The 115,343-nt window shown below is 46.1% G+C and carries 109 protein-coding genes, 4 tRNA genes and 2 other RNA genes (2 of these 115 cut by a window edge); 44 read left to right on the top strand and 71 right to left on the bottom strand.

The annotated features are described in order from the left end of the window. Both EK374_RS06435 and EK374_RS06430 read left to right on the top strand, forming a co-directional pair. Nucleotides 1-976, top strand: partial view of an AAA family ATPase gene (locus EK374_RS06435; RefSeq protein WP_127021219.1) — the 3' portion only. 662 nt of this gene lie to the left of the window's left edge; the window shows 976 of its 1,638 coding nt (coding positions 663-1,638); the start codon falls outside the window, past its left edge; it ends in the stop codon at nucleotides 974-976. Then, a complete protein-coding gene (locus EK374_RS06430) occupies nucleotides 976-1,782 on the top strand; it encodes a hypothetical protein (protein WP_127021217.1) in 807 nt (268 codons plus the stop codon). Before EK374_RS06435 ends, EK374_RS06430 begins: the two co-directional genes overlap by 1 nt. 383 nt (nucleotides 1,783-2,165) lie before the next feature. On the opposite strand, the gene gcvP is transcribed toward EK374_RS06430, so the two are convergent. The 7 genes from gcvP to EK374_RS06395 all read right to left on the bottom strand — a co-directional run bounded on the left by gcvP (nucleotide 2,166) and on the right by EK374_RS06395 (nucleotide 12,546). Continuing rightward, nucleotides 2,166-5,057 carry an aminomethyl-transferring glycine dehydrogenase gene (gcvP, locus tag EK374_RS06425; protein WP_127021215.1) on the bottom strand — a complete coding sequence of 964 codons (2,892 nt, stop codon included), beginning with the start codon at nucleotides 5,055-5,057 and terminating at the stop codon, nucleotides 2,166-2,168. Nucleotides 5,058-6,205: 1,148 nt separating this feature from the next. Continuing rightward, entirely contained in the window at nucleotides 6,206-6,595 is a 390-nt protein-coding gene (gene gcvH / locus EK374_RS06420) for a glycine cleavage system protein GcvH (protein WP_127021213.1), read from the bottom strand. A 190-nt stretch (nucleotides 6,596-6,785) separates the two neighbouring features. Further along, a complete protein-coding gene (gcvT, locus tag EK374_RS06415) occupies nucleotides 6,786-7,865 on the bottom strand; it encodes a glycine cleavage system aminomethyltransferase GcvT (RefSeq protein WP_127021211.1) in 1,080 nt (359 codons plus the stop codon). 295 nt (nucleotides 7,866-8,160) lie between these two features. Beyond that, nucleotides 8,161-9,366, bottom strand: a complete 1,206-nt coding sequence (locus EK374_RS06410) for an FAD-dependent monooxygenase (protein ID WP_127021209.1) — start codon at nucleotides 9,364-9,366, stop codon at nucleotides 8,161-8,163. A gap of 27 nt (nucleotides 9,367-9,393) precedes the next feature. Beyond that, nucleotides 9,394-10,623, bottom strand: a complete 1,230-nt coding sequence (gene ubiH, locus EK374_RS06405; protein WP_127021207.1) for a 2-octaprenyl-6-methoxyphenyl hydroxylase — start codon at nucleotides 10,621-10,623, stop codon at nucleotides 9,394-9,396. A gap of 15 nt (nucleotides 10,624-10,638) precedes the next feature. Next, nucleotides 10,639-11,952: a Xaa-Pro aminopeptidase gene (gene pepP, locus EK374_RS06400; protein ID WP_127021205.1), complete on the bottom strand. Its 1,314-nt coding sequence runs from the start codon at nucleotides 11,950-11,952 to the stop codon at nucleotides 10,639-10,641. A gap of 12 nt (nucleotides 11,953-11,964) precedes the next feature. Further along, nucleotides 11,965-12,546, bottom strand: coding sequence for a UPF0149 family protein (locus EK374_RS06395; protein ID WP_127021203.1), 582 nt, complete (start codon nucleotides 12,544-12,546; stop codon nucleotides 11,965-11,967). A gap of 104 nt (nucleotides 12,547-12,650) precedes the next feature. Between EK374_RS06395 and EK374_RS06390 the strand changes: the two genes are divergently transcribed. The 5 genes from EK374_RS06390 to serA all read left to right on the top strand — a co-directional run bounded on the left by EK374_RS06390 (nucleotide 12,651) and on the right by serA (nucleotide 16,562). Continuing rightward, nucleotides 12,651-12,956: a cell division protein ZapA gene (locus tag EK374_RS06390; protein ID WP_164731831.1), complete on the top strand. Its 306-nt coding sequence runs from the start codon at nucleotides 12,651-12,653 to the stop codon at nucleotides 12,954-12,956. Nucleotides 12,957-12,982: 26 nt separating this feature from the next. Next, nucleotides 12,983-13,167: non-coding RNA, 6S RNA (ssrS, locus tag EK374_RS06385), on the top strand. Between the two features lie 665 nt (nucleotides 13,168-13,832). Beyond that, on the top strand, nucleotides 13,833-14,423 hold the full coding sequence (locus EK374_RS06380) for a 5-formyltetrahydrofolate cyclo-ligase (RefSeq protein ID WP_127021199.1): 591 nt from the start codon (nucleotides 13,833-13,835) through the stop codon (nucleotides 14,421-14,423). A 116-nt stretch (nucleotides 14,424-14,539) separates the two neighbouring features. After that, the gene (gene rpiA, locus EK374_RS06375) at nucleotides 14,540-15,196 is read left to right on the top strand and encodes a ribose-5-phosphate isomerase RpiA (RefSeq protein WP_127021197.1); all 657 of its coding nucleotides are present in this window, start codon (nucleotides 14,540-14,542) and stop codon (nucleotides 15,194-15,196) included. A gap of 139 nt (nucleotides 15,197-15,335) precedes the next feature. After that, nucleotides 15,336-16,562, top strand: a complete 1,227-nt coding sequence (gene serA / locus EK374_RS06370; RefSeq protein WP_127021195.1) for a phosphoglycerate dehydrogenase — start codon at nucleotides 15,336-15,338, stop codon at nucleotides 16,560-16,562. Nucleotides 16,563-16,977: 415 nt separating this feature from the next. On the opposite strand, the gene EK374_RS06365 is transcribed toward serA, so the two are convergent. Together EK374_RS06365 and gltX are read right to left on the bottom strand one after the other, a co-directional pair. Beyond that, the gene (locus EK374_RS06365; protein ID WP_127021193.1) at nucleotides 16,978-17,757 is read right to left on the bottom strand and encodes a DUF481 domain-containing protein; all 780 of its coding nucleotides are present in this window, start codon (nucleotides 17,755-17,757) and stop codon (nucleotides 16,978-16,980) included. Between the two features lie 171 nt (nucleotides 17,758-17,928). Continuing rightward, nucleotides 17,929-19,335, bottom strand: coding sequence for a glutamate--tRNA ligase (gltX, locus tag EK374_RS06360; protein ID WP_127021190.1), 1,407 nt, complete (start codon nucleotides 19,333-19,335; stop codon nucleotides 17,929-17,931). A 184-nt stretch (nucleotides 19,336-19,519) separates the two neighbouring features. Between gltX and EK374_RS06355 the strand changes: the two genes are divergently transcribed. From EK374_RS06355 to EK374_RS06335, 5 genes are all read left to right on the top strand, one after another. After that, nucleotides 19,520-19,595 (top strand) — tRNA-Val (locus tag EK374_RS06355). A gap of 55 nt (nucleotides 19,596-19,650) precedes the next feature. Further along, a tRNA-Val gene (locus EK374_RS06350) sits at nucleotides 19,651-19,726 on the top strand. 45 nt (nucleotides 19,727-19,771) lie between these two features. After that, nucleotides 19,772-19,847: transfer RNA gene (locus EK374_RS06345), tRNA-Val, on the top strand. Between the two features lie 186 nt (nucleotides 19,848-20,033). After that, nucleotides 20,034-20,109: transfer RNA gene (locus EK374_RS06340), tRNA-Val, on the top strand. Nucleotides 20,110-20,906: 797 nt separating this feature from the next. Next, a complete protein-coding gene (locus EK374_RS06335; protein WP_127021188.1) occupies nucleotides 20,907-22,523 on the top strand; it encodes a response regulator in 1,617 nt (538 codons plus the stop codon). Between the two features lie 7 nt (nucleotides 22,524-22,530). On the opposite strand, the gene EK374_RS06330 is transcribed toward EK374_RS06335, so the two are convergent. The 4 genes from EK374_RS06330 to smc form a co-directional block, all read right to left on the bottom strand. Continuing rightward, a complete protein-coding gene (locus EK374_RS06330) occupies nucleotides 22,531-22,986 on the bottom strand; it encodes a DUF2919 family protein (RefSeq protein ID WP_127021186.1) in 456 nt (151 codons plus the stop codon). A gap of 1 nt (nucleotide 22,987) precedes the next feature. Further along, a complete protein-coding gene (gene ligA / locus EK374_RS06325) occupies nucleotides 22,988-25,018 on the bottom strand; it encodes an NAD-dependent DNA ligase LigA (RefSeq protein ID WP_127021184.1) in 2,031 nt (676 codons plus the stop codon). A gap of 89 nt (nucleotides 25,019-25,107) precedes the next feature. After that, nucleotides 25,108-25,947, bottom strand: a complete 840-nt coding sequence (gene zipA, locus EK374_RS06320; RefSeq protein ID WP_127021182.1) for a cell division protein ZipA — start codon at nucleotides 25,945-25,947, stop codon at nucleotides 25,108-25,110. 19 nt (nucleotides 25,948-25,966) lie between these two features. Further along, nucleotides 25,967-29,392 carry a chromosome segregation protein SMC gene (gene smc / locus EK374_RS06315; RefSeq protein ID WP_127021180.1) on the bottom strand — a complete coding sequence of 1,142 codons (3,426 nt, stop codon included), beginning with the start codon at nucleotides 29,390-29,392 and terminating at the stop codon, nucleotides 25,967-25,969. A 179-nt stretch (nucleotides 29,393-29,571) separates the two neighbouring features. Here smc and cysZ point away from each other — a divergent pair, with 179 nt between their 5' ends. Next, on the top strand, nucleotides 29,572-30,288 hold the full coding sequence (cysZ, locus tag EK374_RS06310) for a sulfate transporter CysZ (RefSeq protein WP_127021178.1): 717 nt from the start codon (nucleotides 29,572-29,574) through the stop codon (nucleotides 30,286-30,288). Between the two features lie 136 nt (nucleotides 30,289-30,424). Here the strand turns inward: cysZ and EK374_RS06305 are convergent, their stop codons facing one another. From EK374_RS06305 to EK374_RS06285, 5 genes are all read right to left on the bottom strand, one after another. Next, nucleotides 30,425-31,030 (bottom strand): mechanosensitive ion channel domain-containing protein, encoded by a 606-nt coding sequence (locus EK374_RS06305; RefSeq protein WP_233280355.1) that lies wholly within the window; start codon nucleotides 31,028-31,030, stop codon nucleotides 30,425-30,427. A gap of 66 nt (nucleotides 31,031-31,096) precedes the next feature. Further along, nucleotides 31,097-31,594 (bottom strand): YcgN family cysteine cluster protein, encoded by a 498-nt coding sequence (locus EK374_RS06300; RefSeq protein ID WP_127021176.1) that lies wholly within the window; start codon nucleotides 31,592-31,594, stop codon nucleotides 31,097-31,099. Nucleotides 31,595-31,607: 13 nt separating this feature from the next. Then, nucleotides 31,608-32,270, bottom strand: a complete 663-nt coding sequence (locus tag EK374_RS06295; protein ID WP_127021174.1) for a fumarylacetoacetate hydrolase family protein — start codon at nucleotides 32,268-32,270, stop codon at nucleotides 31,608-31,610. A 2-nt stretch (nucleotides 32,271-32,272) separates the two neighbouring features. Beyond that, a complete protein-coding gene (locus EK374_RS06290; protein WP_127021172.1) occupies nucleotides 32,273-33,388 on the bottom strand; it encodes a lytic murein transglycosylase in 1,116 nt (371 codons plus the stop codon). 3 nt (nucleotides 33,389-33,391) lie between these two features. Then, nucleotides 33,392-33,670, bottom strand: coding sequence for a YcgL domain-containing protein (locus EK374_RS06285; RefSeq protein ID WP_127021170.1), 279 nt, complete (start codon nucleotides 33,668-33,670; stop codon nucleotides 33,392-33,394). Between the two features lie 141 nt (nucleotides 33,671-33,811). Between EK374_RS06285 and minC the strand changes: the two genes are divergently transcribed. The 3 genes from minC to minE are packed head-to-tail and all read left to right on the top strand — an operon-like array spanning nucleotide 33,812 to nucleotide 35,600. Next, the gene (gene minC, locus EK374_RS06280) at nucleotides 33,812-34,513 is read left to right on the top strand and encodes a septum site-determining protein MinC (protein ID WP_127021168.1); all 702 of its coding nucleotides are present in this window, start codon (nucleotides 33,812-33,814) and stop codon (nucleotides 34,511-34,513) included. Nucleotides 34,514-34,525: 12 nt separating this feature from the next. Then, nucleotides 34,526-35,335 carry a septum site-determining protein MinD gene (gene minD / locus EK374_RS06275; protein ID WP_127021166.1) on the top strand — a complete coding sequence of 270 codons (810 nt, stop codon included), beginning with the start codon at nucleotides 34,526-34,528 and terminating at the stop codon, nucleotides 35,333-35,335. Between the two features lie 4 nt (nucleotides 35,336-35,339). Next, nucleotides 35,340-35,600, top strand: coding sequence for a cell division topological specificity factor MinE (gene minE / locus EK374_RS06270; protein ID WP_008900582.1), 261 nt, complete (start codon nucleotides 35,340-35,342; stop codon nucleotides 35,598-35,600). Nucleotides 35,601-35,660: 60 nt separating this feature from the next. Here minE and EK374_RS20880 read toward each other — a convergent pair whose 3' ends face one another. From EK374_RS20880 to fadD, 4 genes are all read right to left on the bottom strand, one after another. Beyond that, nucleotides 35,661-36,239 (bottom strand): DUF4397 domain-containing protein, encoded by a 579-nt coding sequence (locus EK374_RS20880; protein WP_233280353.1) that lies wholly within the window; start codon nucleotides 36,237-36,239, stop codon nucleotides 35,661-35,663. 119 nt (nucleotides 36,240-36,358) lie between these two features. Then, nucleotides 36,359-36,898, bottom strand: a complete 540-nt coding sequence (locus EK374_RS20875; RefSeq protein WP_267898336.1) for a DUF4397 domain-containing protein — start codon at nucleotides 36,896-36,898, stop codon at nucleotides 36,359-36,361. A 273-nt stretch (nucleotides 36,899-37,171) separates the two neighbouring features. Then, a complete protein-coding gene (gene rnd / locus EK374_RS06260) occupies nucleotides 37,172-38,317 on the bottom strand; it encodes a ribonuclease D (RefSeq protein WP_127021164.1) in 1,146 nt (381 codons plus the stop codon). Nucleotides 38,318-38,400: 83 nt separating this feature from the next. Continuing rightward, nucleotides 38,401-40,059, bottom strand: coding sequence for a long-chain-fatty-acid--CoA ligase FadD (gene fadD, locus EK374_RS06255; protein ID WP_127021162.1), 1,659 nt, complete (start codon nucleotides 40,057-40,059; stop codon nucleotides 38,401-38,403). Here fadD and EK374_RS06250 point away from each other — a divergent pair. After that, complete coding sequence (locus EK374_RS06250; RefSeq protein ID WP_127021160.1) at nucleotides 40,041-40,493, top strand: hypothetical protein; 453 nt, start codon at nucleotides 40,041-40,043, stop codon at nucleotides 40,491-40,493. The two genes, fadD and EK374_RS06250, sit on opposite strands and share 19 nt — an antisense overlap. On the opposite strand, the gene EK374_RS06245 is transcribed toward EK374_RS06250, so the two are convergent. From EK374_RS06245 to EK374_RS06235, 3 genes are read right to left on the bottom strand one after another with little or no spacing between them, the layout of a single operon-like run. Next, nucleotides 40,482-41,312: an alpha/beta fold hydrolase gene (locus EK374_RS06245; protein ID WP_164731830.1), complete on the bottom strand. Its 831-nt coding sequence runs from the start codon at nucleotides 41,310-41,312 to the stop codon at nucleotides 40,482-40,484. The genes EK374_RS06250 and EK374_RS06245 overlap by 12 nt on opposite strands. A gap of 8 nt (nucleotides 41,313-41,320) precedes the next feature. After that, nucleotides 41,321-42,181 carry a class I SAM-dependent methyltransferase gene (locus EK374_RS06240; protein ID WP_127021156.1) on the bottom strand — a complete coding sequence of 287 codons (861 nt, stop codon included), beginning with the start codon at nucleotides 42,179-42,181 and terminating at the stop codon, nucleotides 41,321-41,323. Then, a complete protein-coding gene (locus EK374_RS06235; protein ID WP_127021154.1) occupies nucleotides 42,144-42,740 on the bottom strand; it encodes a Slp family lipoprotein in 597 nt (198 codons plus the stop codon). The genes EK374_RS06240 and EK374_RS06235 overlap by 38 nt, the downstream gene beginning before the upstream one ends. Before the next feature lie 262 nt (nucleotides 42,741-43,002). On the opposite strand from EK374_RS06235, the gene EK374_RS06230 reads away from it, so the two are divergent. Further along, the gene (locus EK374_RS06230; RefSeq protein ID WP_127021152.1) at nucleotides 43,003-44,304 is read left to right on the top strand and encodes an alkaline phosphatase; all 1,302 of its coding nucleotides are present in this window, start codon (nucleotides 43,003-43,005) and stop codon (nucleotides 44,302-44,304) included. A gap of 104 nt (nucleotides 44,305-44,408) precedes the next feature. Here EK374_RS06230 and EK374_RS06225 read toward each other — a convergent pair whose 3' ends face one another. The 9 genes from EK374_RS06225 to EK374_RS06185 all read right to left on the bottom strand — a co-directional run bounded on the left by EK374_RS06225 (nucleotide 44,409) and on the right by EK374_RS06185 (nucleotide 54,190). Further along, nucleotides 44,409-47,222, bottom strand: coding sequence for a TonB-dependent receptor (locus EK374_RS06225; RefSeq protein WP_127021150.1), 2,814 nt, complete (start codon nucleotides 47,220-47,222; stop codon nucleotides 44,409-44,411). A gap of 539 nt (nucleotides 47,223-47,761) precedes the next feature. Beyond that, complete coding sequence (locus tag EK374_RS06220; protein WP_127021148.1) at nucleotides 47,762-48,259, bottom strand: chalcone isomerase family protein; 498 nt, start codon at nucleotides 48,257-48,259, stop codon at nucleotides 47,762-47,764. Beyond that, nucleotides 48,252-48,740 (bottom strand): DUF2878 domain-containing protein, encoded by a 489-nt coding sequence (locus tag EK374_RS06215; protein ID WP_164731829.1) that lies wholly within the window; start codon nucleotides 48,738-48,740, stop codon nucleotides 48,252-48,254. The genes EK374_RS06220 and EK374_RS06215 overlap by 8 nt, the downstream gene beginning before the upstream one ends. After that, nucleotides 48,737-49,480: an SDR family NAD(P)-dependent oxidoreductase gene (locus EK374_RS06210; protein ID WP_127021145.1), complete on the bottom strand. Its 744-nt coding sequence runs from the start codon at nucleotides 49,478-49,480 to the stop codon at nucleotides 48,737-48,739. The genes EK374_RS06215 and EK374_RS06210 overlap by 4 nt, the downstream gene beginning before the upstream one ends. 59 nt (nucleotides 49,481-49,539) lie before the next feature. Then, complete coding sequence (locus EK374_RS06205; RefSeq protein ID WP_127021143.1) at nucleotides 49,540-50,532, bottom strand: sulfite exporter TauE/SafE family protein; 993 nt, start codon at nucleotides 50,530-50,532, stop codon at nucleotides 49,540-49,542. A 112-nt stretch (nucleotides 50,533-50,644) separates the two neighbouring features. Further along, nucleotides 50,645-50,950, bottom strand: a complete 306-nt coding sequence (locus tag EK374_RS06200; protein ID WP_127021141.1) for a hypothetical protein — start codon at nucleotides 50,948-50,950, stop codon at nucleotides 50,645-50,647. Nucleotides 50,951-51,104: 154 nt separating this feature from the next. Beyond that, on the bottom strand, nucleotides 51,105-51,824 hold the full coding sequence (gene tsaB / locus EK374_RS06195; protein ID WP_127021139.1) for a tRNA (adenosine(37)-N6)-threonylcarbamoyltransferase complex dimerization subunit type 1 TsaB: 720 nt from the start codon (nucleotides 51,822-51,824) through the stop codon (nucleotides 51,105-51,107). A gap of 96 nt (nucleotides 51,825-51,920) precedes the next feature. Beyond that, nucleotides 51,921-53,840 (bottom strand): ATP-dependent DNA helicase, encoded by a 1,920-nt coding sequence (locus tag EK374_RS06190; RefSeq protein ID WP_127021137.1) that lies wholly within the window; start codon nucleotides 53,838-53,840, stop codon nucleotides 51,921-51,923. An 89-nt stretch (nucleotides 53,841-53,929) separates the two neighbouring features. Continuing rightward, on the bottom strand, nucleotides 53,930-54,190 hold the full coding sequence (locus EK374_RS06185; RefSeq protein ID WP_127021135.1) for a hypothetical protein: 261 nt from the start codon (nucleotides 54,188-54,190) through the stop codon (nucleotides 53,930-53,932). 466 nt (nucleotides 54,191-54,656) lie between these two features. Between EK374_RS06185 and hisG the strand changes: the two genes are divergently transcribed. From hisG to hisIE, 8 genes are read left to right on the top strand one after another with little or no spacing between them, the layout of a single operon-like run. Further along, nucleotides 54,657-55,559: an ATP phosphoribosyltransferase gene (gene hisG, locus EK374_RS06180; RefSeq protein WP_127021133.1), complete on the top strand. Its 903-nt coding sequence runs from the start codon at nucleotides 54,657-54,659 to the stop codon at nucleotides 55,557-55,559. Between the two features lie 3 nt (nucleotides 55,560-55,562). Further along, complete coding sequence (gene hisD / locus EK374_RS06175; RefSeq protein WP_127021131.1) at nucleotides 55,563-56,906, top strand: histidinol dehydrogenase; 1,344 nt, start codon at nucleotides 55,563-55,565, stop codon at nucleotides 56,904-56,906. Further along, the gene (gene hisC, locus EK374_RS06170; RefSeq protein WP_127021129.1) at nucleotides 56,903-57,994 is read left to right on the top strand and encodes a histidinol-phosphate transaminase; all 1,092 of its coding nucleotides are present in this window, start codon (nucleotides 56,903-56,905) and stop codon (nucleotides 57,992-57,994) included. The genes hisD and hisC overlap by 4 nt, the downstream gene beginning before the upstream one ends. Then, entirely contained in the window at nucleotides 57,991-59,061 is a 1,071-nt protein-coding gene (gene hisB, locus EK374_RS06165) for a bifunctional histidinol-phosphatase/imidazoleglycerol-phosphate dehydratase HisB (protein WP_127021127.1), read from the top strand. The genes hisC and hisB overlap by 4 nt, the downstream gene beginning before the upstream one ends. Beyond that, nucleotides 59,061-59,663, top strand: a complete 603-nt coding sequence (gene hisH, locus EK374_RS06160; RefSeq protein WP_127021125.1) for an imidazole glycerol phosphate synthase subunit HisH — start codon at nucleotides 59,061-59,063, stop codon at nucleotides 59,661-59,663. Before hisB ends, hisH begins: the two co-directional genes overlap by 1 nt. 52 nt (nucleotides 59,664-59,715) lie before the next feature. After that, the gene (hisA, locus tag EK374_RS06155; RefSeq protein ID WP_127021123.1) at nucleotides 59,716-60,453 is read left to right on the top strand and encodes a 1-(5-phosphoribosyl)-5-[(5-phosphoribosylamino)methylideneamino]imidazole-4-carboxamide isomerase; all 738 of its coding nucleotides are present in this window, start codon (nucleotides 59,716-59,718) and stop codon (nucleotides 60,451-60,453) included. Next, the gene (hisF, locus tag EK374_RS06150) at nucleotides 60,435-61,208 is read left to right on the top strand and encodes an imidazole glycerol phosphate synthase subunit HisF (protein WP_127021121.1); all 774 of its coding nucleotides are present in this window, start codon (nucleotides 60,435-60,437) and stop codon (nucleotides 61,206-61,208) included. Before hisA ends, hisF begins: the two co-directional genes overlap by 19 nt. Beyond that, nucleotides 61,205-61,840, top strand: coding sequence for a bifunctional phosphoribosyl-AMP cyclohydrolase/phosphoribosyl-ATP diphosphatase HisIE (gene hisIE, locus EK374_RS06145; RefSeq protein ID WP_127021119.1), 636 nt, complete (start codon nucleotides 61,205-61,207; stop codon nucleotides 61,838-61,840). Before hisF ends, hisIE begins: the two co-directional genes overlap by 4 nt. A 284-nt stretch (nucleotides 61,841-62,124) precedes the next feature. Here hisIE and EK374_RS06140 read toward each other — a convergent pair whose 3' ends face one another. Further along, nucleotides 62,125-62,352 (bottom strand): glycosyltransferase 87 family protein, encoded by a 228-nt coding sequence (locus EK374_RS06140; RefSeq protein ID WP_127021117.1) that lies wholly within the window; start codon nucleotides 62,350-62,352, stop codon nucleotides 62,125-62,127. 294 nt (nucleotides 62,353-62,646) lie between these two features. Here EK374_RS06140 and EK374_RS06135 point away from each other — a divergent pair, with 294 nt between their 5' ends. Continuing rightward, nucleotides 62,647-63,147, top strand: a complete 501-nt coding sequence (locus EK374_RS06135; protein WP_127021115.1) for an LURP-one-related/scramblase family protein — start codon at nucleotides 62,647-62,649, stop codon at nucleotides 63,145-63,147. A gap of 60 nt (nucleotides 63,148-63,207) precedes the next feature. On the opposite strand, the gene EK374_RS20870 is transcribed toward EK374_RS06135, so the two are convergent. The 5 genes from EK374_RS20870 to EK374_RS06115 form a co-directional block, all read right to left on the bottom strand. Then, nucleotides 63,208-63,972, bottom strand: coding sequence for an alpha/beta hydrolase family protein (locus EK374_RS20870; protein WP_233280392.1), 765 nt, complete (start codon nucleotides 63,970-63,972; stop codon nucleotides 63,208-63,210). Nucleotides 63,973-64,292: 320 nt separating this feature from the next. Further along, nucleotides 64,293-65,156, bottom strand: a complete 864-nt coding sequence (locus EK374_RS20865) for a hypothetical protein (protein WP_233280351.1) — start codon at nucleotides 65,154-65,156, stop codon at nucleotides 64,293-64,295. 103 nt (nucleotides 65,157-65,259) lie between these two features. Next, nucleotides 65,260-65,357, bottom strand: an RNA gene (ffs, locus tag EK374_RS06125) — signal recognition particle sRNA small type. Between the two features lie 71 nt (nucleotides 65,358-65,428). Continuing rightward, complete coding sequence (locus tag EK374_RS06120; RefSeq protein WP_127021113.1) at nucleotides 65,429-66,019, bottom strand: 1-acyl-sn-glycerol-3-phosphate acyltransferase; 591 nt, start codon at nucleotides 66,017-66,019, stop codon at nucleotides 65,429-65,431. After that, nucleotides 66,019-66,891, bottom strand: a complete 873-nt coding sequence (locus tag EK374_RS06115) for a DUF3014 domain-containing protein (RefSeq protein WP_127021111.1) — start codon at nucleotides 66,889-66,891, stop codon at nucleotides 66,019-66,021. Before EK374_RS06115 ends, EK374_RS06120 begins: the two co-directional genes overlap by 1 nt. Nucleotides 66,892-67,020: 129 nt before the next feature. Between EK374_RS06115 and EK374_RS06110 the strand changes: the two genes are divergently transcribed. Together EK374_RS06110 and EK374_RS06105 are read left to right on the top strand one after the other, a co-directional pair. Then, on the top strand, nucleotides 67,021-68,166 hold the full coding sequence (locus EK374_RS06110; protein WP_127021109.1) for a patatin-like phospholipase family protein: 1,146 nt from the start codon (nucleotides 67,021-67,023) through the stop codon (nucleotides 68,164-68,166). A 148-nt stretch (nucleotides 68,167-68,314) separates the two neighbouring features. Next, complete coding sequence (locus EK374_RS06105; protein WP_127021107.1) at nucleotides 68,315-69,223, top strand: GGDEF domain-containing protein; 909 nt, start codon at nucleotides 68,315-68,317, stop codon at nucleotides 69,221-69,223. 87 nt (nucleotides 69,224-69,310) lie between these two features. Here the strand turns inward: EK374_RS06105 and tilS are convergent, their stop codons facing one another. From tilS to rpsB, 18 genes are all read right to left on the bottom strand, one after another. Then, a complete protein-coding gene (gene tilS, locus EK374_RS06100; RefSeq protein ID WP_164731828.1) occupies nucleotides 69,311-70,600 on the bottom strand; it encodes a tRNA lysidine(34) synthetase TilS in 1,290 nt (429 codons plus the stop codon). Nucleotides 70,601-70,716: 116 nt separating this feature from the next. After that, on the bottom strand, nucleotides 70,717-71,673 hold the full coding sequence (gene accA / locus EK374_RS06095) for an acetyl-CoA carboxylase carboxyl transferase subunit alpha (RefSeq protein WP_127021103.1): 957 nt from the start codon (nucleotides 71,671-71,673) through the stop codon (nucleotides 70,717-70,719). A gap of 17 nt (nucleotides 71,674-71,690) precedes the next feature. Further along, the gene (dnaE, locus tag EK374_RS06090) at nucleotides 71,691-75,161 is read right to left on the bottom strand and encodes a DNA polymerase III subunit alpha (RefSeq protein WP_127021101.1); all 3,471 of its coding nucleotides are present in this window, start codon (nucleotides 75,159-75,161) and stop codon (nucleotides 71,691-71,693) included. Beyond that, nucleotides 75,154-75,789: a ribonuclease HII gene (gene rnhB, locus EK374_RS06085; RefSeq protein ID WP_127021099.1), complete on the bottom strand. Its 636-nt coding sequence runs from the start codon at nucleotides 75,787-75,789 to the stop codon at nucleotides 75,154-75,156. Before rnhB ends, dnaE begins: the two co-directional genes overlap by 8 nt. After that, nucleotides 75,786-76,961 (bottom strand): lipid-A-disaccharide synthase, encoded by a 1,176-nt coding sequence (lpxB, locus tag EK374_RS06080; RefSeq protein ID WP_127021097.1) that lies wholly within the window; start codon nucleotides 76,959-76,961, stop codon nucleotides 75,786-75,788. The genes rnhB and lpxB overlap by 4 nt, the downstream gene beginning before the upstream one ends. Continuing rightward, the gene (lpxA, locus tag EK374_RS06075; protein ID WP_127021095.1) at nucleotides 76,961-77,731 is read right to left on the bottom strand and encodes an acyl-ACP--UDP-N-acetylglucosamine O-acyltransferase; all 771 of its coding nucleotides are present in this window, start codon (nucleotides 77,729-77,731) and stop codon (nucleotides 76,961-76,963) included. The genes lpxB and lpxA overlap by 1 nt, the downstream gene beginning before the upstream one ends. 1 nt (nucleotide 77,732) lies before the next feature. After that, nucleotides 77,733-78,185 carry a 3-hydroxyacyl-ACP dehydratase FabZ gene (gene fabZ, locus EK374_RS06070; protein WP_127021093.1) on the bottom strand — a complete coding sequence of 151 codons (453 nt, stop codon included), beginning with the start codon at nucleotides 78,183-78,185 and terminating at the stop codon, nucleotides 77,733-77,735. A 17-nt stretch (nucleotides 78,186-78,202) separates the two neighbouring features. Beyond that, nucleotides 78,203-79,249, bottom strand: a complete 1,047-nt coding sequence (lpxD, locus tag EK374_RS06065; protein WP_127021091.1) for a UDP-3-O-(3-hydroxymyristoyl)glucosamine N-acyltransferase — start codon at nucleotides 79,247-79,249, stop codon at nucleotides 78,203-78,205. Then, nucleotides 79,249-79,767: an OmpH family outer membrane protein gene (locus tag EK374_RS06060; RefSeq protein ID WP_127021089.1), complete on the bottom strand. Its 519-nt coding sequence runs from the start codon at nucleotides 79,765-79,767 to the stop codon at nucleotides 79,249-79,251. Before EK374_RS06060 ends, lpxD begins: the two co-directional genes overlap by 1 nt. A gap of 21 nt (nucleotides 79,768-79,788) precedes the next feature. Next, nucleotides 79,789-82,284, bottom strand: a complete 2,496-nt coding sequence (bamA, locus tag EK374_RS06055; protein ID WP_127021086.1) for an outer membrane protein assembly factor BamA — start codon at nucleotides 82,282-82,284, stop codon at nucleotides 79,789-79,791. A 27-nt stretch (nucleotides 82,285-82,311) separates the two neighbouring features. Beyond that, nucleotides 82,312-83,664, bottom strand: a complete 1,353-nt coding sequence (rseP, locus tag EK374_RS06050) for a sigma E protease regulator RseP (RefSeq protein WP_127021084.1) — start codon at nucleotides 83,662-83,664, stop codon at nucleotides 82,312-82,314. Then, nucleotides 83,664-84,857, bottom strand: a complete 1,194-nt coding sequence (ispC, locus tag EK374_RS06045) for a 1-deoxy-D-xylulose-5-phosphate reductoisomerase (RefSeq protein ID WP_127021082.1) — start codon at nucleotides 84,855-84,857, stop codon at nucleotides 83,664-83,666. Before ispC ends, rseP begins: the two co-directional genes overlap by 1 nt. Further along, the gene (locus EK374_RS06040; RefSeq protein WP_127021080.1) at nucleotides 84,857-85,720 is read right to left on the bottom strand and encodes a phosphatidate cytidylyltransferase; all 864 of its coding nucleotides are present in this window, start codon (nucleotides 85,718-85,720) and stop codon (nucleotides 84,857-84,859) included. Before EK374_RS06040 ends, ispC begins: the two co-directional genes overlap by 1 nt. 5 nt (nucleotides 85,721-85,725) lie before the next feature. Further along, complete coding sequence (gene uppS, locus EK374_RS06035) at nucleotides 85,726-86,493, bottom strand: polyprenyl diphosphate synthase (protein ID WP_127021078.1); 768 nt, start codon at nucleotides 86,491-86,493, stop codon at nucleotides 85,726-85,728. A gap of 84 nt (nucleotides 86,494-86,577) precedes the next feature. Next, entirely contained in the window at nucleotides 86,578-87,135 is a 558-nt protein-coding gene (frr, locus tag EK374_RS06030; protein WP_127021076.1) for a ribosome recycling factor, read from the bottom strand. A gap of 44 nt (nucleotides 87,136-87,179) precedes the next feature. Then, a complete protein-coding gene (gene pyrH, locus EK374_RS06025; RefSeq protein ID WP_008900629.1) occupies nucleotides 87,180-87,917 on the bottom strand; it encodes a UMP kinase in 738 nt (245 codons plus the stop codon). Nucleotides 87,918-88,102: 185 nt separating this feature from the next. Next, complete coding sequence (tsf, locus tag EK374_RS06020; protein WP_127021072.1) at nucleotides 88,103-88,975, bottom strand: translation elongation factor Ts; 873 nt, start codon at nucleotides 88,973-88,975, stop codon at nucleotides 88,103-88,105. Between the two features lie 107 nt (nucleotides 88,976-89,082). Beyond that, on the bottom strand, nucleotides 89,083-89,811 hold the full coding sequence (gene rpsB, locus EK374_RS06015; protein WP_008900631.1) for a 30S ribosomal protein S2: 729 nt from the start codon (nucleotides 89,809-89,811) through the stop codon (nucleotides 89,083-89,085). Nucleotides 89,812-90,052: 241 nt separating this feature from the next. Here rpsB and map point away from each other — a divergent pair, with 241 nt between their 5' ends. From map to dapD, 3 genes are read left to right on the top strand one after another with little or no spacing between them, the layout of a single operon-like run. Continuing rightward, complete coding sequence (map, locus tag EK374_RS06010) at nucleotides 90,053-90,844, top strand: type I methionyl aminopeptidase (RefSeq protein WP_127021070.1); 792 nt, start codon at nucleotides 90,053-90,055, stop codon at nucleotides 90,842-90,844. A gap of 44 nt (nucleotides 90,845-90,888) precedes the next feature. Next, entirely contained in the window at nucleotides 90,889-93,513 is a 2,625-nt protein-coding gene (glnD, locus tag EK374_RS06005; protein ID WP_127021068.1) for a [protein-PII] uridylyltransferase, read from the top strand. A 4-nt stretch (nucleotides 93,514-93,517) separates the two neighbouring features. Then, on the top strand, nucleotides 93,518-94,342 hold the full coding sequence (gene dapD, locus EK374_RS06000) for a 2,3,4,5-tetrahydropyridine-2,6-dicarboxylate N-succinyltransferase (protein ID WP_127021066.1): 825 nt from the start codon (nucleotides 93,518-93,520) through the stop codon (nucleotides 94,340-94,342). A 312-nt stretch (nucleotides 94,343-94,654) separates the two neighbouring features. On the opposite strand, the gene EK374_RS05995 is transcribed toward dapD, so the two are convergent. The 4 genes from EK374_RS05995 to EK374_RS05980 form a co-directional block, all read right to left on the bottom strand. Beyond that, nucleotides 94,655-95,002, bottom strand: coding sequence for a carboxymuconolactone decarboxylase family protein (locus EK374_RS05995; RefSeq protein WP_267898327.1), 348 nt, complete (start codon nucleotides 95,000-95,002; stop codon nucleotides 94,655-94,657). Between the two features lie 125 nt (nucleotides 95,003-95,127). Beyond that, nucleotides 95,128-95,568 carry a flavodoxin gene (locus tag EK374_RS05990; RefSeq protein ID WP_127021064.1) on the bottom strand — a complete coding sequence of 147 codons (441 nt, stop codon included), beginning with the start codon at nucleotides 95,566-95,568 and terminating at the stop codon, nucleotides 95,128-95,130. 12 nt (nucleotides 95,569-95,580) lie between these two features. Beyond that, nucleotides 95,581-96,396: a tRNA pseudouridine(65) synthase TruC gene (gene truC / locus EK374_RS05985; protein WP_325049715.1), complete on the bottom strand. Its 816-nt coding sequence runs from the start codon at nucleotides 96,394-96,396 to the stop codon at nucleotides 95,581-95,583. Continuing rightward, on the bottom strand, nucleotides 96,371-96,769 hold the full coding sequence (locus tag EK374_RS05980; protein WP_206099293.1) for a YqcC family protein: 399 nt from the start codon (nucleotides 96,767-96,769) through the stop codon (nucleotides 96,371-96,373). The genes truC and EK374_RS05980 overlap by 26 nt, the downstream gene beginning before the upstream one ends. Before the next feature lie 73 nt (nucleotides 96,770-96,842). On the opposite strand from EK374_RS05980, the gene EK374_RS05975 reads away from it, so the two are divergent. Next, nucleotides 96,843-97,139, top strand: coding sequence for a DUF3301 domain-containing protein (locus EK374_RS05975; RefSeq protein WP_127021062.1), 297 nt, complete (start codon nucleotides 96,843-96,845; stop codon nucleotides 97,137-97,139). Here the strand turns inward: EK374_RS05975 and EK374_RS05970 are convergent. Continuing rightward, the gene (locus EK374_RS05970; protein WP_127021060.1) at nucleotides 97,136-97,456 is read right to left on the bottom strand and encodes a DUF962 domain-containing protein; all 321 of its coding nucleotides are present in this window, start codon (nucleotides 97,454-97,456) and stop codon (nucleotides 97,136-97,138) included. The genes EK374_RS05975 and EK374_RS05970 overlap by 4 nt on opposite strands. Before the next feature lie 7 nt (nucleotides 97,457-97,463). Continuing rightward, the gene (locus tag EK374_RS05965) at nucleotides 97,464-98,123 is read right to left on the bottom strand and encodes a GNAT family N-acetyltransferase (RefSeq protein WP_127021058.1); all 660 of its coding nucleotides are present in this window, start codon (nucleotides 98,121-98,123) and stop codon (nucleotides 97,464-97,466) included. Between the two features lie 119 nt (nucleotides 98,124-98,242). Between EK374_RS05965 and EK374_RS05960 the strand changes: the two genes are divergently transcribed. Next, entirely contained in the window at nucleotides 98,243-98,470 is a 228-nt protein-coding gene (locus EK374_RS05960; protein WP_127021056.1) for a DUF2789 domain-containing protein, read from the top strand. A 71-nt stretch (nucleotides 98,471-98,541) separates the two neighbouring features. On the opposite strand, the gene EK374_RS05955 is transcribed toward EK374_RS05960, so the two are convergent. Further along, on the bottom strand, nucleotides 98,542-98,910 hold the full coding sequence (locus EK374_RS05955) for a DUF3192 domain-containing protein (RefSeq protein ID WP_127021054.1): 369 nt from the start codon (nucleotides 98,908-98,910) through the stop codon (nucleotides 98,542-98,544). Nucleotides 98,911-99,078: 168 nt separating this feature from the next. On the opposite strand from EK374_RS05955, the gene EK374_RS05950 reads away from it, so the two are divergent. Both EK374_RS05950 and EK374_RS05945 read left to right on the top strand, forming a co-directional pair. Then, nucleotides 99,079-99,366, top strand: a complete 288-nt coding sequence (locus EK374_RS05950; RefSeq protein ID WP_127021052.1) for a hypothetical protein — start codon at nucleotides 99,079-99,081, stop codon at nucleotides 99,364-99,366. Beyond that, nucleotides 99,366-100,142 (top strand): Zn-ribbon-containing protein, encoded by a 777-nt coding sequence (locus EK374_RS05945; RefSeq protein WP_127021051.1) that lies wholly within the window; start codon nucleotides 99,366-99,368, stop codon nucleotides 100,140-100,142. Before EK374_RS05950 ends, EK374_RS05945 begins: the two co-directional genes overlap by 1 nt. 6 nt (nucleotides 100,143-100,148) lie before the next feature. Here EK374_RS05945 and syd read toward each other — a convergent pair whose 3' ends face one another. Next, nucleotides 100,149-100,709, bottom strand: a complete 561-nt coding sequence (gene syd, locus EK374_RS05940; RefSeq protein WP_233280348.1) for a SecY-interacting protein — start codon at nucleotides 100,707-100,709, stop codon at nucleotides 100,149-100,151. An 85-nt stretch (nucleotides 100,710-100,794) separates the two neighbouring features. On the opposite strand from syd, the gene queF reads away from it, so the two are divergent. Then, a complete protein-coding gene (gene queF / locus EK374_RS05935; RefSeq protein ID WP_127021049.1) occupies nucleotides 100,795-101,634 on the top strand; it encodes an NADPH-dependent 7-cyano-7-deazaguanine reductase QueF in 840 nt (279 codons plus the stop codon). A 662-nt stretch (nucleotides 101,635-102,296) separates the two neighbouring features. On the opposite strand, the gene EK374_RS05930 is transcribed toward queF, so the two are convergent. Beyond that, nucleotides 102,297-103,997 carry a M61 family metallopeptidase gene (locus EK374_RS05930; RefSeq protein WP_233280347.1) on the bottom strand — a complete coding sequence of 567 codons (1,701 nt, stop codon included), beginning with the start codon at nucleotides 103,995-103,997 and terminating at the stop codon, nucleotides 102,297-102,299. A gap of 483 nt (nucleotides 103,998-104,480) precedes the next feature. On the opposite strand from EK374_RS05930, the gene EK374_RS05925 reads away from it, so the two are divergent. The 7 genes from EK374_RS05925 (at nucleotide 104,481) to EK374_RS05895 (ending at nucleotide 112,314) form a co-directional block, all read left to right on the top strand. Beyond that, nucleotides 104,481-106,043 carry a GGDEF domain-containing protein gene (locus EK374_RS05925; RefSeq protein ID WP_407691854.1) on the top strand — a complete coding sequence of 521 codons (1,563 nt, stop codon included), beginning with the start codon at nucleotides 104,481-104,483 and terminating at the stop codon, nucleotides 106,041-106,043. A gap of 35 nt (nucleotides 106,044-106,078) precedes the next feature. Continuing rightward, nucleotides 106,079-107,434, top strand: a complete 1,356-nt coding sequence (ppnN, locus tag EK374_RS05920) for a nucleotide 5'-monophosphate nucleosidase PpnN (protein WP_127021043.1) — start codon at nucleotides 106,079-106,081, stop codon at nucleotides 107,432-107,434. Nucleotide 107,435: 1 nt separating this feature from the next. Next, nucleotides 107,436-108,239: a flap endonuclease Xni gene (gene xni / locus EK374_RS05915; protein ID WP_127021041.1), complete on the top strand. Its 804-nt coding sequence runs from the start codon at nucleotides 107,436-107,438 to the stop codon at nucleotides 108,237-108,239. A 5-nt stretch (nucleotides 108,240-108,244) separates the two neighbouring features. After that, nucleotides 108,245-108,631 (top strand): DUF3192 domain-containing protein, encoded by a 387-nt coding sequence (locus tag EK374_RS05910; protein WP_233280346.1) that lies wholly within the window; start codon nucleotides 108,245-108,247, stop codon nucleotides 108,629-108,631. 1 nt (nucleotide 108,632) lies between these two features. Continuing rightward, nucleotides 108,633-110,390 carry a hypothetical protein gene (locus EK374_RS05905; protein WP_127021039.1) on the top strand — a complete coding sequence of 586 codons (1,758 nt, stop codon included), beginning with the start codon at nucleotides 108,633-108,635 and terminating at the stop codon, nucleotides 110,388-110,390. A gap of 147 nt (nucleotides 110,391-110,537) precedes the next feature. Beyond that, entirely contained in the window at nucleotides 110,538-111,545 is a 1,008-nt protein-coding gene (locus tag EK374_RS05900; RefSeq protein WP_127021037.1) for an isocitrate dehydrogenase, read from the top strand. Nucleotides 111,546-111,669: 124 nt separating this feature from the next. Then, a complete protein-coding gene (locus tag EK374_RS05895) occupies nucleotides 111,670-112,314 on the top strand; it encodes a glutathione S-transferase family protein (RefSeq protein WP_127021033.1) in 645 nt (214 codons plus the stop codon). A gap of 69 nt (nucleotides 112,315-112,383) precedes the next feature. Here the strand turns inward: EK374_RS05895 and rlmM are convergent, their stop codons facing one another. The 4 genes in view from rlmM to EK374_RS05875 are tightly spaced (at most 3 nt apart) and all read right to left on the bottom strand, a layout consistent with a single transcriptional unit that may run on beyond the window. After that, nucleotides 112,384-113,454 carry a 23S rRNA (cytidine(2498)-2'-O)-methyltransferase RlmM gene (gene rlmM, locus EK374_RS05890; RefSeq protein WP_127021031.1) on the bottom strand — a complete coding sequence of 357 codons (1,071 nt, stop codon included), beginning with the start codon at nucleotides 113,452-113,454 and terminating at the stop codon, nucleotides 112,384-112,386. Between the two features lies 1 nt (nucleotide 113,455). Next, nucleotides 113,456-113,842: a DUF423 domain-containing protein gene (locus EK374_RS05885; protein WP_127021029.1), complete on the bottom strand. Its 387-nt coding sequence runs from the start codon at nucleotides 113,840-113,842 to the stop codon at nucleotides 113,456-113,458. Next, the gene (locus tag EK374_RS05880; protein ID WP_127021028.1) at nucleotides 113,820-114,449 is read right to left on the bottom strand and encodes an alpha/beta fold hydrolase; all 630 of its coding nucleotides are present in this window, start codon (nucleotides 114,447-114,449) and stop codon (nucleotides 113,820-113,822) included. The genes EK374_RS05885 and EK374_RS05880 overlap by 23 nt, the downstream gene beginning before the upstream one ends. Before the next feature lie 3 nt (nucleotides 114,450-114,452). Beyond that, nucleotides 114,453-115,343: the 3' portion of a transcriptional regulator GcvA gene (locus tag EK374_RS05875; RefSeq protein WP_127021026.1), read on the bottom strand. 42 nt of this gene lie beyond the right edge of the window; the window shows 891 of its 933 coding nt (coding positions 43-933); its start codon lies beyond the right edge, outside the window; the stop codon is at nucleotides 114,453-114,455.

The raw sequence follows: 115,343 nt of genomic DNA, 5'->3' as shown, positions 1-115,343 counted from the left end.
TGGAAAAACATACTTACTCAATGATATGATAAGAAATTATCTAAGCAGCAGAGCGATTTCTGAAACACTATTCAATCGAATTATAACACTATCAAACACAATAAATGACAACTGTTACAAACCATCAGCGCTAATTAGAAACACAAAAAGCATAGAGCAATATCATTTCATATCACTAACGTCTCAGTGGCACTACAGCAGCAGCAATCGAAGAGGAACAAGGATAAATTTATTATCCATGATAGAGAGCGTGAACTACAGAGACAGAAGAAAAAGAGGAATGTTCAGGCAAGTAGATTTAATTGACAAGGTAACAAACAAAGTAATTCCTGGATTTTCCTTCTCAATAAAAACGAATGCGGGAAATAAACTTTATAGTAATTTCACTCAACTAGTAGAAGAAGAAAATGATTTAGTTTTAAGGTGGAGAGGAATGCTCCCTCACTCCTCAGAGATTGAATATGTCCTACCAAATGAGGATATTAACTTCTACAGGGAAGGCACAGAAATAACTCTTAGTTCAGGGCAATTTTCTTTCCTTGTTTCTATGTATTCATTAATATCAACTATAGAGACAAACAGCCTAATTATTATTGAGGAACCTGAAAATTATCTTCACCCAAATTTATTAACTCACTTCATTAATTCATTAACTCTTGTACTAAGAGATACAAATTCAGTCGCCTTAATTGCGACGCATTCTGCTCTTGTTTTAAGAGAAACCCCTTCAGAGCAAGTAACAATTCTTACAAGAAACACAAGCATTACCAAGCTTAACAAACCCAATATAGAGACTTTCGGAGCTGACACTCACCAAATAATGATTGATGTATTTGGAGACTTAAATTCAAATTCTATTTTCAGGGAAGAAGTAGCAAAAATAGCAAAAAATAAAAATATAGATGAAGCTATTAGAGATTACTCAAATTTTTCACCTGAGCTATTAAGTAAGATAATTGTGGAGATGCTTAATTAATGATTCAGTTAAAAAAGCCTGCAGAAGCTGAAGAAATAGAGAAAAAAATCGAATTACATGAGACTTTAAACAAAATATTTTCTCAAACCGCGCCTGAAAACATCAGCAAATTAAATGGAAGGCGAAGAGATTTAGAGATCGAGATGACAAACTACCATTATGAAATGGCGCAGAATGGCTCACTCAATCACAACAAAAGAAAGAATTTGTCTCAGTTCAAAGATATTTTTGAATGGTTATATGATAACCCAAGTAAGTTACGCGGCACAGATTTTATAGATAAAATCCGAGATGCATACGTTTCAAATGGAATAATTTGTCCATATTGTGGGATTTCTCCTTGCCGAACATTGGATCATTATTACAACAAGGCTTTGCTTCCGCAATTCTCTTTCCTTCCTGAAAATTTAATACCATGTTGTGGCGACTGCAACAAAGATAAAGGGTCAAAAACTCAATTTAGTAGATACAAGAGAACGGTAAACCCATTTTATGATGACTATCCTAATCTAATAACTGGTGAACCATCGTTATACATCGCGTTTATAGAAAGTCCACTTCCTAATGTCGATTTTAATTATTTTATAACGCCCAATAGAAAACTTGAACACTACACCAAGAAACATATTCATTATCATTTAATTTCATTTAAGATAAAGAAAATTCATCAGGAGGCCATTAGAAATTCATTTTGGAGAAACGCAAGAACCCTTAGGGAGTATTGCGACATGCTTTCAAATAACATAATTGACGATAATGTACATCGCACGCTCATTGATAATTTTTCAAAAAAAATATTAATATGATTTATGACTGGGAATACATTATAAGATTTTCTTTAGTACATTTAAAATGCAATAACTGGATTTACACAAGTAACAACAGAAAATTCACCTAACAGAAGACGTTTAGATATCCACTAATTTTGCAATGTATATTGTCACGCAACTATAGAATAGTTTTTATTTTTGAACCCGCCTCAAAAGGCGGGTTCAAAGCAAATAAATAATTAACCATCTACCATCTGCTAAACCTGAGCACAGTTAGCAAACTGCTGAAAGAGCTAAAACCTTACTCTATTGAAGAGTTAAGTCATTCCGCTAAGCGCTGAGGATGCGGGCGGGGACAAGCCATACAGTTGAATATCAACAGGTAATAAAAAAACCCGCCGGGTGGCGGGTTTCTTTTATTACCGATAATCTTCCGGACTAGGGCAAGCACACATCAGGTTGCGGTCGCCGTATACGTCGTCGATACGGGTGACTGTTGGCCAGAATTTGTTTTCTGCCACGTACTGTGCAGGGAATGCAGCGTACTGACGCTCGTATGGGCGGTCCCAGCTTGGGTCGAAAATATCTTCCATAGTGTGAGGTGCGAAGTGCAGAGGGTTATTGTCTGCAGTCCACTCCCCTGCTTCTACCCTGGCAATTTCATTGCGGATAGAAGTCATGGCGGTGATAAATTTGTCCAGTTCCACTTTGCTTTCAGACTCAGTAGGCTCGATCATCAGCGTGCCGGCTACCGGGAAAGACATAGTTGGGGCGTGGAAGCCGTAGTCCATTAAACGTTTGGCGATGTCCATTTCGGTGACGCCGGTTTTTTCTTTCAGTGGACGCATGTCGATAATACATTCGTGCGCTACGCGGCCGTTGGTGCCTACGTACAGTACCGGGAAGTGTTCGCCCAGTTTTTTCGCCATGTAGTTGGCGTTTAAAATCGCCATTTCAGTGGCCTGACGTAAACCTTCGCCGCCCATCATTTTGATGTACATCCAGCTGATTGGCAGAATGCCTGCGCTACCAAATGGAGCAGCAGATACTGCGCCGTTGTTTGCGCCAGTGCCTTCAATTTTGACAACAGCGTGGTTTGGCATAAAGGGAGCCAACTGTTTTTTCACACCAATTGGACCCATGCCCGGGCCGCCACCGCCATGAGGAATACAGAAGGTTTTGTGCAGGTTTAAATGCGATACGTCAGCACCGATAAAGCCAGGAGAAGTAATACCTACCTGAGCGTTCATGTTGGCGCCGTCCATATAGACCTGGCCACCGTGGGCGTGGATGATGTCACACAGCTCGCGGATAGACTCTTCGAATACACCGTGGGTCGACGGGTAAGTCACCATAATGGCGGCTAACTTGTCGGATACGGCTTCAGCTTTGGCTTTTAAATCGGCCATGTCGATGTTACCGCTCTTGTCGCAATCTACCAGTACCACTTCAAAGCAGGCCATAGCTGCGGTTGCAGGGTTAGTACCGTGTGCAGACACAGGGATTAAACAGACGTTACGGTGTGAATCGCCGCGGCTTTCGTGGTATTTACGAATAGCGATCATACCGGCGTATTCGCCCTGAGCACCTGAGTTGGGCTGCATAGACACAGCGTCGTAGCCTGTGATGTCGACTAACCAGTTGGCCAGCTCGCCAATCATGTCGTAGTAACCTTCAGCCTGGTCGCGTGGCACGAAGGGGTGCAGTGAACCAAATTCTGGCCAGGTCACAGGGATCATTTCGGCTGTAGCGTTTAACTTCATGGTGCACGAACCTAAAGAAATCATTGAGTGGTTCAGTGCTAAGTCTTTGTTTTCCAACTTTTTGATATAACGCAGCATTTCTGTTTCAGAATGGTACTGGTTAAATACCGGGTGCGTTAAGTACTTAGAAGTACGAACTAAATCAGCAGGAATAGAGTTTGAGCCTTTAGCAACGATCTCAGCATCCAGCTTAGTTACATCTAAGCCATGGCCAGCACCTAATACGATATCGAACAGCTGAGCTATATCAGCAGCAGAGGTCATTTCGTGGAAGCTCACGCTTAAGCTATCGGCGATATCAGTACGTAAGTTCACTTCAGCGGCGATAGCGCGAGCTACAACAGAGGCGCGGTCAGCCACTTTAAAAGTAACAGTGTCGAACCAGGTGTTGTGTACTAAAGACACGCCTTTGGCTTGAAGGCCAGCTGCAAATACGTCAGCAGAACGGTGAATACGTTCAGCGATGTTTTTCAGGCCTTCAGGGCCGTGGTACACAGCGAAGAAAGACGCCATGTTGGCCAGTAACACCTGAGCTGTACAAATGTTTGAGTTAGCTTTTTCACGACGGATATGCTGTTCACGGGTTTGCATTGCCATACGCAGTGCCTGATTACCACGACGGTCTTTCGACACACCTATGATACGGCCTGGCATAGAACGTTTGTAATCGTCACGGGTAGCGAAAAACGCTGAGTGTGGGCCACCAAAAGCCATAGGCACACCAAAACGCTGGGCAGAACCTAATACGACGTCTGCACCTAATTCGCCTGGCGATTTTAATAACAGTAAACTCATCATGTCGGCTGCTACTGCAACTACGGCTTTTTTCGCCTGCAGTGCTGCAATCAGGCCGCTGTCGTCACGCACTTCACCAGTCGTTGAAGGGTACTGTAATAAAGCACCAAAGACGTCGTGGTTCACTGCGTCAGTGGCTTTGCCAATGATTACGTCAAAACCAAACATTTCCGCACGGGTACGCACTACGTCAATAGTTTGTGGGTGCACGTCGTCAGCGATGAAGTAAGTGTTAGCTTTGCTTTTTGCCACACGTTTAGCCAGCGCCATAGCTTCAGCAGCTGCAGTGGCTTCGTCCAGTAATGAAGCCGATGCCAGCTCCATACCTGTTAAATCTAAAGAAATTTGTTGGAAGTTCAGCAGAGCTTCTAAACGGCCCTGAGCAATTTCCGGTTGGTATGGGGTGTACGCAGTGTACCAGCCCGGGTTTTCTAACACGTTACGTAAAATCACATTTGGTGTCAGTGTTGGGTGGTAGCCCATACCAATGTAGCTTTTGAACATTTTGTTTTTGTTCGCAGCAGCTTTTAAGTACGCCAGAGCGTCCGCTTCAGTTGTGGCTTCACCAGTTGCCAGTGGCTTTGGCAGGCGAATGGAAGCAGGCACAGTTTGTGCGATCAGCTCTTCCATGCTGCTTACGCCTAATTCAGCCAGCATAGCTGCTGTTTCGTTAGCGTCCGGGCCTATATGGCGTTGTATAAATTCCTGGTGGTTCGCAAGTTGCGACAGGGTTTTCACAGCTGAAGTGGTCATGCCTTGAAGTTCCTAAATGGTCTTAACAATATGCTGGAGATTACGCACAGTTCTGGGTTTTGGCCCAGCTGTTGGTAAAATCCCTGTTGGGGTCAGCACGGGCGGGGGTAAACCCCGCTCCTACAAAACCCGTTTATTTATTCATTACCCCAACCTATGACGGTTGGCACGCCTCTGTCTTTATATCGACATCTGCGGTTTTGTCTGGGCTCGTTGCGGGCGGGGGTAAACCCCGCCCCTACAATGCCCGTTTATTTATTCGTTCTAACCCAACCTTTTACGGTTGGACCGCCTATGTCTATCTATCGACATCTGCGGTTTTGTCTGGGCTCGTTGCGGGCGGGGGTAAACCCCGCCCCTACAATGCCCGTTTATTTATTCGTTCTAACCCAACCTTTTACGGTTGGACCACACACGTCTATCTATCGACATCTGCGGTTTTGTCGGGTCTGTCACGGGCGGGGGTAAACCCCGCCCCTACAATGCCCGTTTATTTATTCGTTCTAACCCAACCTTTTACGGTTGGACCACACACGTCTATCTATCGACATCTGCGGTTTTGTCGGGTCTGTCACGGGCGGGGTAAACCCCGCCCCTACAAAACCCGTTTATTTATTCGATCTAACCCAAACCGTGTTTTCGGTTGGACCGCCTATGTCTATCTATCGACATCTGTGGTTTTGTTGGGTCTGTTGCGGGCGGGGGTAAACCCCGCCCCTACAATGCCCGTTTATTTATTCGTTCTAACCCAAACCGTGTTTTCGGTTGGACCGCCTATGTCTATCTATCGACATCTGCGGTTTTGTTGGGTCTGTCACGGGCGGGGATAAACCCCGCCCCTACAAAACCCGTTTATTTATTCGATCTAACCCAAACCGTGTTTTCGGTTGGACCGCCTATGTCTATCTATCGACATCTGCGGTTTTGTCGGGTCTGTCACGGGCGGGGGTAAACCCCGCCCCTACAAAACTCATTTATATCAGCGCGTTATCAGATATCCGTAGGGGCGAGGCTTGTCCTCGCCCGTCTATTCGGTTTAATCCGATGTTCGGGCGGGGGTAAACCCCGCCCCTACAATTTCTGCCTAACCTTTATCTACAAATTAAAAGCCCTGTGCGAACAGGGCTTTACAATTGTTTTGAATCTACTTATTCAGAGTCAACAACGCTCTGGTAACCAGCGGCGTCTAATAAGCCTGCCAGTTCAGATTCGTCAGAAATCTTGATTTTGAACATCCAGCCGTCACCGTATGGTGCGCTGTTTACCAGCTCTGGAGAATCGTTTAATGCATCGTTTACTGCAACGATTTCGCCAGATACCGGAGCGTAGATGTCTGATGCTGCTTTTACAGACTCAGCTACAGCTACGTCGTCGCCCTGAGCTACAACATCACCAACGTCTGGTAATTCAACAAATACCATGTCACCTAACAGGTCCTGAGCGTGCTCAGAGATACCTACGGTGAAAACGCCATTACCTTCGTCACGAACCCATTCGTGTGACGGAGCGTACTTTAATTCGTTAGGGATGTTGCTCATGTTCAATTCCTTAAATCAGACCTTGGTGGCTTTTTGTTTATCTGCTAGTTAGACCGCAGCCAGTCTACTGACTGACTCTGGCAAACAACATAGCGAAGCTATGCTTTTGCCGCAAGCTTAAGGCGGCTCACCTTGTCTGTTTATTTCTTAGACAAAAACGTTTCAGACAAAGCAAGCCACTGTATTTAAATCAGATTACTTTTTTACCCATACGCACAAAGTTAGGCTTCACTACTTTTACCTGAACCAGTTTGCCACGGATATCTACTTCGGCAGTGTCGCCAGTCGAAGCTGGTACACGGGCCATAGCGATACTGAAACCTAAAGTAGGAGAGAAAGTACCAGAAGTAATTTCGCCTTCGCCGCCTTCAGTCACAACTTTTTGGCCGTGACGTAATACGCCTTTTTGTTCCATCACTAAACCCACCAGCTTCATGGTGCCAGCCGCTTTTTGCTGTTCCAGTGCTGCGCGGCCGATAAAATTACGGTCACTTGGTTCCCAGGCGATAGTCCAGCCCATGTTGGCGGCCAGTGGCGATACAGTTTCGTCCATATCCTGACCGTACAGGTTCATACCTGCTTCTAAACGTAAAGTATCACGGGCGCCTAAACCTGCTGGTTTTACACCAGCGTCCAGCAGTTTTTGCCAGAAGTCAGCGGCTTCTTCGTTAGGTAAAGAGATTTCGTAACCGTCTTCGCCTGTGTAGCCAGTAGTTGCAATAAACAAGGAACCGGCCTGCACACCAAAAAATGGCTTCATACCAGCAACAGCAGCTTTTTGCTCTTCAGTTAATAAGGTGGCTACTTTGGCTTTAGCTTGTGGGCCTTGCACTGCGATCATGGCGAACTCTGGACGTTCGGTCACAGTGACGTTATAGGCTGCAGCTTGCTGGTTGATCCAGGCTAAATCTTTTTCGCGGGTGGCAGAGTTCACTACTAAGCGGAAGAAGTCTTCAGTCAGGAAATACACTATTAAGTCGTCAATCACGCCACCGGCTTCGTTTAACATGCCGCTGTATAAGGCTTTGCCTGATACGGTCAGTTTGTTAACGTCGTTGGCTAATAAATAACGCAGGAAGTTGCGGGTGTTTGGCCCTTTCAGGTCAACGATAGTCATGTGAGAGACGTCGAACATACCAGCGTCCTGACGGACATTGTGGTGTTCTTCAATTTGTGAACCGTAGTTCAGCGGCATATCCCAGCCGTGAAAGTCCACCATTTTTGCGCCACATTCTACATGCTTTGCGAATAATACTGTTTTTTGGGCCATCTGTTTTTCCCCAGTTTTTTACCCGCTGTAACTTCAAGCTACTTAGGTAATTATGCTGCCGAAGCAGACAATAAATTCTGGCCTGCGCTGCTGGAGCTTTTCAGGCCGCGTGAACAACAGGAACTTGTCATCAAATATTCACAGAAATCTGCTTATAACCGAATGACATTTTAAGATGAACTGGATTATAACCGATGGGGCCAGAGGCCAACAGCCCCTTTTGGATTAGATTTAATAATGCGAATAGCGGAGCTATTGCAAATAACCCTGCTATTTTAGTCCTTTGAACAGCCCGTCACTTGGCTGTAGGCCTTGCCCTTATTGGGAGATCGCCAGAATCACCTAAAGCCGCAGCCATTATTTTTTGTTTTACGAAAGGCAGTTTATCAGTCAGCGACATTCCCACACCACGCACTAATTTAAGCACGGGGTTTTGCCGGCCAAAGCCTTGTTTAAAGGCTTCCATAGCAGCGATCAGAGTTTGCGCTTCAGCTTTGCGCCAGCGTTCATAATTTCGCAGCATTCGTTGTTCATTAATCGGCTTTTGCGCCTTAATTTGCTGATCTATTAGTTCTGCTAATGCGGCAACGTCCATTAAACCCAGGTTCATACCCTGCCCCGCCAGCGGGTGAATGGTGTGGGCAGCGTCGGCCACCAGCACAGTTTTATTCAGCACCCATTCGCTGGCATAACGCATTTTTAGCGGGTAGCTGTTAAGTGCTGACTCAAGCTGCAACAGGCCTAATACCGAATTGCTGGCTGCTGTTAAGGCTTTATTAAACTGATCAGCGGGCATTGCTTGCAGTTCTGCTGCTTGCTCAGGGCTGGTACTCCAGACAATAGAAACTAAATGCGGGTCGGCCAATGGCAATAACGCCAGCGGACCAGTAGGTAAAAACACCTGCCGGGCGCAGCTTTGATGAGGTTCAGCAGTGCGGATTTGTGCTACTAAAGCCTGATGCTGGTAATCCCAAAAGGCGATAGGCATGTGCAGTTGCTGACGCACAAAAGAGTTAGCACCATCAGCAGCCACCAACAGTTTGCACAGGATCGGGCTTTGATCAGCAATAGTCAGCAGGTTTTGTTGCTCGCTATTGCTGATATTTAAAATAGTGCTTTGAAACTGGCAACTGACATTGGTTTTGCTTTGCAGTTTGCTGTACAGCACTGCACGCAGCTGTTCGTTATCCACTATAAAGCCCAGCTCGTCACAACCTTGTTCCAGCGCAGAAAACTCAATGCGGCCAAAACTGTCAGCCTCCCAGACTTTCATATCTGTGTAAGGCGCGGCTGACGTTAAGTCCTGCCAAACGCCAAGCTGACTCAACAAGCGTTTTGACGCCTGATTCAGCGCACTAACCCGTTTTAAGCTGGGAGCGACAAGCGCAGGCGCTGGCTCTTTATCCAGCACGGCAATTTTAAGCGGTGAGTCGGCCAGTAAAAGGGCAAGCGTTAAACCTGCACTGCCTGCGCCAACGATACAAATATCATTTTCGATCATCTGCGATCTCTTTTTTCAGGCTGAGGTTTAACTCAGCAGCGCCTTTAACTGGCGAATAGAATTGAGCCCCATGGCCTGGTTAGCCACAGCTTGTTTTAAATCAGGGCACAGGTTTAAGGCGAATAAACCTGTATTACGGCCAAGCGCCATCAGGCGCGATGAATTGGAAAATAGCCGTACTAGCGAGTCGGTATACATAATCACTTGCTGCATATCTGGCAAACGCGCCTGCTGATAGGCTTTGGTTAATGAATAACAACCAACATCTGTCTGATGTTTTTGCAGCAATAAACTTAAACTAAAAATATCGCGGATAGCCAGATTAAAACCCTGACCTGCTATAGGGTGCAGGTTATGCAAACTATTACCAAGCAGCACAGTGCGATGGCGCGAAGCTTCGGTGGCCCGCTTTAAACTCAGCGGGTACACCACGCGCTGACCTACAGTTTTAAATACACCAGCCCTGTGGCCTGCAGACTGTTGCAATGCGGCTAAAAACTCTTGCTCTGGTTGCTTTACATGATGCGCAGCTTGTTCAGGCGTTAAAGTCCAGACCAGCGAATAACGCTGCCTTGTTAAAGGCAACAAAGCCAAAGGCCCGGTGGGAGTAAAACGCTCAAAGGCTTTGTGTTGATGCGAGTCGGCCAAACCTATATTGGCGATCAGCGCATGCTGCTGATAATCATCAGATTTCAGTTCAAAACCCGCTAAGCTGCGACTGGGTGATAAGCCGCCTTCAGCAATAACCAGTAACTTAGTCTGCAGCACAGCGCCACTTTTCAGGCTGACCTGCTGAAGCTCGGCGCTGGGCGTTATGGCGCTAATGGCATCCTGATAAAACCAATGCAAGCGGCCTTGTGCTGTATAAGTTTTCAGTTTTTGCCACAGTACTTCGCCTATGGCTTCAACTTCAATCACCTGGCCTAAAGCCGCCAACTGATGATCGGCGGCATTTAAATAGGTTTTACCAAAATGGCCACGATCAGAGATATGGATATGTTTAATAGCACAGCCACTTTGTTGCAGCTCCTGCCACAGGCCCCATTGTTTGAGCAGCTCTACACTGCCATGGGCCAGGGCTATGCTGCGGCTGTCAAAGCTGGCTTTGGACGGCTCTTTATCTGAGCTTTGTTCAACAATAGCCAGCTTTAATGCAGGATTTTGACTGAGCAGCACATAAGCCAGCAGAGATCCGGCCATACCACCGCCTGCGATCAGCAGATCCAGAGGTTGTTCTGTACTGTAAGTCTCTGACATCAATTCATCCTGTGTTTAGCTGTGGCTTTGCGCCATTAAGGCTTCAATTTCGGCGATCTCTTTTGGCACTAAGTCGGTCAGGTTGTCATGGCCTTCAGCTGTTACCAGCAAATTGTCTTCAATCCGTACCGCCAGACCCCACCACTTAGAATCACAAGGCGAGCCTGTTGGGATATATAAACCCGGTTCTATGGTTAAAATCATGCCAGGTGCAAAAGGCCGCTCTTCGCCAGCAAGTTTGTAAGCACCAACATCATGCACATCCAGCCCCAGCCAATGGCCTAAACCATGGATAAAATAGGCTTTGCAGGCATTGTCTTTCAAAAGCTGTTCCAGCTCGCCTTGCAAAATACCTAAATCCAATAAGCCTTTAGTCAGTTCTAAACACGCAGCGTCCAGCGCATCTTTAAATTTGTTGCCAGGTTTAACCTGAGCACAAGCAGCGTACTGAGCATTTAACACCACCTGATACACAGCGGCCTGTTCCGGGCTGAATTTGCCACTGGCCGGGAAAGTACGGGTAATATCCGCCGTATAGCCCTGGTACTCGCTACCTGCATCAATCAGCACTAAATCACCGTCTTTCAGCTGACTGCTGTTATCGGTGTAATGCAAAATACAGCCGTTTTCACCAGCTCCTACTATGCAGTTGTAGCCCGGATGGCGGGCACCATGCATGGCAAACTCATGCAGAATATGGGCTTCGAGCTGATATTCCCACACACCGGCTTTAGCGGCTTGCATGGCTCTTTTATGCGCTTTGGCACTGATATAACCGGCCTGGCGCATTTGATGAATTTCCTCTTCATCTTTAAACAAGCGCATTTCAGCCGTCACAGGCCGTAGATCCTGTTGCACTGTAGGTGCTACGTAACCACGCTTAGGATAAAGCCTTAAGGTGGCTAAAGTGGCTGCAACTTTGGCGTCAAATTCAGCATAAGTACCCTGCGCATACCAAAGCGTAGTTTTTTGGTTCAATGCTTTAAGTAGTTCGTTATCCAGCTCTACAATAGGCAACGCATCTAAACCCAATGCGGCTTTGGCTTGCTCCGGCCCTAAACGACGACCTTGCCAGACCTCAGCCAGCTGGTCTTTCGGCCGGCACAGCAACAGACTAGCAGTGTTGCCGGAATTATCTTTGCTCAGGATCAAAAGCGCGTCAGGTTCATTAAAACCCGTCAGATAAAAGAAGTCGCTGTCCTGACGAAAAGGGTATTCAGTGTCGCGGCTGCGGGTTAACTCCACAGCAGCTGGTACTAAAACTACGCTGTTGTTAGGTACTGATGTAAGCAAGCGCTCACGTCTGTTTTGATGGATACTCAAATTCATTGCCAAAGACTCTTAATGCAAAGTTTTATTCTGAACGTCGTTTTTGCTGAATTTCAGCCCTACTTCGTTAAAGCAAGTCAGCACCAGTAAACGAATATGCTCCAGCACCAGGAAGTAGGACTCTTCGTTACTTTCTGCGCTGTTGTCGTCTATAGCAAATACGTCAATTTTGGTGATTTCGGTCAGTTCTTCTATTGCGTCTTTCACATCGGCTGAACAAAGCGATAAATCGTTCTGTTGAATGGCAAAACCCACTAAAAAAGACTGGGTCCATTCGACCATAGCTTCAAGGCGTTCAGGCAAGGAATCGTCGTCACCTGGCAGCAATAATGCAAAGGAATAGTCGGTCTGTGCCAAAGATTCGGACGTTTGCATAATTAAGTCGGAAATATCTGCTTTAACAGGGGCAGATAAGGCTTGCCCGTCATTTAAGAAGTCATGCAGAACTGGTAAAATCTTCGCCGGTTCTGCGCTCACACCGGCACTTAGTAAGCCTGCGATCAAGCCATGTACTTCGGCGGCCGACGCCATCAGGTAAGATTGATCCAGCAAACTGGTCCAGTGATCGTAAGATTTAAAAGATTCTGTCGTCATAATTTTTTCGGCCCAAGCGACTTTTCAAGGCAGCTATCCTACCATTTGCTGGTTCTACCCGCCAACAGATGGACGCCCCAATCGCAGGCCCAGAGGTATCAATCATGCATTTACGTAAATTTCGCCCTGTTGACCCTCCACCAGCTGAAGCCGTGGTGAAAAAACCTGTCTCCAAACCTGTAGCCAGTACAAAACCTAAGCAACTGACCATCTCTGTTTTAGGCCGGGTACTCAAAGTGTCCTGCCCTTTGGGCGAAGAACAACGGCTACAAGATGCCATTGATGAATTAGAACAAAGGGTTGCCAGTACAAAATTCAAACCAGGTGTGCACATGAATGAGGATGTTTTACTGATGATTGCGCTAAATTTGTGCAATGAGCTCGTAGAAGTAAAAAAGAAGGCGGAATAATCAAAAAGCTGGTGTTATACTTACGGCGTTCTCTGAGTTGTCAGTGATTAGGTAGATGTCCCTGAGCCGATAATTGTTTTACTTTAGGGGCTCCTTCTTGTTGCTTTTGTGCAGGCTCGGCTCGTACCGAGAAGCCTACGGTGACAAACTGACTCCCGCCTTGAACCTTAGGTTCAAGGGCTGATACTTGACACGGCAATTCGGAGAACCTTTTATCCTTCGTACTTGAAGCCGCAGCTTTGTCATTTTCTCTCCATTCCCACGCATTGATTTAAACACCCGACGGACGAGGCAAGCCTCGCCACTACAAATACTCATCACGCTGCAAATCAAATTCCTTGCCCAACTTTAGATTCATTCTGGATATAAATTGTAGGGGCGGGTCTTGTACCCGCCCGAAAACGGCATCAAATACGACAACAAGTATTGGATGACAACCACGGGCGACCATAAAGGTCGCCCCTACAATAAATCACCTAGCCAACAAGGTTCCCCAGACGCAGGGGTTGTCCCCGCAAACAGATCAGAACGCCAAACACCAGACGGGTATTGTTTAAAAACCATGACCACATTGTAGGGGCGGGTCTTGTACCCGCCCGAAAGCGGCATCAAATACGACAACAAGTATTGGATGACAACCACGGGCGACCATAAAGGTCGCCCCTACAATAAATCACCTAGCCAACAAGGTTTCCCAAGCGCAGGGTTTGTCCCCGCACGCAGATCCGAACGCCAAAACCCAGACGGGTATTGTTTAAAAACCATGACCATATTGTAGGGGCGGGTCTTGTACCCGTCCGTTTAAAATTCAAAACCTTTGCAGCTAACCCTTTCTGTTTTATAGTCCGCTTATCTTTGATTTTCAGGTTTACTGTTTTGACTTCACGCCAACAGCTTCGCAGCCATATTCGTGCTTTGCGCCGGTCTTTATCCACAGAACAGCAGCACCAGGCCAGTCTGGATTTAGTGCAGCAGCTATTGCCCCGGCCTGAAGTACAACAAGCTCAGCACATCGCTTTATACCTGACCAATGATGGTGAACTGGATACAACTCCGCTTATTCAGGCTTTATGGCAACAAGGCAAAAGCTTATACCTGCCGTTACTGCATCCTGTCGTACCTGGTTATCTGGTGTTTCAGCTTTATACTCCGGATACTTTACTAACTCCCAATCAGTTTGGCATAGGCGAACCAGAGCTCAATTGCAGCTTGTTACGCCCTGTCAGCCAACTGGATCTGATGTTTACACCTTTGGTTGCTTTTGACTCTCAAGGTCAACGTTTGGGCATGGGCGGCGGTTTTTATGACAGAACCTTAAGCCAACTGGATTCTACTGCCAGAAAGCCGCAACTGATTGGCTTAGCTCATGATTGCCAGCACGTCGAAACAGTGCCAGTCGAAGCCTGGGACATTCCGCTTCCGGCTATCTGTACTCCCAGCCGTTTTTGTACTTTTAGTGAACAATAAGTAAAAACTGAAATTCTTTCCGCTCTTTTACCTTTTGCCCCTTTTGCCCGATCCCCCTTTTCGGCTACTATCCATCTGTATGGCTAAACGTGGCTCAAAAACTTTCCGGTAGACCTATGACTCAAGATCAGATGAAAAAAAATGCCGCCTGGGCAGCATTGGATTATGTAGCGCCTCAGACTATTGTCGGTGTGGGCACTGGCTCAACTGTCAATCACTTTATTGACGCGCTGGCCACTATCAAAGATCAGATCAAAGGTGCAGTGTCCAGTTCAGTGCAATCCACTGAAAAAATGCGTGCTTTAGGTATTACAGTGCTGGACTTAAACGATGTGGAAAGTTTTGGGGTGTACGTCGATGGTGCTGACGAAATTAACCCGCAAAACCATATGATTAAAGGCGGTGGCGCAGCGCTTACCCGCGAAAAAATTGTCGCAGCTGTGGCTGAAAAGTTTGTTTGTATTGTTGATCAAACCAAACAAGTGAATGTACTCGGCAAATTTCCTTTACCTGTTGAAGTGATCCCTATGGCCCGTGCTTATGTCACTCGTGAGCTGGAAAAATTAGGTGGTCGCCCCGTCTGGCGTGAAAATGTAGTGACAGACAACGGCAATATTATTTTAGATGTGCATGGCCTTAGCATTGCTAAGCCAGAAGAATTAGAACAACAAATAAACAACCTGGTCGGCGTAGTAACAAACGGTATTTTTGCCCGTCGCGCGGCAGATATAGTTCTGGTCGGTACTGCCGAAGGCACAAAAATCTTAAACTGAGCTCGTCGTACTTGAAGCCGCAGCAGAAAAAACGGGCAGGGATAAACCCAGCCCCTACTCGTAGCGCTGCAACTCCAATTACTTAGAGCTGGGATGAAATGAATCGAATTTAAATTGCAACAAGTTAAAGAGAAGTAAAATGGAAAAATTTTCGCTGCCCAAAGACAAGATCAAGATCCTGTTACTGGAAGGTTTGCACCAAAGTGCGGTGCAGAGCTTTAAGAATCAAGGCTACAGCAACATTGAGTATCTGAAGACCTCTTTGGATGAAGCTGAACTGATTGAAAAAATCCGTGACGTGCATTTTATTGGTATTCGTTCACGCACCCAACTGACCGAAAAAGTGCTGGACGCAGCCTCTAAACTAGCTGCGGTTGGTTGCTTCTGTATTGGTACCAATCAGGTGGATTTAGACGCTGCGTTGATGCGTGGTATTCCGGTATTCAACGCGCCGTTTTCCAATACCCGCTCTGTGGCTGAACTGGTGTTAGGCCAAATCATTATGCTGCTGCGTGGTATTCCGGAGCGTAATGCGGCGGCGCACCGCGGTGTCTGGCAAAAAACTGCAACTCAGTCGTTTGAAGCCCGTGGTAAAACCTTAGGCATTATTGGTTACGGCCATATCGGTACTCAGCTGAGCATCATGGCGGAAAACATCGGTATGCGTGTGCAGTTTTACGATATCGAAGACAAGCTGGTATTAGGTAATGCCACACAAGTCGATTTTGGCACTTTGCTGAAAACTTCAGATGTGGTGACTTTGCATGTGCCTGAAACAGCTCAGACGAAAAATATGATCGGCGAAGCTGAACTGGACTTGATGAAACAAGGCAGCATTCTGATCAACGCTTCACGCGGCACTGTGGTCGACATCGATGCATTAGCTGCAGTGATGAAAGCGAAAAAACTGGCCGGTGCTGCCATTGACGTATTCCCGGTGGAACCGACCAGCAATGATGAAGAGTTTGTATCGCCGCTGCGCGAATTCGACAATGTGATCCTGACGCCACATATTGGTGGTTCTACGCAGGAAGCGCAGGAAAATATCGGCTTTGAAGTAGCTGGTAAGATGGTGAAATACAGTGACAACGGTTCTACCTTGTCAGCGGTGAATTTCCCTGAAGTCTCCTTGCCAGAACACAGAGGCCGCTCACGTTTACTGCATATCCACAAAAACCAACCAGGTATGCTGACCAAAATCAACGAAGCCTTTGCTAAACACGGCATCAACATTTCGGGTCAGTATCTGCAAACCAATGCAGAAATTGGTTATGTAGTCATCGACATCGATTCACTGGACCACGAACTGGCCCTGAATGAGTTGAAGGCGATTCCAGGGACTTTACGCGCCCGGGTCTTACACTAATTCAGCCGTCGTACTTGAAGCTGCAGCTTTGTTGACTGCAGGTTCTCGCCCCAGTCGCATAGGCAACTATGCTCCTGGGGTCTCAATCCTTTGTCGTCGCGCTGCAACTCCAATTACTTAGGCTGATACCCGTCGTCGTACTTGAAGCTGCAGCTTTGTTGACTGCAGGTTCTCGCCCCAGTCGCATAGGCAACTATGCTCCTGGGGTCTCAATCCTTTGTCGTCGCGCTGCAACTCCAATTACTTAGGCTGATACCCGTCGTCGTACTTGAAGCTGCAGCTTTGTTGACTGCATGTTCTCGCCCCAGTCGCATAGGCAACTATGCTCCTGGGGTCTCAATCCTTTGTCGTCGCGCTGCAACTCCAATTACTTAGGCTGTTCAACAAAAGGGATCAGAGCAGACCCCCTTTTTCTTTAGAATGAATAAACGATAGAAGCGGCTGTTTCAGAGTCAGTGCTTTTCTTATCCACACCTACATCTGAGTCGTACTTAATATTCAGGCTTAAACGCAGAGCCAGCTGATTGTTGATTTGCGCTGTTACCGCACTACGGCTGGTGTAACTGGTGTTATGACCATCTAACGAAATGGCGTATTCCAGCGTTTGTTTAAACTTACTGGTTTCTGAGAAGTGATACTCAAAGTTACCCGCAGCGTACCAAATCATACCTGAGTTACTTTCGCCTTCGGATGGTCTGTCATACGCCATACCCGGACCTGTTTCGAAGTCTAAGTAGTTCTGACCGTCTTCGTACAAGCGGTTGGCATAACCCACTGCTACAGAGGATTGTTCACGGAAGGCACCAAAACGGTCATTCAAATAAGCGGCACGACCGAACAAGCTGCTGTCTGAGCGGAAAAATTTATAGTTACTTTGCGCTGTGACACCTACCCGCTGACCTGTGGTTTTATCTTCTTTTTCACCTGTAGCGCTGTTGGTTTGGGTATTTCGTTGCAACAAAGTCTGGATAAAGTATTTGTTACGGAAATCCTCCAGCTCGTGTTTTAATTCAGCATTGGTCCGTACAGCTGTGGCTTCTGTGTTACCACGACTCAGCACTACCCCTACTTCTACGTCACCACCCCAAGGTGGAACAGTGGTTTCTTCTTCACCATGTTTTTTTTGAAATTCCTGTGCCTGAACAGAGACTGCGGAACATAACAGTACTGCTGACAATGCGACTACTAAACGCATGTTGTATAACCCTTCTTATAAAATGAAAATGATTTTGACAACTGCAAATGAATGCAGCCTTGCTGAAGCAAATTTTGACGCGAATCGAGCGATTTAAGGGGCGCAGCCCTTTCCATTCGACATCGATGCGCCATTTAGACGGGCGGGTACAAGACCCGCCCCTACGAATGATTATTCAGCTCTGTTGCTGATGTATTCCAGCGCCATGCTGATGCGCTTTAATACACGATCTTTGCCAATCAGTGCCAGTGTTGCGTCTAAAGCGGGTGAGTTACCACCACCTGTGACAGCCACACGTAAAGGCATACCTACTTTGCCCATGCCTAAACCTAAGCTTTCAGCGGCATCGTTAATGGCTTGATGTAAAGCTTCCACTGACCAATCATTCAGCTCAGCCAGTTTGGTCTGAACAGCAACCAGCGGCTCTGCGGCTACAGGACGTAAGTGTTTTTTCGCAGCGTTTTCTTCAAACTCACTGAAGTCTTCGTAGAAATAACGGCTTACTTCAACCAGTTCTTTTAAGGTTTTCACCCGCTCAGCCTGCACTTTTACCAGCTCTGTCAGCGCCGGGCCAGTGCTGATATCCAGCTTCTGATCGGCCACATGCCAGGCTAAATGTTTAGCTACGTACTCTGGCGCCAGAGTTTTCATGTAGTGCTGGTTTAACCAAACAAGCTTGTCGGTGTTAAAGGCCGAAGGCGCACGGTTACAGTCGCTTAAGTCAAACAGCTGGACCAGTTCTTCTTTGCTGAAAATTTCCTGATCGCCATGAGACCAGCCTAAACGCACTAAATAGTTGATCAGCGCTTCTGGCAGGAAACCGTTGTCACGGTATTGCATGACGCCAACAGCACCATGACGTTTTGACAGACGTTTGCCATCGTCACCTAAAATCATAGGCACGTGCGCGTATTTAGGCAGTTCTGCGCCTAAAGCGGCCAGAATATTCATCTGACGTGGAGTGTTGTTGACATGGTCATCACCACGGATAACGTGAGTGATGCCCATTTTCCAGTCATCAACCACAACAGTCAGGTTATAAGTTGGAGTGCCGTCACTACGGGCAATGATTAAATCGTCCAGCTCGGCATTGGCAATTTCAATGCGGCCTTTGATTAAATCGTCAATCACCACTACGCCATCCAGCGGGTTTTTAAAACGAATGGTATAAGGCTTGTCGGTTGGGTGGTCGGTGCGATCACGCCACATACCGTTGTATTTTGGTTTTTCGCCGGCAGCCATTTGCGCTTCGCGCATTGCATCGACTTCTTCAACAGTACAGAAGCACTTGTAAGCTTTGCCTTCAGCCAGCAGCTGAGCAACTACTTCTTTATATAAATCAAAACGTTTGGTTTGATAATAAGGGCCGTCGTCATAATCCAGGCCTAACCATTCCATACCTTCTAGAATGGCATCCACAGATTCCTGAGTTGAACGTTCTAAATCTGTATCTTCAATACGAAGGATAAAAGTACCGCCGGTTTTACGTGCATGTAACCAGCTGTATAAGGCTGTGCGGGCGCCACCAACGTGCAGGTAACCTGTAGGGCTTGGCGCGAAACGAGTAACTATAGACATAATGAATCCACTGAAGGCCAAAAAATTGGGCGCTATTGTATCAATGCAAGGCAGTGATTGCACGGCCGAAGCAGCTATGCGGAAAAAGATTTAACTGCTTACTTTTAAAGCATACAGTTCACAAAGCTAAAAATATTATTGACACAAAAACCGAGCCCCCTATAATGACGGCCGACCACACGATGGATGCTTAGCTCAGCCGGGAGAGCATCGCCCTTACAAGGCGGGGGTCACTGGTTCGATCCCAGTAGCATCCACCATCTTTTAAAGTGAAATATCTGAAAGATAAATCGTGTAGTTCAATTGTTATGCCCAGGATGCTTAGCTCAGCTGGGAGAGCATCGCCCTTACAAGGCGGGGGTCACTGGTTCGAACCCAGTAGCATCCACCATCTTCTTCAGTAAAATGAAGGACAGATAAAAATTTAGAAATCCCAGGACGCTTAGCTCAGCTGGGAGAGCATCGCCCTTACAAGGCGGGGGTCACTGGTTCGAACCCAGTAGCGTCCACCATCTTCTTAAAGAGCGCATCGCCGCACTTTATAAAGAACAGGCTGTGACCGGATTAAACCCAGTAGCGTCCACCATCTTCTTAAAGAGCGCATCGCCGCACTTTATAAAGAACAGGCTGTGACCGGATTAAACCCAGTAGCGTCCACCATCTTTTTAGATGTCAATGTGTAACAAAAAGTAGCCCCAGGATGCTTAGCTCAGCTGGGAGAGCATCGCCCTTACAAGGCGAGGGTCACTGGTTCGATCCCAGTAGCATCCACCATCCCCTTTAAAGAAAAACATCGCTCTCTTTACAAAACCCAAGCCGAACTGGTTCGATCCCAGTAGCATCCACCATCCCCTTTAAAGAAAAACATCGCTCTCTTTACACAAGACCAAGGCGAACTGGTTTGAACCCAGTAGCATCCACCATCCCCTTTAAAGAAAATCATCGCTCTCTTTACAAAATCCAAGCCGAACTGGTTCGATCCCAGTAGCATCCACCATCCCCTTTAAAGAAAAACATCGCTCTCTTTACACAAGACCAAGGCGAACTGGTTTGAACCCAGTAGCATCCACCATCCCCTTTAAAGAAAATCATCGCTCTCTTTACAAAATCCAAGCCGAACTGGTTCGATCCCAGTAGCATCCACCATCCCCTTTTCCCCTTAAAGAAAAACATCGCTCTCTTTACACAAGACCAAGGCGAACTGGTTTGAACCCAGTAGCATCCACCATCCCCTTTTCCCCTTAAAGAAAAACATCGCTCTCTTTACAAAACCCAAGCCGAACTGGTTCGAACCCAGTAGCATCCACCACACCTTCGATAAAAAAGCATAGCCAGGCCCCAAATTTTAATCTGTACGAATCATCATTGCAGCCTACTCAGAACGCACTGAAACTCCCTAAGTCCTTATTTTTAATCATTCTCCACATTTCGTTTTTACTGTTATTTCACTTATTGTTAATTTTCCCAAATCAGAAAAACATTAACCATTGAATTCATTTAATAAATTTGGAGCTTTTTGTCTTATTAATGGCTATATTTGATAGAAATGATAACAGGTACTTTGTTCATTTATGGTCGTGAAGCTTAATAAGGACATTCAGATACTGGTTGTAGATGAGCAGCCCTTAACTCAGAACTACCTGCGTTATGCGCTTGAGACTTTAGGCTATACCAGTTTCACTTATGCGGAAAACTCCACCGCTGCTATAGCTTTGTGCCGCGACAAAGCTTTTGATTTGATCATCTGCTCCTTTAATTTAAATGGTAAAGACGGTTATCAGCTCTATCAGGAGCTCAAAGTCCGTAATTTATTCCGTCATTGCACAGGTTTTATTTTTATCAGCGCTGAGACAGACCCAAGCCTGGTCCACAGTGTGCTCGAATTACAGCCTGACGAGTTTATGGTTAAGCCCTTTGCCATTAAAGATTTGAAATCCCGCATCGACCGTACCGTGCAGCGCAAAAACCTGTTGCGGCCTTTGTATAGCCTGATGGATCAGAAAAAAACTGACGCAGCGCTCAAGCAGGTTGAGCAATGGCTGGAGCAGGGTTACCAGCCCAAATACGCAACGTTGTTGCTCAAGACCAAAGGTGAGATTTTACAGCAGGCCGGTCGATGGACAGAAGGCGAGCAGTTTTATAGCAGCTTGATCCATGACAACAATCTGCATTGGGTTAAACTGGGGTTGGCCCGCTGCTTAATTCAGCGCGAAAGATACTCCGAAGCCCTGTCCCTGCTGCAACCTTTATTACAAAAAGCCGATTTAAAGCTGGCAACCCTGGATTTATTAGCAGATATCCACCTGCATCAGCAGATGTATAAAAAGGCCCAGACAGAATTGCTGCAAGCCGCTGATATGGCGCCCCGTAATTTATTACGCCAACAAAAACTGATGCATTTATCGCGCTTAACTCACGACTACGAGCATCAATTCAGAGCAGCGAAAGACCTGGTGCGATTTGCCCGTTTTTCTATTTACGAGCAGCCAGATCTCTACTTAAATCTGGCCCGCGCTTCGGTTGATTATGCGTTAAGTGTCGATGAAGAAGAGCAAACCAGTCGTTTGTCCAAAGTCGCCAATGATACCTTGAGCCACATGAGGCAACTTTTCCCGGATAAACAAAAGCAAGAACAACAGGTGGTGGTGCAAGCCAGAATTTATTATCTGAAAGATCAGCTGGAAAAAGCCAAGCAGCTGCTGCTCGAATTGGATCAAAATATGGAATCACAGGGCGCCGAAGATATTTTAGATAAAGCCAAAGCTCTGCATGAGGTGGGTTTATTAAGCAGTTCACGCGACTTGCTCAAAGCACTGACACAGGATGCAAATAAACTGAAAGGTGCGGATCCTGTTTTTCTAACTTACCTAAAACAGGAGCGGAAAGAACGTGAAACTCTGCCCATGGGCCCGAGAGAGTTCAATAACCACGCCGTATTGATGTATGAAAGAGGTCAGTGGCAGCAAGCTCTGGAAGCATTTATTAAAGCCTTTAGCATTATGCCCGGCAATGTAGGGATAGCGCTGAACTTGCTGCAGTCGTTGCGCTCAACAGAGAATATCGATCCCTCTATCCAAACTGAACAACTTCGTTTGCAATGTGAAGTCATACTATCCAAAGCCAAACTGAGTGAAGAACAGCAAAAACGCTGGCAGCAGCTGCAAAGCCAGCAGAAAATAGCGATTTAAGGCTGAATTAAGGCCATTCAGTCACCACCTGTTTCATCACCGGGTTCTTCAGCAGCCACCATAAGCTAAGCAACAGCAGCGCTGGTGATATTAGTAACCAGGGTGCCTTTAGCATCACATAGTTGGGTAAGTGAGTCAGACTATGCACCAGATCTATAGCAACAACTGCCAGCATGATCCAACGGCTTTGACGCCATAATTTAAACCACCCCTGACTCCCCTTGTCCTTGCGCTGACTTAATGCTGCCACAACCAGCAATAAAGGTGCACAAATCAGACAAGCGATTAAGAAGTCACTGCTTTGGGGATAGACGGCGGCCAGTAACTTGTCACCGCCTTCTGGCATCGTCAGCACTAAAATCCACAAAAGATAGGGCCTTAGCACCAACAACAATACAGCGTAAAAGCGAAGGGGGATCCGGGTCAGGCCATACTTATCCAGCAGGGGATAGAAGTCAGACATATCAGTTCAATCCATGCTTTAAAAACAATTCCAGCATCTGTTGCTCTGTCCAGACCGGCACTGACAATTCATTCGCTTTAGCCAGCTTGGAGCCGGCATTATCGCCTGCGATCACCGCATAAGTTTTGGCTGACACAGAGCCTGATACTTTAGCCCCTAAGCGCTGAAGTTTTTCTTTGGCATCGTCGCGTCCCATGCTGGTTAAAGTGCCGGTTAATACCACTGTTAAGCCAGCCAGAGGTTGTTCACCCTGCTGCTGTTTTTCAAGCACTGGCCAGTGAATACCAGCCTCAAGCAGCTGAGCTATCACGGCGGTGTTATGCTCTTCCGCCATAAAGTGCTGAATATTTCCTGCGACCACGGCACCGACATCCGGCACTTCCAACAGCTGTTCTACACTTGCCTGCTGCACTGCATCCAAAGCCGCAAAATGACTAGCTAAATTCAGCGCCGTTGCTTCCCCTACTTCACGAATACCCAAAGCATAAATAAAACGTGGCAAAGTAGTTTTTTTAGAATCATCGATGGATTTTAGTAGTTTAAGCGCCAGCTTTTCGCCCATGCGCTCTAAGCCAACTAAAGCGGGCATATCCAGACGGAAAATATCAGCCGGAGTTTTCACCAGTTGCTGATCCACCAACTGCTCAATAATTTTGTCACCTAAGCCTTCAATATCCATGGCTTTTCGCGACACAAAATGTTTCAGCGCTTCTTTTCGCTGTGCAGCACAGAATAAACCGCCTGTGCAACGCGCTACAGCTTCGCCTTCGACTCGTTCAATGCTGGACTGACAGACAGGGCACGCCGTTGGAAACAGGATATCACGTGCGCTTTCAGGCCGCTCTTCCAGCACTACGGAGACAATTTGTGGGATCACGTCTCCAGCCCTGCGTACTATTACTGTATCGCCTACTTTAACGCCCAGACGGTTAATTTCATCCTGATTATGCAAAGTCGCATTACTGACCGTCACCCCACCTACCAGAACAGGCTCTAATCGTGCGACCGGAGTAATAGAGCCGGTGCGACCGACCTGAAACTCAACATCTAATAAAGTAGTGGTTTTTTCCTGAGCCGGAAATTTAAATGCAATAGCCCAACGTGGCGCGCGGGCAACAAAACCTAAAGCCTGTTGCTGCGCTAAATCGTCGACTTTCAGCACCACACCATCTATTTCATAAGGCAAAGCAGCGCGTTTAGTCAGAATGTTTTGCTGGTAATCCAAAGCAGCCTGCAAGCCAGTGACATGACGGATTTCAGGACAAACAGGCAAGCCCCAGCCTTTGAGTTGCTGCAAACGGGCATGATGGCTTTTGCCGTTTAGTAGCTGAGCTGCGTCTTCCACAGCGCCTACCGCATAGGCATAAAACATTAATGGCCGGGTGGCGGTGATCTTCGGATCCAGCTGTCGTAAGCTGCCCGCCGCCGCATTACGTGGGTTGGCAAACACTTTATCGCCTGCTGCACGAGCTTTGTCATTCATCAGCTCAAAACCTGCCAGCGGCATAAAGACTTCACCCCGAACTTCCAGCACAGCAGGAACTTCGCCTTGTAACTTCAACGGCACAGCACGAATGGTTTTGACGTTGGCAGTAATATCTTCACCGGTAAAACCATCACCTCGGGTCGCGGCTTGAACCAACAGACCTTGCTCGTAACGGATGCTAACGGCTAAGCCATCCAGTTTAGGTTCGGCACAAAATTCAAAGTCACGGCTTGCATCAATACGATCGGCCATACGTTTGTAAAAAGCGGCAAAGTCGTCTGCATCAAAGGCGTTATCCAAGGACAACATAGCGACCTGATGGCTGATTTGGCCAAATTTGCTTAAAGGTGCTGCCCCCACTCGTTGAGTCGGTGAATCCGCAGTCACCAGTTCAGGATGTTGTTGTTCTATCTGCTTTAATTCCTGAAACAGCAGGTCGTAATCGGCGTCGGGAATACTGGGATTATCCAGCACGTAATACTGGTGATTATGATAAGCCAGTTGGTCTTTGAGCTGCTGCAGGCGTTGTTGGATAGCTTGATTCATTTGGGTTACTCAGGCACTTAAAGTCTAAAATCTCAAATTCAAAAATAGAGAAGCCCCGAAAACGGGGCCTCTTTAACAGATCTAATGCATCAACCGTGGATCAGGCGTTGACGCTGGAACTCACGGATTTTTTCCACATAATGCCGCACTGTTTGTACTGTCAGCACTGAACGCTGACCATCCAATACCTGACCACCAAATTCATCGGCCAGTTTTTTCGCAGCACTGTGCATCAGGTTGAAGTTCTGTAAGGCTTCGCCAGGCCCTGGCAAAGTCATAAACAAACTTAAACCACGGGTATTCATTTTTTCCATATCTTCTAAATCGAAGGTGCCAGGATTAAACATATTGGCCAGCGAAAATAATACTTCGCCTGAACCTGCATTGTCCTGGAAACGGTGGAAAATGTTCATTTCACCGTATTTAAAACCCAAGGTCAGCAACGAAGGCAATAATAAAGAACCGTTAATTTCTTCGCCTTCTGGCAGTAATACATACAGGATCAACACTTCGTTAGCCGGAGCCTGAGCTGTTTGATCTTTTTCAGCTTCATAAGCAGCTTGTTGCTCCTGTGCAACGGCTTCTGCATAAGGTTCATCTGTGGCAGAAAAACTGCCCTTATCCAATGAAGGCTCGTTTAATTCAGGTTCACGGCGCACTTTCACTGGTTCACGTAATTTGTTAGCTTTTGGCGGCACTGTTGGTGCAGGTTTTGGTTGTGGCTTTTCGCCTGGTTGTAATACACGCTTACGCCCTATGCCTAGCTCGTCAAAACCATCCCATTTAGGCTCTGAATTTGCAGAAGCGTCTACATCGTATTTGCTAATGTCCCTGTTGTTTTTTCGAACTGTCCACCAGCCGTGTAAAGCTAAAGCGCTGATACCCAAAACACCCAAAACAATCAAGACTAAACGTAATTCCTCAGCCATCTCTTTTACCTTTTAGTTTTTAGGCTTGTGCCATTTTCACGGCATCTTCCACATCTACAGCCACAACTCGTGATACACCGGGCTCCTGCATGGTTACACCCATTAATTGTGCAGCCATTTCCATGGCAATTTTATTGTGACTGATATAAATAAACTGCACAGTTTCAGACATTTCCCGTACCAGATTACAAAATCTGCCGACGTTCGCATCATCCAAAGGTGCATCAACTTCATCCAACATGCAAAAAGGTGCCGGATTTAATCGAAAAATCGAAAACACCAATGATAAAGCGGTTAGCGCTTTTTCACCACCCGAGAGTAAGTGAATTGTACTGTTTTTTTTCCCTGGCGGCCTCGCCATGATAGTTACACCTGTTTCTAACAGATCTTCTTCGGTTAAATCAAGATAGGCACTGCCTCCACCAAACACTTTTGGAAATAACGTTTGCAAGCCTTCATTGACCTGCTCGAAGGTTTCTTTAAATTTCTGCCGGGTTTCTCTGTCAATTTTTCTAATCGCAGTTTCCAGAGTCTCCAACGCTGAAACTAAATCCTGATGCTGCGCATCCAGATACTGTTTACGCTCGTCCTGCTGTTCAAATTCTTCAATAGCTGCCAGGTTAATCGGTCCTAAACGTGACACTGAATCTTGTGTTTTTTCCAGTTGCTGTTGCCATTCTTGTTCGTTCGCTTCAGCGGGTAGCGTTTCACTCAGCTCCTTAAAGTTCACCTGCAGCTCTGTCAGCTGCTCCAACATATTGTTGGCTCGGACTCTGTAGCCCTCAGCGCTTAACTGGAAATCTGCTAATTCTTTTTGCTTTTGCGTTAATAAATGCGCTACGCCCTGATGGCCTCGTTCAGCCTGACGCAGCTTTTCTTCTAACAAATGTAAAGCTTCGGCTTTTTGCTGCACTAAAAGTTCAACTTCAGCCCGTTGCTGCAATAACAACTGTAATGCCTCGTGTTGTTCGCCATCCGGCTCTGTCACTTCGGCCAGTTGGTCCTGCACCAGTTGCAAACGCTGCTGCAGTTGCTGTTGTTGCTGTTGGCTACGTTGTAAATTCTGTTGGCTGAAACTCAGCTGCTTTTGCGCACTTTGTTGTTCCAGCTGCACTTGTTGCAGTTGCTGACGCACTAAATCCTGTTGCTGTTTCAGTTGCTGATGGTGCTGCTGGCATTGTGTCTGTTGTTGCTGCAGCTGCCATTCTTTGGCTTTTTGCGCCTGATACTGCTCATCCAGCGCTTCAGATTGTTGCTCCAGTTCATCAAGCTGCAGGCTTATCAGCTCAAAATCCTGCTGCTGCACTGTTAACTCAGTCGATGCCTGCACGCGTCTTTGCTGCTGCAATTGTTGCTGTTGTTGCAGTAATAAAAGGTCGGTACTGATTTTTTGCAGTTGATCTTTTGTTTGCTGCAGCTGCTGCTGGCTGTGTTGCCACTGCTGCTTGCTCTGTAAGAGTTCAGTATTGGACTGTGCTTCTAGCTGCTGATCTGTCACTAATTGCTGTTCTAGCTGCTGGAGTTGTTCTGCCAATTCCCGCAACTGCTGTTGCCGTGTTAAGTAGTTGTCTGAAGCAGCTTGTCCAGGTACCAGTTGCCAGTTGCTGCCTAGCCAGATGCCTTGCGGACAAATCACGGACTGTTGTGGTTGTAGCTGCTGTTGTTTGGCTTGGGCTTGTTCGATATTGTCAGCCAGCAACACGCTGTGAAATAGATCCGGATAAAGACCTGAGCGGATCACCGCGGCTAAAGTCCCGCTTTGTGCTTTTAACTCTGTAGGCAGCACATAACTTTGCACAGTGTCCTGTTCAATGTTCTGTTTAGCCCCCTGCTCTGCGGTGGCATGCTGCAATTCCCCCAACACCAGACTGACAGCTTTGGCCCATTGAGGCTCAATCTCCAACTGCTTTAACAGTTGTTGCTGCTGTTTATTCACCTGCTGCTGGATCTGGTTGAGTTTGTCCTGCTGCGTCTTCAGTTGCCTTAATTCACTTTGCCGCACCATCTGCTGTTGTTTACGGTCCTGCAGCGCCTGCTGCAACGCCTGATAATGCTGCTCAGCATCTGTACTTTGTTGCTGCAACAACTCAAGTTGCTGCTGTGTTTCTAGCTGCTTGACCATTAAGGGCTCTGCCGCTGTTGAATCAGTCACCGCATCCAGTTGAGATAGTTCTTGCTGTAACTGACTGATACGGTGTAGTAACTGCTGCTGTTGCTGCTGGCTGTGCTGCACCTTTAACTGATTCTGTTGCTGCTGTTGCTGCACTGCAAAAAACTGCTGTTGCCATTGCTGTAAAGCACTCTGCGCACTGAGTAAACGCTCTTCAGCCTGATCGAGTTGTTCGGTCAGGCTTTCAAACTGCTCTTGCTTCAGTTCACTATCAGGTGCTGCGTTTTCCAGCTGCAATTCAAGTTCTGCCAGCTGTTCCTGTTGCTGCGCTATGTAGGAGTCTGCTTCCTGCAAGGTCAGCTGCAAGGAACGCAGTTCGTCGGTCAGACTTTGGCGGCGTTGGCGTTGGTGCAGTTGCTGTTGTTCTAAGCGGGTGATTTGATTACCAACCTGATAATACTGCTGCTGCACTTGCTGCTGTTCAGTACGTAAATCCTGCTGCTGTTCTTTCAGTTGCAACACTAATAGCTGATCGCCAGACTGAGCCGCCTGAAACTGTTCTATTTCGGTGAGTTTGTGCTGAATGTCCAGCTCGCTTTTTTGCAACAAGCCATGAAAGTGTAACCATTTCACACAGGCCAATTCGGCCTTGAGCTTACGCTCCTGCGCTTTGAGTTCTTTAAAACGCGCCGCTGCTGCCGCCTGACGTTTGAGTTTATCCAGGTTTTTACCCAACTCTTCCCGCACATCAGATAAACGGTCCAGGTTTTCACGGGTATGTTTAATGCGGTTTTCAGTTTCGCGCCGGCGTTCTTTGTATTTGGAAATGCCGGCCGCTTCTTCAATAAAAATACGTAAATCAGCAGGCTTGGATTCGATCAGCCGCGAAATCATACCTTGTTCGATAATGGCGTAACTGCGGGGACCTAAGCCTGTGCCAAGGAAAATATCTGTGATGTCACGACGGCGGCATTTAGTGCCATTGAGGAAATAATTCGACTGGCCATCCCTCGTCACTAAACGCTTGATGGCTATTTCACTGCGATCAGCCAGCGTGCCTTGCAAACGACCTTGAGTGTTTTCAAACATCAGCTCAACAGAAGCCTGAGACACGGGTTTGCGCTGCGTTGAGCCGTTAAAAATGACGTCTGTCATCGCATCACCACGCAGGTTTTTCGCCGAGCTTTCGCCCAGCACCCAGCGTACAGCATCAATGACGTTGGATTTACCGCAGCCGTTTGGGCCCACTACAGCTGTCATTGCAGCGGGAAAAGCCACCTGGGTAGGATCAACGAAGGATTTAAAACCCGCTAATTTAATTTGCTTAAGACGCATCTGTCCCTGAACAATAAGGCCGAGGTTTTGTTAACAAAAGTGAATGTAACAGAACTGCGGTGCTGCTGTCACGGCCGCTTTGTATTCCTGCCCTGAAAAAGTTGCTTACGGATTTTATCTTGCAGCTCAATCAGATGGCTTATATGCTCGGCTCATTCGTTCCTGCAGGAGCTCAATGGATGCGTTATTTAATGAAAGGCCTGAACTTAATTCGGGTCAAAGGCTTAAAACGTTATGTGGTAGTGCCACTCTGTATCAACCTGATGCTGTTTGCTTTGGCTTTTGGTTATTTATTTAGTCAGTTAGGTGGCTGGGTCGAACAAGTGGTGGCCACTTTGCCGGACTGGCTGAGTTTTATCGGCTTTTTAGTCTGGCCTCTGGCACTGTTTTCTATCGTAATGGGGTTGGCTTTAACTTTTACCATGGTGGCTAATTTTATCGCCGCGCCTTTTAATGCCTTGCTGGCAGAAAAAACCGAGCTGCACTTAACAGGCCAGCCGCTACCGGATCAGGGCCTGGCAGCATTTTTAAAAGACGTGCCGCGTATGCTGGGTCGAGAATGGCAAAAGTTTGTCTATTGTTTACCGCGCGCCATTGGCTTTTTATTGTTGTTTTTTATATTGCCTGGTATAGGCCAGTTATTATGGTTTTTATTCTGTAGCTGGATGCTGGCGATTCAGTACTGTGACTATCCTTTTGATAACCATAAAGTACCTTTTGATACAATGCGTAGGGCTCTAAAACTGCAGTGGAAGCACAGCTATGCCTTTGGCATCAGTGTTTATGTGCTGAGTTTAGTGCCATTGATTAACTTACTGATTATGCCTGTGGCTGTTTGTGGCGCTACGGCTATGTGGGTAGATAAGTTCAGAGAAGCCTTGCGTTTGCCCGAATAAACCCTTCGTACTTGAAGCTGCAGCTTTGTTGACTTCACGCTCTCGCCCCAGTCACATAGGTAACCTATGCTCCTGGGGTCTCAATCGCTTGTCGCCTCGCTGCAACATCAATTACTTTGGGTTCAAACAAGCAAGACTAGCGGTGATCAGGGTGTCTGCGCCGCCATCTGTTTACCATTTTGTTTTTATCGGCTCTGAACTGATGCTGCACTATGACAGGACGAGACACGATCAGGTTATTGGGATAGACAATCTGCTCGTTGTTTTTGGTCAGCAGTACTGTGCTGAACAAATTGATTTCCACCACCTTGCCTTCGACATGGTTCGCACCATCGATAATTTTTACTTCAGCACCTGGCGCAAAATTACGTTGACCTAACATAATAAAAAAGGCAGTGATGTTGCTCAGCAATGACCAGGCTGCAAATAACGCCACACCTATAACAGCAATCATTGAAGAGGCGAGAACCAGCAAGCCTTTAATGTCGATGCCCCAGACCACACTCAGAATAACAACCAGCAGTAAAAACAGCAGAATATGAAAAACCACTAAAGCACGGCGGTTCATTTCATCCTTTAATACGCTGGCGGCTATAGTGCGATACAAAAATGGGGCAATACGACGACTCAGGACTATATAAATCAAGATAATGACTGCACTTATCACCATCTGCACTATAGCCGGACTAAAACTGGCCATTAACTGTTTGAACTGATGCAAAATCTGCATGGCTTCTTGCACAACCATCACCCTCAAATCAAAAAAACGCTATTTTTAGTTGCCCAACCGAACCGTTACTAAAAGGGATTAATCTAAGTCGTTAATAGCCCAGGTCACAATATAATCTTCAAATTTTTCCATATCGACCATGTCTTCAGAAATGGTTTTATTACGCACTGACATTTGCTTTTTATGCATCAGACTTTTTTTGCCGTTGTTTAACAGCGGATGCCAGGACGGTAAACCACGACCTTCATGCAAACGGCGGTAGCTGCAGCTGTTTGGCATAAAAAAGATGTCTTTTAAATTATCCTGAGTCAGTTTGACACAATCCGGCACCAGCTCTGTACGTTTTTCATAGACAGTACAGGCACATTTGTGACTGTCCAGATAACGACAAGCGATATTGGTAAAATGGATTTGCTCGTCCGGCTTAATGTAGTCGGTTGGGCCTTCAGCGTCTTCGTCTTCATCATCAATAAATTTATTCAGACAACATTTAGCACAGCCGTCACAAACGGCTTCCCACTCTTCTGTTGTCATTTGTTCCAGGCTTTTTGTTTCCCAGAATTTTGCTGTTAACACTTCAACCTCTCTGTCAGCGTACTGACGTCTTAATATGTAGCTTGTTAGCCAGAGTTAATTCTAACTGATCGCCGCTATAAAGTGGCCCCACACCTGCTGGTGTGCCGGTCAGCACCAGATCACCTGGTAACAAAGTAAAAAACTGCGACATTTCGCTGATGATTTGAGTGACTGAACGGATCATCATACGAGTATCGCCTTGCTGACGCTGTTCACCATTCACCGTCAGACTAAACTGCAACTGCTGCACATCTCCCAGCTCATTAGCAGCAATAAAACCAGAGACAGGGCAAGCGCCATCAAAACCTTTGGCGATTTCCCAAGGCCGCCCCAACTCTTTTAATTTCTTTTGCTGGTCGCGCAGCGTTAAATCCAGCGCCAGACCATAACCCCAAACCGCGTCCAGCACTTGCTGTGGAGTCACTTTGGTTAAAGGTGCTTTAATCAGCACGGCCAGCTCAGTTTCATTATGCACAGCACCCAGTTGTTGTGGGATAGAGAATGGCTGGTGCATATCCACCACAGCTGTGGAAGGTTTGATAAAAAACAGCGCTTCCGGTGCTGTTTTGCTGTTCATCTCGGCTATATGGTCCTGATAATTCTGACCTATGCAAAGCACTTTGCCTGCAGGCAGGTGAATAACCTGTCCCTGAACATCTTTATGCTGATAACTCATGTTTAATCCTCAGCCACTATTAAATCTGCAAGATAACCTACGCTGGTGACAAAATAATAAGAGCGGTTCCAGTGCATCAGCGTTTGGTAGTTGCTGTACGCCAGATAAACCCTGCCGTGTTCATCATCCGGCATCACCAATGCAGCTTTGATATCTCGTTTGGGCAATGCTTTACCTTCAATGGTGCGAACCCCTAAAGTTTGCCATGCAGCTAAAGAACGTTCAGATTTAGCCCACCACTGCAGCCACTGAGTTCTGTCTTTGCTGCCTTTTGGGATCACGTAAGAGAAATCAAAGTTTTTAGGAACTTTTACTTCCCTGCCCCAGGTTTGGCTATTGTCCCAGCCCCGGGTTTTTAAATAATTGGCAATAGAAGCAAAGGCATCGGTGCGGCTTTGCCAGATATTGATATGACCATCGCCGTCACCATCCTGAGCGTAGGACATAAAAGCACTTGGCATAAACTGGCTTTGGCCCATAGCACCGGCCCATGAGCCTTTCATGTCTGCTAAGTTGACATGGCCTTGTTGCAAAATATCCAGCGCCAGAAAAAATTCCGATTTAAAAAAGGCTTCACGACGGCCGTCATAAGCCATAGTGGCTAGAGCCGAAGGCACTGAGTAGTTGCCCATAAACTTACCGAAGCTACTTTCCAGCCCCCACAAGGCAACAATAAAACGCGGCTGTACACCATATTTCTGGCCTATGGTTTCCAGTTCCTGTTGATGCTCTTTGTAGTATTTACGGGCAAGAGAAATACGCTGTTTACTGATCCGTTTTGGTAAATAAGTATCTAACGTCTCAGTGAATTCAGGCTGTTTTTTATCGGCCACTACAGCAGACTGATAATGCGTTAAACTGGCGAATACGTCATTAACCAGCGCATTGGAATAACCCTTTTGTAAGGCTTCCTGCTTTAACGCAGCGGCGTATTGTTCAAAACTGCCTTTAGTCACAGCAGCTGGCGCAGGCAAGGCCGGAGCAACGTTTTGCGGTTGCGGCTTCGCAGCTACAGTTTTCACCGTTTCACTGGTCGCCTGCGCCTTGCCAGACACAGTGCTGGTACAGGACAACAATAAGCCACTGACCACAATGACTGCGATTTGAGTCAACTTCATCTGTTACTCCTTGTTTTGCTGGCTCTCTTTATGCGCTTTGAGTAAATCTTCAGGCGGCGGAGGCAACTGTAAATAAAACCCCCGCTCTGTCAGTTCGTGTCTGACCTTGTTGATATCTGCATGGGCTAATTTGCTTTTGGTTGCCAGATTAATCAGTGTGACCAGTTGCGGTTGACCAAAGGTTTTAAGTAAGGCTTCAGGTACAGCGCTAAAATCATCGCGGCGCAATACATACAAATAGGTTTGGTCCATCTTAGGACTTTTATAGACAACACATAACATAGGACAAAAACTACTCTTACTAACTTGCCTAACAGGGGCGCAAACTATAACATGAAGCACCAGCCTTGCGTACCAAGCGAATAAAGGCTGACACGAATTTTTGCCGTCATTAAACAAATAATAAAGTGCGCATTTTGAGCTATGTCTGATCATTCCTTTGAATTAAAAGGCAGTTTGTTTCCACTGTCTGTGTTGTATTGTCAGGACCTGTCTGCTGCTGCAGTAAAAACTCAGCTGCAACAAAAACTGGCCCAAGCTCCTGCCTTTTTTTACCGCGCACCTGTGGTGATTAATGTCGAGTCTGTTACTCAAGCTCCTGATTTCGAAGCTATTGCGCAAGTATTTAAAGAACTTGAGCTGGTATTAGTAGGTGTGTGTGGTGCTTCTGCTGAGTTGAAAAAACTGGCCCAGGCCGCTGGTTTAGCCTCATTACAGCTGAGTAAAAGCAAAACACCGGCGAAAGAGCCAAAAGAAAAAGAAGCTAAAACAGAAGCGGCTGTTGCGGCTCCTGTGATGGAAACCAAAGTGGTGGAGCAAAATATTCGCTCTGGCCAACAAATTTATGCCAAAGGTGCAGATTTAGTGATCCGTGGTACTGTAGGTGCAGGCGCTGAAGTTATAGCCGATGGAAATATACATATTTACGGTACACTGCGTGGTAAAGCCATAGCAGGCGCTGCCGGAGATAGTCAAAAACGCGTGTTTTGTCACAAGCTGGAAGCCGAACTGATCTCCATAGCCGGAAGTTACTGGTTGAGTGACAGTCTGCAAGGTGAATATTGGGGTAAGTCGGCTTGCATTGGGTTGCAGGACGATAAGTTGGTTTTAGCAGATTTGCTTTAAGGATATTTTGCGATGGCAAAAATCATTGTTGTTACATCAGGTAAAGGTGGCGTAGGCAAAACTACGTCAAGCGCGGCTATCGGTACAGGCATCGCCATGCGCGGTTTTAAAACCGTGATTATCGATTTTGATATAGGTTTAAGAAACCTGGATTTAATCATGGGCTGCGAGCGTCGTGTGGTATACGACTTCGTCAACGTGATTAACGGTGAAGCCAATTTAAAACAGGCGATGATCAAAGATAAACGTATCGACACCCTGTTTATTCTGCCTGCTTCACAAACCCGTGATAAAGATGCTCTGAGTAAAGAAGGCGTAGAACGTATTCTGAACGAGCTGGCTGAAGAATTTGATTACATTATCTGTGACTCACCTGCTGGTATTGAATCAGGCGCTATGATGGCGTTGTATTTTGCCGATGAAGCCGTGGTTGTGACCAACCCTGAAGTATCATCAGTACGTGATTCAGACCGTATTTTGGGTATGCTCAGCAGCAAGTCACGTCGTGCTGAACAAGGTTTACCAGGCATCAAAGAACACTTGCTGTTAACCCGCTATAACCCTGAGCGTGTAGTCAAAGGTGAGATGTTGAGCGTGGAAGACGTGGGCGAAATTCTGGCGATAAAACTGCTGGGTGTGATCCCTGAATCACAAGCCGTATTAAACGCGTCGAACTCAGGTCAGCCTGTTATTTTGGATCAGGACAGCGATGCAGGTCAGGCCTATTTAGACACGGTCGCCCGCTTGCTTGGCGAAGAAGTGCCTTTCCGTTTCTTGAATGTTGAGAAAAAAGGCTTGCTGAAACGTATATTTGGAGGCTAAGCGAATGTCGTTATTGGATTATTTCCGTTCAACGAAAAAAAATACAGCTTCAACTGCCAAAGAGCGGTTACAAATTATCGTTGCTCATGAACGTAACAGACGCAACAGTCCGGATTATTTACCACAGCTGGAGCGCGATATTCTGGCGGTGATCCGTAAGTATGTTGATATTGCTGACGATCAGGTTTCAGTATCGCTGGAGAAAAGCTCGGACGAGCTGTCTGTACTGGAATTAAACGTTACTTTCCCAGACGATAAGAAGTAATAAACAAAAGAGGCAGAGTCTGTGACTCTGCCTCTTTTTTGCTACTGCACGTTGTTAAAATCATCCAACAGGATCAATCCCAGATCCGCTGTTAAGCCTTCGCCATCCCTTGCTACTGCTGTGTATACGATTTGCATCCAATGTCACTGCCACAGGACCAATGGCGGCTGTTTTGGTACCTGTTGCTGTCACAGTGACAAAATAATCGCCCGCTGGTACCTGGATATACCCAGAATCTGCTTTAAAAGCGACATTGCTCAGCGCCGCAGTGGCAGTTGAAATATCCGAGTTTGCCGTCAGGTAAACATCCACTGGACCTGCCAGGCTGGATCCATGGATCACACGGATTTGTGCAGCTGTCGCAATACGACGTGGATTATCCACGACCACCAAAGGCTCGATGCTGTCTTCGGTTAAAGAGCCGACAGCGTGCACTGTGTAATAAGCATCGGCTTCCAGCTCCAGATCGGCATTAATCACCACCACAGAGTTATCCGCATCTGCTGCTACTTTTACATTGTAGGTGTCCGGAGCCAGTTCAGCGTAACCTGTGATATCAGGGAAAGCTAAAGCGTTGATAGCTTCGGCACCGTCTACGAATACATCGACAGCAGGTGCGTCTGAGACATCATGTACCACCCGAACAGCAGAAACTGAGCCTGTATCTAATAATTCAAGGCTGGTGTCGCCTCCCTGAACTAAAGCTAATAATGAGACTGGTGACGGACCAGCAAATTTACTGTCTAAAGCGGCAATAGTTAAGCTGTGCCTGCAGCAAGAGCTACGGTGCCTGAATCATAGACTACTGTAGTCAGGTTGCCGGCTGGCGTAATACGCACCCTGTAATCACCTGCAGGGACTACGACTTCACCCGTTGCAGCAGAAAACTCAAGAGTAGCAGCCACAGTGCCCGCAGATAAGTTGACGGCAGGAGCTGGTAAGTGCACATCTACTGTTGGGGCAGAAGCCGCAGCGTGAACTACACGCAAGCGCACATTACCGCTACTTACTGCCGTTTGTGGGAAATTAATCACCAGAGGTTCGATGCTGCTATCCGCTGCTTTGCCAATGGCAAATATGACGTAGTCAGTTGCCTGAGCTAAAGATAGGCTGGTTTGCGGAAAAACGGTGGCCAGCCCATTGCCAGATAATTTAGCATCGACAGAAGCACTGAAATTCCCCGGAGTTACAGACACTGGCCCGGAAGCATATCCAAAGGCCAGATTTCCAACCGCAACACTACCTTTCGCATTCACAGCCACTTCAGGAGCATCAGACACGGCGTGCGCAACTTTAATTGTTGCGTTAACTGGCGGCGGTGGAATAACAGGTTCAGGTGCTGGATCGGAATCGTTACAGCCAGCGACAGCAAGCAGAGCGAAACCAAGGACACATTATTTATTTTTCCATCTCATCATCAATCCCCTTTTGATTGTTAATGTTGCAAAAGGGTTACGCCGCTATTTTTGACATCGACCAATAGCTATTTTTGAAAAAAATCAGATGATTTAGCCGAAAAAACGTGTAAAACCAAATAAAAAACGACTCGTATATACGAAGCTCGACTTTAATCAGATCAAATGTTGCACGTGCTGTGGCACAGGCAAAAACTTCACTAACAGCTCACGGCGCCAGCCACGCAAAAACTCTGGAACTGGTAATTGAGCTCTGTCTTCATCACTGACACGCCAGCACCAGTTAAAGTACTCTGTGCTTTGACGACGTACTGCCATAAATTCAGCCGGAATGCCGGATTCTTTAGCTGCGGCTTTAATAGCTTCAGTGATTTTTTGCATTTCTTCTTTAACCCCCTGAAATGCATTAGTGTGGTAAAAAGGTGCCGGACACTGATCCAGTGGTAAAGCTTTGGCCTTTTCAATCAAAGCCAGAACGGCTTTGCCGTGGCGACGCACTTCACGGCCTGGCAATTCAGGGATATTAAACATCGACTCCAGACTACCAGGGCGGCGTTTTGCTATATCCAGTAAATGGTGATCTTTAAAGATAAAACCCAGCGCCATATCATGCTGCAGGGCATAGTCCTGACGCCAAATCACCAGTTCACGCAAAATAGCCAACTCACGCGGCGTCAGCAGATTACTATTTTTCAGTTCCAGGTGGCGAAATGACAAAGGTAAAGCATAAGAGCGACGAGCTATTAAATGTTCGCCTTCAGCAAGCAGCAATTCGTATTGACCCTTTGCCATCAGCTCAGTTTTTAATGCCTGATAGACATCCAATAAATGCTCTACATCTTTGGCAGCATAGTCCAGTTGCAGAGCAGACAAAGGACGCGCTATCCAGTCAGTGCGGGATTCGCTTTTATCCAGCTCAATAGCACAAACTCGTTGCACCAGTTTGGCATAGCCCTGACTTCCGCCCCAACCTGCCAGTTCAGCAGCAAGTTGAGTGTCTATCAGAGGTAATATAGGCAACAGATTTTTAGTGGCTAAGGCTTCTAAATCTTCATTACAGGAATGCACCACTTTGCACACTGCCGGATTAGCAAAGAGTTGCTGCAAGGAACTCCAGTCATCAATAGCTAAAGGGTCAACCAACGCTAGTTGTTTGCCATCAAACAGCTGAATTAAACCAAGCTTTGGGTATAAGGTGGTTTGGCGGACAAATTCAGTATCAACAGCTAACAGGTCCGTACTGGCGGCTTGCGCACAAAAAGCAGCTAAAGCAGATGAGGAAGTTATAAGCTGATACGTCATGTTAAATCCTTGATTGTCTCTTTCTATTTCTTTCGCCAACTTTTGATTGTAAAAAAACCGGCAAAAGCCGGTTTTTTTCTGGATTAACCTTTCAGCTCCCGCCTTAAGATTTTACCCACGTTCGTTTTTGGCAATTCAGTGCGGAATTCTACCAGCTTCGGTACCTTATAGCCCGTCAAACGTTCCTTACAGTGTTGAATTAATTCAGCATCTGTCAGGCTCTGGTCTTTTTTCACAACAAAAATCTTCACCGCTTCGCCAGTAGATTCATTGGGTACACCAATGGCAGCAACTTCAAGGACTTTGTCGTTCATCGCAACCACTTCTTCAATCTCGTTTGGATACACGTTAAAACCTGAGACTAAAATCATGTCTTTTTTGCGATCGACTATGTAGAAGAAGCCCTCGTCATCAACACGGGCTATATCCCCTGTTGCTAACCAGCCATCTGCATTCAGTACCTTTAACGTTTCATCAGGTCTGTTGTAATAGCCTTTCATTACCTGCGGACCTTTGACCCACATTTCACCGGCTTCGCCAGCAGCAGCTTCAACGCCATCATCATTGACCAGCTTGATGTCTGTGGAAGGCGCAGGGAAACCAATGCTGCCATTATACGCAGGCAGGTTATAAGGGCTAACTGTGACCAAAGGCGCACATTCAGTTAAACCATAACCTTCCACCAGACGAGTACTAGTGACTTTCTGCCAGCGCTCGGCCACGGGGCGCTGCACGGCCATACCACCACCCAATGCCAGCTTCATATTGCTAAAATCCAGCTGGGCAAAACCTGGTGTATTCAGTAAGCCATTAAACAGCGTGTTCACACCTGTAATAACTGAAAACGGATACTTCTCCAGCTCTTTGACAAAGTTAGGCATATCCCTTGGGTTGGTGATCAATAGATTTGTACCACCATACTTCATAAAGACCAGGAAATTAGCCGTTAAAGCAAAGATATGATAAAGCGGCAGTGCGGTAACTACGAATTCCTTACCATGAGTCAGCAGAGGACCGATGCAGCCGTCAGCCTGCTCCAGGTTAGCCACCATGTTGCGATGCGTCAGCATAGCGCCTTTGGATACGCCTGTAGTGCCACCTGTGTACTGCAGAAAAGCTAAGTCTTCTCCAACAACCACAGGCTTTTTGTACGCAGCGGCATTACCAGTGGCAATAACCTGCTTGTACGTGACGTATTTTTTCAGATTATGCGCAGGGATCAGCTTTTTAACATGCTTAACGACCAAGTTGACGATAGTGCCTTTGACCAGGCCCAACATATCGCCCATATGGGTCAGGATCACGTGGTTCAGCTTCACTTTATCCTGCACATCAGACAAGGTATGAGCGAAGTTCTCAACAATGACGATAGCTTTGGCTTGTGAGTCGAGTAACTGATGCTCTAATTCACGTGGAGTGTACAGTGGGTTGACGTTCACCACTACGCAACCAGCACGCAGAATACCTAAAATACAGACTGGGTATTGCAGCAGGTTTGGCATCATCACGGCAACAGCATCACCTTTTTTCAGACCTAACTGTTGTTGCAAATAAGCAGCAAACTTTAAGCTCAACTGATCCAGTTCTGCATAAGTAATGCTTTTGCCCATGTTGATATAGGCGGTTTTATCAGCGTAGTCTTTAATACTTTCAGCAAAGACTTCCAATAACGACGCGTAATGATCAGCATTAATATCTGTCGGAACGCCTTCAGGGTAATTTTTTGACCAGACTCGATCCACTGTCCTCTCCTCGTGGTATTTATTATTTTTTAGTTATAGTAGTTATAGTTAGTGCTTTGGCCCTTTGTACAGACATCGAAATAATCTGCTACAAAATGACACTGAGTTTTTACTCTAATCCTGCATCATCCCACAATTGCTTTCATTTAACAATTGTCTGCGGAACCAGCAGTTCTGACCCCGACTATAACAGCATAAAAAATCGTCAGGAACGATTTTTAACGGCTTTAGCTGGCCCGCAAGGGGGCTCTGCAGGGATTGCAGAGCATAAAAAATCGTCAGGAACGATTTTTAACGGCTTTAGCTGGCCCGCAAAGGTGATCTGCAGGATTGCAGAGCATAAAAAATCGTCAGGAACGATTTTTAACAGCTTTAGCTGGCCCCAAAGGGTGCTCTGCAGGATTGCTGAGCATAAAAAATCGTCAGGACAGTAAAAATTGACGAATTGCGTTGGCTGTTGGCTCAGGCTGAGTCATATGACAATGATGACCTCCGCTCAACTCAATCAGCTCCAGTTGCCGATAACAGTGCTGATACTCTTGTCGCGCCTGCTGCATCATCGGCAAGCCATCTTTCGCCAGAATAGCCAATACCGGGCATTGAATGTCGTGGAGCAGTTGCGTGGCCTGTGGCTGCAATAAACGATATGCGGATGATTCACGTAAGCGCATATCTGCAGACCAGGTGAGTCCGCCAGCGCATGCTGTTGTGCCGCGTCTGGTAAGTATGAGTGCAGAACTTAGATCAAAATCACTTTGATTTTGCCTGGCAAGCGCTGCGCTTTGCAGATCGCTGTACACTGGTTTTTGTTTATTTGGACTTTGCCATCTGTGGTTAATTGCGGTGCGAACCTGATGTGTTGTGTTGCTCGCTTCGCCTGTCACTAATCCTATACTGTCAATCAACACCAGTTTACGCACCATCTCTGGCATTACTGCAGCCAGTACAGAGCCAATCATAGCGCCCATTGAATGACCGATAATATCGACCTGCTGCCAACCCGCTATTTTAATCAGCGTAGCCAGATCGTAAATCCAGTCTAAAAAATGATAATGAGCATCGCTACTGCGATGTCCTGACTGACCATGGCCTGGTAAATCAACTGCGACCAGATTCAGTTCTGGCAAATAAGCAGAGAGAGGTAAAAAACTATCGGCGTTGTCCAGCCAACCATGCAAACACAAAGTCACCTTTTGCTGCGCCGGACCTTGTTGCCAGCCCGCTATAGACACAGCGGGCAGAGAAAACGCCACCGCAGGCATTACTCGCTGGCGGCCTTTACAAATTTTAAAGTCATACGATCACTTTCACCAATGGCCAGGTATTTTTCCCGCTCCACTGTCCCCATAGCTAAAGTTGGAGGTAAAGCATAAACACCTTTTGGATAATCTTTGGTGTCTTTTGGGTTGGCGTTAATTTCTGATTTGCCTACCAGTTTAAAGCCAGCCTGCTCTGCAACTGCAATCACATAAGATTCATCAAGATAGCCTTCTACAGCAGAACTGGATATTTCGGATACCCGACTGGCTCTGTGTTCTACTATCCCGAACACACCACCAGGTTTCAGTACATCAAATACTGCGCGGAATACATCCAGCAAATAGCCTTGTTCATTCCAAATGTGAGCATTACGGAAACTCAAAACCATATCGTACTGTTGCGCCAGCCCCAGATACATATAAGCCGGTGGGTCAAATTCTGTTTGTTGAATGGAGCCAAAGTGTTCTTTGTGTTTCAGAATTCGCTGGCTGAGTCTTTCACTGATGCGGCTCCAGAATATTTTTCTGTCGTCTTGCATAGTGCCATCGTCAACCCGGAAATTAGCAATACTCAATTTGCCCTGCCCTTTTAAATAGGGACCAAGAATATCGGTATACCAACCTCGTGCAGGCCAAATCTCCAGCACAGACATAGTCGGCTTAATGCCAAAAAAATTAAGTGTTTCGACCGGATGACGATGTTGATTTCTGGCTTTATCTTCTACGCTGCGGAATGAATGCTCAGCTAAAGCAGACAAATCAGGTGCGGAGGGCGTTTCAGCTACAGCGGCTGCGCTAAAAAGCGCAGCAGAAAGTAGAACTAAATTAAGGTTGCACTTTATTCTGTTTATTATTGTCAACATGAACTGGACCTTGTGTTGTCGATTGTTGTTTTGTAATAGTACGGACACGAATACCAGGACCGTAACCCCAGTAATAAGGGTAAGGACGCATCATGGACCAGGTATCAATAACCTCAACGCGGTCTTCCAGTTTTGGCCACAAATACACTGTTGCATCTTTGATGACAGGATAACGGTATTCATATTCGTCCACTTTACCTATTTCTGAGCGGGTCAGTTCACCCAACACTGTGACTGATTTGCCAGGCTGATACACCATAGGGTCTAAAAAGCCTTTGATATAGGTAACAAAACGACCTTTAGTTTGATCTGAGACTGCAGGACGTCCATTACTGCCCGAAGGAAAATACACAACTTCAAGACGGGTTTGGTTGGCTTTATTACTTACTTGCGCAATGACCCCACTCCAGCGGGCAGTACCAAAATCAATATTTTGTTGAGCCGCATTCTCATAGCTGGTCAATGCAACATTATCAGCAATACGTACCTGTTCCGGATAACTGGCACAACCTGCCAATGCCATCAGACTCAAAGCAACAGCAACAAACTTCTTACTCATGACCTTTTTACCTCGTTAACTACACGGCCTGTTAGATAAGGTGTAGCAGCTTTAGTTCCATTCTTACTCTAAGCCATGCATGATCAGCTCCGCAACACTTATATCTAAAGTTTATTCTTTTACATTTTCAGTCTTGCATTTACGTCTATTGGTCGCGTTTAGACCATTTACAGTTTTGTCATAATTTAATCACTGACGTAAGATAACCTCTCCCTACTGATTCTGGTAGCACCAGATTTTTAGCCATCTACAGAGCTTTCCTATGTTAAAAAAACTAAGTTTAATCAGCATCGCTTGTCTTGCATCTGCTTCTGCAATTGCTGCACCAAAAAATATTATTTATATGATAGGTGACGGTATGGGACCGGCTTATTTAGCTGCATATCGTTATTACATGGATAACCCGGACACCAAAGTAGTGGAACGTACGGTGTTTGACGAGTTATGGATTGGTAACGCCAGCACCTATCCGGATGACGACACAGTAGTCACAGATTCTGCTGCAGCGGCAACAGCACTGTCCAGCACTCATAAAACCTACAATGGTGCTATCGCGGTAGATCACGACCATAAACCTTTAAACACTATGCTGGAAATTGCCAAAGCCAAAGGCATGCAGACAGGTGTGGTGGTGACGGCCCAAATTAACCACGCCACTCCCGCCGGTTTTCTGGCGCATGACAAGAGCCGTCAAAATTACGATCAGATCGCAGATGACTATATCGACAACAAAGTGGACGGCCAGATAGTTGCCGATTTAATGCTCGGTGGCGGCACCAGCTATTTCATCCGCAAAGACCGGAATCTGGTGGAAGAATTTAAACAAGCAGGCTACCAGTACGCGGACAGCTGGGCTGGTTTAAAAACACTAAACAAGTTGCCTGCTCTGGGATTATTTGCACCTAAAGGCTTTTCCAGCGCTTTGGATAATCCAGAACCTCTGCCATTAAAACAAATGACGGAAAAAGCGCTGGAGTTATTGTCTCCGGCTGAAAAAGGTTTTGTGGTGATGATTGAAGGCAGTCAGATTGACTGGTGTGGTCATGCCAACGACATCGCCTGTGCTATGGCAGAAATGCATGATTTTGCTGAAGCGATTAAAGTAGCCAAAGCTTATGTGGATAGTCACCCTGATACTATTCTGGTGGTCACTGCCGATCACGAAACCGGTGGTTTATCTTTGGGTGCCAAAGGCAATTACAGCTGGAAACGCGATGTGATTAAAAAGGTAAAACATTCTGGCGACTACATAGCCGGCCAATTGTTAGCCCTCAAAGATGACAAGGTGTTTTATCAGGCATGGTTAGGTTTAACAGCTCTGGAACTGAGCGCTGAGGAGCAACAGCTGTTAACTAAAGCACGTACTGAAGGTCTGAAACCTTTGGCTGTGGCAGTGAAACAACGTATTGACCATCACTCCACCACAGGCTGGACTAGTGGCGGTCACACAGCTGCCGATGTGCCGGTACTGGCTTATGGTGCAGATAAACAAAGCTTTGCAGGCTTTCAGGACAATACTGAAATTGCCGGAAAACTGATCCAGTTTATTCAACAGAAAAAATGATATGTAGCTGTTAAAAAACAAACCCCACTGCATGCAGTGGGGTTTTTATTTGGTTCAGGGAAACTTCTGTTACCAACAGAAATCTCCCTTCACTTGCTATCAAGTTACATGAACTTGTAGTCCAGACCTAAATAGAAAGTACGGCCATATACGTCTGTGTAACGAGGGTCGAAACCAACCTGGTGACCAGCACCACCTGAACGTAAGGATAATGGCGGAGCACGGTCAGCTAAGTTGTTGATACCGAAGGTCACAGCCAAAGCGTCCATCGCCTGGTACTTAGTCTGATAGTTGATTGTTGCGTAAGACGGAACACTTAACTGAATGTCTACGCCTTCACCGTTTATAGAACCTAAACGAACATATTCGCTATCAGCATACTGTGCCTGATCTTCATACCCACTGCGATAGTTCAGCGTTACACTGTGAGCGAAATCGTCGTGAGTTAAGGTATTGATGAATTTAGCTACAGTTCTGAATACAACTGCATTGTCATCACCAAAACGACCTAAGCTGCTGATCCAGTCATCCGTAGTACCAGGACGAGTGTATTTGCTATCCAATACATAAGTACCAGCCAAAGTAGTGCTTAAACGACCAAAAGATAAGTCATTACCCACCGTTAAGTCCCAGTCAATACCTTTGTTGATTGACTGACCCACGTTGACGCTAGCGAAAATAATAGCAAGCTCTTCCTGACCAGTCGCCTGGTTAGTTTTAGTCGTGAACAGGTCACGGTAACGTCCCGGGTTGTTGACGATCTGAGATTCAGTTACCGAAGTCACCAGGTTGGTCAGTTCAATGTTCCAGTAATCCATACTGAAGCTGAAGTTATTATCAGGCGCATAAACAAAACCTAAAGTGTACTGCTCAGATTCTTCTGGCTTTAACGCTGCGTTGCCCTGACGGAAAGCTTCAAGCTGTTGCGGAGAGGCGCTGCACAATGCTGCTAATGGATCAGTAGTACCCGCAAATGGACATGTATATGGGCTGCTGGTTACACCAAATTCCACTTTAGGCTCTGCCAGAGCAAGCATTGAAGGAGCTTTGAAACCTGTGCCTGTTGAAGCACGCAGCAACAAGTCTTCAGTTGCGTTGTAACGCAGTGCAAGTTTATAGGTGGTGTCATTCATTGAGTCGTTAACTTTGTAACTGCCAGGTCCTGCAACACCATCTGCGTCGTAAACAAAATCAGAGGTCACTTCACCGATATTGTCATAACGCACAGCACCAGTCAGCTCCAGATTTTCTAGAGCCGGAACTATCACTTCAACAAAGCCACCATAATTATCGCGACTTAAATCGTACTCAGCGCTTGGGTTTCCACCTAACAACAGATTGTTTCTGTTGGCATCAGCCAAAGTACTTACAAACTTTGTATTACGGAATTCTGCGCCTGTACCAATATAGATATCGCCAGCAGGTAATTCATACACTGGTGTTGATGCTTTAAAGTCGATACCTTTAACTTCAGTGGTGTCGTTACTCCAATTACCGAAGTACTGAGAATCCTGCAGAGCTTTTAAGCCTTCAGCGCTGATTTTATCCGGAGTTTCAAATACGTTGACCAGCCCTGAACTAACAGCTGCCAAAAACTTCTGACGATTAGGGTAACCACCAGCGACGTTTTCGTCAGTATCATTTTTTGAGTAGGTAAAAGCGGCTGAGTAATCGATAGTGTCAAATACACCTTCAACACCAGTCACGATGTGAGTTGATTTGGTGTTCCACTCAGTAGCACGGCCACCCAATGGTAATGCACGCCATTGAGCTTGTACAGAAGTCACAGAAGCCAAATGCGCCGGATCGATATAAGGAACAATATACTGCTGAGCCAGAGCTGAATCGATGTCCAGAGGGAAGAAGCCTGTCGCGTTAGGAGCGATACGGGTGGTCTGCGAGAAATCAGAATACATTACATCAGCAAAGAATTTTGTGTCTTCGCCAAGAGCAATATCCGTACCTAACATCAATGAATCACGTTTACTCTCTGGTAGAATTTCTATCGTCGTTGTGAAGTCGTACTGACACACAGTTGATGATTTAAAGTTATCTGGTGCACAAGTGCCGTTTAGTTTCTCATAAGGGTTAAACGTAACGTCTTTAGTGGTACCTGTTGCAGCATCCGTATAATAATAACGGGCATTTCCAGGGATAGCGTTCGCAGAACCTGAGACGAAGTAATAATCTTTGTTATTGTGGCTGAACGGAATAATACCTGATTTAGCAAAGTCACGGTCTGTCGCTTTCAGCTGTTCCTGAGTATCACGGCTGTAAGATAACAGTACGTTGTAACCGTCCGTATCAAAATCACCTAAACCACCTGTAATAGAGAAATTGTCGCTGGTACCATTTTTCTCTTCAGGCTTGTTGTAACGGGCAGAAAGGTTCACACCCTGAGCATTATCTTTAGTGATGAAGTTAACCACACCAGCTATAGCGTCAGAACCGTAAAGAGCAGAAGCGCCGTCTGTCAGTACTTCAACACGCTCAATAGCAGCTAATGGGATAGAGTTCAGGTCAATAGTAGAGCCTGAGCCACGTGGTGCCATTCTGCGGCCGTTGATCAAAACCAGAGTGTAGTCAGAACCTAAACCACGTAAAGAAGCGGTTTTCATACCACCGCCGCCACCGCCTACCGAGTCACCATCAGTAGTGAAACCCTGCATAGACGGAATAGACTGGATTAAGTCACCTGCTGTTGCTAAACCTGAACGGTCGATAGCGGCGCGATCAATAGTCTGAACTGGCAATGCACCTTCCATATCAGTACGCTTGATACTTGAACCTGTAACCTGAATACGTTCAACACTATCAGTTTCCTGAGCTTGTACCGAACCAGAAAAAGTGACGCCTGACACAGCGCCAAAAGCGACAGCTAAACCAACTGCTTTTGACAACTTACTACTTACAAACATTTTGTCTCCCTGGACCACTGGGTAGTGGCTTTATTTTTACGGCAATCGACATGGGCGCCGATTGAAGTTACAACACGCCTGATTTGGGACAGCCCCAAAACGGCGGCGGATGATATAGGTTATTTTTTACTGGGGTCAACCGCTTTTAGGGCACAAATCACTGCGTTAATTGGCATCTGCCGCAAAAACTACAGATGTTAAATTTATGATAAAAATCAACAGGATAAAAATTCGAACACAAAATAGACGAGGGAAATTCATTAAAGGCGAGTATAGAAAAAACGGAGAAAAAGCCTATCAAACTGTTTCATAACAACAATTTCAAAAGCAGCCCGCTTTAGAGCCATAAACAGACCGTTGAATAAATAAACAAGACTCAAAGCAGCTGCTGGCTGGCTCACGACTTCAGGTAAATGAAATGAAAATCCGCATAAGCTAAATTAGCGGATACGAGATAAGGCCTGAGCGTTTTTCCAGTTCAGGCATATCCCAGACTAAACAGCGACAGGCGGCGCATTGCAAAAAGGCGATCGGTGAGCTTAAAGTTGCAGTAATTGTCGTCTTAATTTCGGCGCTGAGGTTTTGTCAGACAACCAGATATCTAAGAAAGCAGGACCAAAAGCAGGGTCAGTCACATCGCCCAACAGCTTGTCATTAAAATAAAACTGCACAGTGCTATCAGGCAGTAAAACGCAACTTAACTGGTCCCCTTTTTTCACATCAGTCCAGAGTTTATCCAACTGATTTGCCCAGTCCTTATGTTGACCTGAAACCTTACCTTGCAAATGTTCCCATTGATCGACTGTCGCTTCGATAAAATCAGCTTTACTGATATCCCGCTGATAAGTCAGTTTGAGTACCACAGGGCTGCTTTGCTGGTAATTATTCCAGCTGCCATCTGTGGTATAAAGCTGAGCCTGATATAAATCCCAGAATAAATAACTGAACTGGCCCTGCCCCACCAATTTGATGTTATCTGGCATAGCCTGAGCAGTTAAGCTGCAAAGGAAAGTCGCTATCACTAAAATTTTACGCATAAAATTTTCTGCTCCATCCTGATAACACGCCATAACAGCCCCAACACAACACAAGAACTACATAAGCTTCTGTTGCGCTACTCACCTGCATCTGACCACTTAAGGCAGCTCCCCCCAAATAAGCCATTGGACCAGACACAGCAGCAATAAGTGCCGCCAGCCAGTACTTTTGCAGATAGACTGAAAATACCTGCACGACCACCAAACTAAATGCCAACCATAAGGTCAGCATCCACAGCGGTAGCCAGCCTGAACCTGTGAAACTCAAAACACCACTGTACTGCAGCACTGAATCCAACGTAATGCCCACAGCAGCAAGAGCGAGCCAGGTCAAGCGTTCAGCCTTGCTGCAACGCCACAAGGACCAAAGCACAAACAGCAACACAGGAATAATCAGTAAGTTCTGAAACAACACCAACGCAAACCAGCTTAATTTAAAGCCGATTAATGCAGTCCAGTTCATGCTTGTTATCGTTGTCATGGTTGCCGCATCCCCGCCGCGACTTTGCAGCGCAATGAATAAGGCAACAGGTTCAGCAGATGCAGGCTCCATACCAGCCGTTTTGGAAACCTTATGCGTTGCTGCTGAGCCTGAAGTCCTTGACGGATACGCCCTGCGGCGTCTTCAACCTGCAGCAAAAAAGGCATCTTAAAATCATTCTTTTGTGTTAAAGGGGTATCGACAAATCCTGGTTCAATCAGACAAACCCGCACGCCAGAATCGGCCAGATCAACTCGTAAGCTGTCGGTAAAATAACTCAGCGCAGCTTTACTGGCGCCATAAGCCTGTGCTTTGGTAAAAGGAAATAGATGCGCCAGACTGCTGACGACGGCCAATGTGCCCTGCTCCGACTGTTGCAGCAGCGGTAATAACAGCTTCACAGCCGCCACCTGGGCCTGAAAATTCAGAGCCATAGTGCGGTCGAAAATATCCAGCGGCAGATTGGTGGCGTCAACATAATCACAGCTGCCCGCGTTAAGAATCACTAAGTCCAGAGCAGGGAGCTGCTGACTTAGCTGCTCTACAGCGGTCGAAAACAGTTCTGTATTGGTCAAATCCAAAGGCAAAGCCTGAATGCTGTTGTGCTGGCTGTGCAGCTCATTGAGTGCATTGACAGAACGAGCAACAGCGAGCACCTGCCAGCCTTCGTTAGCGTATTGAATAGCCAGTTCACGGCCTAAACCTGAACTGGCGCCAGTGATTAAACAATAACGGGACATAAATACAGACTCCTGAAAAAGATATCTGTATATACGTATGGTTTGAGTCTTTGGATCCCTTAATGCGATACAGCAAACTGTGGTTGTTCAGCATGCACAACTTTGCGGCTCAGGTTGCGGATCAACAGATAAAAGCCAGTCGACAACACCAGAGTAAACACGCATGCCCAAATCAGCTTATCTACTGACGGGTTGTAACAGAGGAAATACAGCAGCTGAGCAACATTCAGCACAGCGATGGCATACAACATAATTTCTTTATTAATACGATGCAGCACATAAGCACCCAAAGGAGCCATCAGCAGTACCACAGGGTAAGCACATAACCAGGTTTGCACCTGATAGCCCGTTAAGCCCTGATCAACAAAATGCCGGTAGGCATAACCCAGTACGCTGATAGCCGCCATCAGCATAATGCTCATATGAGTGGCCACTTTTTCCTGCATCCGAAAACGGGTCACCAACAAGGTATACAAAATAATATCAGCGCCAGTACCAAATAAACTGGCGCACATGCCACCAGCCACTAGCATCAGCAGCAATAAGACAAAATCCAAAGGTTTATTCAGGTCTAAAGTAGCTTTGCTGCCTCTGTGTTTACCAAAACTGTAGACCACAGCAAAACTGGTGATCAGGCTTAAAAACAGCGCCTGCATTATATACACAGGCAGTTGTTGCAGCAGTTGCATACCAAGTACAAAACCAACAAAGGCGACCGGGATAAACACCAGTAAAGGTTTATAGGTTTTAAGCGAGTTGGCCTTGTGACTTAAGATAAAAATACTGGCGCTGGTCATGCCGATACTTTGGATCATTAAACTAAAATCCCGCGCCATAGTGCGGTCTATATTGAGGAAAATATTTAACACAGGAAAAGCGACTGCTCCACCGCCTTCAGGAGTCACACCAGCAACAAAAGCACCTGCCACCATAATGGCCGGGTAATACCAATGCTCTATTAAAAAACTGAGTTGATTAAACTGATTAAAAAGCACAAACCACACAGCTAAAGCAGCAACAAACCAAAGCCGGAACACCTTGCTTTCAAACATCACTGACATCCATTTTTCTTTTTAGAAAGACAGCATAAATCACAATAAAAACACTTTCATTGGTTTTATTGTTATGAATTTTGAAGTGATTGTTTTGGAGCGATTTTAAGCCTTAAGCGTACAAATCCAGACTAAACATTTGCTGAACTTTTTCGCGTTTTTCCTGATTGGCTAACATTTCGTAGGCATCTAAGGCTTGCTGATGACGCTGTTTGGGCTGATCGTACATAGTGCGTTTTTGCGCTTCCTGTTCATCCAGCATAGACAAAACTTCAGCGCCAGCACGCACACCGGTGCCAGTAGGTACCAGTGTGGCTTTACTCTGCTGTTCAGCCTCAACGGCTTTGCTTTTATTGCCCTGAAATACCAGCCCGACATTGGGGCTTTTGGGTACGTCACGACTGACGGCTATTGTCATAACTGTTGTGATGTCGCCTTCGTTTAGTGCCAGTATAACTTAGCGAAAAATTTCGCCAAGTCGCTTTTGTTAATTCTCATCCCCTACCATTTTAATGCGGTAGGGGCAGGGCTTGTCCCCGCCCGTCCTGAATTCAAAGTCAATATCGCTGGGTTTATCTACCTGGTAGTTTTTGCCAGGTCACTTCGTCCCTCACATAAGTAGGTTCTGCCAGTTCGGCGGCAATAAACTGCCCTTGCCGGAACGGAATTGCCGCCAGACTCAACATATCCTGCGCTGAAGGGTACAGAATCACAGGGCTATGATGAACCACAGCAAGATCCTCTGATCCGCTGTTGCCAGTTTTATGCCAGTCTTCCAGCTGCTGTGGATAGGTTTGCCAGCCAGTCCCTACAGCGCAAATATGGCCTTTTAATACAGGTGCTGGCAAAGCAGTGGGTTTAGCCGCTATTTCAGTGCTTAGCGCCTGCATAATACCCTGCTCATCCAGCTGAAAACTGGCCAGATACACTTCATTCATTCGTGCATCTATAGCAGCAACTACCTGATGCGCCTGATGTAATCTGTGTGCGGCTTGCGCCATAGCAGCCAGGGTTGATACACCGTAAACAGGAAGTTCAGCGCCAAAAGCCAAGCCCTGACATACACCCACACCTATACGTACACCGGTAAAACTACCAGGGCCTTTGCCAAACACCAGACCATCCAGTTGTTGTAGCGTTAAGCCAGCTTCGGACAACAGCTGCTGCACCATAGGCAAAATACGTTTGCTGTGTTGCTGCGGACAAACTTCATCCAAAGCCCAAATTTTGCCATCAACAGTTAAAGCCACTGAACAAGCTTCGGTTGAGGTATCTAATGCCAGTAATTTCAACGGGCGACTCCTTTTAACAATTTTTAGCTTCTCTACTCAAAGTAACTGGAGTTGCACCAAGACAACATAGCTGCAGCTAAATGAGCGAAGAGTATATTATTTGGGTAAATCCTGTAAAAACTTCACCGCCGCCTGCAAATCGCGGCTACGGCGCATTGGTGGTAAGCTTTTTAAAAATACTGAACCATAAGGCCGGGTCACTAATCTGTTGTCACAAATTACCAATACACCCCGGTCTGACACGTCACGGATTAAACGACCAACGCCCTGTTTTAAGGTGATCACAGCTTGGGGCAATTGCACTAAAGCAAAAGGATCCAAGCCTTTCATCTGACAATCCTCGTTCCGCGCCTGCAATAAAGGATCGTCAGGCGATGCAAAAGGCAGTTTGTCGATAATGACACAGCTTAAGGTATCGCCCCGCACATCCACCCCTTCCCAGAAACTACCGGTGCCAAGTAATACGGCGTGTTTGGTTTCAACAAACTGTTCCAACAATAAACGTTTGCTAGTGCTGCCCTGCACCAGCACAGGCAAAGACAAATGCTGTGGCAGCTCATTGGCCATCCACTGCAGCATTCTGTGGCTGGTGAACAGGAAAAAACAGCGGCCCTGATTGGCTTCAATTAAAGGCACCGCCAATTTTAGCAGCGCTTTGCCCATACGTGCGTCATTGGGTTCAGGTAAATAACGCGGCACCAGCAACATAGCTTGTTGTGCATAATCAAAAGGGCTGTCGAGCAGCAGTGTGTCGGCCTGCTGCAGACCCATTTGTTCGATATAGTGAGCAAAGCCCTGATCGACCGACAAGGTTGCTGATGTAAAAATCCAGCTGCGTTTTTCCGCAAACACCAGCTCGCGGAATTTATCGGCAATACTTAAAGGCGTTAAATGCAGACTGATATGTTGTCTGGTGGTTTCATACCAAAAACTGACGCCGGTTTTACTGACATCCTGCAGTTTCTCCAGCTGAGTTTTAGCCAAAGCCAGACGTTCAAAACAGTGATCCACCACTTCGTTGCGACCTAAACTGCCTTTGAGTACCTGATACAACATGCCCATGGCTTCAGACACCCGGGTCAGTGCAAGCTGTACCTCTGGCCTTTTACTACTGTCACGCCAGTTGCCGCGTTCAGGTTCATCGGACCACAGCAGGCGCCAGTCCCGAACTAATGTCGCCAGCTTGTCTGCGGTTTTACTCAACTGCGGATGATCGCGCAATTCAGTTTTGCAAATCAGTTCCAGCTCTTTACAAAGCTCCAGCAAAGTACGGCTGGATAAAGTCTCACCAAAATACTCACTGGCGATATCTGGAATTTGATGCGCTTCATCAAAGATCACTACATCCATATTCGGCAGCAGCTCACCAAAACCAGTGTCTTTTAGTGCCATATCGGCAAAAAACAAATGGTGGTTCACGACCACTAAATCGGCCTGCATCGCCTTTTTACGGGCGCGCAGCAAATAGCAGTCTTCATAAGAAGGACAGTCTTTGCCAAGGCAGTTGTCTGCAGTACTGGTCACTAATGGTAAAGCTTTAGAGTCTTCGGCTATATAAGTCAGCTCGCCGATATCTCCACTTTGGGTTTCGTTCGACCATTTTTTGATCAGGCTTAAATCATTGATCACTGCCGCATCTGCCGTAGGCACATGCTGGTAATGCTGATCTAAACGAAATAAGCACAAATAGTTGGAGCGGCCTTTTAGTAAAGAAGTATCTACCGGCAAAGCCAAAGCTTTGAGTACTGTAGGTAAATCGCGGAAATACAGCTGTTCCTGCAGGTTTTTAGTACCAGTGGATAAAATCACTTTTTTACCCGATAACAAAGCGGGCACTAAATAAGCGTAAGTTTTGCCTGTGCCAGTGCCGGCTTCGACCAATAAAGCGTTGCCGTTTTCAATGGATTTGGTCACAGAAGCTGCCATCAGCTTTTGCGGTTCACGGGCTTTAAAACCTGCAATAGTTTTGGATAAAGCTCCTTGTTCGGCAAAAGCCTGCTGCACTTTTTTTAACATAAGTACACAGAGAAATCAGCGCTGGCAGGTATATAAGCAGAAAATAGCATAAAAAAGGCCCGGCAAGAATTTGCGCTATTATGCCTTGGCTAGACAAAAATATCTAAATGTCCTTCGTCATCCACATGCTGATCTTCTTCAGGTGTGGTTTCAGGTGCAGGTGGATAGTCGTCACGACGGCGTCTGTCCTGACGTTTCTTTTGCTGATCTTTGAGTAAAATGAGGAAACGTTTTTCCTCTTTTTCATAAGCGCTGATTTTGGCATCTTTAAACACAGGCGCAATCATAGGTCCAGGCTGTTCAGCTGGCGTGCCGGGTGGTCGGTACAAATAGGGAAATAAAGCGTCCATAAACCCCTCCTCTGCCTTGTTATCGGCAGTGACACAAATAACTTTATCTATACAACCTGATTATTTTTCACCCATCTTATTAGAGTTGTTTTTTTATAACTTATTCATTTTTTATCGTATACAATTGTATGAAACACAAAATAATCAAATAAAAACAGCAGGATAACAAAATTTCAACTTCAAAACAAAATACAGCTGAAACAAAAAATTCTGTTGTCTGAATGACAAAAATCCGTTAGCTTGTATACATCTTAACGAGGAGTAACTTTCCATGACTATCAACATCCACTGGCATCATCACCATCATTTATCCGACTAGCCGGTCCGTGTTGACATTGGAGGCTAGGTTATAACCAGCCTCTGGTGGAAAAGTGAAAACCAATTCCAACTGAACCCCGGGGCTAAAATCCCGGGGTTTTTGTTTTACGATTTTAAAAGCCCCCGCTTTTATAAGGAACACAATAACATGACAGTCACTACTAACAGATTACGTATCGCCATTCAGAAGTCAGGCCGCCTGTCGCAAGACTCTCAGGCACTTTTAACCAGCTGTGGTTTAAAAATTAACTTACGTGAACAGCGCCTGATCGCCCATGTTGAAAATATGGATATCGACTTGCTGCGAGTGCGGGATGACGATATTCCGGGTTTAGTAATGGACGGTGTCTGCGATTTAGGTTTTGTTGGCGAAAACGTGCTGGAAGAAGAGTCGCTGCAACGTCAGATGGACAATGAAAGCTATGATTACACTGTGTTGGCCCGTTTAGACTTTGGTGATTGCCGCTTATCTATAGCTGTGCCACAGGAAGAAGATTATCAATCCGTCAAAGATTTAGAAGGCCGCACTATTGCCACCACTTACCCACGTTTACTGAATCGCTATTTAAAACAAAACGGCGTCAATTGCCGTATCGTTAATTTAAAAGGTTCGGTTGAAGTGGCACCACGAGCTGGTTTAGCCGACGCCATTTGTGACTTAGTCTCCACAGGCGCCACTTTAGAAGCCAATGGTTTAAAAGAAGTGGAAGTGATTTACCGCTCCAAAGCCGTACTTATTCAGCGCCGTGATTTGGCCGATGAAAAACAACTGAAACTGATTAAAAAACTGATGCCTCGTATTCAGGGCGTGATGCAAGCCAATGAAAGCAAATACATTATGTTGCACGCACCACGGGCTCGTTTACAGGAAGTAATAGCTCTGCTGCCAGGTGCCGAAAACCCAACCTTATTGCCATTGGCTGGCAACGACGATTTAGTGGCCTTGCACGTGGTCAGCAGCGAAACTTTGTTCTGGGAAACCATGGAGCAACTGAAAGGTTTAGGTGCCAGCTCCATTTTAGTACTACCCATTGAAAAGATGATGGAGTAAGGCATGCAGTTTCAGATCAGCAACTGGCAACAACTAGATAAAACTGCGCAGCAGGCTTTATTAGAGCGCCCGCTGCAGCAGGAATCCGACAGTTTAAAACAGACGGTGAAAGATATTATCCGTGCTGTGCGAAGCGAAGGCGATACAGCTTTGCTGCGTTTTAGCCGCGAATTCGACAAGCTGCAAAGCAACCCTTTGCGTTTGTCGGACGAGCAGCAACAAAGCTTGATTGCCTCTTTATCCGATGAGCTCAAAACCGCTATTGAGATAGCGTATCGCAATATCCGTACCTTTCATGCCGCTCAGTTGCCAGAAAATATTCGTATAGAAACTCAGCCTGGTGTGGTCTGTGAACTGAACTACAGTGCTTTGGGTCAAGTCGGTTTGTATGTACCGGGTGGCAGTGCCCCTTTGCCTTCGACTGTACTGATGCTGGGTGTGCCGGCTCAATTGGCTGGTTGTCGCCGCGTAGTGCTTGTTACGCCTCCTGGTCAACCTGAAGCGGGTGATATCGCCGCTGAGATTGTTTATGCGGCCTCACTTTGCGGCATTACCGAGATTTATACTTTAGGCGGTGCTCAGGCTGTGGCTGCTTTGGCTTATGGCACTGAAACCATTGGCAAAGTGGATAAGATTTTTGGCCCTGGCAATAGATTTGTCACTGAAGCAAAACAGCAAGTCAGTCAGGATGCCCGTGGCGCAGCTATTGATATGCCGGCTGGCCCTTCTGAAGTGCTGGTGATTGCAGACGACAACGCTAACCCGGTGTTTGTAGCGGCGGATTTATTATCTCAGGCCGAACACGGCCCGGATTCCCAAGTGGTGCTGGTCAGCCCTTCTGAAGCTTTACTGGTCAATACCATTAGTGAGCTTAAACGTCAGACCGCTTTATTACCGCGTGCTGAAATAGCACAAAAAGCCTTGAGCAACAGCAGATTGATTTTAACGCCGGATTTAGCCACAGCTGCCCAAGTCAGTAACCAATACGCGCCTGAGCATTTAATTATTCAAACTTCTGACGATCAGGCTTTGCTTGGCAAACTGACCAACGCCGCCAGTATTTTTGTTGGCCCTTACACGCCTGAATCAGCAGGTGATTATGCCAGTGGTACTAACCACGTATTGCCCACTTATGGCTATAGCCGTAACCATAGCAGTTTAAGTTTGGCCGACTTTTATCGTCGTTACACAGTGCAAAGCTTAACAGCGGATGGCATGCGCGATTTGGGCCCCACTATTGTCAAACTGGCCAAAGCCGAAGGATTAGATGCACACGCCAATGCAGTTTCCTTTCGGTTAGCAGAGCTTGAGCTTTCAGCAAAAATTTCAGAGGAAAATCGTCAATGAGCCGTATCAGTTCTTTAGCCAGGCAAAAAGTACAACAACTGGTGCCTTATGCTTCAGCCCGCTTAAGCATGAGTGGCGGCTCGGTGTGGCTGAATGCCAACGAAAACTCCTTAGCAACAGACTACGAGCTGTCAGGCCAATACAACAGATACCCGGATTGTCAGCCGAAAGAGCTGATCAGCGCTTATGCAGCTTATGCTGGTGTGGACACCAATCAGGTACTGACCAGTCGTGGCGCAGATGAAGGCATTGAGCTTCTTATTCGTAGCTTCTGTGAACCAGGACAAGATGCCATCAGCATTTGCCCGCCGACTTATGGCATGTACAAAATCAGCGCCGAAAGTCAGCTGGTGGATGTCAACATAGTGCCTTTAACCAAAGATTTAACTTTAGATCTGCCTGCTTTATTTGCGCAAAAAGCCAATGTAAAACTGGTTTTTATTTGTAGCCCAAATAACCCGACCGGCGATTTAATACCTCGTGAGCAAATCGTCGAGGTGCTGGAGTTTTATAAAGACAAAGCTTTAGTAGTAGTCGATGAGGCTTATATTGAGTTTGCACCAGAAGCCTCTGTAGCTGGGTTATTAAGCCAATACAGCAACTTAGTGGTGCTGCGTACTTTATCCAAAGCTTTTGCTTTGGCAGGCCTGCGTTGCGGTTTTACTCTGGCTGCCCCCGAAGTCATTGCCGCTTTACGCCAGATGATAGCGCCCTACCCTGTGCCAGCTCCTGTGGCTGAAGTTGCAGTGCAGGCGTTATCAAGCCAGGGCCAGCAAAAAATGCGCGCCACAGTAGAGCAAATCAACAGCTTACGTGACAGCTTTAGCACTTTTGCCAAAACCCTGAGTTATGTCAGCCGTGTTTTTCCATCTAAAGCCAACTATGTGCTGCTGGCCGTGCCTGATGCTGCGGCGCTGGTGAGTTTTATTGCGGAGCAAGGGGTGCTTATTCGTAACCAATCCAGTCAGCTGGGTTTAGGTCAGGTGGTGCGGGTATCCATTGGTTCACCAGATGAAATGGCGCAGTTACAACAGATTATGTCGTCTTATTCCTACACAGCAAACAAACAAACACAGGAGTCTTTATGAGTGCCAAAGCAATTTTATTTATCGACCGTGACGGCACTATGGTGGAAGAACCTCCAATAGATAAACAACTGGATTCACTGGAAAAACTGGCGTACGAGCCCGATCTGGTGCCTTCATTACTCAAGTTGCAAGCTGCTGGTTACTCCTTAGTGATGGTGACCAATCAGGATGGCCTGGGCACAGATAGTTTCCCGCGCGATACCTTTGATGCACCGCAGGAAAAAATGATGCAACTGCTGAATTCGCAAGGCATTCGTTTTGACGATATTCTGATTTGCCCACACTTTGAGAAAGACAACTGCAGTTGCCGCAAGCCCAAGCTGGGTTTAGTGAAAGACTATCTGCAACAAGGCAAAGTGGATTTCACCAACTCTTTTGTCATTGGCGATCGTTTAACCGACGTGCAACTGGCGGAAAATATGGGACTGCCTTCGTTCCGTTACGACAGAGCCACTTTAGGCTGGAAAGAAATCACTAAGCAGCTGCTCGGTAAAGGCCGTAAAGGCAGCGTCAATCGGGTGACCCGCGAAACTGATATTCAGGTCAATGTCGATTTAGACCAGCAAGGCGGCAATGTGATTGAAACCGGCGTCGGCTTTTTTGACCATATGCTGGATCAAATTGCCACCCACGGTGGTTTTAGCCTGCAGTTAAAAGTAAAAGGCGACTTACACATAGACGATCACCACAGCGTAGAAGATACGGCGCTGGCTTTAGGTCAGGCGCTCAAACAAGCGCTGGGCAATAAAAAAGGCATTACCCGCTTTGGTTTTGTCTTGCCTATGGATGAATGCCGCGCTGAATGTGTGCTGGATTTATCCGGCCGGCCGCTGCTGAAGTTTGATGCTGATTTAGGCCAGGGCTCTGTCGGCACTCTGAACCTTGAAATGGTGCACCACTTCTTCCGCTCTTTAAGCGACGCCATGCTGATGACTCTGCATTTGTCAGTCAGCCCGGGCAATAAACACCATATGGTCGAAGGTTTATTTAAAGCCTTTGGCAGAGCTTTGGGTCAGGCCATTAAAGTATCAGGCGAAGCCCTGCCAAGCAGTAAAGGAGTACTTTAATGTCGCTTGTGATTGTCGATACTGGCTGCGCCAATATCAGTTCTGTCTATTGCGCCTTTAAGCGCTTGGGAGTAGATGCCAAAGTCAGCCGTGATTTAACTGTGATTAAAAACGCCAGCCGTTTATTAGTGCCAGGTGTGGGTGCAGCCCGTCAGGCGATGGCGAACTTAGCTGAACGCGATTTAATAGCCACCATACAACAGGCAGAGCAGCCACTCCTTGGCATTTGCTTGGGCATGCAGCTTTTGACCGATCACAGCGAAGAAGGTAATGTCGATTGTTTAGGCTTAATCCCAGGTCAGGTGAAACGTATGCAGGTCGGTGATTTACGTTTGCCTCATATGGGCTGGAATACCTTGCAGGTAGAAGACAGTGCGCAAAATCATCCGCTGCTTAAAGGCATAGGCGAAAAAGACTATGTGTATTTTGTCCATAGTTTTGCCGTAGCGCCGTCCGATTCCACTTTAGCCCGCTGCCATTACGGCAGTGATTTTGCCGCTGTGATAGGCCAAGGCAATAAGCTCGGTGCGCAATTTCACCCTGAACGTTCAGGTGCTGTCGGCGCTCGTTTATTACAGAATTTTCTGGCTTTTAACGGTTGATTTTGAGCTGTTACCATTTTTTTGATGCGGCTTTGCCGTTACAGGATTAAAAGTGATTATTCCAGCTATAGATTTAATACAAGGTAAAACAGTACGGCTTTATCAGGGCAGCTACGATAAAACCACTGAATATCAACAAACTCCGTTGCAGCTGCGCGACTTATACGCCAAAGCTGGCGCAGGTATTTTGCATCTGGTGGATTTAACAGGGGCAAAAAATGCCGCTGACCGCCAGCTTGAACTGTTAACAACCTTAATGAAAAACGCGCCGCTGCCAGTACAAGTAGGTGGCGGTGTTCGTACTGCCGCCGATGTTGAGCAGTTACTGGCTGCTGGTGCCAGCCGCGTAGTGGTTGGCAGTGTGGCTATTCGTGAGCCAGAAACAGTGCAAGGCTGGTTAAGAACTTATGGCGGCGACAAAATAGTCTTGGCGCTGGATGTGTCTATTAATGCCAAAGGTGACAAAACTCTGCCCAGCCACGGCTGGATTGAAGAGTCCACTATCACCCTTGAGCAAGTGCTGGACGGCTTTATTGCCGCAGGCGCTCAACATGTGCTGTGCACCGACATCAGTAAAGACGGTACTTTGCAGGGCCCTAATGTGGCTTTGTATGCCGAGCTGGTGCAAAAGTACCCACAAATTCAGTGGCAAGCCTCTGGTGGTGTTGGCTCATTGGCAGATATCAAAGCCTTAAAACCCACTGGTGTGGCAGGTGTGATTTTAGGCCGGGCCTTGCTGGAAGGTAAGTTCACTGTTGAGGAGGCCATCCAATGCTGGCAAGACGCATAATTCCTTGTTTAGACGTGCGCGATGGCAAAGTGGTCAAAGGCGTGCAGTTTCGTAATCACGAAATCATTGGCGATATAGTGCCGCTGGCTCAGGCTTATGCCGAGCAAGGCGCAGATGAGCTGGTGTTTTACGATATCACCGCCTCCAGCGATGGCCGTGTAGTGGATAAAAGCTGGGTGCGCCGTATTGCAGAAGTGATCGACATCCCCTTTTGTGTCGCCGGTGGTATTAAATCTGTCGCTGATGCCGGTCTTATTCTGGAAATGGGTGCAGATAAAATCTCTGTCAATAGCCCTGCTTTAGCGCGACCAGAACTCATTAGCGAACTGGAACACAGCTTTGGTCAGCAATGTGTGGTGATAGGCATCGACAGCTTTTTTGATAAAGAAACAGGCCAGTATCAGGTCTATCAGTTCACAGGCGATGAAAGCCGCACCCAAAAAACCCGCTGGCAAACGCTGGACTGGTTAAAGCGGGTGCAAGAGCTTGGCGCTGGTGAAATAGTGCTGAACTGTATGAATCAGGATGGTGTGCGCCAGGGTTATGATTTAACTCAGCTACAACTGATGCGTAAGGAGTGCAAAGTGCCGCTGATTGCCAGTGGCGGTGCGGGTGCTATGCAGCATTTTGCTGATGTGTTTGAACAAGCCGATGTAGACGGCGCTTTAGCCGCTTCGGTGTTCCACAAAGGCATTATTCCAATCCCTGAGCTAAAAACCTTTTTATTAGAACGTAAGCTGGAGATCAGGCCATGAAACTGAATTTAACCAACCTGGACCAGCTGGATTTCAGCAAAGGTGATGGCTTATTGCCGGTCATAGTGCAACATGCCCGCTCCGGCAAAGTGCTGATGCAGGGTTTTGCCAACAAAGAAGCACTGCAAAAAAGCCTGGAAACCGGCGATGTCACTTTTTTTAGCCGCAGTAAAAACCGCTTATGGACCAAAGGCGAAAGCTCAGGCCATACACTGAAATTACAAAGCATGGCAGCAGACTGCGACCAGGATAGTATTCTGGCATTAGCACTACCTATTGGCCCTACATGTCACGTCGGCACCGAAAGTTGTTGGCACGCCGAAGACGCCAACCAACCCGACTTAGCCTTTTTAGATCAATTAGAACAAGTGATCCACAGTCGTTACGGCGCCGACCCAAGCTCAAGCTATACCGCTTCTTTATTTGCCAAAGGCGTCAAACGTATAGCGCAAAAAGTCGGTGAAGAAGGGGTAGAAACTGCTCTGGCAGCTACAGTAGGCGATAGAGAAGAGCTGAAAAACGAAGCGGCAGACTTGATTTATCACTTGCTGGTATTGCTGAAAAGTCAGGATCTGGCTTTGCATGATGTGCTGGAAGTTTTGCGGCAGCGGCATCAGGCGAAGGCTGAATAGCTCTGGCGTTTAAAGCTAGCGGCGCTTATAAAGTGATGCGTAAACTACGTATTTATACTTTATTGAGCGCCAGCCATTTTCACCAGAAACACAGCTAAACCGCCAAATAACAAGATAAAAACTAAAAGCATGACCAAGGAAGTTTTTGATTTCGGCGCTGACTTGTCAAACGCAAAACCAAAAAGCAAAAATGAAAACAACGAAGCATTTGAACTGCTTTCAGTTTTGTTACATTTTTTCATGATCCTCTGCTCTCTTTTAGTAATTTGCGCTGCATTGCAATGCTATACAGCATCTAATCCACTTCCTGAGGTTGAACTCACATCTTTTTTAAACAGCAACACCATCAGATAAACCAGACCAAATAGCGGGATTAAAGATAAAACGGCGCCAAGTAAACCAGCTAAAACTGGATTTTTACTTTTACGACGTCCCAGGTAATAACATAGTAGCCCCATAATTAGCGCAAATATGATCACAAACTGACCGTACAGCGTTGCATTAATATTCAAATGAACTCTCCTTGTTGTTTAGCTGTGGATGACAGTAACCGGTGCCTACCCCAGTTTTGTAACTGCGTGGCTAAATAATTGCAACATGTAGCTAAGTTAGCATCCTTAATTAAAGGTTTGCAATATTTTGCTGGGCTTAATCAAACGAAGGTCCAGATGAGTGCAGAAATACCCGGAACCTCAAAGCCCAACACTTTTTTGTAAATCATTATGTTATGGCTTTGATCCGATGAAAAACTCAGGCAGCATAAGAGCGGTATGAACGATAGGTGACGCAAATCAGGAGCTGCAACAATGAAATATAAAATCAAACAAAAGATATTCAGCCTGACCGACAGCTTTACTATTGAAGATGAAAATGGCGACGCGGCTTTTAGCGCCAAAGGTAAGTTTTTCAGTATCTCCAGCAGTCAGACAATGTTTGATAGCCGCGGGGTTGAGCTTTTAAAAATCAAACGTAAGTACCTGACTCTCATGCCAGCCTGCCGCCTGCTCTGTGCCGATGGCAGTGAGTGGCTTATTCGCAAATGTTTTTGGCCCTTCTGGACCAGTCGTTTTACCATCAGCGGCCCTGCCGGTGAGCTGGAAATGCACGGCAATTTATGGCAACACGAATATAAAATCAGTCAAAACGGCAAAGTATTAGCAGAAGTATCCAAGTCCTGGTTTAGCTGGTCTGATACCTATGGTGTGGATATTTACGAGCCCAAACTAACAGCCCAACTGCTGGCTGCAGTGATAGTGATAGACCGTATCCAGCATTCAGGCAAAAACTCTGTTGTAGATGATGATTAACTGCAGATAAAAAAGAGGTGCCAAGACACCTCTTTTCGCTCGAAATAAAATGCTGCTCGCTTAGAGTGGCAGGTATTTATTTAAGAACTCATCTATAGCTTCAAAGGTCTGCTTCCGATGAGGTAAATAATCCAGATGGTGTGTCCCTTCTTCAATCTCGATGTACTGAAAGACTTTTTTCTGATCCGCCAGTTCCGAAGCCATCAGACGGGCCTGAAGTACTGGCACACTGCGGTCTTCAGTCCCATGCAGCAGCAGCACCGGGATCTTAATTTTATCGACCATATTTACCGGGGAGTTCTCTTCCAGCAAATCCTCATCTTCACCCATCTGCTTTTTGGCCAAATTATAGCTGGTGAAATTCCGGTAGCTGTTGCGCTGCTCTTCCAGATCAGTCACGCCGGCAAAACTAATGGAACATTGATACAAATCAGGGGTGCGCGCGGCGCCTAGCAAGGCAGCATAACCACCGTAACTGGCACCCATAATACAAATCCGCTTTGGATCGGCTATGCCTTTTTGGATCAGGTGCTGTACACCATCAGTGATATCGTCCTGCATCGCCATACCGTATTGCCCCACAGCCTGACTTAAGAATTCATGGCCATAGCCTGTGGAGCCGCGGAAATTAGGTTGAAATACCCGGTAGCCTTTGTTGACCAGATAGGCTGAGAAAATATCAAAGCTATTAGAGTCCTGACTGAAAGGCCCACCGTGAGGCAAAACAATCAAAGCAGAGGGCCCTTCTGTCCCTTTAGGTGTCGACAAAAAGCCTTCAATTTCAAGACCGTCTCTGGCTTTGTAGCTAATACGCTGTTTCGGCACCAGATTGTCTTCATTCAAGCCGGGATAAGTTTCTGTCAATAAAGTTAAAGATTTATCATCCCTGTCACCCAGCAGGTATAAACCTGGCGTTGTCGCATTGGAGGCATAGACCAAATAACTGCGTTCATCTGCACTTAACTGAGTGATGTAATTGACCGTGTCTGGCAGTACTTTATCTAAGCCTGCCTGAAAGTTTTTAAACTCTTGGTCCCAATACAAACTGTTGGATGATTCGTCATTAAAATAAATACCTACAGGCTCCTGACGAGCGGATGAGTAGATCAAATCGCCTGCGATATCATATTTCGGATGGCTGAGGATCAGCTGCCTTGGAAAGTCCGCTTTACTGATATCCACTTTAAACACGGCATCACGACCTTCATGGATAGCTGTGATATACAAATCTTTCGGATCTTTGCCAAAACCCAGGATAGAGATTGCTTTGTCGGAAAACGCAGGCCAACGGGCCAATTCCTGCCAGGACTCAGTGCCTGGAGGTAAAACTTTAATGCTGGTCTCAGTCGATTTAACTTCATAGCCCACACTGGCTCGGGGCTCACCTTGTCTGTCCACCACCCAGGATTTAACGTTAGTACGATATTTTTTATCATACTGGCGTCACCAGTTTTTACATTGATTTTATACAAGCTGTCATGACCGGCCATTTGCCGATCCAAACCGAGCAGGAAATGGTCGTCATCCGGAAATCGAAATTTGACTACATCATCCTGAAATTGACTTTGGTATTCACCTTCTTTGGCCGGTTTGACCATAGGAATAAATTCAGCACCAGCTTTGGCTTCCATGGCGAAAAGTCTGGTTTCATGTGTCTTTGCACCACGACCAATACCAACACTGCGCACAGCACCAAACCGAAAGCTAACCAGCACATGGCTGTTATTGGCCCAACGCACCCAGGCAAATCTGTATTTTTTGTTATCCGTTTTAGCCAGATAAACAGTTTGCCCTGATTCGATATCAATCAGTTGTATAGCGGTAAATTCTTTTAGATTTTTCAGTGCTATCAGGCGCTTGCCGTTCGGAGACAAACTGAGCTGCTCTATACGTTCGCCCCGATAAAAAGTCTCAAGCGGGAGAGGTGCTGTTTTGGTTATTTCAGCCGCCAGACTGATCATAGGCAGAGTGACGCTAAGAAACATGACCAGAGCCATTGAGAACTTCATACATAATCCTTTATATAGAATTGGCTAGCAGCACCAATTTACTTAAAGTGATCTCTGTACACAAGCTGGAAAACGGGAAGATTAGTAGATGTGTGGGTGGCGACCTCACCAGCCGACATCCCGGCACATACGTTATCCGCTTTGGCTGCTTCCTTCCGGATCTGACCAGGTGAACGAATTAGTATTGCGGGAGGACCGATGAGGCCACCATTGAAGTTGCCAGTAAAACTGGTGCGCGCATTATGCTTAAAAGCTTTTAGCTGTGCAAGAACTTAAGCGTTTTCTGGATACTTTGCAGTCATTTGCTGAAAAAATGCGCGCATTTGCGGGAGATCGTCGGCGAAATTTTCGCCAGCGGTAAAGCACGGACCAAACACCAGTTGTTTTTGATGGTAATCCAGCCCCACTAAACACACAGGTACATTGGCTTGTTTAGCAATAAACCAAAAACCTGACCGCCATTGCTGTACTTTTTTACGGCTGCCTTCGGGCGATAAGCCTAATAACAGCGCATCACTCTGTTCGAACTCAGCCACCACTTGCCCTACCACTCCGTGTCGATGGCTACGGTCAACAGCGATCCCACCTAAAGAGATCAACAGCCTTTTCACAGGCCAGACAAAAATACTGTGCTTACCTAAAAAGCGGATTTTAAGATCCAGAGCTAAAGCCGCGGCTATGCCAACAAAAAAATCCTGATTTGAGGTGTGAGGAGCAACAGCAATCACCATCTTTTTATGAGCAGGAAGTTCGCCCTGAATACTCCAGCCGCCCAACAGTTTCAGCAACCAGAGGCCAAGTTTTTGGCCCAGGTTACTGTGACGACGTGGCAAGCTTGCCGGAACTGCAGGTAAAGCTGGCATTAAGGCTGAGCCAGTACCAGTTGATGTGCTTCTAAAACGCGTTTTAAGCGTTTTTGATTGTCAGGCCCTAAGCGGATCATTTGACGTTGTGCCAAAGGCAAAGCTTCTATCTCCGGGTCGGCATAAGTGTAATAGACGTTAGGACGAGCTAATACCATAGGAGGGGCTACTTCAGGAGTTGCCAACAGTACTTTAATAGCTTCCTGCAACCGCACGCGGAACTGAGCATTCGGGTAACCCAACTCAGCATAAGCCTGCTGCATCAGCGGGTAATAGTATTCAAATAAACGTTTTACTTCAGTCACAGAAACGCTTTCCAGCAATTGCAGATAAGGCTCATAGCGTTCAAAGTTGGCCGGGTCCAGCTGCACTGCACCGCCTTCAGCCGGTAAAGTGGCAAACCTGACCGTCATTGGCTGAAACAGCGCCTGATTTTTTGGCAATGTGCCTTGCGCAATGTTATCCACGTTCACCACAAAACGGCGGATCATATCTTCTGTAACAAACAAAGAAGCTAAACCCGCTTTCCAGCGCAAACCTAATAAACCACTTTTTACTTCAGCATCTGAGTTATCCAGGCTAGGTAGTTTCACTGTAGGCTCAACTTCTACCGCATCGTCCAGTGGCGTTTCCTGCAGTGGAGTTTCGTCTTGCGCCTGCAAAGTTAAACTATCCACAGGTTCCTGATTTGCGGTTAACACATCTGCAGGAGCAGCTTGTTGTATTGCAGGTACAGGAGTTGGTTCCGGCTCCGCCACTACAGCGTCCTCTGTCCTGAAGAAAAACCAGGCAATGGCAATCAGGGTTACGGCGACCACAGCTAAACCTATGTAATATTGTTGCTGGCCTGTGCCAGGAGCCTTCTCAGTCATTTCTGTTTTTTCCTTTCACTCATTCGGAGCACTGATATTAAGCCGTTGAAAAACAGGCTATAGCGTTGCATTTATTTTGCTTTTCAGCAATATATAAACAGAGAGTCTCTAAAGAGTTAAGAAGTTTCAGTGACTGATAGCAAAAAAGGTGAAAACACCAATAAAAAAGTTGCTTTACTGCTGACAGGTGGTGGAGCCAGAGCGGCCTATCAGGTCGGTGTGCTCAAAGCGCTGGCCCAGCATTATCCACGCAACAGTAAAATTCCATTTGAAATTATTTGTGGAACCTCAGCAGGCGCCATCAATGCCACAGGGATCGCCTGTTACGCCTCTTGTTTTCATTTGGGTGTTAAAAAAATTGAATGGGTCTGGCGTAATTTTCACACCCACCAGGTGTATTACTCAGATTATTTGCGTCTGGGTTGGCACTTGTTACGAGGTTTTTTAACGGCTTTTCAAACAGATTACGCCAATAAAAGACCGGTCAGTTTGCTGGATAACAAGCCGCTACGTTTGCTGCTGCACAATATTGTTGATTTGCAGCGCATAGACCGCAACATTCAAGGCGGCTATTTATCCAGTGTCTCAGTGACAGCATCAAGTTACAACACAGGCGACTCCATCACCTTTTTCCAGGGCAATGAAGCCAAAGAATGGCGCAGAGCAAAACGTTGCGGCCAAAAGACTTTATTGGGTATTCATCATTTATTGGCGTCCGCAGCTATTCCGCTGGTATTCCCTTCGGTACGGATTAACCAGCATTATTATGGTGACGGTTCTGTCAACCAATTGTCGCCTCTGAGCTCGCCAATTCACTTAGGTGCAGAAAAGATACTGATCATAGGTTTGGAGCAACCCCGTGCCCGCGACCTAGCGAACGCTATGCCGCATCATCCGGGTTTAGCTACAGTCGCAGGTCACCTGCTGGACACTATCTTTTCGGACACGCTCAATGCCGATTTAGAACGAATGAACAGGATCAATAAAACAGTTGATACCTTAAGTGCGCACAATATTCCTACCGATCTGAAGAAAGTTGAAAGCTTTTTAATTAACCCCAGTGTTAATTTTAACGAAATTGCCAGCCAGCACTTTTTGCAGCTCCCTATGGCTGTTCGCAGCTTATTGCGTTTAACAGGTATTACTCAGCACTCAGAGTCGAGCTTAACCAGCTACCTGCTGTTTGAAAAATCCTACACCAAAAGGCTTATTGAAATTGGCTATCAGGATGCGATGCAACAAATGCCGGAAATGCTGGATTTTTTACGCAGTTAACCCATGGCAATTTTTAGCCTGCCCTTGCCGTCAAAAAATCGTCAGCTAAAACTGCATAATTGAAAAAATCAATAATATCATTCACTTATTAAAGTGGCACAATACCTGCAAATTCCAGCTATCTTAGATATGCTCCGGAGTATCGGCAGTGGAATTATTTGGCTTACAAGATATGACATTAAGTGGAACCAGTTATGCTGGCATCACCAGTCAGCCCCACTGGTCTGGTTTGTCCACTGATCCGGCAACTCTGCCAGAACAATTACAAACCAGCTTAGATCTTGCTGATCAGCTACAAATCTATTCAATGGCCGCTGGCAAAGTTTTGCCTCTGCGTTCCATTCAATTACAAACGGCTGTAGGTAAATACCTGGCGCCAGGTTCAGAAGATGGTAATTTTGAGCACCGCAGTGTGTTAATGCTGAACGATCAATGTCTGGCCGAGTTGAGTTACCAGTCCGATCAGGCTTTTACCCCTTTAATCCAGCATCAGTTGTGGCAATTGGAACGGCAATGGCTGTATCCGCTGCGAAATACCTTAGTGGTGGTTCGTTTGCAGCAATTGGCGTTAAAAGACAGTCTGACGGACTTAGGCAACAGACGTAATTTTGACGATCAGTTTGAACGAGCGGTGCAACTGGCCAACAGACGTCAGGAAGCCTGTGCGTTAATTTTGCTGGATTTGGATAACTTTAAACAAACCAACGATAACTTTGGCCATCCTGCCGGTGATGATGTGTTGATTGCAGTAGCAGATGCGATGCGTCAAACCTTAAGAGCCAGTGATTGTTTATTCCGTTTTGGCGGTGATGAATTTGCCATATTACTGACAGCAGATGATGCCTTATCGGCTGAGCTGGTGGCTCATAGGTTAGTGAAAGCTATTAATCAACATCATGTCTGCAATCAGTTTGCTGTGACAGCAAGTGCGGGCTTAGCTCAACTAGCACCTAATCAAAAATCTGAGTTGTTATTCAGCCGTGCCGATGAAGCTTTATCACAAGCTAAACAAGCGGGTAAAAACGCGGTGAAAGTCGCGCTGTTGAATCAGGCCTGACCTAAGTAGTCAAAAGTTTTAGTCGTCGTACATTAGGGCTAAAGGACAGAAGATCCAAAAGCCCTTTTTTTTGCCTGCAATTTTGCTCTAGCCTTTCTGCCAGTCGATAAAGGCAGTAGCGTGCTGTTGCGCGGTGTTAGAGGCTAAGCCAAGCACTGCCACCACCTGATTATTCTGCACCAGCACAGGCAACTGCAGTCGTTGCCATGGCGGAATAGCCCATAACTTCAACCATTGTTTCAACTCTTTGCTTTGCCGCTCGCCTGCTGGTTTAAAAGGCAAACTAAAAAGCCCAAACACCAGATATAAAGGCTCGTCAATTAATAACAAGGCTGTGCCCTTGCCTTCACTATTGAGCAGAAACTGCCCTACAACAGTGTTCAGTTGCTGCCCGGCTTTTAATTCGAGCAAAACCCCTGCCTGCGGAACCTCTGTAACTTGCGTGATATAAGCCTTGTTGGCAAAACGACGGATTTGGTAAACATCCAGCTCCAGCAGAGGCTGAGCATCGGCTTTAGCACCAATCAGCTCCGAAAAGAATCGCTCCAGCCAGTCGGTTGATGGATTAAGCCCTGTTAATGCCAACCAGCGGCGCACCAGCAGCTTTTGTGTGGTTAAGTCTTGTGCTGTTAGTAGTTTTAAATCTAATTCAGCACCATGCATTACAGTGGGTAATAGCTGATCAAGCTGTTTTTCAACAAACTGCTGTTGCTGCTGAATATGAGCCACAGACCTCAGCGCATTTTGCCGGAACGCTGGCCAGCGTTGTTGCAATAAAGGGATCACCTGCAGCCGCAAAAAGTTACGATCAAATCTGCTGTCGTTATTACTTTCATCTTCAATCCACTGCAGCTGTTGCTGCTGAGCAAAAGCTTCCAATTGCTCACGGCTAAAATCTAATAAAGGCCGCGCTAACCAACCAGAAGCAAAAGGCTGCAAAGCTGCAATACCAGATAAACCTGCCGGACCTGCACCACGTTTTAAAGCCAATAATAAAGTTTCGAGTTGATCATCGGCATGATGAGCCGTTAATAAAGCGGTTTGGGGACTATTAATAAATGCAGCTAAAGCTGAGTAACGCGCAGCTCTGGCTTGAGCTTCAATGTTGGCGGTCGGGTTCAGCTGTACTTTTTGCACTTCAAAAGCAATGCCGCGCTTAAGGCATTGCTGCTGACAAAACTCTGCCCACAGATCGGCATTGGCACTTAAGCCATGATGGATATAGACGGCTTTGAGCCCAATACTTGTATCCAGAGCAAGCTGATGGCATAACTCTAGCAACACCATAGAATCCAGCCCACCGGACAACCCCAGCACCAGCTGGTTTAAACCCAACTGTTGGATCGTTAAGCGCAGTGGTGCTGACAAACTATTCAAAGACAATGCCTCAAAACATAAAAAAACCGCCTTACGGCGGCTTGCAGGGCGGTTTTTATCCGCCCTTTACCCAGTATGCCCGCTGATTTTATACAGCTTCAGGCACAACGGCTATATCAGCAATAACCAAAAGACATTAAGCGTTTATACCGTCTGTCCAGTAGCTCGGCAAGGCTAAGTTTCTCCAGCTTGGCTAAATCACGTAACAGGGCTTGCTTTAAGCTTTGCGCCATTTGTTCGTGATTGCGGTGTGCACCACCTAAAGGCTCACTGACGATGTCATCAATCAGATTCAGCTCTTTTAAACGTGGTGCTGTAATGCCCATGGCATCGGCAGCTATTGGCGCTTTATCCGCACTTTTCCACAAAATAGAAGCACAGCCCTCAGGTGAAATCACCGAATAGGTACTGTATTGCAGCATATTGACCTGATCGCCGACACCAATGGCTAAAGCACCACCAGAGCCACCCTCACCGATCACAGTACAGAGCACCGGCACTTTCAGACCTGCCATCACTTTAAGGTTACGGGCTATAGCTTCACTTTGACCACGCTCTTCAGCGCCAACACCAGGGTATGCACCAGGAGTGTCGATAAAAGTGATGATGGGCAAATTAAAACGTTCAGCCATTTCCATCATACGTAATGCTTTACGGTAGCCTTCAGGTTTTGGCATACCAAAGTTACGTTTGATTTTCTCTGAGGTGTCACGGCCTTTTTGATGACCTATCACCATCACAGTTTTGTCACCTAAACGGGCTGTACCACAGACAATGGCCGGATCGTTGGCAAAAGTACGATCACCAGCAAACTCGTCAAAGTCAGTGAAAATATGTTTGATGTAATCCAGCGTGTAAGGACGCAACGGATGACGGGCTAACTGAGCAACCTGCCAGGCACCTAATTCTGCAAAGATCTTTTTGGTCAGAGTTAAGCTTTTTTCCTTCAGCTTGTTTACTTCTTCTTCAAGGCCGAGATCAAACTCGCCATTGCGGCTTACTTTGCGAAGTTCTTCTATTTTGGCTTCAAGTTCCGCAATCGGTTGCTCAAACTCTAAATAATTCAGCATCATCGACTGTCACTACCTAATTAATGAAAATCCAGTTGTATTGTTGCTAATTGTCGCAATTGATGCAACAAAGCATCGGTAGGTGTTACCCACCACTCGGTGCCCAATGCCACTGTGATTTGACCTTCGTCACGCTGGTACACCAGCTTCACAGGCACTGTGCCTAATTTAAATTCGTGCATAGCTTGCTGCAGTTTTTGCAGATAATCCAGTCCCATTTGCTGCTGATGTACAGTTAAGGTCAAGGATTTTAAGCATTTTTCCCGCGCAGCTATAATGTCCACTACTTCGCGGCCGGACATTGTAAGGCCACCACTGAAATCATCAAAGCTGACCTGTCCCGACACCACCAAAATTTTGTCTTTTTGCAGCAAATGCTCGAAGTTTTCGAACTGTTCGGGGAAAAAACGTACATCTAAGCGCGCAGATTTGTCATCCAAAGTGACAATAGCCCAACGTCTGCCCTTTTTATTGATCATAGTGCGCACAGACAAGACTAAACCTGCAGCATGCACCACCTGATCCCGGCGGCCTGGCTGCATATCGACTAAACGGCCAGAACTGTAATGAGGTAACTCCACCAGATACCTGTTGATAGGGTGACCAGTCAGGTATAAACCTAAGGTTTCGCGTTCGCCTTCCAGCCATACTTCGTCCGGCCAAATCGGCACTTGTTTAAAGGCACTGGCTGCGTTTTCTGGCTCTGGAGCCATTAAACCAAATAAATCAGATTGGCCCATAGCTTCGGCTTTGGCCTGCTGCTCTGCGCCTTTCATCGCTTCTTCTAAAGTTGCCATCATAGCAGCACGGTGTGGGCCTAATTGGTCCATAGCGCCGGATAAAATCAGCTTTTCAATCACGCGGCGGTTCAGCTGTTTTAAATCAACTTTATTACAGAAGTCGAACAAATCTGTGAATGTTCCGTGTTTAGCCCGCGCAGCTAAGATAGCCTCAACCGGACCTTCCCCCACACCTTTTATCGCGCCTATGCCATAAACAATATGGCCCTGACGATTTACCGTAAATTTATATTCACCAGAATTCACATCAGGCGGAATAAGTTTGAGCTTCATATGCTCACATTCATCCACCAGAATAACAATTTTGTCGGTGTTATCCATATCGGCAGACATTACAGCGGCCATAAACTCAGCCGGATAATGCGCCTTCATCCACAGCGTCTGGTACGACACCAGCGCGTAAGCCGCGGAGTGAGATTTGTTGAAACCGTAGCCTGCGAACTTCTCTACTAAGTCGAAAATTTTCATCGACAGTTCGGCGTCGACGCCATTGGCCACAGCACCATCACGGAACGTATCGCGCTGTTTGGCCATCTCTTCAGGTTTCTTTTTACCCATAGCACGGCGTAATAAGTCAGCGCCGCCCAGTGAATAACCAGACAAGACCTGCGCGATTTGCATGACCTGTTCCTGGTACAGGATAATGCCGTAGGTCGGCTCCAGGATAGGCTTGAGCGACTCGTGTTGCCAGGTGGAATCCGGATAAGAGATTTCTTCACGGCCGCGTTTTCGGTCGATAAAGTTATCTACCATGCCTGACTGCAAAGGACCAGGACGGAATAAAGCCACAAGGGCTATCATATCTTCGAAGCAGTCGGGTTGCAGACGGCGTATTAAGTCTTTCATACCACGGGATTCAAGCTGGAATACCGCTGTGGTATCTGCTTTCATCAGCACGTCAAAACTCTTGCGGTCGGTCAGCGGAATAGTATTGATATCCACCAGCGGCTTGCCTTCACGGGTCAGACGCTCGTTGGTCATATTCACAGCCCACTGCAAGATAGTCAGTGTGCGTAAACCGAGGAAGTCGAACTTCACCAGACCTGCGTATTCCACATCGTTTTTATCAAACTGAGTGACAGGGTTATTGCCCTCTTCGTCACAGTACACAGGGGCAAAGTCGGTAATTTTAGTCGGCGCTATTACCACACCACCGGCGTGTTTACCGGCGTTTCGGGTTACACCTTCCAGCTGACGCGCCATGTCGATTAGATCTTTGACTTCCTGATCGGCAGCGTACAATTCAGGTAAACGTGGCTCTTCTTTAAAAGCCTGTTCCAGTGTCATGCCTGGTGTTGGCGGTATCAATTTGGAGATGCGGTCAACAAAACCATAAGGATGACCCAGCACCCGGCCTACGTCGCGAATTACCGCTTTGGCCGCCATAGTACCGAAGGTGATAATTTGCGATACAGCTTCTCGGCCGTACATGTCGGAAACGTGTTCTATCACTTCGTCGCGTCTGTCCATACAGAAGTCGACGTCAAAGTCGGGCATTGAGACCCGCTCAGGGTTTAAGAAACGTTCGAACAGCAGATCAAATTCCAGCGGGTCCAGATCGGTAATACTCAGAGCATAAGCCACTAAAGAACCAGCACCAGAACCCCGGCCTGGGCCAACCGGAATATCGTTATCTTTACTCCACTGGATAAATTCCATAACAACAAGGAAGTAACCAGGGAATCCCATCTGGTTGATTACGCCAAGTTCAATGTCTAAACGTTCGTCGTATTCGCCCCTTTTGACCGCACGTACTTCCGGATCCGGGAATAACTGCAGCAAACGTTTTTCCAGACCTTCTTTGGATTTTAATACCAAAAAGTCAGCGTCAGATAAACCACCAGTCGGGAAAGCCGGCAGGAAGTATTCGCCTAATCGTATGGTGACATTACAACGTTTGGCGATTTCAACTGAGTTTTGTAAGGCTTCTGGTATATCGGAAAACAGCTCCAGCATTTCATCTGCCGAGCGCAGGTACTGCTGTTCGCTGTAGTTTTTCGGCCGTCTTTTATCCTCTAAGGTGTAACCATCATGGATAGCCACCCGGATTTCATGGGCCGGAAAATCATCAGGGCTTAACATCACCACTTCGTTCGTGGCAACCACAGGCAACTGTTCACGTTCTGCCAGTTCTACTGCAGCCTGAATATAAGTTTCTTCGTCAGGACGACCGGTGCGAGTCAGTTCAATAAAAAACCGATTTGGGAAATGTTCACGATAAAACTGCACTAAAGCCAAAGCGCTGGGGGCATTGCCTTTGATTAAGGCTTTGCCGAGAGGGCCATCTTTGGCACCTGATAATACAATCAGGCCTTCTTTGTATTCCACCAGCCAGTCGTGGTCTATTTGCGGTTTATGCTGCACATGGCCGCGTAAATAAGCTTTGGACAGCAACATAGTCAGATTCTGATAGCCAGTATTGTCTGAAGCCAGGATCAGTAACCGACAGCCATCGCCCGGAAACAGCGGATGCTGCACCCACAAATCAGCCCCGACAATCGGCTTAATACCAGCTTCATGCGCTGTACTGTAGAAACGCACCAGACCACACATATTCATCTGGTCTGTTAAAGCCAGCGCAGGCATATTCAGCTCTTTCGCCGCTTTGACTATAGGCTTTATTTTTTTGATGCCGTCGACCATCGAAAAGTCGCTGTGCACCCGTAAATGAATAAAACCCGGATCAGCCATGAGCTGCCCCCACAACAGACTCCAATACGTCGCGGACAGGTTTAAAACTACGTCTGTGCTCGTTAATCACACCATGAGTTTTAATTGCAGCTAAGTGCTCTGCGGTCGGATACCCCTTATGACCCGCAAAACCATACTGCGGATAAGCGGCATCCAGTTGCTGCATTTCGTCATCCCGCGCCACTTTAGCCAAAATAGAAGCTGCGCTGATTTCAGGCACTAAAGCATCGCCTTTGACCACAGCACTGGCCTGCACACCTATATCTTTAGGCACACGGTTGCCGTCTATCAAAGCCCATTCGGGTTTGATATGCAGCCCCTGTACAGCACGGGTCATCGCCAGCATAGTAGCGTGTAAGATATTTAAGCTATCAATTTCATGCACTTCAGCCCGGCCTAAACTCCAGCTTAAGGCTTTAGCTTTAATTTCTTCAGCAAGCTGCAGGCGTTTTTTTTCTGACAGTTTTTTCGAATCGTTTAAACCAACAATAGGGTTATTCGGGTCAAGGATCACAGCAGCTGTCACTACAGCGCCAACCAGGGGACCGCGCCCTACTTCGTCAACACCACAAATCAGCTGAACTTGTGGTCTTTGGTAGGTTTCAGCATTCAGAGCTTTCACACTCATACAGGGTTTTCCATCACTTTTGCTATTGCCGCAGCTGCTTGTTCGCTGGCGTTACAACGGATCAGTTGATGCAGCTCTGTAAAAGAGCCCACACATGCTTGCTGCGCATTTTGATCTTGTAATAAAGGTGCCATAGCCATGACTAAGTTCTGCACTGTGACCTGCTCTTGCAGCAGTTCTGTCACTAAAGCTTTATCAGCCAATAAATTCGGTAGGCTGAAGAATTTCAGTTTCACTAAGCGTTTGGCAATTTGGTGCGTCAGCCAGTTCATCTTATAGCCCACCACCATAGCGGTTTTGGCCAGCATGGCTTCTAAAGTGGCCGTGCCTGAGGCGATAAAGACTGCATCAGCCGCCGTTAGCGTCGTTCGGGCTTTGCCTATTTCCAGTTGCACTGCTAGATCAGGGGCAATCTGCTGTTTGATCTGACGGAACAACTCTGCTTTTTGCTCTGTTACCATATTACAAATCAGCTGCAATTCAGGTTGCTGAGCTTTAAGCTCTGCTGCCGCAAGCAGGTAATCTGCAGCTAATAATTTGATTTCATTGGTTCTGCTGCCAGGCATGATCGCCAGCACTGGTGCTTCTGGTTTTAAACCAAGTTCTGTTTTAGCAGCGGCTTTATCTGGCTGCAAAGGCATTTGATCAGCCAGCGTATGGCCAACAAAACTACAAGGCACAGTAAACTTGTCGTAAAAGGCTTTTTCAAAAGGCAATAACGCCAGCACCATGTTGGTCGCTTTGGCTATTTTAAAAATACGTTTTTGCCGCCATGCCCAGACCGAAGGGCTGACATAATGCACAGTTTTAATACCAGCGGCTTTGAGTTTAAGCTCCACCGGAATATTAAAATCCGGCGCATCTATGCCAATAAAGACATCAGGCTGTGTGGCAGTAAGATTAGCTAGCAGCTCTTTGCGCACTTGCAGTAGGCGAGGCAAGCGGCCTAAGACTTCCACTATGCCCATCACCGCCAGCTCTTCCATATCAAACAAAGCCTGAAAGCCTTCCGCTTTCATGCGCTCACCGCCTATGCCGTAAAATTCAGCCTGCGGATACAGCAGCTTTAAAGCACGGATTAAATCAGCACCTAAAATATCGCCGGAGTGTTCCCCGGCGACTAAGGCGATTTTCACTGAACAAGGAGCAACCTTGGATTGCAACTCAACCATCAGCGAATAATGCCACGGCTGGAGTTGGCGATAAAATCAGTGAAGGCTTTGACTTCCGGGAATTCGGCAGATTTTTCTGCCAGAGCATCCAAAGCTTCCTGCACTGTTAAACCTTTACGATAGACTTCTTTGTAAGCCCGACGTACTTCCAAAATAGCATCGCTGCTAAAGCCACGGCGTTTTAAACCTTCAAGGTTTAAACCAGCAGGTACAGCATGTGAGCCGTGCGCCATCAGGTAAGGAGGTACGTCTTTCACCACTATAGAACCACCGCCGATAAAGGCGTGAGCGCCTATATGGCAGAATTGGTGAATACCACTCATGCCACCTAAAATAGCCCAATCGCCAATATGTACATGACCAGCTGACTGAGCACCACTGGCAAAAATCACGTTATCGCCAATCACACAGTCGTGAGCAACGTGGGTATTGTTCATAAAGAGGTTATTCGAGCCAATACGGGTGACGCCTTTATCCTGCACAGTACCACGATGCACAGTACAGTTTTCACGGAACACATTGTTGTCACCAATAATCAGTTCTGTCGGCTCGCCATTATATTTTTTATCCTGGCAATCTTCACCTATGCTGGTGAACTGGTAAAAATGATTGCCTTTGCCCATGACGGTTGGGCCTTTCAGCACCACATGAGATTCAAGCACTGTGTCATCGCCAATCACCACGTTAGCAGCAATATAACAAAATGGTCCAACTTTGACGTTTTGACCAAGTACGGCACCGGGTTCTATCACAGCGGTAGGATGGATCATATTAAAGCTCTCTTCTGGCACACATCAGTTCAGCACTACAAACGACCTGGCCATCCACTTTGGCTTCACCATAAAACTTCCACAAATTACGGCGTTCTTTCAAAAACTTCACTTCCAGCACCAATTGATCGCCAGGAACAACAGGTTTCTTGAAACGAGCTTCGTCGATAGCAGCAAATAAATACAGCTCGTTTTCAGAGCGTTCTGTCACTGTCTTAAAACCTAAAATGCCAGTGGCCTGAGCCAAAGCTTCCAGAATTAATACACCAGGGAAAATTGGCATAGTAGGGAAGTGTCCGGTAAAGATCGGCTCATTGATTGTGACGTTTTTAATAGCAGTTAAAGATTCGCCCGGCGTGTAATCAAGAACCCGGTCGATCATTAAGAATGGATAGCGATGTGGCAGCAAGGCCATGATTTCCTGTATTTCAAGGATATTCAATTGGTTAGCCAAAGTGAACCTCTTTTATATTATTCGTCTTTTGAAGGCGGTAGGGACAAAGCTGCCATTTGCTGCTCAAGTTCCCGTAATTTTTGATACATCTGATCCAGTTGACGAAACCGGACGCTATTTTTCCGCCATTCCAGATTGGTGCTGGCCGGAGTACCGGATGAATAAATACCTTTTTCAGTGATGGATTTAATAATCATCGACATGCCGGTAATTTGCACGCCGTCACAAATTTCCATATGACCATTAATAGCGCAGGCACCACCAATAATACAATAACGGCCAATTTTAGTGCTGCCAGCTACAACTGTACAACCTGCAATGGCTGTGTGATCGCCTATTTGCACGTTATGAGCAATTTGTACCTGATTGTCCAGAATCACGTTTTTACCAATCACTGTATCGCCTAAAGCGCCACGGTCTATGGTGGTATTGGCACCCACTTCGGTATCGTCACCTATGATGACAGTACCAACCTGAGGAATTTTCAGCCAGCGCCCACGTTCGTTAGCAAAACCAAAGCCATCTGCACCTATCACAGCACCGCTGTGTACCAGACAATTTTTACCAAGCTTTACGCCATGATAAAAGGTTACGTTAGGCCAGATTTTACAGCCATCGGCGATTTGAACCCGTTCGCCAATAAAACAACCAGCGCCAATTTGTACATTCTCACCAATGACGGCACCAGCGGAAATCACCACATTGGGGCCTATCACGACTGTATCAGGCACTGTAGCTGAAGGGTCTATCACTATATTCTGCCCCCGCCCATAAGCGGCAGCAGGTGTTGAATCTAATAATTGGGCTATTTTAGCAAAAGCCACATAAGGGTCATTTACCACCAGCGCATTAACCGGACAGTAGCTCACATCATCAGCTTTAATCAGTACAGCACCGGCTTGAGTCGATTGCAAAAACTTGCGGTACTTACTATTAGATAAGAAGCTGATCTGCTGGCTTGTCGCCTCTTCCAAAGTACCAACGGCACTAATCAGTGCCGTGGCGTCTCCAATTAGCTGAGCATTTAACTGCTCAGCTATAAAAGCTAAAGTAAGCTTTGCCATTATTTGGCTTTGCTCACCTGAGCTACAACAGCATTAGAGATGTCATATTCAGGCTTAACAAACACACCAGCCTGAGCATTTAAGATCAGGTCGTAGTTGTCTTTTTTCGCAAGACTGTCGATAGCAGTTTTCACTAACCCCATCAGCTTGTTACGTTCTTCAGCCTGACGGGTGCGATAGTCTTCATCCAAAGGACGAGCTAACTGCTCATAACTGCGCATTTGCTTTTCCATCTCGGCCTGCAGATCTTTTTTCTGCTTGTCGTTCATGGTCGCACCATCACGCTTTAATTTTTCTTGATTGAATGCGATGTCCTTTTCCAGCTTTTGCACTTCAGCAATGCGGCCTTCGAACTCAGCTTTTAATGTATTTTGAATAGTGGTTGTTTGAGGCAACTGGGCAACAATAGCCTGCACGTCTACGATACCAATTTTCATTTCTTTTGCTGCAGCAGTACCGGCCATCAACAGACCAGCCATCAGTACCAATGCAGTTTTTGCTAAGCTTTGCTTAAACATGTGTTTCCCTTTCCCATAAATTTAGAATGTAGTACCAATATTGAAACTAAAGTTTTCTTGATCATCACCCTCTTCTTTCTGGATGATTTTAGCCAAACTAAATGTCAATGGACCCATAGGTGAAATCCATTGTACAGATAAACCTGTCGAAACACGGATCAAACCCGGGTCAGAATAATCCAGCAATGCCGGACTATTGAAATTCTGACTTGATGACGGGTTTAAGCCATTGTAACGACTAAGGTCAAACTCTGTGTCCCAGACGTTACCCGCATCAACAAATAAGCTGGTACGTATCTGGTTCACATAATCCTCACCAACAAAAGGTGTTGGTGTGATTAATTCAAGGGTAGCAATAGCCATGGCATTACCACCCGTTGATCGTGGAGACACTAAATAAGTGTCGAAGCTTGGGTCCGTTGGGTAAGGTCCACCCGAACCTGTTGTTGGATTCGGCAATCCAGGCACTGTGCTAACCTGACGGTAAATCGCATGTGGGCCGATAATACGGGCTTCGAAACCACGTAAGTTCTGACCACCGGCATAAAAGTTTTCGGTAAAGGGTAATGTGTAGTCATAACCGTCTTTATTACCGTAACCGTTACCATAACCTAAATCCAGCTTACTTAAGAAAGACCAGCGATGGTCGTTACTCAGCGGAATATACTTACGGGCTGAAAATGTAGTTTTATAATACTGTAAATCGGAATTTGGTGTGGTCACACGACCACTCAGTACTATTTCATGACCAGCAGTCGGAAACAAACCACGGTTTAATGTGCTTTGAACCCAGCTGGCGATCAGCTCGTAGTTAGTAAACTTGTAACCACCATCCGGATCGTTTTTATCCATTAACACAGCTCTGAAATGACGTAACTGGTCATATTCAGATAATGAATTAATTTCGTTTACCGCATAGTTAGTGCCGAAGTTTAATCTGTTGTATTCGTTGATTGGATAACCAACAGAAGCACCAAAACCATAACGTTTTTGTTTATAAGCTTCTAAGTTCGAAGACAAGCTGGAATAGTCAGTATCTGAATAGAATATCTGGCCACCTAAACTTATCGCATCCAGTGTGAAATATGGGTCGGTCACAGACAATGAAATCTGTTTGTTGTATCTGTTGGTACTTAAGCTGATACCCGCAGAGTTACCTGTACCAAAGAAGTTTTGCTGTTCCACACCAATCTGGAAAGACAGGCCCTGAAAGTCGCCATAAGAAATACCTGCATTAAAGTTACCTGATGGCTGCTCTTTAATTTTGTAGCTGACGTCAACCTTGTCATCTACTCCTGCGACTTCTTTGGTTTCAAATTCAACTTTTTCGACGTAAGGCAAGCGCTGAATACGTTCTTTAGACAGTTCAAGCGCATCGTTAGATAACCATGCACCTTCCATCTGGCGAACTTCACGACGAATAACTTCGTCTTTCGTCGACGCATTACCTGCCACTTCCAGACGACGCACATAAACACGTTTGCCAGGATCAACGCTGATGGTCAAAGCCACTTCTTTGGTATCATCATCGATAGTCGGAATAGTGCGGACTTTCGAGTTGGCATAACCAAAACGTGCCAGTAACTTGGCAATACTTTCTTCTGTATAGGTCACCAGAGCGCCGTTATACAACTGGCCGGCTTTTAAGGGTAACAGTGCCTTGATAAAAGCATCCTGGCCAATCAGATCACCAACAAAGTCAACGCCAGTGATAGTGTATTGTTCACCTTCAGTCACGTTCATTGTGACGTAGACAGAGGTTTTATCCGTACTGACAGAAACCTGGTTGGCATCGATATTAAAACGCAGATAACCACGGTCTAGATAGTAGCTACGGATTTTTTCAAAGTCGCCTTGCAAAGTTTGCTTCTGATACCGGTCTGACGATAAGAAACGCCACCAGGGCAGATCGTACATAGATTCGATATTTTTCAGCAGTTCTTCGTCGCTGAATATTTCGTTACCAACCACGTTGATCTGACGAACAGAAGCGGCATCGCCCTCTTCGAATTCGATTTTCAGATTGACCCTGTTACGAGGTAAATAAGTCACCTTCATTTGAACCGCAGCGTTGTATTTACCCACGCCATGGTAGAACTCAGTTAAACCGTTTTCAACTTCTTTGATCACGGTTTTATCTAAAGGCTCACCAACAATAATTTTCTGGCCTGTCAAACTTTCGTTCAACTGTTCTTCTTTGATGTCTTTATTACCATCAAATTCTATATTGTTAATGGTAGGACGCTCTTTTAAGCGATAAATGACGGTATTGCCGTCACGAAATACCTGAATATTGTCGAAGTGGCCCGCCGCGTACAGACTTTTAATACTGCGCGATAAGGATGCTTCAGTGATGGTATCGCCGATATTAAACGGCAAATTATTTAATGCTGCACCAAGCGCAACACGCTGCAAGCCTTCGACCTGAATGTCTTGCACAGTAAATGATTGTTCAGCGAGCACCGAGTTACTTAAACCAGCAAGTAACATCGCAGCTACTAATCGTTTAATTGTCATTGTTTTGGACTACTTTTGATTAGTTTATTACAAACGAGAAATATCGTTGAGCAGCGCAATTCCCATTAATGTCAGCAGCAACAGAGCTCCGATCCGGAAACCCAGCTCCTGCGCCTTCTCAGAGACAGGTTTGCCGCGTATTAGTTCCAGCACAAGATACATTAAATGGCCACCATCCAAAATAGGCAGGGGCAGTAAATTTATCACCCCAAGGTTGACACTGATCAGTGCTAAAAAGGAAATAAAGGCAATCAAGCCAATATCTGCGCTGCTTCCAGCGCCTTGTGCTATCGAAATTGGACCGCTTAAATGTTTGACAGAAATATCACCAAAAATGAATTTTCCAATCATTGAGAAGCTTAACCGCACCAATTGCCAGGTCTTTTCTACCCCAACCCAGACCGACTGTACAGGGCCATATTGCTGAGTGAACAATAAATGTTCAGGCCAGGGCAATACTTTTGGACTGACACCAAGGTAGCCCTGATGAAAACCATCCGCGGTTTCACGGCTTTGCGGAGTCACCAGAATATCCATAGGCTGGCTGTTACGCTCAATACCAAACAACAGTGGCCGTTCTGCGCTGTTTTGCACTAGCGTCACCACAGCATTCCAGTCGGTGACTGTTTTGCCGTCCACCGAAACTAATTTATCACCTAACTGCAAACCTGCAGCTTCAGCTGCAGAACCTGGCTGGATTTGGCTGATTTCATTCAACACTTCCGGACGCAGTGGTTCTAAGCCTAAGCTGCCAAATACGCTTTGTTTATCCGGATCAAAAACCCAATCTGTTAAATCCAGCTGATAGCTTTGATCGCTACCCTCAAGTTGCTGCACTGTAATATCTACGGCAGGACTGCCGACTTGCTCAACCAGCAATAAGCTAATGGCCCGCCAGTCTTCGGCCGGTTCTCCGTTGATAGCGGTGATCTGCGCCTTAGAAGGAACACCAGCTTTAGCAGCGATGGATTCTGCTGTCACCTGCCCTATCACAGGTTTAATGTTCGGCACGCCTATCAGGTACATGCCCCACAGCAGCAGGATAGCAAACAGGAAATTAGCTATAGGGCCAGCAGCAATAATAGCCATACGCTGCCCTACTGTTTTGCTGTTAAAACTTAAGTCTTTAAACTGCGGTAATACCGGGTCTACCCGCTCATCCAGCATCCGGACATAACCCCCTAACGGGATCATGGCTATGACAAACTCTGTGCCTTGCTTATCACGCCAGCGGTAAATGGCTTTACCAAAACCTATAGAAAAACGTTTCACCAGCACATTGTTTTTTCGCGCCACCCAGAAATGACCAAACTCATGCACAGTGACCAGCAGGCCAATAGCAACCACAAAGCTGATTAAATTCCAAACGAAACCCGACATTAACTCACCTTTTTCAGTTGGTCTTGCATATAAGCTCTGGCTTGTTGATCAAGATCCAGAATGCTTTCTAAATCAGGCGCTTTTATAGTGGCAAAACGCTCCAATGCTTTTTCGTTTAACAGAGCTATATCGGTAAAGCGAATGTGGCCAGCTAAAAAAGCAGCGACCGTTATTTCGTTGGCTGCATTTAGTGCTGTAGTTGCGCCCTGACCATAACCACAAGCTGTTATCGCCAGATATAAATTAGGGTAACGTTGAGGTTCAGGTTTGGAAAAACTAAAGTCTGCCAGCTCAAAAAAATTCAGTGGTTTTACAGTAGTTTGAATACGGTGTGGGTAAGCCAGCGCATGAGCTATTGGAGTGCGCATATCAGGCTGGCCCAACTGTGCCAACACAGAACCGTCAGTGTACTGCACCATTGAATGGATAATGCTTTGCGGATGTATAACCACTTGAATATCGTCTGCAGCACAGTTAAACAACCAGCGTGCTTCAATAAACTCCAAGCCTTTATTCATCATAGTGGCACTGTCGACTGAAATTTTCTGGCCCATCACCCAATTTGGGTGAGCCACTGCCTGAGCTGGTGTGATAGCAGAAAACTCATTCAGGTCTTTCCGTAAAAACGGACCACCACTGCCTGTCAGCAATAGCTTGCTGATACCGTAATCAGATAATTTTTGGGTGGCGGTATTTTGCTGTAAGGCGGAAGGCAGACACTGAAAAATAGCATTATGTTCGCTATCAATAGGTAACAAAGTCGCGCCATGCTGCTGCACTTTATTGATAAACAGCTCACCACTCATCACCAGCGCTTCTTTATTCGCCAGTAAAACAGTTTTGCCTTGTTCTACCGCAGCCAGAGTCGGCAATAAACCTGCAGCGCCAACAATAGCCGCCATTACCATATCTGCATCTGGGTGAGCAGCTAAATCACAAAGCGCCTGAGCACCAGCCCAGACTTCGGTCGGAAGATTGGCCTCTTTTACCAGTTGACGTAATTGGTCTGCGGCTAGCGGGTCTGTCATCACCGCGTAACGTGGTTTAAATTGCTGAATTTGCGCAAAAAGCTTATCGACCTGAGTGGCGCCAGTTAAGCCCAGCACCTGATAGTCATCGGGGTGCATGGCCACAACGTCCAGCGTATTGCAGCCAATTGAGCCTGTAGCACCAAGGATCACTAGAGTCCGCATTACGCGAAGCCCCCAATCAGTGCAACTAATACGGCATAAAGTGGTGCTGTGGCGGTCAGACTGTCGATGCGATCTAAGATACCACCGTGCCCCGGGATAATGCTGCCGCTGTCTTTTAAGCCTGCAACACGCTTAAACATACTTTCACTTAAATCACCAAACACCGATAAAATCGTTAACACCAAAGCAGCCAGATACCATACTGCGGTTTCTTCCGGAAACCCTTGATAATAAGCCACAGCAGTGACCAGCAGCATCACAAAGGCCACGCCGCCAAGCATGCCTTCCAGAGTTTTACCTGGACTGACAGCAGGCAATAATTTGCGTTTACCAAAAGGTTTGCCAATAAAGTAGCCACCAATATCAGCGGCCCAGACAATCCCCAGCAATAAACAAATTAACCAGGCACCTGTGTAACTGGATTGATGAAAATCGACAGAACGAATTAATAATAAGGCTGTCCAGGCTGGCACTAACGTCAGCCAGCCCATTAAAGCACGGCGTAAATGGCCTTTTTCCCAGCTTTGGCTACTACGCGGGTAACTTAATACCAAAAGTACAGCAATCAGCCACCATATAACGCCTATTGCCAACAAGCCGTTGCTCAGCGCATCAAGTTGCACAGGCCAATAAGCGGTGTAAGGCAGTTGCCAGTAAATAAGCGCCATGCTCAGCGCCACAACTGTGACGAAACTATATTGGCTGGACTTCGTTTTGTAGCCACAAAACAAGCTCCATTCCAAGGCGCCAATTAAAAAAGCGGCGGCAATAAAAATAGCAAAATAGTGTAAAGGAAGGAAAAATACTGCGGCTAACGCCAAAGGCGCCATGATCAGGGCTGTAATAACTCGTTGCTTAAACAAATTGGTTATCCTTGTATCGGACGCATTGCCAGCTCACGGATTTGAGCTCCGGTACAACCAAAACGCCTTTCTCTACTGGCGTAGGTTGCCAAAGCTTCCGAAAACACCTGATCATCAAAGTCAGGCCATAAGGTTTCGGTAAACCATAACTCAGCATAAGCAGCTTGCCACAACAAAAAGTTACTGATGCGCACATCACCACCGGTGCGGATCATCAGATCCAATTCCGGCTGGTCATGCATCTGCATGCAACCTGATAACATTTGTTCGTCAATCTGTGCAGCGGTCATCTCACCATTAGCCACTTTCTGAGCTAACTGTTGTGTTGCCTGCACTATGTCCCAGCGTCCGCCATAGTTAGCGGCAACATTCAGGGTCAAAGCTGTATTCTGAGCAGTAAGCTGTTGCGCCTCTTTAATATGTTGTTTTAGTTTGTCGCTAAAAGGAGACAAGTCTCCGATAATATTCAGCCGTACATTGTTCTTATGCAGGGTTTTCACTTCCTGCTGTAATACCAGTAAAAACAGTTGCATCAGCCCGCTAACTTCGTCTTCAGGCCGACGCCAGTTTTCACTGCTAAAGGCAAATAAGGTAAGTGATTTGATACCTAATTTACGGCAAAAGCTTACAGCACGACGCACTGCGTCCACGCCTTTTTTATGGCCCCATACCCGGGGTCTGCCTTGCCGTTCAGCCCAGCGTCCGTTGCCGTCCATGATAATGGCGACATGTTGTGGCAACGCGTTTTGTAACGCGGTTTGCACTTCTGTCATCTGAATCTGACCTTGTCACAATAATAAAAAACGCCGCGAAGTATACCCTACACGGCGCTATTTCCCTAATCAGGGCGAGGTTGATTAAACTTCCATCAACTCTTTTTCTTTGTCCGCTAAAACTTCGTCAACCTTCTTCACAAAGGCATCCGTCAGCTTCTGAACTTCGTCTGCTGCTTTACGTTCATCGTCTTCACCAATTTCTTTATCTTTTAATAAAGTCTTCAGATCAGCGTTAGCGTCACGGCGGATGTTACGTACAGCAACACGCGCACCTTCAGCTTCGTTACGTACAACTTTAACTAAATCACGACGACGCTCTTCAGTCAGTGGAGGCAATGGCACACGAATAGTGGTACCAGCGCTCATTGGGTTTAAACCCAAATCTGACTGCAGAATAGCTTTCTCTACAGGTTGGATCAGAGTTTTATCAAATACGCTGATGGTCAGAGTACGGGCATCTTCTACTGACACGTTGGCCACCTGACGTAACGGTGTGCTGGCACCGTAGTAAGACACTTGAATGCCGTCTAATAAACTTGGGTGAGCACGGCCGGTACGGATTTTGGACAATTGGCCTTTCAGCGCTTCAACGCTTTTTTCCATCCGGGTTTTGCTGTCTTTGAGAATATCGTTAATCACTTTGGCTATCCTTTTTTTGCTACACCAAAAAAGTGGCAGTTAGTTTACTGTAATTTTTCAGCGTGGTCGATTACTGTGCCTTCTTCTTCACCCAGCACCACACGTTTCAGTGCACCTGGCGTATTCATATTGAATACACGAATTTGCATGTTATGGTCACGGGCCAGCGTAAAGGCCGCTAAATCCATGACTTTTAATTCTTTTTCCAATACTTCTGTATAGCTTAACTTGCTGTACAGAGTTGCAGTTGGGTCTTTCACCGGGTCAGCTGAATAGACACCGTCTACTTTAGTAGCTTTTAATACAGCATCGGCTTCAATTTCAATACCACGTAAACAAGCGGCTGAGTCGGTAGTAAAAAACGGGTTACCTGTACCTGCAGAAAAAATCACCACGCGGCCAGATTTTAATAAGCTAATGGCTTCAGCCCAGCTGTAATTGTCACACACACCGTTCAGAGGAATTGCTGACATCAGACGAGCGTTTACAAAAGCGCGGTGCAGCGCATCACGCATGGCCAGACCGTTCATCACTGTCGCCAGCATACCCATATGGTCACCAACCACACGGTTCATACCAGCTTTTGCTAAACCTTCGCCACGGAAAATGTTACCGCCACCTATGACTATGGCGACCTGGATACCTAATTCAACCAGCTCTTTGATTTCCTGAGCCATCCGATCCAGCACTTTAGGGTCTATACCAAAGCCTTCTTCACCCATCAGGGCTTCACCACTGAGTTTTAATAAAATTCTTCTGTAGGCGAGTTTTGGATTGCTCATGAGGTCCTCATTTATCTGGAAGGTATAACCATTACTGTCGATTACTTGCATATTGTCAGGTCATACAGCATGTTGGGTTAACACAATCAGCCGTACTTCCTAAACTGCACACAAAAAAAACCGCGACAGACAAAGGTCAGGTCGCGGTTATTCTAGCTGGTTTCAAAGCATTGCTAAAGCGTAAATTACTTCTTAGCAGCAGCGATTTGAGCAGCGACTTCAGCAGCGAAATCAGTTTCCTGCTTCTCGATGCCTTCACCTACTTCTAAACGGATGTAGCTAACAGCTTTAGCACCGTTTTGTTTCAGGAAATCACCAGTAGTGATTGAAGGATCTTTTACGAACATCTGGCCAGTTAAAGAAACTTCGCCAGTGAACTTGGTCATACGACCAGCAACCATCTTCTCTGCGATTTCTTTTGGCTTGCCGCTGTTGATAGCGATTTCGATCTGGATTTCTTGCTCTTTAGCAACAACTTCAGCTGGTACTGACTCTGGAGTCAGGAATGAAGGGTTGTTAGCAGCAACGTGCATAGCAACGTCTTTAGCGATATCTTCGTTACCGCCTTCCAGTACCACTAACACGCCGATACGGCCTGAGTGAGTGTACTGACCAATCACGTCACCCTGAGCTACAGCGATACGACGGATGTTGATGTTTTCACCGATTTTAGTCACCAGCGTCGCGCGTGCTTCTTCAACAGTGCTGTCGCCCAGTTGAGCTGCAGACAGCTCTTCTACAGTGAACAGTTTGTTGGCGTGAGCCAGATCAGCAGCAGCGTTAGCGAAAGCCAGGAAGCTTGCGTCACGGCCTACGAAATCTGTTTCACAGTTAAATTCGATTGCAACAGCATAACCGTTACCAACGCGAGTGATCACAGTACCTTCAGCGGCGATACGGCCAGCTTTCTTGGCAGCTTTAGCCTGACCATTTTTACGCATTAATTCGATTGCGCCTTCGATGTCACCTGCAGTTTCTTCTAGAGCTTTTTTGCAGTCCATCATGCCAGCGCCAGTGCGCTCGCGTAATTCTTTTACCAAACCGGCAGTTACAGCCATGGGGAGTTCCTCGCAAAATTTTTTCGTGGACAAACAGGGGCAAATGCCCCTGTAAGTTTAAACTTGCTTTATGTAGCCTTGATTACAAGGCTACAGAGACAATGCAATTACTCAGCAGCTACGAAGTTTTCAGATTCAGCCTGAACTTCGATGTTTTTGCTGCGGCCTTCAGTGATGGCCTGATTTACTGCGCCCAGGTATAACTGGATAGCGCGGATAGCGTCATCGTTACCTGGAATCACATAGTCAACACCTTTAGGATCAGAGTTAGTATCAACGATAGATACAACTGGGATACCCAGGTTGTTGGCTTCTTTAATTGCAATGTGTTCGTGGTCGGCATCGATCACAAACAGAACATCAGGCAAGCCGCCCATGTCTTTGATACCGCCTAAGCTTTTTTCTAGCTTGTCCATTTCACGGGTACGGTCTAAAGCTTCTTTTTTAGTCAGCTTGTCGAAAGTACCGTCCTGGCTTTGAGATTCCAGATCTTTTAAACGCTTGATAGACTGGCGAACAGTTTTCCAGTTAGTCAGCATGCCACCTAACCAACGGTGGTTTACATAGTACTGGTCAACTTGAGAAGCAGCTTCTTTGATTGCTTCAGAGGCAGCGCGCTTAGTACCAACAAACAGGATTTTGCCTTTTTTAGCAGCAACAGACTGAATGAAAGCTAAAGCATCGTTCATCATTGGAACAGTTTGTTCCAGGTTGATGATGTGAACACGGTTACGAGCGCCGAAAATGAATGGCTTCATTTTTGGGTTCCAGTAACGTGTTTGGTGACCGAAATGTACGCCCGCCTGGAGCATATCGCGCATAGAAACTTTTGCCATTATAAATATTCCTTAGTAATGGGGTTGGGCCTCCATACATCCCATAAAACCGACCGTAACTCAATGAGTTGCAGCACCCCGGATTATGTGTCGATGTATGTGTGTTGTTTAGTTAATTGCAGTTTTAATCTGCGTTTTGCGTTTTTAGCAGAATCTGATTTGCCAAATCGCGGCGCGCTTTATACCATAAGCACCCTTGAAACACAATGAAATGTGTATTTTTACAGCAGAGAGAGATGGCATGGCCGCGATTATTAAGACAGCAGATCAGATCGAAAAAATGCGTGTGGCAGGCAAATTAGCAGCCGAAGTATTAGAGATGATTGAGCCCTACGTCAAAGCCGGTGTCACCACCGAAGAACTGAACACGATTTGCCACAATTATATTGTAGATGTGCAGCAGGCTATCCCTGCCCCGCTGAATTACCACGGCTTTCCAAAATCCATCTGTACCTCGGTCAATCAGGTAATTTGCCACGGTATCCCTTCAGCAGAGAAGAAACTCAAAGATGGCGACATTATCAATATCGACATCACTGTGATTAAAGATGGTTACCACGGTGATACCTCCAAAATGTTTGTGATTGGCAAGCCAAGCATTATGGCGGACCGTTTAATACGGGTGACACAGGAATGTCTGTATATGGGCATTCGTAAAGTGAAAAACGGTGCCCGTTTAGGTGATATAGGTTTTGTGATTCAGCAGCATGCCGAAAAACACAGCTACTCAGTAGTGCGTGAATACTGTGGCCATGGCATAGGTCAGGTATTCCACGAAGACCCACAGGTACTGCATTATGGCCGCCCTGGCACAGGTGATACCTTAAAAACAGGTATGTGTTTGACTATAGAGCCAATGATCAACGCTGGCGAGCGTCATAGTAAATTGTTAAAAGACGGCTGGACGGTTGTAACTAAAGATCGTAGTTTATCAGCGCAGTTTGAACACACTATTGTCGTCACAGAGACAGGCTGCGAAATTTTAACTCTGAGATCCGACGACACCATAGAACGAATAGTCACGGCCGAGTAAGTCTGCAGACAGACGACGGCCGCTTAAGACCTGAGGTAAAGCAAATGAACATGGCGCTGGCGTTTAACAAGTCTTTACCCGGTTTATGTACTCTGGATAGTTATAAAAAGCATTTTGTTGAGTTTAACGACTGGCTGAAAAATGCCTTCGAACATCAAACCGTTGGCAGTTTAGTTAAAGCCCGGGCCCGTTTTATCGACGAGGTTCTGGTGTCTTTATGGCAGCATTTTGATCTGCATAAACACAAAAAAATCAGCCTGATAGCAGTTGGTGGTTATGGCCGGGGTGAACTGCACCCCTGCTCTGACATCGATTTATTGTTACTGACCGACAGTAAACTCGACGCTCAGCAAAGAGAACAAATCAGCCAATTTATTACCCTGCTGTGGGACTTACGTTTAGAAGTAGGCCACAGCGTGCGTAGCGTGAAAGAGTCTGTGACGCTGGGTAAAGAAGACATCACCATTGCCACCAACCTGATGGAAATGCGCTTGCTGACTGGCAGCAAAGAGCTGTTTGATGAGCTTCAGGTTTTAGTCTGTAAAGATAACTTCTGGACTTCTCAAGCATTTTTTCAGGCCAAACGTGACGAGCAACAACAGCGTCATGCCCAGTACCACGGCACAGCATACAACTTAGAACCGAATTTAAAAGCCAACCCTGGTGGTCTGCGTGATATCCAAACTATAGGTTGGGTGGCGAAAAAACACTTTAATACCAGAACCATGCGCGAACTGGTGGCTTATCAGTACCTGACCGAAGATGAATACCAGGAGCTGATGGAGTGTGAAGCTTATTTATGGCAAATGCGATTTGCTCTGCACGTTGAATCTGGCCGCAACGAAAACCGTATTTTGTTTGACTATCAGCCTGCTGTCGCGAAACGGCTGGGTTTTGGTGATGATGGTAAAGCCTCTGTTGAACGAATGATGAAACGGTTTTTCCAGACAGTGCAACGGGTCGCAGAGCTAAACGATATGTTGCTGCAGCATTTTGACGGCAGTATTCTTAATAGCCAAAGCAAGCTGAAACAGCAAAAGCTGGATGACTTCTTTGAGCTGACCGGTCATTTAATTCGTGCCACAGACAATGCAGTCTTTGCCCGTCGTGAAAATATTCTGCGATTGTTCTGGCATATAGCGAACAACTCCAATATCACCGGCATTCACTCCGATACCATTCGATTATTGCGTTTAGTCCGGCGTCGTCTGATGGGCGATTTACAGGATTATGAAGCCTGCCGTCAGCTTTTTATGAGCATCATCCGCCATCCACGTGGCATGGACAGAGCCATTACGCTAATGCACCGCCACGGTATTCTGGCATCTTACCTGCCGGCATGGCGCAATATTGTCGGTCAAATGCAATTCGATTTATTCCATGCCTACACAGTGGACGAACACACTCACCGTGTGCTGAAAAATTTATACCGCTACTCACAAGCAGGTTTCGAAAACGAGTTTCCACTGTGCACTGATATAGTCAAACGTATGGAAAAACCGGAGATTTTATATCTGGCCGGTATTTTTCACGACATCGCCAAAGGCAGAGGTGGCGATCACTCAGAATTAGGTTCATTGGATGCTCGTGAATTTGGCAAGCTGCATAAGTTGAGTGATTTTGATAGTAAGTTGCTGGCCTGGTTAGTCGAAAGCCACTTATTGATGTCAGTGACAGCACAACGCCGTGATATTCACGACCCGGCAGTCATTGCTGAGTTTGCCGATAAAGTGCGCGACGAAACCCGACTTAACTATTTGTATTGCCTGACCTTGGCTGATATTCGCGCCACCAATGACAACTTATGGAATGACTGGAAAGGTTCGTTATTACGCGAGCTTTATTTAGGCACGCAAAAAGCCTTCCGCCGTGGCCTCGAAAAACCTATGGATTTACGCGATTTAATTCGCGAAAACCAGGCAGAAGCCATGAAGCTACTGCAAAAACAAGGTTTTACCGAACAAGAAGTGCTGCAGTTATGGGGCCGGATTAAAGCGGATTATTTCGCCCGCTATAACCCCAAACAAATTGTCTGGCACTGCGAACACATTCTGCGCCATAAAGACCCGGACGAGCCTTTGGTGCTTGTCGATAAAACCCCCTTCCGTGGCAGTACTCAGGTCTTTGTTTATACACAGGATCAGGACAACTTATTTGCCCATCTAGTGGCAGCTTTGGACAGTAAAAAGGTCAATATCTTTGATGCCCAGATCATGACCAACAAGGATGGTTATGCGATGGATACCTTTGTGGTGCTGGAGCAAAATGGTGAACCAGTGACTTCGCCATCCCGCTTACAAAGCCTCAAACGTGCACTGGAAACTTACATTAGCGGTAAACCGGATCTGGCACGCGGTAAACCCCGTTTATCCCGCCAGATGCGGCCCTTTAATATAGCGCCCAAAGTTGTGTTTATTCCGGGTTCAAACAAACACCGCACTATGGTGGAAATTACGGCTTTGGATATGCCGGGTTTACTGGCTGATATAGGCTCGGTCTTCCAGCAATGTGAAATCAGTATTCACGCCGCCAAAATCACCACCATAGGCGAAAAAGCCGAAGACTTTTTTATGATTTCTACGAGACAGGATCAGGCGCTTGATGCCGATCAACAATCACAGCTGCGCCGTGTTCTTGTCGAACAATTAACTCATGTGACAGAGGGATAAAGTTTTGTCAGATTTAAAATCCATTATCGAAGCCGCGTTTGAACAGCGTGCATCCATTACTCCATCTACTGTAACAGCTGAAGTCAAAGCTGCTGTGACTGCGGCTATTGAACTGTTGGACAGCGGTAAAGCCCGTGTTGCCGAAAAAGTAGCAGGCGAATGGGTCACTCACCAATGGCTGAAAAAAGCCGTGTTATTGTCTTTCCGTATCAATGACAACCAGGTGATGGACGGCGCTGAAAACCGTTTCTTCGATAAAGTACCAATGAAATTTGCCGACTACACCCACGAGCGTTTTGTCGCTGAAGGTGTACGAGTTGTGCCTCCTGCCGCAGTACGTAAAGGCAGCTTTATTGATAAAAACGTGGTGCTGATGCCTTCATACGTCAATATTGGCGCTTATGTAGGTGAAGGCACTATGGTGGATACATGGGCTACTGTGGGCTCCTGTGCTCAGATTGGTAAAAACGTGCACTTATCAGGTGGCGTAGGTATTGGTGGTGTATTAGAGCCGCTGCAAGCTAACCCAACCATTATTGAAGACAACTGCTTTATCGGCGCCCGCTCTGAAGTAGTGGAAGGTGTGATCATCGAAGAAGGCGCAGTGCTTTCAATGGGTGTTTATATCAGCCAGTCGACCCGTATTTACGACCGTGAAACCGGCGAAATTACTTATGGCCGAGTACCAGCAGGTGCTGTAGTAGTGCCAGGTTCTATTCCATCTAAAGATGGCACACACAGCCTGTACGCCGCTATTATCGTTAAAAAAGTAGATGCCCAGACCCGCGCTAAAGTGGGTATCAACGCTCTGCTGCGTAGCATAGATTAAAGCCGTCGTACTTGAAGCTGCAGCTTTGTTGACCGCACGCTCTCGCTTGATGTTGTGACGGGTAATGTAGGGGCCGCGGCTTGTCCCGGCCCGTCAATGGGCACCTCGGTATCATAAGACGGGCTGAGGCAAGTCCAATAAATATTTATTGGAATTCAAGACGGGCGGGGACAAGTCCAATAAAGATTTCTTGGAATTCAAGACGGGCGGGGACAAGTCCAATAAAGATTTATTGGAATTCAAGACGGGCGGGGACAAGCCCAATAAATATTTATTGGAATTCAAGACGGGCGGGGACAAGCCCCGCCCCTACTAGTTAAACACTGCTTTGGTTAAACCAAAAGCTGCGTCTTGTGAACCTGGTTCCATCTGAGCCAGAATTTGCATACGGTTCCAGAAATTAATCAGGCCTATTGCGTAGGTCAATTCAGAAATTTCCACATCAGAAAAATGTTCTTTGGTTGAACGGTACAGCTCATCGCTGATGCCGATGGCCGGAATATGTGTTAAAGCTTCAGTTAACGCCAAAGCTGCTTTTTCTTTAGCGTTAAACAATGGTGATTCACGCCAAATGGCTACATGGTGTAATCGCAGCTCCCCTTCGCCTTTAATCTTGGCCTGCTTGATATGCATATCCAGACAAAAAGCACAGTTGTTCAACTGAGAGGCTCAGATATCAATCAGACTTTTAATAAGCCCATCAATGGATGTTTTGTAAGATTCCATGCTGGCGTCTATAAGACTTGCTTATAAAGACACTATGGCGCTGCTTAATTAGAATAAAATTAAAACTGCTGCTCTATCCAGGGTAAAGCTAAATCTTCAGCTTGCAGAGTTTCGCCTGCATCAATCTCTAAGGCCGGAGCTAAAGCTGTGCCCTGTAATTCAGCCAATAATTCGGAAAACTGTTTACCAGCACCACAAAAGGTATCGCCATAACCGCTGTCACCTAAACAAATCACAGCGTATTTTTTACCGGTTAACAGCGGGAATCTGTCTTTTACATCGATAAAGAATGGCAACAAATTATCCGGAATATCGCCTTGCCCTGTAGTGGAGGTGATCACCAGCCAGATATCAGGCGCAAAAGCTAATACGTCGTTCAGTTTAGGCTCCAGATTCAGCTGAGTCAGATAACCTTTAGCCTGTAAAATTTTCTCTGCTTCTTCGGCAACAAACTGAGCACCACCGTAAACAGTGCCCACCATAATGGCTACTTTTTTCATACTTCCCCTACTTTATAACTGCGTTAAGCCCGTTAACTCTAACTGATCAAAAAGTTGACTGTACCAGCTGTCTGCTACGGACCAACCCAATGTTGTAAATAACTCTGCTACTTCACCCAGCGGCGCTTCGATCACTAAATCAACACCAGTGACCGGGTGTTTTAACTCCAGCCTTTTGGCTATTAATAATAATCTGTGGCTATTCAAATGCTCTGCAAACAAGCGGTTATGTTTGCCTTCACCATGCGTAGTATCACCCACTATAGGGTGGCGTAAATGCGATAAATGTCGGCGCAGCTGATGTTTTCGCCCTGTTAAAGGTTGCAAAGCCACCAGCGAGTAACGAGCCACCGGATATTTACCTATAGCTATAGGCAGTTCAACTTGTGCCAAAGGCCATAACGCCGTTACCGCTTCTTGCTTTTCTTTGTCCTGACTTGCCTGTTTGTCAGCAATTTTATCCAGCTGCTCTTTCAGCGGATAATCCAAAATACCAGCTTGTTGAACAAAACCACGGCACACCGCCAGATAAAACTTGCGCCAGTGCTGTTCGGTTAACTGCTCTGTCAGTACACGGGCAACGTCCGCAGATAAGGCAAATAACAACACACCAGAGGTTGGCCTGTCGAGCCGGTGTACCGGAAACACATGCTGTCCTAGCTGATTACGCAGGGTTTGCATCACAAATACAGTTTCGTGTCGGTCTAAAAAGGAGCGATGCACCAGCATGCCTGCAGGTTTATCTATCGCCACCAAATAGTCGTCCTGATACAAAATATTCAACACCGGAACTGGCATTAACTCAGGCTCTGGCACTACTTTGCTCACGTTTACCACTTAATAATTCATCCAAATCCGCAATACGATTAATCAGCAACAAAGTGCGATTCTCTAAATGTTTAAAGGCTTCTTCGGCCATAGGACAAACCGCTATTTGCTGCGGTAATGGCAAACGCCCTTCGACTAAAGCACGCATGCGTGGCAAAAATACAAATTGCAGCCAGTTTTCCAAAGGCATAGTGTCGCAAAAAAATGGCGCTGTGCTTTGCATTGCCTCTGCACTTGGTGTGATAAGTGCCCAAAGCTCTGCTGCTTTCAATTCGCTTTCAATTTGATTTAATAAATCTGTGACCTGTAAATACATGCTTATGCCGATCCGATTTAACTGGTGATCCGATTTAACTGGCTCAGATTTTATCACAGGGCGAACCTGAGCTGTCTTGCAAAAACACCAGAGCGTCGCCATTATGCTTATTCATAATAAAGGAGTCGTGATGGATTTTGTCTGGTTATTACTGTTAGGTATGGCTTTTGTCTATGCGTTTTTATTGCAGCGTAAGCAGGATGAAACTGCAATCAAGCTAGCCAAACATCTATGTAAACAACAAGAATTACAGTTTTTGGAATGCGCCAGAGGCAAACATCAGTTTGCAAAAGTGGACAACAGATGGCGCTGGTTTACCAGCTATCAGGTGGATTTTAGCAGCGACGGTGAAAGCCGTTATCAGGCCGAACTGCGTTTATCCGGCCTGCGTTATTTAAGTTTTCAGTTACCGCCTTACCGGATTTAAGGCAGTTTCTGTAGTTTCTGCTCCAGTTGCCCGGTCAGAAAGTCTTTATACATCACCCAATCTGCCGCCAGACTATAAAACGGATATTTAAAGGTGGCGGGTTTGTTATGTTCAAATTTAAAGTGGCCCACCCAGGCAAAGCCATAACCCGCTACTAACATCAGCCACCAATAGCCCCATAAGCCGGTCAGCATCAGGCTAACCAGAATCGCCAGCACTAAAGTTGAGCCAATGTAATGCAAGCGGCGGCAAACGGGGTCTTTATGTTCAGATAAATAATAAGGGTAAAACTCGGAAAAACTATGAAAGCCGGACATCAGTTGCTTACTCCACTAGCGTTAAAGGACTGCTTTGTCTTGGTCTGAACATTAAACTACCTTTGACCTTGCTGAAATTCAACTCTGTCACTTGCTGATAATGATCAGCACTAAAAAAGGCTTTATTTTTCTCCAGCGTGACGAAAACACCTATGCCCAAAGAAGCCGGATTTTGCTCTACGATCGAATCCACCGCATGCATCAGATAATGCCCTAAGCCCAAATGCTGGTACTTAGGTGAAATGGCAATGAAGGCCAGCATATGGTAATGCTGTACCGGCATAGCTGCATGAATACGCTGCTCTTTTTCTAATAATTGCCTGGTAGATACATAGCCTGCTGTCAGTAACATTTTTAAGCGCCAATGCCAGAATCTGTCGCCACTCAATTTAGAACCAGGCTCTGTGACACAAGCCACACCTAATAGCTGCTGCTCAATAAAAATACCTATCACAGGCTGTTCTTCCTGCCAGAATACATTCAGCTCTTCCCGAATAGCAGCTCTTAATCGTTGTTCATAGTCGCTTTTTTCAGCCTGAAAGATATCCATAAACACAGGATCGTCATGATAAGACTGATATAACAGGGAGGCGGCTAATTTCAATTCATCAGGGGTTAACAACTGTGCTTTAAGCTGGTTCAGATCAAGAGCGGGTTGATTTGGCATGATGTATCTCTGTGATTTATTCTAGTTTGAGTATCAACATAGCAGCCAGACCGCAGATTGCCAATGCAGAGACCTGGCCAGACAACTATAGTTAACAGACATAACCCAAGGAGTTTATTATGGATATGACCACACATGACATGGCCACTTTGTTTGCTCAGCTCGGTCTGGACAACAGCCCATCGGCTATCAAAGCTTTTGTCGCTAGTCATAAAATTCCGGCTGACATGTCTTTGGCTCAGGCATCCTTTTGGACTGATGCACAAGCCAGTTTTTTAACAGAGAATTTAAAACAGGATGCAGACTGGTCTGACGTTATTGATCAGCTAAACGTACTGTTGCGATAACAAACTGCTGAATTGTGTTAAAAAAAGGGAGACCTTGCCAATTTGGCAAGGTCTCCCTACTCCAGGGATTGTTACAACTGACGATAGGCCTTATCGCCCCAGCCCGTTAACACGCCATTTTTAAATACCAATGGAGTGCATTCGTCTTTGCTGGTTTCGCCGTCACTGTGCTCATGATGAGTGCGGTAAAACAGCACTACAGTTTCGTTGCCTGCGTCACGGAATGATTCACTGAAATCTGGTGTACCTAACTGGCCACGCACTGAAGCTAATTCCGCGCCCAGATTTAATTGACTAATCACCTGATTATTTAATTTTTGCGCTTTTTTCCATGACGAATTATTGCCGCCGTCATGGTCGTCATTGTCACCTATTGCCACCACACAACCAGATAACGCCATCAAGGCTGTTGCTACTGTTAATACCTTTAAATAATTCATTGCTTTTCCCTTAGAGTTTTAACTTGTTGGTTTTAACTTGTTGATAGCTAAAAGCAAAACTGGGGCCAACTTTTAAAATCGTTAAATAACAATAACTTACAAAATCACACTAGTGGTAGGAACAACTTAGGTGGTAAATTTCACTAAATTTTAGTGAAACTAAAGAAAATGATGGAACAACTCAGCCAACAAGTGGCAAAAATTGCAGCTCAACTGCAACAAGAAGGCAAAGAGCCCAGCTTGGCTCTGGTTAAGGCCCGCTTAGGTACTGCTACTATGAGCCCGGCTTTATTGCAGGCTTATCAGGCATGGCGTAATGGTGCAGTGCCCCTACAATCAGAACCAGCACCTGAATCACAACCTCTACCCGAACCGCAGGTGTCTTCTGATATCAAAGCAGACCTGGCTCGTATCGAAGCCAAACTTGATCTGATCATTAAAAAACTGGGGATCTGATGTTAGTTGCTGAGCTGGAATTTAAAATTATTGCCGATACCAGCTTTGCTGCAGCAGAAAAAGGTATTCGCTATTATCTGGAAAAACTGATTTTTCAGGGCCAGATTTTAGGCCGCGAATTCCCAACTTATCAGGCGAAAGACAGCTTTTTTAGTCGAGTGGTGCTGCCGCAGTCTGATGCTTTAGACAAAAAGTCACACAGCCAAGCTGGGCTCACTGCCTTGGAGCTATTACAACAAGCGGGTTTAAGTTACCCCAGACTCAGCATTCTGGGTGATGATTTGATGTCCAACCATACAGATCCATGCCCCAGTCATCAGGCGTTGATTTTGTTCTGTAGTTTCTCTGCAACCAACTCAGTGCTGTACTGCGCAGAACATTTTGCGCCAGTGCCTTTGTATAAAGTGGGCCGTACCAGCGGTGAAGATTTTGAGTCTTTAGTGCGCTGGCAATTGCAGTATCAGGCTTTGGATGAAATTCAGATGCAGCAAGCAAGGGTGCTGTTTAAAAGTGCCGAACAAAGTGTGCAGGGATTTTACAGTGCTTTAAATCAGCAAGGCTATAAACAGGCCAGAGCTTTAAGTAACGAGCTGAACAAGCCAGTTTATTATTATCTTTACAGCGGCAGCAGCGATAACTGCGAGCTGGATGCAGAGAAAAAATGCCCATCCTGCGGTTCAGACTGGAAACTGGGTCAAAGTTGGCATGGCTTGTTTGATTTTTGCTGTGTACCTTGCCAGCTCTTATCCAATATAGCTTTTGACTGCCAGCCCTGAATCAGCTCAGAAACTTAGCTGCTGTAAAAAGGTGGCTAAGTCAGTTGCCAGCAGCTCTTTGACTTCCATCCCTACTTTCTCCAGATAAACTTCGCCTGTCGCCACTAATACCGAGACTAAATAATCGTCGTGATCAGTGGCAGCAATAAATACAGTGTCGCGCTGCTTTAAGCGTCTTTTCATCAATATATGGGCAATGATATTTTGCTGCAACCGCTCGAAATCAGCCTGATGCCAACTCATCAATAACTCAAGTTCACCTCTTTCATGGCGAACCTTTAATCCGCCACCAAAATGGCTGGTGTAAAACTCAATCAATTGAGGCGGGAACTCAAGTTCCAGCGCCTGTTGGGTTTTGGACAAGTCCAAAGCTGGATCGGCTTTTACTGGATGCCAATGGACTTCTCCGTCCACCACATCCCCATACTGGCAAGGAGAAACTTGTTCAGGGTCGGCCCAACTGAGCAGTTCTGGGTGTTTTTGCTGATAAGACGCTACAAATTGTGCAAATTGCTGATGGAATTGGCCCGGCATGGTGATTCGCTTCTGTGCTAAAATTGCCGCCATTCTAACTTGGTTGCGGCTATATTCCCAAGTCATTGGTGTGACAAGACGTAATCAATATCGCTATAGCTTCCTCTAAGAAGGCTCTATGACAAAAATACAGACAGAGCAATTGGCGGGACTGACCTTAGGTCAGGCCACTGCTTATATTGATCAGTACAGTCCTGAATTATTGCAGGCTGTGCCACGCACTTTAGGCCGTCAGGCTATAGGTTTAGACGCTGAGTTACCTTTTGTTGGACAGGACACCTGGCACGGCTACGAGCTGTCTTGGCTGACACCAAAAGGCAAACCTATGGTGGCGCTCGCTACTTTTGTAGTGCCTTTTGATACACCTAATCTGATCGAGTCCAAGTCCTTTAAACTCTATTTAAACAGTTTAAATCAAAGCAAATTTGCCGATATCAGCCAGCTCTACCGCACTATGAAAACCGATTTATCGGCCTGTGCCGGTGGCCCTGTGCAGGTGACTTTGCATAACGTCAACGAGCTGACCGCCTTTCAGCCCACCTGGTTACCAGGCCGCTGTATTGACGATTTAGATATTGAAGTAGAGCACTACGACTACAAACCAGAGTTGTTGCAACTAAACCCAACAGGGGCTGTGGTCGACGAAAAGCTGCATTCGCATTTGCTCAAATCCAACTGCTTAATCACTTCTCAGCCCGACTGGGCCAGTGTCTATATTCATTACAAAGGCAAAGCTGTGGATCATGCATCTTTGCTGAAGTACCTGATTAGTTTCAGAAGCCACAATGAATTTCACGAGCAATGTGTAGAGCGGATTTATCTGGACTTATGGAATTTGTGTCAGCCCGAATTTCTGATGGTCTACGCCCGCTACACCAGAAGAGGCGGCCTGGATATCAATCCACTGCGTTCCAGTGAACCTTGTGACCAGCCGAATTTACGCTTAACACGGCAGTAATAAGTGGGGGTGAGTTTTATTGCCCCCCAAAGTGACGCAGTAGAGTCAAAGCTTGATTTCCATTCTGTGGCACAAGCTTATTCTTATCGTTCATTATACGGGCTTAGTAGCTAAGGACTGGCAAGCGAAAATAACAATCTTTACAGCCATTTTCTAACTCAAATGTTCATACCGCTAATTATTTCGGTGCTTGTATGAGAAGTCTGTGCTCGAACAGAGACTTTCGAGACTCTTGAGCCAACCAGATGTACTTATCACGTACGGAAACCACTGTAGTTAGCAACAAAACAACGCAAAGGGTCAGGTCTTGCGATGTGCCCCGATGCCTCATTTAGCTCTTTGCAGTCCATCAAAAAAGATCATAATCAACTACTGGCACCAAATACCCATTAGGACGCTGAATTATACTCACTTCGTTCGTACCCCTTCGGGGCCAGCTAAAGCTGTTCAACGCAAGCGTTGTCGCAGCGGCCTGGGGTCGCCTTTTATGAATTACATCCATGTAATTCAACCTGCGGGCTAGCCTTCGGCGGTTAGAAAGTGCTTCCTGCACTTTCTAGCTTTGGATACTTTCTTATGGCGAAGCAAAAGAAAGTACCTCGCCAGCGGCGAAACGCCTTGAATACCAAGCGGGCGGATACAAAACCCGCCCCACTATTTCCCTATAAATCCACACCCAACCAGGCCTTATGCATAGCTTTTTGCTCTCGGCTCGGTTTAGCGACAGGCACTACTTTGCCTGCGCCTTTGGCCTGATCAGCTAAAACGAGAGGTTGATGCTGTAAACGGCCCTGGCGGAAGTAGCTGATTTGTACTTTGTCGCCCGCTTTGAAATCTTTTAAGCGCTCAGCCAAATCGGCTTTTAGTTGTAAACCGTTAACTGCCACTATCAAATCTTCAGAGGTAAAACCAGCCTTCCAGGCCGGACTGTCTCGTTCTACTTTTTTCACCAGCGCAAAACCAGCTTTGTTTTCAGCTGAGACTCCAGAGAAAATTTCGCGCTCTTTGTCTTGTTGCCATTGCAGACCAAAACTGGCTAACAACTTTTCGATGTCAAAGTTCAGCGGCTGTTCTACCTGCTGCTGCCACCATGGGTTTTGGTCTTCGCCGGTCAGTTCAGACGCTATATCAATGACGTCTTTTGCAGTAAAGGCTGTGGTTTTACCAAATCGCTGATACAGCTGATCATGCAGTTCACGGTAGCTGGCTTTGCGGCCCGACTGTTTTAATATCAGCTCATCCATCAGCCAGCTGGCGATATAACCTTCAGAGTAAATGTTCACACCAAAGTTAGTACCATGATCGCCACCTAAACTAATCCAGCTGTCAAAGCTGCTTTCAGATACCGACTGCACTAAACGGCCCGGTGTATGTACGAACTTCTCCAGCCGTTTTGCCAGATCTTTGTAAAACTCTTCTTTGCTCATTAAAGCTGCGCGCAGTAGTAGCTGATTTTGGAAATAACTGGTGGACCCTTCAGAAATCCACAACAACCTGCTGTAGTTTGGATTCAGATAGTCATAAGGGACTAATTCGGACGGACGATAAGCTTTTACGTTCCAGGTATGCACCAGCTCGTGGGAGGCCGTACTTAAAAACGCCAGATAGTCTTCTCTTTTGCCGAAGGTAAACCTGTCTCTTTGGATCACAGTAGAATTCAGATGTTCTGTGGCTCCGCGAGCGCCATCAGTAGCATGCACAATAAAAACATAGCGCTGATAAGGATACCCCTGCCAGATAGCATCCGTTTGCTGCACCAGTTTTTCTAAGTCTTTTTGCATCTGGTTGGCGTTGTAATTGCCTTCGCCCCAAATCACCAACTCATAATCACGGCCATCGGCGCTAAAAGTTAAATGCTGATTTATACCAGTTTCGATTGGAGAGTCAGCCAACACATCATAATTAGCCGCGACAAATTGATGCTGGTTATCCCCTTTAGCCATACCTGAGAATGATCGCCAGCCCTGTGGCACATTTAACTGCACAGACACAGCTTGAGATTTTTGCTCATGGCTGAACATTAAAAATGCGCTGGAGTTGATATAGGCATGAGTTTCATCAATATGGCGGGTACGCTCACCAAGCTCGTTGGCATAAACACTGTATTGCACCAATACTTTGCCCGTTGTTGTTGGCTCTAAAGTCCAACTGCTTTTCTCGGTTTTTTGCCAAGGGATAACTTTACCCTGAGCATCCATAGCGCTGAAGCCGGTCACTCCTTTGGCCAAATCCAGAATTTGATATTTACCGCTGCGCCAGGCTGGCAGCATTAAGGTCAGGGGTTTTGCCTCTGTAACCTGAAACTCAACACGAACTTGTGCCAGATGATGTTGTGGTTCAGTGATACTAATTTGATAATTCACTTGTGCCCAACTGTATGCAGAGCAGCTCATTATGATCAGCACACAAAAAACTTTCAGAAATCTCACGCTGTAACCTCCAGAACCAAAAACGAAAAACAATCATAAATTCAAACAAATAGCGAACAAAACACTACCAACAGCTAAATTAAAGCGACCAGATTTATGTAACTCACTTCGTACTATTACATTTTAACTTTTACTTTCAGATCAAATTCTGTTCTAATGCAAAGCGTCCTGACAGGGACAACCCTATTAACTTCAGACCAAAAGTGAACAAGATGAACTATCTGACCTCTGCTGAAGAACAAAGCTGGTTACCTTACTATTTAACCAAAAAGTAACCACAAAAAAATACCCTACATAATTGCTGATTTTAAGCGGACTTTTGGTCCGCTTTTTTCATTTCATACCAGATTATGCTGTCGCTTTTATCATTATTGCAGATATACTTAGCTCAAACCGAGCGGGTTTTGTACCTGGGGAATGATTCTGGTGGCCGAGCAGCAAAGTGATGTAAAACAACAGCTGGCAAATGCAGTCAAAGCGCGCAAACAGCTGGAAGATACCTACGAAAGTCAGTTTAAAATCCTGTCGCAATTTGTCTCCAGGTTATCGCTGGCCTGTAAGGGTATAGACATTGATCTCGACAATAAACTGGCTCGTTTACGTCAGGAATTTGCCAAGGGTACCGATCTGGAAAAGATCCTGCCTTTAGTAGAAAGCGCTGTTGAAGCATTAAAGAACCTGGAATCGCGTCAGCAAGCTGAACTAAAAAAAGCGCAAAGCACTTTAACCGATGCTGGAAAATTACTGCAAAAACAACGTGGTTTACCAGACCAGTTAAGGCGTGACCTACGCGACCTGCTCAATAAAGTAGAAGAGCCCTCCTCTACTGTTCAGGCATTTTTACCCCATCTGACCCATTTAACAGAGTTATATCAGTCTGCTTTAGCTACTAAACAACAAAGCGAACAAGGTGATGCTGTTGATGACAACAAGTATCAGACTATTTGTCGGCAAATTTCTAATGAATTAACTAATTTATTAAGCGAGCTGGCCTTTGAAGGTAAATATGGCCAGGACATAGAGAGAATCCGCTTAACTTTATTATCCGATGTCAGCATTGAAGCTCTGCTGGAATCCTGCCTACGCACTATTGAAATTATTATTGCCTCAGTGACAGACGAGCGTCAGTCAGCTCAACATTTCCTGCTGAAGTTAAACGAAGCCCTGACCGGGGTTCAGCAAGCAGTTGTCTCATCACTGAACACTTCGCACAATATTAAAGAAAAAATGCTGCTGTTAAACCAGCAAATAGAGCAGCAAATTACCAATTTAACTGCAGACACTAAATCAGCCACCTCACTGGAACAGCTGCAGTCTTTGGTCAGCAACAAACTTGGCGCTATAACTACTTCTTTGCGTGAAAAAGAGCAGCTGGAAAAAGATGAACGTGAACTGATGCTCACCACCTTACGTCATATGGAGTCCCGTCTGGCCGAGCTGGAACAGGAAGCCATGCAGTTTAAAAAACGTCTGGCCGAGCAAAAATTCCGCAGCTTGCAGGATGCCTTAACAGAATTGCCTAACAGAGCAGCTTTTGATGAGCGCTTTGAGCTGGAAATTCGACGAGCTCAGCGTTATGGTAAACCTTTAGCTATAGCCTTGGCAGATGTGGATCACTTTAAACAGATTAACGACAACTATGGCCATAGTGCTGGTGATAAAACCTTAAAAGTGATAGCCCAGGCGTTAAAACAAAGCTTACGTGAAACCGACTTTATCGCCCGTTATGGTGGTGAAGAGTTTATTATTTTGTTCCCGGAAACACATTTAGCTGAACTTAAACAGCCTCTGAATAATCTGAGAGAGAGGATTAAGAAAATCCCGTTTAAATTCAAAGACCAAAACGTTCCCATTTCAATTTCTTTTGGTGCGACAGAACTCAAAACCTCTGACAATAACAGAGCAGCTTTTGACCGTGCAGACGAAGCTTTATACGAAGCAAAACGTGCCGGTAGGGACTTAGTCGTACTAAAAAGCTGAACAACGGCGCAAGCCGGGTCATAAGGAAGTAATCTATGCATGTACAACTGAATCCGTTGGGCGCTATGGCGCTTTTATCTCAACTTGAAGTTGACCGCCTGAAAAACAACACCAGCTCTGACGCCTTTAGCTTATTCCGTAATTGTTGCCTTGCCGTATTAAACGTGGGTAGTCATACCGACAGTTCCAGCGAAATTTATGACCAGTTTAAAAACTTTGATGTGAATTTATTAGCCCGCGAACGTGGCATCAAAATTGAGCTGTTTAATCCACCGGAAAGTGCTTTTGTTGACGGTCAGATTATCCGTGGTATTCAAGAGCATTTATTCGCAGTGTTACGTGACATTCTGTTTTTCCATACTCAGCTGACCCACGCTAACAGACTGGATTTACAAAACAGCGATCATATCACTCATACGGTGTACGACATTTTGCGTAACGCCCGCGTCATAGACTCAGCAGTAGAGCCTAATATGATTGTCTGCTGGGGCGGCCATTCTATTAACGAAGCTGAATACAAATACACCAAAGAAGTAGGTTATCAGTTAGGTTTACGCGGCTTGGATATTTGCACAGGCTGCGGGCCAGGCGCGATGAAAGGCCCAATGAAAGGCGCTACTATTGGCCATGCCAAACAGCGTAATACCAAAGGCCGTTACTTAGGTTTAACTGAACCAAGCATTATTGCTGCCGAGCCGCCAAATCCTATAGTGAACGAACTGGTGATTTTGCCTGATATCGAAAAACGGCTGGAGGCTTTTATCCGTGTGGCTCATGGCATTATTATTTTCCCTGGTGGTGCAGGCACAGCGGAAGAATTGCTGTATTTACTGGGTATCATGCTGCACGAAAAAAACAAAGATCAGAAGCTGCCGGTGATCCTGACTGGACCACAACAAAGCGCGGCTTATTTTGCTGAACTGGCCAGTTTTATTGAACAAACTTTAGGTAAAGAAGCGCTGGATCTGATTGAGATCATCATAGACAACCCGGCCGAAGTGGCTCGTCGTCTGAAACAAGGCTGCGCTGAAGTACGACAATACCGTAAGAGCTGTGGTGATGCTTATCACTTTAACTGGACCTTACATATAGCACCTGATTTCCAGCATCCTTTTGCACCAACTCACCAGAATATGGCGTCTTTGGATCTGCATCTGGAACAGGATAAAGCAAAACTGGCAGCTCATCTGCGCCGGGCTTTTTCAGGCATAGTGGCTGGTAATGTGAAAGATGAAGGGATCAGAGCTATCAAACAACATGGTCCATTTAAGCTGTCAGGTGAACCTGCATTAATGAACCTGATGGATAAGTTGCTGCAAGCTTTTGTTGCTCAGGGCCGGATGAAGTTACCAGGTTCGAAATATGAGCCTTGTTATCAAATTCTGAACTGATATGGCACATTTGTTATTACTCGACGGACTAAACTTAGTCCGTCGCTTATACGCTGCACAGGAAAGACCTTTTCATAACTCCCCTGCCCCATACAGTGAAGCTACAGGCCAGCAACTGCTGCACAATACCGCAGAACAGTTACAACAAATTGCAGTTAAGCTGACGCGGCAATTTAAGCCAAGCCATGTATTGGCTGTATTTGAGGTCACTCATCTTAACTGGCGCACACAGCTCTATCCGGCCTACAAAGCAGACCGGCTGCCCATGCCAGAGCATCTGCAAATCGCTTTGCCTGTGTTGAAGCAAAAACTATCTGATGTTGGTATCCAGAGCTTTCAAATGCCAGATCAGGAAGCTGATGATGTGATTGCAAGTTTAGCCATGACAATGCGCCAACATCAGCAGCAAGTCACTATAGTATCGACGGATAAAGGTTATTTGCCCTTGCTTGCACAAGGAGTGGTGGTGTATGACCATTTTAACCGTCAGCAACACAGCAATGAGACAGTGCAGCAGAAGTTTGGCGTATTACCAGAGCAGTTAGTCCGATATTGGAGCCTGGTAGGAGATAAAACGAATAACATTAGTGGTCTGACAGGTATAGGGCCAAAAACGGCCAGCGAACTGTTAAAGCTGGGGCCAGATATTAAAACGGCTCTGGCACATCCGGATTGTCCGGCCAAACTCAAAGATAAAATTATGGCGTCTCGTGCTGAACTGCAGTTATTTATGCAGATCTTAAGTCTGAAAACTGATTTACAGTTGGGGCTGAATTTACAGCAAGTGCGTTTTACAGCATGCTGAGGCAGATGATGAAAGTAAAAACCCTAGCCTTCCTATTTGCAGGGCTACTGCTGTACGTAGGTTTAACCTGCACTACGTTGCTGTTTTATAAAGATGATCCTGATCAGATGAACTGGCAGGACAGAGAAGCCTTTAACACTAAATATATTTACAAACTGGATTTAACCAAAGCCATCAGCAGAGATCAGGTGATTGATTATCTGGGCGGACCTGATATTACTGAGGCGAAAAACCAACAGCAGCAGATTTATCAGGTTCTGTATTACCGCACTCACAGAACTAAAACCGACGGCATCACCACGCGTGACGAATGCACAGCTATTTTATTTAAGAACCAACAACTTATAGCTATAGGCGAAACCGCAGTAGAGCAATACAACCAACTGGATTGAGATGGCAACTTTGGGATCTTTGACAGCGCTTTATCAGGACTGCGGTATTTTTTATGCAGAGAAACACCTGTTATCTGTAGCACAGCAGCTGGAACTGCTGCAAAAGATCTGCCAGCGAACGGCGCAACTTGCCTGTAAAACTCCCTTTCTGCTGATATCCCAATTATCTCTTACCCCTGCCTCTGGTCTGGTTTCAAGCAAACTATTTATCAAACAAGCAGCCTTGTTAACAGCTATTGCTATGGCGGGCCGTTGGCCTGAAGAGCTGCTGTTTCAGTTGCTAAAATGTTGCTTGTTACAGCCTTTAGCGGTCAGCGTTTTATTGGAAAAGTCTGCAAAAGCAGAGGAGCTCAGTGCTGCAGAACAACAACAACTGAAGTTTCCTGCTGTAGTGACCATAAAACAACATAAAGAGCTGGTGGAAAAAGCAGGAGTACTCAACCTGCTGCGCCAGTGTTATGGCAAAAACAGAGGTTTAGCAACCTGGCAAAGCCCTTATTTTAGCCAACTGATTAGTTTTTGCTGGCAAATAACACGGCTGATGTTACCTGGCACTGGCAAGTTGATCGCATTGGAAAAAATAGCCCCCCAGCTACAGCCACAAGCCACCGGAACGGAACTACAATTCTGGCAGGCACTGTCTTGTTTAAACAGCAGCAGTTATAGCACAGGACGTTTTGTCCGCGATTCTGATGCGAACCTGGCGCTATTGCTTTGTGAACTTCACAGCACAGAGCAGATGCTGCTGTTAGTTCAGCCCTATGACAAAAACACAAAACAACTATTACCAGTACAAACAATAGCTGCGGCAGACTGGCAATTATTAAACCCAAGACAATACAGTCAGGACAACTGGCTTAGTGGTTGGCAACAAGACAACGAGCTTTTGCCGCAATGGCCTGAACCCTATGATTTACCGGCATTAAGCTGGCTACAACAATTGAGCCTGGCAGCCAAAGTAAGTCAGCAAACAGAGCTGATTGAACAACATCCATGGCTGATGCAACAATTGCTGGAAAAGGCTTCGGCACAAAGCAGGCAACAACAAAAGATTCAATCAACCCAACATGCTATTGCCATGCTGGGGCAGGAACAGCTACTGCCTTTATTAAAACAAGCCTGGTTGGAACAACATTGCCAGCAACAACATCAACCCCTGCATGACTGGTTGCTGGAGTTTCGGCGAGTGTTAGCCAAAGCTTTGTTTATGCTAACGCAACCAATAAAATTTTATGCTTTAACACCGCAACAAGCAGAGCTTTTAGCCTGGTGTTTGTGCTGGCCTTTATGGCAACAGTCCGATCTGCGCTTTTTGGCATTGTCTCATCCAACTCAGGCTATAAGCCTTATTAACCAATGGTTAAAGCAGCAGTTATGGCAGAGTGAGCATTATCAGCAACTGGCGGTAAAAACCCTGAAGCATCTGCAGTTTAATCAAAGCTGGCAGGATGCATGCCTGCATTACAGAGCGTTACCTACTTCGAGCCATTCCCATGCTATGGCTTTTGTCTTGGCTTTTGCTTTTGATCTGACCGCTTCGGTGTTTTCAGATAGCGACGATAAAGACAGGCTGACTCACAGCTATAATTTTATCGAACCCTATCTGACTATGCAGCTCTGTTCAGCGTCAGACTGGCAAGCTGAGTTGGTAGAACAAACCCAGCCAGTCACCCAACTGATTGCCAGTTGTAGTTTTATTTCTCCATTTTCTAAAGTTATGCCGCAGGAAGTGACAGATTTGTCGCAGATGTCAGCATAAACTGGAAAATAAACACCAAAACTGGTATATTTTCGGCGTTTTTCCACAAACTCTGGTACAACAGCTGTCATAAGAAGAATGTATAAAATTCAGCTTTGTGTTTAGTACAACCAATCCATGTCGCATTAAAAGTTATAAAGGAACGTTATGAGTTCACAAACTATTACGGTCATCAAAGGTGATGGCATAGGTCCAAGCATAGTCGAAGCCGCTATCCAGGTTCTGGATAAAGTAGGCTGTAACTTTAACTATGAATATGTTGAAGCTGGCTTAACGGCGCTGGAAACTACTGGTGAATTGCTGCCACAGACCACGCTGGACGCTATTGCCCGTAACAAAATCACTTTAAAAGGCCCGTTAACTACGCCTGTAGGCGAAGGTTTCACTTCAATTAACGTGACCTTACGTAAAAAATTCAACCTGTACTCTAACGTACGTCCGGTGATTTCGTTTAAAGGCACTAAAGCCCGCTACGAAAATATCGACATTATTACAGTACGTGAAAACACTGAAGGTATGTACTCAGGTGCTGGCCAAATCGTGAAAAACGAAGGTGAGCTGGCAGAAGCCATGAGCGTAGTAACCCGTGAAGGTTCTGAACGTATTGTTGAGTTCGCCTTTGAACTGGCTCGTCGCGAAAACCGCAAAAAAGTAACTATCGTTCACAAAGCCAACATTCTGAAGTCTACTTCTGGCCTGTTCTTAAAAACTGCCCGTGAAGTAGCATTACGTTACCCTGATATTCAGGCCAGCGAGATGATCGTTGATAACGCTTGTATGCAGCTGGTGATGAACCCACAACAGTTTGATGTAATAGTTACCACCAACCTGTTTGGCGATATTTTATCTGACTTATGTGCTGGTTTAGTCGGTGGTTTAGGTATGGCGCCAGGCGCTAATATCGGCAAAGACTGCGCTATTTTTGAAGCAGTGCACGGCAGCGCGCCAGACATTGCAGGCAAAAACCTGGCCAACCCAAGCTCAGTGATTTTAGCTTCTATCCAGATGCTGGAGTATTTGGGCATGAAAGATAAAGCAGAAAAAATTCTGGCCGCATTAACTGATGTGATTGCATCAGGTGACCGCACCACCCGCGACTTAGGTGGCAGCCACGGCACTACAGACTTTACAGCTGCCATGCTGGAACGTCTGTAAGCACGTTGAAAACCGCCTCAGGGCGGTTTTTTTATATCTGCGACTGGTTCAATTTAGAAAACTGCGCAGAGAGTTCAGCTTAGATTTTGTGATTAACACTTTTTAATTTCGGGGAGTTATATCGATGTACCAGTTGTACTATTCACCAAGCACCGCCAGCATGGCGCCCCATATTCTGTTGGAAGAACTATCTGTACCTTATGAGCTGGTATTAACAGACACAGCAACAGGCTCACATAAAAAAGCTGACTATCTGGCGTTAAACCCTAATGGCACTATTCCAACCTTAGTCGATCAGGGTCAGGTTGTTTTTGAAACTGCAGCTATTTGCCTGCATCTAGTCGACTGCCATCCAGAAAAGAACTTATTCCCAGCCCCCGGCACTCTTCAACGCGCCGAAGCTTACAAATGGCTGATTTGGTTATCTGCCACCTTACAAAGCACTTTAGTAGTGTATTTTTATCCAGAGCGCTGGGTAAGTTCGGAGCAAACCACAGCAGATGTAAAACGTCATGCCCAGCAAAAAGCCCAAGGCTTGCTGGAACAAATGGACAAACATTTAGCCAGCCATTGCAGCCCATGGTTTTTAGGTGAAGAGTTTTCACTAATAGATATTTACGCCATGATGTTATGCCGCTGGACCCGTCACTTCGACGATAAAAAAGCCCGCGATTACCCTTTTATAGCCCTCTGGGTACAAAAAGTATTAGCCCGCCCCGCGGTGCAAAAAGTGATGGATTATGATGGCTTAGTTAAGCCTTATGTTTGATGGGTTATCAGCTTGTTCAGAGAGCAGTGTTTGCACTGCTCTCTGTAATTTGAATTTTAATCAGCTGATTTAAAACTTACGCACATGCACTGTCACTTCCTCGCGGTCGTGGTACAAGTGTTTGGCCTGAAACTCTACATCCAGCCCTGCTTCGTCTAACTTTTGCTGCATCATCTCCAGCACTTCAACCACAGTTTCGTAGCGCTTTTTCATTGGCAGTTTCAGGTTAAAAATACTTTCCTGACACCACTCGTTGATCAGCCAATCACAAACCAACTGCCCCACACGCTGAGGTTTTTCAATCATGTCGCAGACCAGCCAGTACACGTTTTTCTTATCTGGGCTGAATTTAAAACCATCGACCTGAAAGTGTTTGACCTGGCCAGTGTCCATTAAAGACTGCGCCATCATGCCGTTGTCTATAGCAGTCACCATCATACTGCGTTTGACCAACTGATAAGTCCAGCCACCTGGGCAAGCGCCTAAATCCACAGCTCTCATACCAGAGGTTAAACGGCTATCCCATTCGTCTTTTGGAATAAACTGAATAAATGCTTCTTCCAGCTTTAACGTACTACGACTGGGTGCATCAGATGGAAACTTCAGCCGCATAATGCCGTTTTCCAGCGGGCTGTTATTCTCAGGGTAAGAAATACCCAAATAAGCGCTGCTACCGGATAACAGAAATAAATGCAGTACAGCGGCACGGGAGTTTTCTTTTTGCAGTAAGACGCCTGCTTTACGCAACGATTGACGCAGCGGCACTGTGAGCTTACGCGCTAAAGTCGATAAAGTTTTGCCATCATTGGTTTCAGGGTATTCCACTCTGATCTCACCAAAGGCCGATAACTCTGCAGCCAAAGCCGATTCAACCACTGTAGTGATGCGATCAGCCGGGTTTAATTGCAGTAAATCCTCCACCAGCAAAAACCATTGGCGGGCAAAAATTAAGTTCGTAAAGTCATAGTCACGGTAAAACGCAGCCAAAGCATCACTGTCATAGGCTTCAAAAATGACAAAAGCTGCGTCTTTGCTCAGTTTGCAAAAACCAAACACTCCTTGCTGCGACGCTTTATCCTGAATTTCGCCAGCACATTCTTTTTCAAAACCTGAACGGCAATACAACAAAAGTTGCTTCATGTTATTTCCTGATCCAAGGGCTGATGGCTAAAGCCAGCCAGCTTAAAATTAGCAACTGCCCACCCAAAGGCGCCAAAGCTGAAAAATGTAAAGGCAGCTTAAATACACCAGCTACCAGAGTATAAACAAATAACCAAAGCCCTATTTGCATGGCGCAAGCGCAGATGCGGCTTAACCATGGGCTTTGTTGTTGCAGCTTGTCAAAGGCCGATAAGGCCAATAAAGCCACGGCATGAAAAGCTAAAATAAAACCCGCACTTAACAGCACAGCCAGTTGGTCTGTAGCTATAGTGCCACGCCATAAATGCATTAATGCAGCGGCAGAACCGACAGTCACTGCGCCATAAAATGCCGCTAAGCTGCTGTTAATTTTCCAGAATACATTCATTAATAAAGCTCCTGCTGATATTAGCCGCTTGTGCAATAAGCTGCTGTTGGCTAAAACCTGATTTCTTGAGTGGCGAAAAATCATGATCGCCACTTTGTAGCCACTTTATATCTAGCAAAGGCCAGCTTTTTCCTGCCAGCTCATCACTGCTGCCAAAAGGATCACGCTCTCCTTGCAGCACTAATACAGGCCTTTTTAAATCGACAAAATGTTCTGTTCGCCAACTATCTTTTTTCGGCGGATGAAAAGGATAACCAAAAGCTATCCCCGCCTTCACTTGCGTTGGTACCAAGTCAGATGCAGCAAGCAGAGTGGCAACACGGCCGCCCATTGACTTACCTGCAATAACTAAAGGTAAATCTGTTGGCATCAGCTGTATCTGTTCTAGCAGTTCAGCCATTAATACCGGCATTTTTGGTGGCAATTGTCTTGTACCTGCCAGCGTCTTTTGCATATAAGCAAAGTTAAAACCCCAGACTTCGATATGCTGCTTAGCCAGTTGCTCTGCCAAAAGCGTACAAAACTCTGATTGCACCGGAGCACCAGCGCCATGAGATAACAGCAATCTGGCAACAGGCTTGGTGCATAAGGCTAATTGCTCTGGCATCAATTAATCCGGCGTCGAATTATTAAAATGTTGTTCAGCAAAATCCTGCTGATCCAGCTCAACTTGTTTCGCCATCCACTGTCTGAAAGCGACAATTTTACCAAGCTCAGTCTGATTCTCACGGCATACCAGATAATGCGAGTCTTTACTCAGCAATACATGGTGAAACGGCACTATTAATCGGCCTGAGTTAATATCGGGCCTTGCCATTACGTTGTGCGCTAACGCCACACCCTGACCATGTATAGCCGCCTGCAACACCATAGCTGTATGCGAAAAAATGGGCCCCTGATTCACATTAAAGTTTTTAATACCCTGACTAACAAACCAGTCTTTCCAGGCCTGACGTGAACCGTCGTGCAACAGGGTATGGTGGCGTAAATCCGCTACATCTTTTAGTGGTTTGCTGCCGTTTAATAACAAAGGTGAACAGACCGGCAGCAGATATTCAGTGTGCAGTTTGTCGGCATGTAAATTACGCCAGTTGCCACGGCCATAATAAATCGCCACGTCGACATCGTCTGTTAACGAACCTTCGTCTGAGTCGACCGCTTTAATCCGTACATCTATATCGGAATGCTCTTCACTAAATAAACTTAAACGTGGCACCAGCCACTGAATGGCAAAACTTGGCTGCAAGCTTACTGTGAGCGAGCCTTTTGCACCCCGGGCCAATAACTTTTCAGTCGCTTCATGCAGCTGCAAAAAAATTTCTTTAATGTCTAAAAAGAAACTCTGACCTTCTTCAGTTAACAGCAAAGAGCGGTTTTTTCGCATAAACAGCTTTAAGCCTAAATGGTCTTCCAGCGCTTTGATCTGGTGACTAATAGCAGCCTGAGTTACAAACATCTCTTCAGCCGCTTTGGTAAAACTCAAATGACGGGCCGCAGTTTC

Origin of the sequence: Rheinheimera mangrovi (assembly GCF_003990335.1) — a bacterium.
In the GTDB taxonomy this organism is placed as follows: domain Bacteria; phylum Pseudomonadota; class Gammaproteobacteria; order Enterobacterales; family Alteromonadaceae; genus Pararheinheimera; species Pararheinheimera mangrovi.
This window is presented reverse-complemented; position numbering and strand designations above follow the sequence as displayed.

Excerpts from the sequence above, each read along its gene's own strand:
- EK374_RS05955 (WP_127021054.1), bottom strand. The coding sequence starts at position 98,910 with ATGAATTATTTAAAGGTATTAACAGTAGCAACAGCCTTGATGGCGTTA.
- EK374_RS06060 (WP_127021089.1), bottom strand. The coding sequence starts at position 79,767 with ATGTTTAAGCAAAGCTTAGCAAAAACTGCATTGGTACTGATGGCTGGT.
- lpxA (WP_127021095.1), bottom strand. The coding sequence starts at position 77,731 with ATGATCCATCCTACCGCTGTGATAGAACCCGGTGCCGTACTTGGTCAA.
- EK374_RS06185 (WP_127021135.1), bottom strand. The coding sequence starts at position 54,190 with ATGGACGCTTTATTTCCCTATTTGTACCGACCACCCGGCACGCCAGCT.
- EK374_RS05895 (WP_127021033.1), top strand. The coding sequence starts at position 111,670 with ATGTACCAGTTGTACTATTCACCAAGCACCGCCAGCATGGCGCCCCAT.
- zipA (WP_127021182.1), bottom strand. The coding sequence starts at position 25,947 with ATGGCTGAGGAATTACGTTTAGTCTTGATTGTTTTGGGTGTTTTGGGT.
- hisH (WP_127021125.1), top strand. The coding sequence starts at position 59,061 with ATGTCGCTTGTGATTGTCGATACTGGCTGCGCCAATATCAGTTCTGTC.
- EK374_RS05975 (WP_127021062.1), top strand. The coding sequence starts at position 96,843 with ATGGATTTTGTCTGGTTATTACTGTTAGGTATGGCTTTTGTCTATGCG.
- rseP (WP_127021084.1), bottom strand. The coding sequence starts at position 83,664 with ATGTCGGGTTTCGTTTGGAATTTAATCAGCTTTGTGGTTGCTATTGGC.
- hisC (WP_127021129.1), top strand. The coding sequence starts at position 56,903 with ATGAGCCGTATCAGTTCTTTAGCCAGGCAAAAAGTACAACAACTGGTG.
- queF (WP_127021049.1), top strand. The coding sequence starts at position 100,795 with ATGACAAAAATACAGACAGAGCAATTGGCGGGACTGACCTTAGGTCAG.
- EK374_RS06115 (WP_127021111.1), bottom strand. The coding sequence starts at position 66,891 with ATGACTGAGAAGGCTCCTGGCACAGGCCAGCAACAATATTACATAGGT.
- gltX (WP_127021190.1), bottom strand. The coding sequence starts at position 19,335 with ATGTCTATAGTTACTCGTTTCGCGCCAAGCCCTACAGGTTACCTGCAC.
- hisIE (WP_127021119.1), top strand. The coding sequence starts at position 61,205 with ATGAAACTGAATTTAACCAACCTGGACCAGCTGGATTTCAGCAAAGGT.
- EK374_RS06290 (WP_127021172.1), bottom strand. The coding sequence starts at position 33,388 with ATGAAGTTGACTCAAATCGCAGTCATTGTGGTCAGTGGCTTATTGTTG.
- EK374_RS06430 (WP_127021217.1), top strand. The coding sequence starts at position 976 with ATGATTCAGTTAAAAAAGCCTGCAGAAGCTGAAGAAATAGAGAAAAAA.
- smc (WP_127021180.1), bottom strand. The coding sequence starts at position 29,392 with ATGCGTCTTAAGCAAATTAAATTAGCGGGTTTTAAATCCTTCGTTGAT.
- EK374_RS05900 (WP_127021037.1), top strand. The coding sequence starts at position 110,538 with ATGAGTTCACAAACTATTACGGTCATCAAAGGTGATGGCATAGGTCCA.
- map (WP_127021070.1), top strand. The coding sequence starts at position 90,053 with ATGGCCGCGATTATTAAGACAGCAGATCAGATCGAAAAAATGCGTGTG.
- EK374_RS06190 (WP_127021137.1), bottom strand. The coding sequence starts at position 53,840 with ATGTTAAAAAAAGTGCAGCAGGCTTTTGCCGAACAAGGAGCTTTATCC.
- minD (WP_127021166.1), top strand. The coding sequence starts at position 34,526 with ATGGCAAAAATCATTGTTGTTACATCAGGTAAAGGTGGCGTAGGCAAA.
- EK374_RS05960 (WP_127021056.1), top strand. The coding sequence starts at position 98,243 with ATGGATATGACCACACATGACATGGCCACTTTGTTTGCTCAGCTCGGT.
- EK374_RS05945 (WP_127021051.1), top strand. The coding sequence starts at position 99,366 with ATGTTAGTTGCTGAGCTGGAATTTAAAATTATTGCCGATACCAGCTTT.
- EK374_RS06220 (WP_127021148.1), bottom strand. The coding sequence starts at position 48,259 with ATGCGTAAAATTTTAGTGATAGCGACTTTCCTTTGCAGCTTAACTGCT.
- tsf (WP_127021072.1), bottom strand. The coding sequence starts at position 88,975 with ATGGCTGTAACTGCCGGTTTGGTAAAAGAATTACGCGAGCGCACTGGC.
- dnaE (WP_127021101.1), bottom strand. The coding sequence starts at position 75,161 with ATGGCTGATCCGGGTTTTATTCATTTACGGGTGCACAGCGACTTTTCG.
- rpiA (WP_127021197.1), top strand. The coding sequence starts at position 14,540 with ATGACTCAAGATCAGATGAAAAAAAATGCCGCCTGGGCAGCATTGGAT.
- pyrH (WP_008900629.1), bottom strand. The coding sequence starts at position 87,917 with ATGAGCAATCCAAAACTCGCCTACAGAAGAATTTTATTAAAACTCAGT.
- bamA (WP_127021086.1), bottom strand. The coding sequence starts at position 82,284 with ATGACAATTAAACGATTAGTAGCTGCGATGTTACTTGCTGGTTTAAGT.
- EK374_RS06120 (WP_127021113.1), bottom strand. The coding sequence starts at position 66,019 with ATGCCAGCTTTACCTGCAGTTCCGGCAAGCTTGCCACGTCGTCACAGT.
- EK374_RS06365 (WP_127021193.1), bottom strand. The coding sequence starts at position 17,757 with ATGCGTTTAGTAGTCGCATTGTCAGCAGTACTGTTATGTTCCGCAGTC.
- EK374_RS05990 (WP_127021064.1), bottom strand. The coding sequence starts at position 95,568 with ATGAAAAAAGTAGCCATTATGGTGGGCACTGTTTACGGTGGTGCTCAG.
- rnd (WP_127021164.1), bottom strand. The coding sequence starts at position 38,317 with ATGACGTATCAGCTTATAACTTCCTCATCTGCTTTAGCTGCTTTTTGT.
- EK374_RS06390 (WP_164731831.1), top strand. The coding sequence starts at position 12,651 with ATGCATTTACGTAAATTTCGCCCTGTTGACCCTCCACCAGCTGAAGCC.
- cysZ (WP_127021178.1), top strand. The coding sequence starts at position 29,572 with ATGCGTTATTTAATGAAAGGCCTGAACTTAATTCGGGTCAAAGGCTTA.
- EK374_RS06240 (WP_127021156.1), bottom strand. The coding sequence starts at position 42,181 with ATGTTGACAATAATAAACAGAATAAAGTGCAACCTTAATTTAGTTCTA.
- lpxB (WP_127021097.1), bottom strand. The coding sequence starts at position 76,961 with ATGGTTGAGTTGCAATCCAAGGTTGCTCCTTGTTCAGTGAAAATCGCC.
- ppnN (WP_127021043.1), top strand. The coding sequence starts at position 106,079 with ATGCATGTACAACTGAATCCGTTGGGCGCTATGGCGCTTTTATCTCAA.
- EK374_RS06395 (WP_127021203.1), bottom strand. The coding sequence starts at position 12,546 with ATGACGACAGAATCTTTTAAATCTTACGATCACTGGACCAGTTTGCTG.
- EK374_RS06285 (WP_127021170.1), bottom strand. The coding sequence starts at position 33,670 with ATGTTATGTGTTGTCTATAAAAGTCCTAAGATGGACCAAACCTATTTG.
- EK374_RS06215 (WP_164731829.1), bottom strand. The coding sequence starts at position 48,740 with ATGACAACGATAACAAGCATGAACTGGACTGCATTAATCGGCTTTAAA.
- EK374_RS05950 (WP_127021052.1), top strand. The coding sequence starts at position 99,079 with ATGATGGAACAACTCAGCCAACAAGTGGCAAAAATTGCAGCTCAACTG.
- ligA (WP_127021184.1), bottom strand. The coding sequence starts at position 25,018 with ATGAATCAAGCTATCCAACAACGCCTGCAGCAGCTCAAAGACCAACTG.
- EK374_RS20865 (WP_233280351.1), bottom strand. The coding sequence starts at position 65,156 with ATGAAGTTCTCAATGGCTCTGGTCATGTTTCTTAGCGTCACTCTGCCT.
- EK374_RS06225 (WP_127021150.1), bottom strand. The coding sequence starts at position 47,222 with ATGTTTGTAAGTAGTAAGTTGTCAAAAGCAGTTGGTTTAGCTGTCGCT.
- EK374_RS06200 (WP_127021141.1), bottom strand. The coding sequence starts at position 50,950 with ATGACAATAGCCGTCAGTCGTGACGTACCCAAAAGCCCCAATGTCGGG.
- gcvP (WP_127021215.1), bottom strand. The coding sequence starts at position 5,057 with ATGACCACTTCAGCTGTGAAAACCCTGTCGCAACTTGCGAACCACCAG.
- gcvH (WP_127021213.1), bottom strand. The coding sequence starts at position 6,595 with ATGAGCAACATCCCTAACGAATTAAAGTACGCTCCGTCACACGAATGG.
- xni (WP_127021041.1), top strand. The coding sequence starts at position 107,436 with ATGGCACATTTGTTATTACTCGACGGACTAAACTTAGTCCGTCGCTTA.
- uppS (WP_127021078.1), bottom strand. The coding sequence starts at position 86,493 with ATGACAGAAGTGCAAACCGCGTTACAAAACGCGTTGCCACAACATGTC.
- hisG (WP_127021133.1), top strand. The coding sequence starts at position 54,657 with ATGACAGTCACTACTAACAGATTACGTATCGCCATTCAGAAGTCAGGC.
- EK374_RS05925 (WP_407691854.1), top strand. The coding sequence starts at position 104,481 with ATGATTCTGGTGGCCGAGCAGCAAAGTGATGTAAAACAACAGCTGGCA.
- glnD (WP_127021068.1), top strand. The coding sequence starts at position 90,889 with ATGAACATGGCGCTGGCGTTTAACAAGTCTTTACCCGGTTTATGTACT.
- hisD (WP_127021131.1), top strand. The coding sequence starts at position 55,563 with ATGCAGTTTCAGATCAGCAACTGGCAACAACTAGATAAAACTGCGCAG.
- EK374_RS06205 (WP_127021143.1), bottom strand. The coding sequence starts at position 50,532 with ATGTTTGAAAGCAAGGTGTTCCGGCTTTGGTTTGTTGCTGCTTTAGCT.
- ispC (WP_127021082.1), bottom strand. The coding sequence starts at position 84,857 with ATGCGGACTCTAGTGATCCTTGGTGCTACAGGCTCAATTGGCTGCAAT.
- minE (WP_008900582.1), top strand. The coding sequence starts at position 35,340 with ATGTCGTTATTGGATTATTTCCGTTCAACGAAAAAAAATACAGCTTCA.
- rpsB (WP_008900631.1), bottom strand. The coding sequence starts at position 89,811 with ATGGCAAAAGTTTCTATGCGCGATATGCTCCAGGCGGGCGTACATTTC.
- minC (WP_127021168.1), top strand. The coding sequence starts at position 33,812 with ATGTCTGATCATTCCTTTGAATTAAAAGGCAGTTTGTTTCCACTGTCT.
- EK374_RS05970 (WP_127021060.1), bottom strand. The coding sequence starts at position 97,456 with ATGTCCGGCTTTCATAGTTTTTCCGAGTTTTACCCTTATTATTTATCT.
- rlmM (WP_127021031.1), bottom strand. The coding sequence starts at position 113,454 with ATGAAGCAACTTTTGTTGTATTGCCGTTCAGGTTTTGAAAAAGAATGT.
- pepP (WP_127021205.1), bottom strand. The coding sequence starts at position 11,952 with ATGAATTTGAGTATCCATCAAAACAGACGTGAGCGCTTGCTTACATCA.
- ubiH (WP_127021207.1), bottom strand. The coding sequence starts at position 10,623 with ATGTCAGAGACTTACAGTACAGAACAACCTCTGGATCTGCTGATCGCA.
- lpxD (WP_127021091.1), bottom strand. The coding sequence starts at position 79,249 with ATGGCAAAGCTTACTTTAGCTTTTATAGCTGAGCAGTTAAATGCTCAG.
- EK374_RS05905 (WP_127021039.1), top strand. The coding sequence starts at position 108,633 with ATGGCAACTTTGGGATCTTTGACAGCGCTTTATCAGGACTGCGGTATT.
- hisB (WP_127021127.1), top strand. The coding sequence starts at position 57,991 with ATGAGTGCCAAAGCAATTTTATTTATCGACCGTGACGGCACTATGGTG.
- hisF (WP_127021121.1), top strand. The coding sequence starts at position 60,435 with ATGCTGGCAAGACGCATAATTCCTTGTTTAGACGTGCGCGATGGCAAA.
- serA (WP_127021195.1), top strand. The coding sequence starts at position 15,336 with ATGGAAAAATTTTCGCTGCCCAAAGACAAGATCAAGATCCTGTTACTG.
- rnhB (WP_127021099.1), bottom strand. The coding sequence starts at position 75,789 with ATGAGTGTGAAAGCTCTGAATGCTGAAACCTACCAAAGACCACAAGTT.
- EK374_RS06295 (WP_127021174.1), bottom strand. The coding sequence starts at position 32,270 with ATGAGTTATCAGCATAAAGATGTTCAGGGACAGGTTATTCACCTGCCT.
- gcvT (WP_127021211.1), bottom strand. The coding sequence starts at position 7,865 with ATGGCCCAAAAAACAGTATTATTCGCAAAGCATGTAGAATGTGGCGCA.
- EK374_RS06210 (WP_127021145.1), bottom strand. The coding sequence starts at position 49,480 with ATGTCCCGTTATTGTTTAATCACTGGCGCCAGTTCAGGTTTAGGCCGT.
- EK374_RS05910 (WP_233280346.1), top strand. The coding sequence starts at position 108,245 with ATGATGAAAGTAAAAACCCTAGCCTTCCTATTTGCAGGGCTACTGCTG.
- EK374_RS06235 (WP_127021154.1), bottom strand. The coding sequence starts at position 42,740 with ATGAGTAAGAAGTTTGTTGCTGTTGCTTTGAGTCTGATGGCATTGGCA.
- EK374_RS06135 (WP_127021115.1), top strand. The coding sequence starts at position 62,647 with ATGAAATATAAAATCAAACAAAAGATATTCAGCCTGACCGACAGCTTT.
- EK374_RS05880 (WP_127021028.1), bottom strand. The coding sequence starts at position 114,449 with ATGCCAGAGCAATTAGCCTTATGCACCAAGCCTGTTGCCAGATTGCTG.
- EK374_RS05965 (WP_127021058.1), bottom strand. The coding sequence starts at position 98,123 with ATGCCAAATCAACCCGCTCTTGATCTGAACCAGCTTAAAGCACAGTTG.
- EK374_RS05885 (WP_127021029.1), bottom strand. The coding sequence starts at position 113,842 with ATGAATGTATTCTGGAAAATTAACAGCAGCTTAGCGGCATTTTATGGC.
- accA (WP_127021103.1), bottom strand. The coding sequence starts at position 71,673 with ATGATGCTGAATTATTTAGAGTTTGAGCAACCGATTGCGGAACTTGAA.
- syd (WP_233280348.1), bottom strand. The coding sequence starts at position 100,709 with ATGGCGGCAATTTTAGCACAGAAGCGAATCACCATGCCGGGCCAATTC.
- EK374_RS06330 (WP_127021186.1), bottom strand. The coding sequence starts at position 22,986 with ATGTCTGACTTCTATCCCCTGCTGGATAAGTATGGCCTGACCCGGATC.
- EK374_RS06335 (WP_127021188.1), top strand. The coding sequence starts at position 20,907 with ATGGTCGTGAAGCTTAATAAGGACATTCAGATACTGGTTGTAGATGAG.
- EK374_RS06410 (WP_127021209.1), bottom strand. The coding sequence starts at position 9,366 with ATGATCGAAAATGATATTTGTATCGTTGGCGCAGGCAGTGCAGGTTTA.
- EK374_RS06230 (WP_127021152.1), top strand. The coding sequence starts at position 43,003 with ATGTTAAAAAAACTAAGTTTAATCAGCATCGCTTGTCTTGCATCTGCT.